A 99,809-nucleotide genomic window follows, 5' to 3' on the forward strand; every position below is an offset into this window, starting at 1 on the left:
AGAAAACACACTCTGACGGCCTTTCCCTTTCTTTTTTTTCTTTTCTTTTTTTTTTTTTTCTCCCCCCCCCCCCTTTTTCCCCCCCCCCCACGACGTACCGGACAGGGCGGAAGAGTGAAGTACGTGGCCTGCGGTCTGCGCCGACTACTCGGACGGCGCCCAGTAGTCGACGAGGGTGGCCACGCCGGGCTCCAGGGCCTTCCACGAGCCGGAGTACGTCAGGACCGCGAAGGCCGCGGTCGGGAAGCCCCGGCGGTTCAGCCGCGTTCTGGCGTCACCCTCGCTGTCTCCGGCGAGGACGTCGGCCAGGCCCTGCACTCCGGGGTTGTGGCCGATCAGGACGAGGTTCTGCACGTCGTCCGGGGTCTCGTTGAGCACGGCGATCAGCTCACCGGGAGAGGCTTCGTACAGCCGCTCCTCATAGACGGTCTTGGGCCGCTGCGGCAGTTCCTGGACGGCGAGCTTCCAGGTCTCGCGGGTCCGGGCGGCGGTCGAGCACAGGGCCTGGTCGAAGGGGATGCCGCTGTCGGCCAGCTTGCGTCCGGCGACGGGGGCGTCCCTGCGCCCACGGTCGGCGAGCGGCCGCTCGTGGTCGGAAACCTGCGGCCAGTCGGCCTTCGCATGCCGGAAGAGGACAATCCTGCGGGGTTCTGCGACGCTCATGCATCCCAGCTTCGCATGAAACGCGCCATGGGGCGCAGGGAGTTGGTGCGGTCCCCCGGCACGGGTGACCGCGGCGGTGGCCGCTCCGAGGCGGGCGCCTGCGGCAGGGGCATCACGGGGCCAGGCGCAGGACCGTCGCCCGGACGTGCTCCAGGAGGTGGGTGATGACGGGCTCGCCGGTGGCCGCGTGGGCGTCCACGGGGTTCAGGACGAGCAGGAGCAGGGCCGCGAAGGCGACGGCGGGCAGGGCTATCGCCCACCACGGGAGCTGGATCTCGACACTGCCCGGATCCGCCGGGTCGTGCCGGGTGTGCGGTCGGGCCGACATGCCGCCTCCGTGGTCTTCGAGTGGTCCGTGCCGCGTCGTCGCGGGCACAACTCGAAGTTAGGGGATCGGCGGCCCTCAACCCATCCGGAGATCCACCCACTTGACCCTGACACTGGCCCCCTAGGGGATGGGGGTGCTAACCCCACCATCGCCCCGCCGGGGGCCGGTTCACGGTGAGGCGATGGAGGCGATGATGCCGATGATCACGGTGATGGCCAGCATCGCGCCGAGCACGACGAGGAGCTTCTTCTGGCCGTTCTGGGGGTTCGGGTCGAGGACGGGCATACGGTCAGTCTCGCACCCTTTGCCCGTCCTCTCCCCGGCGGGGTCAGGCCGCCCCGGCCCTGGCCGCCACCTCGTCCTCGACCGTGCGGTTGCGGCCCGCCAGGGTGCCGACGACGATCTGCGGCACCATCAGGCCCGCCATCAGCGCGATCGGCAGGCCCCAGCCGCCGCTGTGCTGGTAGAGCACGCCCACGAGGAGCGGTCCCGGGATCGAGATCAGGTAGCCCGTGCTCTGCGCGAAGGCGGACAGCTTGGCGACGCCGACGCTGCTCTTGGCCCGCATGCCGACCATGGTGAGGGCGAGCGGGAAGGCGCAGTTGGAGACGCCGAGCAGCAACGCCCACGCCCAGGCGCCGCCGGCGGGGGCGAGGAAGAGGCCCGCGTACCCGATGAGTCCGCACGTGCCGAGGACGACCACGACCGGGCCCTGGTTGGTCAGGCGGGTGGCGACCCGGGGGATGACGAAGGCCAGCGGCACGCCCATGGCCATCGTGACGGCGAGCAGCACGCCCGCCTCGCCCGCGGGGACGCCGGCGTCGCGGAAGATCTGCGGCATCCAGCCCATCGTGATGTACGCGGCCGTCGCCTGGAGGCCGAAGAAGACGGCGAGCGCCCACGCGGTGCGGCTGTGGGTGATGCGCAGGTCCGCGTCCTCCTGGCGCACGGCGCGGCTGATGTGCTCCGGGGCCTCGGCGCCGGGGGTGCTCCGCTCGCGGACCAGCGGGATCCACGGCAGAACGGCGGCGACGGCGAGCGCCGCCCACACGGCGAGGCCGCTCTGCCAGCGGCCGCCGAACGCGTCGGTCATCGGGACCGTGAGCGCGGCGGCGAGGGAGGTGCCGAGCGCGAGCGCCATCGAGTAGAGGCCGGTCATCGAGCCGACCCGGTCGGGGAACCAGCGCTTGACGATGACGGGCATCAGGACGTTGCTGACCGCGATGCCGGCGAGGGCGAGCGCGGTGGCGGCGAGGAAGCCCGCGGTGCCGCCGATGAAGGGCCTGATCACCAGGCCCGACGCGATGGCGGCCATGCCGACGCAGACCACCGCGCCGGGCCCGAAGCGCTTGGCCAGACGGGGTGCCATCACGCCGAAGATCGCGAAGCAGAGCGGCGGCACGGAGGTGAGCAGACCCGCGAGGGTGCCGCTCATGCCGAGGCCGTCGCGCACCTCCTCAAGGAGGGCGCCGAGGCTGGTGATGGCGGGGCGCAGGTTCATGGCGGCGAGGACGATGCCGACGATGACGAGCCGTGTCGCCCACGCGCGCGTGGGGGCCTGTTTCCCCCCGGTCGCCTGCTCGGCGGCCGCCCCCTTCGAGGTCGCGTCCCGCGCCGTCGCAGTCTCTTCTGGGGGTGTCGCCGTCGGGGTCATGGTGCCGGTTTCCTCACTAGCCATGGGGTCATCATAGAATCATGGGATGATTGGCTGTCCAATCCGAATGCGTCACACCCCGGCCCGGCCCGCCCCGCCCGAAGGAACGTCATGCCGCTGACCACCGCTCGCCGTTCGGTGCTCTCCGAACAGGTCATCTCCGAACTGCGCAACCAGATCTCCTCGGGCGAGTGGCCGGTCGGCTCCCGCATCCCCACCGAGCCGGAGCTGGTCGAGCAGCTCGGGGTGGCCAGGAACACCGTGCGGGAGGCGGTGCGCGCCCTCGCGCACAACGGCCTGCTCGACATCCGGCAGGGCTCGGGCACCTACGTGGTCGCCACGAGCGAGCTCGCGGGCGTGATGCAGCGCAGGTTCGCCGACGCGGACCCTCGGCACATCGCCGAGCTGCGCAGCACGCTGGAGTCCAGTGCCGCGAAGCTCGCCGCCGAGCGCCGCACCGAGCGCGACCTGAAGCAGCTCGACGCCCTTCTGGTGCGCCGCGAGCAGGTCTGGGCGACCGGGGACGCGGAGGCGTTCGTGACGGCCGACGCGACGTTCCACATGGCCGTCGTCGCCGCCTCGCACAACGACGTCATGACGGCGCTCTACGCGGACCTCGGCGAGGTCCTGCGGGACTGGCTGCGCGAGGACATCGGCGAGGAGCTGACCCCGGAGTCGCACATGGACCACGCCCGCCTCGTCGACGCGATCCGCGCGGGCGACGCCCGGGCCGCGGCGGCGGAGGCCGCGGGCTACCCCTTCATGTGCCGCCCGGAGCGGTTCACGGGGGCCGTCACTTCTGGTGGGTGACCCAGACCGTGCGGACCTCTTTCCAGCACCGCCCGGTCAGGCGCACCGTCTGCGCGGGCCCCGCCTCGACGGGCCGGGAGTCGGTGTCGATGTCCCACCACCGGCCGCACTCCACGTGGAGGCGGACCCGGTCGGTCTCGGGATAGGGGTTGTGGCAGTACGCGACGACGTCGGACCCCGAGACGCCCGTACGGCACTCCGAGCCGAAGGGCCGGTCCTTCTCCCCGGACTCCTCCACGGGAGTCCCGGTGGAATCCTTCGCGGGCACGCGCGCGTGGGGCGCGTCCCGCGGCGCGGCGCTCGGCGCTGCGACCACAAGAGCGAGAGCCACGAGGACCGCACCGGAGAGACGCACACTCCACAGTGCGCGGCACTCCCCCGCCGCCGCCCGGCAAGGCGGCCGAACGGGTGAGGCCCCGCCTCCCGCGCGCTGCGGGGGACGGGGCCTCGAAACGTACCGCCTGTTCGGCGAAGCGCCTGGTCAGGCACTTATCACCGGGTCAGGCACCCATCATGTGCACGCCGCCGTCGACGTGGATGATCTCGCCGGTGGTCTTCGGGAAGAAGTCCGAGAGCAGGGCGACGATGCCGCGGCCCGCGGGCTCGGGGTCGGCCATGTCCCACTCCAGCGGGGAGCGGTTGTTCCAGACCTCGGCGAGGTCGGCGAAGCCCGGGATGGACTTGGCCGCCATGGAGCCGATGGGGCCCGCGGAGATCAGGTTGCAGCGGACGTCCTCCTTGCCCAGGTCACGGGCGAGGTAACGGCTGGTGGCCTCCAGGGCGGCCTTGGCCGGGCCCATCCAGTCGTACTTCGGCCAGGCGAACTGCGCGTCGAAGGTGAGGCCGACGACCGAGGCGCCGTCCTCGAACAGCGGGCGGCACGCCATGGTCAGCGACTTCAGCGAGTACGCGGAGACGTGCATCGCCGTCGCGACGTCCTCGAAGGTCGCCTCGAGGAAGTTGAAGGCACCCTGCGGCGCGAAGCCGATGGAGTGCACGATGCCGTCGAGGCCGCCGAGCTCGTCCTTGACCAGGCCCGCGAGCCGGTCCAGGTGCTCCTGGTTGGTCACGTCGAGCTCGATGACCTTGGCGGGCCTGGGGAGCTTCTTGGCGATGCGCTCGGTGAGCGTGGGCCGCGGGAAGGCGGTGAGGATGATCTCGGCGCCCTGCTCCTGCGCGACCTTGGCCGCGTGGAACGCGATGGAGGACTCCATCAGGACGCCCGTGATCAAAATCTTCTTGCCGTCGAGAATTCCGCTCATGGTGATCAGTGACCCATGCCCAATCCGCCGTCAACGGGGATGACGGCTCCAGTGATGTACGAGGCTTCGTCGGACGCGAGGAACTTCACCGCGGCGGCGATCTCCTCCGGCTGCGCGTACCGGCCGAGCGGCACCTGAGAGACGATGCTCTCGCGCTGCTCGTCGGTGAGCGCCTTGGTCATGTCGGTGTCGACGAAGCCGGGGGCGACGACGTTGAAGGTGAGGTTGCGCGATCCGAGCTCACGGGCGAGCGAGCGGGCGAAGCCGACCAGACCCGCCTTGGACGCGGAGTAGTTCGCCTGCCCCGGTCCGCCCATGAGGCCGACGACCGAGGAGATGAGGACGACGCGGCCCTTCTTGGCGCGCAGCATGCCGCGGTTGGCACGCTTGACGACGCGGAAGGTGCCGGTGAGGTTGGTGTCGAGGACGGACGTGAAGTCCTCCTCGCTCATGCGCATCAGGAGCTGGTCCTTGGTGATGCCGGCGTTGGCGATCAGGACCTCGACGTTCCCGTGCTTGTCCTCGATCTCCTTGTAGGCCTGCTCCACCTGCTCGGTGTCGGTGATGTCGCACTTGACGGCGAGGACACCGGCGTCGGTGAGCGCCTGCGGCGGCTCACCCGAGCGGTAGGTGATCGCGACCTTGTCGCCTGCCTCGGCGAAGGCGCGGGCGATGGCGAGGCCGATGCCCCGGTTTCCTCCGGTGACGAGAACCGAGCGGCTCAACGGATCACCCTTTCAATAGCGGTCTGGTACCTCGAAAACCTATCGGTACCTCCCGCGATACGGAGAATCGACGACCGACAGTGGCTCAGAGCACTCCCTGTCGGATCCCTACAGAAAACCCTGGCCCCCGGGCCGTCGGGCGCGACATGATCGGACCTGACCGTGCCGACAGCAGGGAGACATCCGTGCCTCATTCCATCGATGAAGCCTTCACGGCGCTGCCGCTGCGGGCTCTCGCCGACGCCGCGCTGGCCCGCGCGCGGGCGCTCGGCGCCGACCACGCGGACTTCCGCCTGGAGCGGGTGCGCAGCGCGTCGTGGCGGCTGCGCGACGCACGACCGGCCGGCACCTCGGACACCACGGACTTCGGGTACGCGGTCCGGGTGGTGCACGGCGGCACGTGGGGCTTCGCCTCGGGTGTCGACATGACGATGGACGCGGCGGCCCGGGTCGCGGCCCAGGCGGTGGCGATGGCCAAGCTGTCCGCGCAGGTCATCAAGGCCGCCGGGTCCAGCGAGCGGGTCGAGCTCGCGCGGGAGCCGGTGCACGAGGACCGGACGTGGGTCTCCTCGTACGAGATCGACCCGTTCTCCGTGCCGGACGAGGAGAAGGCGGGGCTGCTCGCCGACTGGAGCGCGCGCCTGCTGGCCGCCGACGGGGTCGCGCACGTCGACGCCTCGCTGCTCACCGTCCACGAGAACAAGTTCTACGCGGACACGGCGGGCACCGTCACCACGCAGCAGCGTGTGCGGCTGCACCCGCAGCTGACCGCGGTGGCCGTGGACGAGTCGAGCGGGGAGTTCGACTCGATGCGCACGATCGCGCCGCCGGTGGGCCGCGGCTGGGAGTACCTCACGGGGACCGGCTGGGACTGGGAGGGCGAACTCGCCCGCATTCCCGAGCAGTTGGCCGAGAAGATGCGGGCGCCGAGCGTCCGGGCCGGCTCGTACGACCTCGTCGTCGATCCGTCGAACCTCTGGCTGACCATTCACGAGTCCATCGGCCACGCCACCGAGCTGGACCGCGCGCTCGGCTACGAGGCGGCGTACGCGGGGACGTCGTTCGCCACCTTCGACCAGCTCGGCAAGCTCGCCTACGGCTCGTCGCTGATGAACGTGACGGGCGACCGGACCGCCGAGCACGGCCTCGCGACCGTCGGGTACGACGACGAGGGCGTGGCCGCGCAGTCCTGGGACCTGGTCAAGGACGGCACACTGGTCGGCTACCAGCTGGACCGGCGCATCGCGAAGCTCACCGGGTTCGAGCGCTCCAACGGCTGCGCGTACGCGGACTCCCCCGGCCACGTCCCGGTGCAGCGCATGGCGAACGTGTCGCTCCAGCCGGACCCCGGCGGGCTCGCCACGGAGGACCTGATCGCGGGCGTGGACCGCGGCATCTACGTGGTCGGCGACCGGTCGTGGTCCATCGACATGCAGCGCTACAACTTCCAGTTCACCGGGCAGCGCTTCTACAAGATCGAGAACGGGCGTCTCGCCGGGCAGCTGCGCGATGTCGCCTACCAGGCGAGCACCACCGACTTCTGGGGCTCGATGGCCGCGGTCGGCGGCCCGCAGACGTACGTCCTCGGCGGTGCCTTCAACTGCGGCAAGGCCCAGCCGGGCCAGGTCGCCTCCGTCTCGCACGGCTGCCCGTCCGCCCTCTTCCGGGGCGTGAACATTCTGAACACCACGCAGGAGGCCGGTCGATGAGCCGCAGCGCCACCAAGCCGCACGAGATCGTCGAGCGCGCCCTCGAACTGTCCACCGCCGACGGCTGTGTCGTGATCGCGGACGAGGAGTCGACGGCGAATCTGCGCTGGGCGGGCAACGCCCTGACCACCAACGGCGTCACCCGCGGCCGCACCCTCACCGTCATCGCCACCGTCGACGGCAAGGAGGGCACCGCGTCCGGCGTCGTGACGCGCTCGGCCGTGACCGCCCACGATCTGGAGCCGCTGGTGCGGGCCGCCGAGGAGGCGGCGCGCGGCGCGGGACCCGCCGAGGACGCGCAGCCCCTGGTGTCCGGCACCGCCGCCTCCCCCGACTTCACGGAGGCCCCCGTGGAGACCTCATCGGCGGTCTTCGCGGACTTCGCGCCGGCGCTCGGCGAGGCCTTCGCGCGGGCCGGGGCCGGCGGGCGCGAGCTCTACGGCTTCGCCAACCACGAGTTCGTGTCGAGCTACGTGGGGACGTCGACGGGGCTCCGGCTCCGGCACGACCAGCCCAACGGCACGCTGGAGCTCAACGCCAAGTCGCCCGACCGCACCAAGTCGGCGTGGGCGGGGCGCGCCACCCGGGACTTCAAGGACGTCGACCCGGCGGCGCTCGACGCGGAGCTCGCCCAGCGCCTGGGGTGGGCGCGGCGCCGCGTCGAGCTGCCCGCCGGGCGGTACGAGACGCTGCTGCCGCCGACCGCCGTCGCGGACCTGCTGATCTACCAGATCTGGTCGTCGTCGGCCCGGGACGCCGCCGAGGGCCGCACGGTCTTCTCCAAGCCGGGCGGCGCCACGCGCCTGGGCGAACGCCTCGCCGGGCTGCCGCTGACGCTGCGCAGCGACCCGCACGAGCCGGGCCTGGAGTCGGCGCCGTTCGTGCTCGCGCACGCCTCGGGCGGCGACGCCTCGGTGTTCGACAACGGCCTGCCGCTGACCGCCACCGACTGGATCCGCTCCGGTGAGCTCGCTCACCTCGCCACCAGCAGGCACAGCGCGGAGCTGACCGGGCTGCCGGTGACGCCGGCCATCGACAACCTCGTCCTGGACGGCGGCGGCGACCGCTCCCTGGAGGAGATGGTCGCGGCCACCGGGCGCGGGCTGCTGCTCACCTGCCTCTGGTACATCCGCGAGGTCGACCCGGCAACCTTGCTGCTCACCGGGCTGACCAGGGACGGCGTCTACCTCGTGGAGAACGGCGAGGTCGTGGGCGAGGTCAACAACTTCCGGTTCAACGAGTCGCCGGTCGGGCTGCTCGGCCGGGCCACCGAGGCGGGCCGCACCGAGCGGACGCTGCCGCGCGAGTGGGGCGACTACTTCACCCGGGCGGCGATGCCCGCGCTGCGCGTCCCGGATTTCAACATGAGTTCGGTCAGCCAGGGCGTATAACCTCGGTCCTTGCACCTTCGTGCAATCTGTAAGCGCACCCGACGTGCACCCCTGTAGACACACCTAGGAGACGCGAGACCCGTGACGGACATCGTCGACGAGCTGAAGTGGCGGGGGCTTTTCTCCCTGTCCACCGATGAAGACGCACTGCGCAAGGCGCTCGCGGACGGTCCCGTCACGTTCTATTGCGGCTTCGACCCGACCGCGGCGAGCCTGCACGTCGGACACCTGGTGCAGGTCCTCACGGTCCGCCGGCTCCAGCAGGCGGGGCACCGTCCGCTGGCGCTGGTGGGCGGGGCCACGGGCCAGATCGGCGACCCTCGGCCGACCGCCGAGCGCACCCTGAACGACCCGGAGACGGTCGCGAACTGGGTGGCCAGGCTGCGCTCGCAGATCGAGCCGTTCCTGGCCTTCGAGGGCGAGAACGCCGCGACGATGGTCAACAACCTCGACTGGACCGCGGGCCTGTCCGCGATCGAGTTCCTGCGCGACATCGGCAAGCACTTCCGGGTCAACAAGATGCTGACCAAGGACTCCGTGGCCCGCCGCCTGGAGTCCCAGGAGGGCATCTCGTACACGGAGTTCAGCTACCAGCTCCTGCAGGGCATGGACTTCCTGGAGCTCTACCGGCGCTACGGCTGCACCCTGCAGACCGGCGGCAGCGACCAGTGGGGCAACCTCACGGCGGGCATCGACCTGATCCACCGCCTGGAGCCGGACGCCACGGTGCACGCCATGGGCACGCCCCTGATGCTCAAGTCGGACGGCACGAAGTTCGGCAAGTCCGAGGGCGGCGCGGTCTGGCTCGACCCGGCGATGACGACGCCGTACGCGTTCTACCAGTTCTGGCTGAACACGGACGACCGGGACATCTCGACGTACCTGCGGATCCTCTCGTTCAAGTCCCGCGAGGAGCTGGAGGAGATCGAGAGGCAGACCGAGGAGCGTCCGCAGGCGCGCGCCGCGCAGCGCGCGCTCGCCGAGGAGCTGACCACGCTGGTGCACGGCGCGGAGCAGTGCGCGGCCGTCATCGCCGCGTCCAAGGCCCTCTTCGGCCAGGGCGACCTCGCCGAGCTGGACGGGGCGACGCTGACCGCGGCGCTCTCCGAGCTGCCGCACATCCAGGTCGCCGAGCTCGGGCCGGTCGTGGACCTGCTGGCCGAGGTCGGTCTGGTGGCGAGCAAGTCCGCAGCCCGCCGCACGGTCAAGGAGGGTGGTGCCTACGTGAACAACGTGAAGGTCGCCGCCGAGGACGCCGTGCCGGACCGTGCCGAGCTGCTGCACGGGCGCTGGCTCGTGCTGCGCCGCGGCAAGAAGAACCTGGCCGCGGTCGAGGTCACGGCGGGCTGATCCGCCCGCGCCGCACGTGGGAGAAGGGGGCCGGTCCGTGCGGACCGGCCCCCTTCTCCGTGTGCGTCAGGCCGTGTGTCTGTTGCCCTTGATCGCCTTGTACGCCATGTCACCGATGGCGACGATCACCAGGGCCGCCACGATCTGCAGGACGTGTCGTCCCCAGTCGATGCCCTTGGTCTCCTCGATGCCGAACGCCGCGGCGAGCGAGTTGCCCACGATGGCTCCGATGATGCCGAACACCGTGGTCAGCCAGAGCGGACTGTGCTGCTTGCCGGGCAGAATCGCCTTGGCAATCAGGCCCAGCACGAAACCCACGATGATCGCCCACAACCAGCCCATAGCTGCCTCCTAGTACGGCTCTACATGAGCATTACCGTCAGTCTCGACCCGTCCGCCATACGGCGCATGTCGGGCACCCCCATACGTGGCACGACGCAGGCGGAGCACCGGGGTGAGGCCTGCCCCGGTCTCGTAGGCGGCGCAGCCGCGGCGTAACGTTGAGGGGCCGGACCGGGGTAGACCACCAGGGAGAGTCCGGCACAGCGGACAGGGCGGTGGAACGTGATGCGGAAGCAGAGCAGCGGCCAGGTCTTCCGGATCACGGGGGCCCGCCAAGGCCTGGCGGATGACGTCCGGGGCAGGCAGCGCCGGTATGTGATCTCGATGTCGGTGCGGACCGTGTCGGTGGTGGCCGCCGCCGTGCTCTGGAACGTCGAGCGGCACGTCGCCCTCGTCGCTCTGGTGCTCGGGATCCTCCTGCCGTACATCTCCGTCGTGATCGCCAACGCGGGACGGGAGAGTCCGCCGTCGCTGCCGTCGACGTTCGTACCCGCTCCTTCTCGGCCAATGCTCGCGGCGCCGGCCGCTGCCGCCGCCGCGGAATCCGTCCGGGAAGATCCCCTGGGGCCCACCCACGACCAGCGACGGGGCACTTCGCCCGAAAACAGCTGACCGTCGACGATGCGCCAAGCTCAAGAAAAGCTCAGATCAATCATGTGGTTCCGGTGCCAGCCACCGGGTCCCCCATGACATACTTCGTACGCGCTCCGCATCCCCCGTCGGAGCGACAGACCGACGCCGGGCAGCTCCCCCCGTGGCTGCTCGGCGTCGCCTTGTGATGAGCACTGTGGACGCTACCGTGAGTGACGAAATCCCGATCTGTTCCGCCAAGGGCTGCCGCGCCGACGCGGTCTGGGTCCTCGCCTGGAACAACCCCAAGATCCACACCCCCGAGCGGCGCAAGACGTGGCTCGCGTGCGACGAACACCGCGAGCACCTCTCCCAGTTCCTCGGCGTGCGCGGCATGCTGAAGGACGTCGTGCCGCTCGCCGAGTGGCGGGCGCGCGAGACCGGCGAAGGCGACGACGCCGCAGCGGGCCGGGGCTAGCGGGAGCTAGCCGCCGATCGCCGACATCGGGCGCTCCGGCTGCAGGAACGACGGGTCGTCCAGGCCGGATCCTGCCTTCTTGCCCCACATCGCGAGCTTCCATATGCGGGCGATGGCCTCGTCCGAGCCGTCCGTCGTCTCCTCCGGGGCCGCGCGCAGCGCCCCGCGCAGGTCGGTCTCCTCGGTGGCGAACAGGCAGGTGCGCACCTGGCCGTCGGCCGTCAGACGGGTCCGGTCGCAGGCCGAGCAGAACGGGCGGGTGACGGAGGCGATCACGCCGACGCGGTGCGGGCCGCCGTCGACGATCCAGCGCTCGGCGGGGGCCGAACCGCGCTCGCCCGAGCCCTCCTCGGTGAGCTCGAAGCGGGTCCGCAGGGACTGCAGGATGTCACCCGCGGTGATCATTCCGTCGCGCTTCCAGCCGTGCTGGGCGTCGAGCGGCATCTGCTCGATGAAACGGAGCTCGTAGTCGTTCTCCACGGCCCAGGCCAGCAGGTCGGGGGCCTCGTCGTCGTTCAGGCCCGGCATCAGGACGGTGTTGACCTTGACCGGGGTCAGGCCGGCGTCACGGGCCGCTTCGAGGCCTTCGAGGACGTCCTTGTGGCGGTCACGGCGCGTGAGGGTCTTGAAGACGTCGGGGCGCAGGGTGTCCAGGGAGACGTTGACCCGGTCGAGGCCCGCGGCCTTGAGGGCCTTGGCGGTGCGCTTGAGTCCGATGCCGTTCGTCGTCAGGGACATCTTCGGGCGGGGCTCCAGCCGGGCGCAGCGCTCGACGATGCCGACGAGGCCGGGGCGGAGCAGCGGCTCGCCGCCGGTGAAGCGGACCTCGGTGATGCCGAGCTGCGTGACGGCGATGCGCACGAGACGGACGATCTCGTCGTCGGTGAGCAGGTCGGGCTTGGCCAGCCACTGCAGGCCCTCTTCCGGCATGCAGTACGTACAGCGCAAATTGCAGCGATCGGTCAGTGATACGCGCAGGTCAGTGGCTACGCGGCCATAGGTGTCGATGAGCACTGCGGCCCCTCCCCGGCGGTTGGTGCTGATGGTCCGACTGCTTTCGACCTTACGCCAGACCTCTGACAACGCCATGGGCCATTTGACACGAGGAACGCGGCGGCCGCGTCGTAGGACTCTACGACGCGGCCGTCGCGAAGGCGTGAACAGCGTGAGCAGCCAGGGGTCAGTGGGCTCCGACGCCGGTGAGGGACTTGACCTCGAGCTCCGCGTACTTGCCCTTGTCCGGCTCCTCCTTGGAGAGGATCGAGCCGAGCCAGCCGAGCAGGAAGCCCAGCGGGATGGAGATCAGGCCCGGGTTCTCCAGCGGGAAGAAGTCGAAGTTCGCGTCGGGGAACATCGAGGTGGGCTTGCCCGAGACGACCGGCGAGAACAGCACGAGGCCGACCGCGGCGACGAGGCCGCCGTAGATGGACCAGAGCGCGCCCTGCGTGGTGAACCGCTTCCAGAAGAGGCTGTAGAGGATCGTCGGCAGGTTCGCGGAGGCCGCGACGGCGAAGGCGAGGGCCACCAGGCCCGCCACGTTCAGGTCGCGGGCCAGTGCGCCGAGCGCGATGGAGACGATGCCGATGAAGACGGTCGCCCAGCGCGCGGCCCGCATCTCCTCCTTCTCGGTGGCCTTGCCCCTGCGGATGACGTTCGCGTAGATGTCGTGGGCGAACGAGGACGACGAGGCCAGGGTGAGGCCCGCGACGACCGCGAGGATGGTGGCGAAGGCGACCGCGGAGATCACCGCGAGGAGAATGGCGCCGCCGGTGGAGTCGCCACCGCCGCCGATCTCCAGGGCGGCGAGCGGTGCCGCCGTGTTGCCGGCCTTGTTGGAGGCGATGATGTCGCCGGGCTTGAGCAGGGCCGCGGCGCCGAAGCCGAGGACGATCGTCATCAGGTAGAACGCGCCGATGATGCCGATAGCCCAGTTCACGGACTTACGGGCGGCCTTGGCGGTGGGCACCGTGTAGAAGCGGATCAGGATGTGCGGCAGGCCCGCGGTGCCCAGGACCAGGGCGATGCCGAGCGAGATGAAGTCCAGCTTCGAGGTGCCGCTCGCGCCGTACTTGAGGCCGGGCTCCAGGAACTTCGAGCCGTGGCCGCTGTTGGAGGCGGCGGTGCCGAGCAGGTCGGAGACGTTGAAGTTGAACTTCAGCAGGATCAGGAAGGTGATGAGCACGGTGCCCGCGATGAGCAGGACGGCCTTGACCATCTGCACCCAGGTGGTGCCCTTCATGCCGCCGATGGTCACGTACACGATCATCAGGACGCCGACGAGGGCGACGATGAGGACCTTGCCCGCGTCGCTGGTGATGCCGAGCAGCAGCGAGACCAGCACGCCGGCGCCGGCCATCTGCGCGAGCAGGTAGAAGATCGAGACGACGATGGTGGAGGTGCCCGCGGCGGTGCGCACGGGGCGCTGGCGCATGCGGTACGCGAGGACGTCGCCCATCGTGTAGCGCCCGGAGTTGCGCAGCGGCTCGGCGACCAGGAGGAGCGCCACGAGCCAGGCGACCAGGAAGCCGATGGAGTAGAGGAACCCGTCGTAGCCGAAGAGCGCGATGGCACCCGCGATGCCGAGGAAGGACGCGGCGGACATGTAGTCGCCGGAGATCGCCAGACCGTTCTGGAATCCGGTGAACTGGCGGCCGCCCGCGTAGAAGTCGGCGGCGCTCTTGGTCTGGCGCCCGGCCCAGACGGTGATGCAGAGCGTCGCGACGACGAACGTCGCGAAGAGGCTGATGATCAGCGTCCGGTGCTCGGAGGCGTCGGACGCCGCCGCCAGGTCGATGACGGCGGTGTGCGCGGGGCTCATGCGGCGCCCTCCATGCGGGACTTGATCGCCTCGGCCTTCGGGTCGAGCTGCGTCGCGGCGTGGCGCGAGTAGAACCAGGCGATGAGGAACGTGGTCAGGAACTGCCCGAGGCCGAGGACCAGGGCGACGTTGATGTTGCCGAAGAGCTTGGTGCCCATGAAGTCGCCCGCGTAGTTGGAGAGCAGGACGTACACGAGGTACCAGGCGATGAAGGCGACGGTGAGCGGGAAGGCGAACGAGCGGTGCGCACGGCGCAGTTCGCCGAATTCCGCGCTCTCCTGCACCTCGGTGAACTCCTCCGTGGAGGGCGCGTGGGGAGCGGGTTCATTTCCTGCGCCACCCTTCGAAGGGGGCGGTGCGTCGGTGGCCACGGAGTCTCCTCGTGGTGCGGGTGGGGTGGGGACGGACAGTTGTTCCATGTGCTCTCTTGTCTCGCATTCGGGGTGACGCGGATCACGTGAGCCACGGATGGCGATGCTAAGGCCACGGGACGTGATCCGACAGGGGGTTGATTGCTTCCGTCCGCTGCTCAACGTCACGGGGATGTGTACGTCGTCGCCGAACTCCCCCATTTCTTCGGTAAGTCATTGCTGGCCTGGGAGTTCCGGGGTTAGCTTCACCCTGAACCACCCGTCATGCACCTGCCCGAGCACCAGTCGTGTTCGGGCAGTTCCGTATGCGATTCCGTGTGCGGTTCCGTCTCCGGATGATGTGGAGATCCCATGGCTCATCTGCGTTCCAGACGCCGTACGGCGCTCACCCTGCCGCTCGGCCTCGCCCTTGCCGCCTCCGTCGGCTTCATGCCCGGCGCCGCCACCGCGGCCCCGAACGAGTCACCCGCCCCGGTGTCGGCGAAGGCCGCGCAGGACGCCCCCGTCTTCGCGTACGTCGTCAACACCCGTACGGACCGCAAGACCCTCGCGTACGTCAAGAAGGCGATAGCCGGGGCGGGCGGCTCCGTCGTCGTCACGCACGAGAAGATCGGCGTCATCGTCGCGCACTCGGCGAACCCGGACTTCGGCAAGCGAATACGCGACGTGCGCGGCGTCCAGTCCGCGGGCGCGACGCACACCTCGCCACTGAAGTCGGCCGGCACCACCGAGGACGGCAAGGCCAAGCGCCTGAGCGCCGCCGAGGCCAAGGCGCTGAAGCGGAGCGCCGCAGCGGGCGCCGAGCCGCTGGAGGCCGACCAGTGGGACCTCCGGGCGATCGGCGCCGACAAGGCGGCCAGGATCAACCCGGGCAGCAAGAAGGTCACCGTCGCCGTGATCGACACCGGCGTCGACGACACCCACCCCGACCTCGCCCCCAACTTCTCGCCCTCGCAGTCCGCGAGCTGTGTCGGCGGCAAGGCGGACACCTCGGCCGGCGCCTGGCGCCCGGCGACGAAGGACCACTACCACGGCACGCACGTGGCGGGTGAGATCGGTGCCGCGCGCAACGGCGTCGGCGTCGCGGGCGTCGCGCCCGGCGTGAAGATCGCGGGCATCAAGGTGGCCGACCCGGTCGACGAGCTGTTCTACCCGGAGAACGTGGTCTGCGCCTTCGTGTTCGCCGCCGAGCACAGCGTCGAGATCACCAACAACAGCTACTACGTGGACCCGTGGCTGTACAACTGCAAGGACGACCCGGACCAGAAGGCGATCCTCGACGCGGTCAACCGCGCGCAGCTCTACGCCCAGAAGAAGGGCACCCTCAACGTCGCCTCCGCGGGCAACTCCAACCACGACCTCGCCTCCGACGCGATCGTCGACTCCTCGAGCCCCGACGACTCCACGCCGGTGACCCGCACCATCGACCCGAGCGAGTGCCTCGACGTACCGACCCAGCTGCCGGGCGTCGTCACCACCAGCGCGACGGGCGTGCAGAACCTCAAGTCGGCGTACTCCAGCTACGGCAAGGGCGTCGTCGACATCACGGCGCCGGGCGGCGACAAGTTCCAGATCCCGGACACCCCCTCGAAGAACGGCCGCATCCTCTCCACCCTGCCGGGCGGCGAGTACGGCTGGCTGCAGGGCACCTCGATGGCCGCGCCGCACGCCTCGGGCGTCGCCGCGCTGATCAAGTCCACCCACCCCAAGGCGGGTCCGGCCGAGCTGCAGCGGCTCCTGAAGAAGCAGGCCGACCGGCTGGAGTGCCCCGCGGGTCCCTACGACCCCGACGGTGACGGCGACGTCGACGCGGTCTGCGAGAGCGGTGGCAGGAACGCGAACGGCTTCTACGGCAGTGGGCTCGTCGACGCGCTCGACGCCGTGAAGAAGAAGTGAGAGGGAGAACGCACGTGACCAGGTCCCACACCACGGCCGCCGCCTTCCTGCGCTCCCGCCGCGCGCTGGCCCTGCCGGTCGGCGTCGCGATGGTCTCGGCCGTCGCCTTCCTGCCGGGCACGGCGTCGGCGCGGCCGGCCGCGCTGCCGGACGCTCCCCCGGCGGCCGTGCGGGCTGCCGCCCCTGCTGCCGCCTCGATGAGCTACGTCGTCAACGTCCGCCCCGGCAAGGGGGGTTCGGCGTACGTGAAGAGGGCGATAGCCAAGGCCGGCGGCGATGTCGTCATCGCGTACGACAGGATCGGCGTCCTCGTCGTCCACTCGGCGAACCCGGACTTCGCCAAGACGATCCGCCGGGTGAAGGGCGTCGACTCGGCGGGCGCGACCCGCACGGCCCCGCTGTCGGCACAGGCCGACGACGCGCTGGAGTCGGAGCGGCCGCTGACCGCCGCCGAGGCGCGGGCCGCGGCGGGCAAGGCGTCGGCAGGGCAGGACGAGCTGGAGCCCCTGCAGTGGGACCTGCCCGCCATGAAGGCGGACAAGGCGCACGAGATCTCGCTCGGCAGCCGCAAGGTCACGGTCGGCGTGCTCGACTCGGGCGTCGACGACACGCACCCCGACATCGCCCCGAACTTCGACCGCGGGGCGTCCGCGAGCTGTCTGGGCGGCGTGCCCGTCCAGAAGGACAGCGCGTGGCGTCCGGTGGCGGGCGAGAGCGACCACGGCATGCACGTGGCGGGCACGATCGCCGCCGCGAAGAACGGCACGGGGGTCACCGGTGTCGCGCCCGGCGTGAAGGTGGCGAGCCTGAAGGTGGCGGAGCCCGCGACCGGCATGTACTACACGGAGGCCGTGGTCTGCGGCTTCGTGTGGGCGGCCGACCACGGTGTCGACGTCACCAACAACAGCTACTACACCGACCCGTGGCTGTTCAACTGCACGACGGACGCCGACCAGAAGGCGCTGGTCGACGCGGTCGGGCGGGCCTCGAAGTACGCGGAGCGCAAGGGCGCGGTGAACGTCGCGGCCGCGGGCAACGCCAAGACCGACCTGGCCCAGGACGAGATCCTCGACGACTCGAGCCCCGACGACAGCACTCCGGTGCCGCGGACCATCAGGACCAAGGACTGCTTCGACCTTCCGTCGCAGCTGCCCGGCGTCGTGACGGTCTCCGCCACCGGTGCGAAGGGCATCAAGGCGTCGTACTCGAACTACGGCAAGGGCGTCGTGGACATCACCGCGCCGGGCGGCGACTCCACGAAGTACCAGACGCCGAACCCGCCGGCCGTGGACGGCAGGATCCTGTCGACGCTGCCGGGCGGCAGGTTCGGCTACAAGGCCGGTACGTCGATGGCGTCGCCGCACGCCGCGGGCGTGGCCGCGCTGCTCAAGTCGGCGCACCCGCACGCCTCGGCGGCACGCATCAAGGCACTGCTGTACCGCCAGGCCGACGCGATGGCGTGCACCGATCCGTACGACTTCGACGGTGACGGCAAGGTCGACGCGGTCTGCGAGGGCGGCAGGAACGGCAACGGCTTCTACGGCGCCGGCATGGCCGACGCGCTGGACGCCGTGCGCAAGTAGCGCCGGTCCGCGGTGTTCGGGCCGGGCGGCCGCGGGGCCGCCCGGCCCGTCCCGCTCGGCGCACGAGAGGATCTCGGGTCATGTACGCATACAGAGACGACCGGTTCGTCGTGTCGGGCACGGAGACGTGGGTGGCCGGGCCCGCCCGACCCCGGTGGCAGCTGGTGCTGCGGTTCGCCGCGACCGTGCTCTTCATGCCGGTGTGGATCGCGCTCGCGGTCGTGGCGATCGCCGGCACCCTGGCCATCGGCCTGCTCACCGAGGTGATCGCCGCGGTGAGCTCCTCGTACGAGAAGGGCTTCGACCGGTTCATGGACCGGTCGCTGGGCTGGATCACCACGCTCCCGCGCTGGTGCGTGAGATGGTCCGAGGTACGCCACGAGGGGGACGCCGCGTACTACCGCGCGCAGGTCGACAAGCTCCTCGCCCGGTGGACGGCCAGGGCCTCGGCCCCGCGTGTCCCCAAGAAGCCGCTGCCGCCCACCGAGTGCGAGATACCGCACCGCTCCTACCGCGGTGTGGGCGGGCACTACGTCGTGCGGGCGGCGGCCGCGCAGGGCTGGGAACTGCGGCCCAGCGACCCGGAGAAGTCGATCCGGCTGTGGTGGTCGGCCGCCTCCGCCCCCGAGGGGACGGGGACCGCGTACCCGGCATAGCGGCATCGTGCGCGAGGCAAGCCGGTGAGCGTCGGCGTCCGATCAGAGCGCCTTTGCGCCAGTTGTCCCCCCGGACTTGCCCGCCGGGGTGACCGCTGGTGAAGATCTTGAGGTGAGCTCCATAGGCCCCTCCGTCGAGCCCGGAGGCGACGGCACGTCCGGCATACCGGCCGCCGTCCGCGTGTCGCGCGGCGGAACGCACCGCGGCCCGCACCGAGGCCCCGGTGCGAGGCGCGCCGTCGCCGTGCTCGTCCTCGTGGCCGTGGCCGCCCTGATCCCGCTGCTCGGCCCCTCGGTGGCGCTGCGCGGCACGGGCGAGGCCCAGGCCCCCGGCACGGTCGTGATCACCTTCCTGCGGTCGCTCGTGTTCGCCGCCCTGTGCGTCCAGGCGGGCGAGGTGTTTGCCGCCCGGCTGGCCCGCCGGGTCCCGGGGGCGCCGCTGGACCGGGCGCCGCGCCCGTGGGCGTCGTACGCGGCGTGGACGGGGTGCGTGGCGGCGCTCGGGCTCGCGGCGATCGTGGCGAACGGCAATCTGGTCCCGCAGCAGCTCTCCGACCTGGACATCGGGCGGCTCCACGACACCCGGGACGGCAGGCTCGCCCTCGTGGAGGTCAACGCCTTCATCGCGGCCGCCCTGTGCGCACGCTCCCGGCGCCCTTCCCTCGCGGCGCTCCCACTGGCCGCCGTGGTCGTCGCCGAGGCGCTGCGGGCCCACCCTCCGGTGGAGGACTCGGCGCTGGTCGGCAGCGGTCTCACGCTGGTCCATCTGACGTGCGGGGCGCTGTGGGCGGGTGGCCTGCTGTACGTGCTGCGCGTCCTGCGGCGGTGGCGGACATCCGCTCCGCAGGAGGCGGCCGCGGTACTGGGGCTCTACGCGCGCGTGGCCGCCGTCCTGTTCGCCGCGATCACGGCGACCGGGGTGTGCAGCACGCTGCGCCGGATGCCGCCCGGCACGGTCGTGGACCAGCTCACCGACACGGCCTACGGCCGCACCCTGCTCGCCAAGGTGCTGCTCGTGGCCGTCGTCGCGGTGCTCGCGCTGCTGGCCCGACACCGTCTGCGCCGTGGCGAGGACCGCGTCTCGGCGTACGTCCCCGCGCGCGGGGAGGTGATCGCGCTGGGTGTCGTCGTGGTGCTCTCGGCGCTGCTCACCGCGGTGCCGTTGCCGATCCGCTGGTGAGGAGGGGCCCGGGCGGGCGGCCGGGTGCTACAGGGCGACCTGGACCTTGAGCGCGGTCCGCTCGTCCATCGCCTTGTAGCCCTCGGGCACGCTCTCCAGACCGATCGTCAGGTCGAAGACCGGCGAGGGGTCGATCGTGCCGTCCAGGACGTCGGGCAGCAGCTCCGGGATGTACGTGCGTACGGGGGCGACGCCGCCGCGCAGGGCTATGTTCCTGTCGAACATGACGCTCAGGTCCAGGCCGGTGCCGCTGCCGTGCGGGACGCCGACGAAGCCGATCGCGCCGCCGTCGCGCGTGACGTCCACGGCCGTGCGCATCGACTGCTCGGTGCCGACGGCCTCCACGACGGCGTGGGCGCCCTGGCCGCGGGTGAGCTCGCGGACGGCGGCCACCGCGGCGTCCCCGCGCTCGGCGACGACGTCCGTGGCGCCGAAGCGGCGCGCGATGTCCGTACGCGCCTGGTGGCGGCCGAGCGCGATGATCCGTTCGGCGCCGAGCCTGCGGGCCGCGAGGACCGCGCACAGGCCGACCGCGCCGTCACCGACGACCACGACCGTGGTGTCCGGCCCGACGCCCGCGCCGAGCGCCGCGTGGTGGCCGGTGCCCATGACGTCCGAGAGGGTCAGGAGGGCGGAGAGCAGGCGCTCGTCGGAGGCCGCCTCGGCGGGCAGCCGCACCAGGGTGCCGTCGGCGAACGGCACCCGGACTGCCTCGCCCTGGCCGCCGTCGTAGCCGACCGAGCCCCAGAAGCCGCCGTGCTCGCAGGACGTGGTGAGGCCCTCCGTGCAGTAGTCGCAGACCCCGTCGGACCACATGAAGGGCGCGACGACGAGGTCGCCGCGCCGCACGCCGCTCACCCCGGAGCCGGTGTCCTCGACGATGCCGAGGAACTCGTGGCCGATGCGCTGGCCCGCCTGGCGCTTGGCCTCGCCGCGGTAGGCCCACAGGTCGCTGCCGCAGATGCAGGCGCGCAGCACGCGCACGACCGCGTCGGTGGGCAGCTGGACCACGGGCTCGGGCACGTCCTCCACGCGCATGTCGAACGGGGCGTGGATGGTGGTGGCGCGCATGGGTGGTCCTCGGTACGGGTCGGAGCGTGGTGGGATCCGTCAGGACGCAGTGCCGACGGTCTGCTCTTCACCGTACGCCCGCGTGCGGCCAGGACGTGCTGCGGGCACCGCGAGCACGCCCCTGGCCAGCAGATACTGCGCCGCGATGTACGTGACCATGATCGCGAAGTCGGGCCGGGGCAGCTGCGGCCACTCGGCGACGCCGGTCGCGATGAGCGTGTCGGAGAGCAGGAAGAGCGCCCCTCCGGCGGCCGCCGTGACGCCGAGCGCGGTCGCGCCGAACGCCATGGCGGTGAGCAGCAGGCTGTAGCCCGCGACCGGGCCCCGCATGTCGGCGGGCAGGTCCGGCCAGAGCAGCACCACGGTGACGAGGAGCGCGAGGGCGTACGCGGTGACGAGCGCCGTGCCCCGCGCGCGGGCCGAGCCGCCTCTTCCCGCGTACCGCCGGGTGTCCCCGTACCGCTTGAAGAGCACGAGGTAGCAGACGTGCCCGGCGGCGAACGACCCCATGCCGGCGAGGAAGGCGAGGTCGGTGTCGAAGAGCAGGAGGGTGTCGCCGCCCCAGCCGCAGAGCAGGGCGGCGATCAGCGGCCGGGGGCCTCGCCGTGCGGCGGCGTACGCCGCGAGGAGGGGCATGAGCAGCGGCTTGAAGACGGCGTGGCCGGGGCCGGAGTCCGCGAGGAGCGCGACGAGGTCGCCGAGGGCGGCGACGCCGAAGGCACCGAGGAGCAGCCTCGGCGAGGGCCGACCCGTCACGCGGCCCGCTCCGGGACCGTCGCCTCGGGCGTGGGCGTGGGCGTGGGCGTGGGCACGGGCGCCGGGGGCGCCTCCGTGGCCTGTGGCTGCCATCCGGGGCCGCGGAAGATCCGGCCGGCCCGCTCGCGCCAACTGGTGGCCGCCTTGAGGTCCTTGGCGATGGCGGCGTACTCGTGAGTGGCCACGCGCAGGGGGTTGAACGTGTCGATGTTCTTCGTCAGGCCGTACACGGGACGGTCGGTCTCGGCGACCCAGGAGCCGAACAGGCGGTCCCAGACGATCAGGATGCCGCCGAAGTTGCGGTCCAGGTAGCCGCCCTGGGAGGCGTGGTGCACGCGGTGGTGGGAGGGCGTGTTGAAGACGTACTCGAAGGGGCGGGGCTGCTTCCCGATGCGCTCTGTGTGGATCCAGAACTGGTAGACCAGGTTGGCCGACGAGCAGAACGCGAGCGCCGCCGGGTGCACGCCGCAGGCGATGAGCGGCAGGTAGAACGGCCACACCGTGAGGCTCGTCCAGGGCTGGCGCAGCGCGGTGGTGAGGTTGAACTTGCGGCTGGAGTGGTGCACCACGTGGCAGGCCCACAGGATGCGGATGACGTGGTGGCCGCGGTGCGACCAGTAGTAGAAGAAGTCCTGGGCCAGGAGCATCAGCGGGACCGTCCACCACAGGACGGGCACGCGCAGCGGCGTCAGCGCGTAGACGCCCGAGTAGATCGCGACGATCGGGATCTTCCACAGGAAGTCGAAGGCGAGGCTGCCGAGCCCCATGCCGACGCTGGTGGCGGCGTCCTTGGTCTCGTACCCCGCGGCGTCGTCGTCGGGATGGATCCGGTGGCTCACGATCTCGACGACGGTGAGCAGCACGAAGGCCGGGATGGACCACAGCACGACATCGGGCAGGTTCGGAGACATGCGTGCACCGTAGAACGGCTATTCGTCCGCGACTAGGGGTTGTTACCGACAAGTATTACCGGCGGTACGGGACGCGTTGTTGGTGATCCTCTCCAAAGGCGCTCCGCACACCGCGGGATCGGGGCCTCACACGCCGACCGCCCCCAGCAACGCCCCCGCGCCATACGTCACCGCCATCGCGAGCGCCCCTCCCCCGACGTTGCGCAGCACGGCGCGGCGCACGTCCGCCGCGCCCAGCCGGGCGCTGCTCCAGCCGGTGAGGGCCAGCGCCGCGAGGACGGAGACGACCGTGACGCCGAGCCGCAGGCCGGCGGGGGGCAGCACGATCGCGAGGAGCGGAAGGAGCGCGCCCGCGGTGAACGCGACGAAGCTGGCCCAGGCGGCGTGCCAGGGGTTGATCAGCGCGTCCGGGTCGATGCCGAGCTCCACGCGCGCGTGGGCGCGCAGGGCGTCCCGCTCCGTGAGCTGTTCGGCGGCCTCGCGGGCCACCTCGCGGCTCAGCCCCCGGTCGGCCAGGAGGTCGGTCAGCTCGGCCAGTTCGGCCTCGGGCCGCTCCCGCAGCTCACGCCTCTCCATGGCCAGCGCGGCCTTCTCCGAGTCGCGCTGCGTGGACACGGAGACGTACTCGCCCGCGGCCATGGACATCGACCCGGCGAGCAGCCCGGCCAGGCCCGCCGTCAGCAGGGCGCTCCGGTCGCCCGTGGCGCCCGCGACGCCGACGACGAGGCCCGCCGTGGAGACGATGCCGTCGTTGGCCCCGAGGACGGCGGCGCGCAGCCAGTTGAGCCGGGTGCCGAGGGCTCCGCCGTGCGCCTCGTCGTGCGTCGCTCCCTGGGACGAGCCGTCGTCGCGCCCTGTCGTCCGATCGCTCATCCGGGGAGGGTCTCACCACGGCGCGCCCGGCCACCACTGGCACGCCGTCGTAGGGGGCGCGCTCAGCAGTGCCCTACGGGAACCATCGAGCGGACCTCGTCGGGGGCGATGGTCCGCCGGACCGGCTTCCCCTCCCGTCGTCCCTCTCCCCTCACGCCGGGCGCCACCCCGACCGTCACGCCCCGGGCGTCGCTCACCACCAGCTCGCCGCAGACGGTTCCCGTTGCCGTCGTCACCAGGACGTGGGGCACCTGGGCGGCCGGCGTCACGGCCCTCTTCCCGTCCGTCTTCCCCGCGTCGGCGTCGACCGGCACGACCCAGCTGACCGCCAGTGCGGCGACGATCGCGCACAGCCCCACGACCGAGCGCCGCCGTGCGGAGGCCAGCGCGTCCTGGGTCTCCTCGACCTCGTCGAGGACCGCGGCGAAGAGCCGGTCGCCGCTCAGCCAGGCCTGTTGCCCCAGCCTGCCGTGTGCCGCACGCACCGCCCTGAGCGCCCCGGAGAGCAGCAGGGCGAAGGCGGCGACGAGCAGGCCCGCCGTGGTCCACCGCCAGAGGTCCGGCATGCCCGCGACGCTCTCGCGGCCCTTGAGCACGAAGACCGCGCCGACCAGGCCGGTGAGCCCGGCGAGTCCGTTGCGCCACCCCTCGGCCTGCCGCCGGACGGCGCCGAGCTGGTCGGCCTGGAGCTGCTGACCGAGCTGCGCGAACCTCTTCTTGGCGAGGTCGGTCACGGAGTGGCACCGCCTTGCCCGGGAGGCGGCACGGGGACGTCCCAGAACGCCCCGCAGCCCGAGTCGGGCGACTCGGGCGGCCGGTCGGGGTGCGGGTAGCCGCACTGGCAGTAGACCGTGATCGGGCCGGAGAGAGGCTCGGGCCCGGTCCTGCGCCGCCTGAGCCCCTTGGCGGGGCCGAGCACCCCGAAGGCGACCCGGAACACGGTGCGGGCCCGGCAGGCCGGGCAGTCGCCGGTCACGGTGTACCAGCGCCCGTCGGCGGACCGCTCCACGGTGAAGGGGGAGCGGGGCTGGATCTCCGACTCCTGGAACGGCGTCGGATCATGGGCGGACGTCATGGGGCGTCGTTCTCCGTGGGTCGGCCGGTGGGGGCGGGGCGGTAGGGCCGCGCCCGGGGGGTCGGCGCGGGCTCGGGCGGGCAGTGCGCGGGCGGTGTCAGGCCGAACAGCGGTGCGTACAGGGCGAGTCGGTCCCACACCCACCCGGTGGGCCGGTCCACCTCGCGCGCCACGACGGCGATCCGGTCGGCACTCACCTCGCCGGTGAGCGCGGGCGCACGACCGGTGTACCGCTCGGTGAGCAGGATCAGATCCTCCCAGGCGGGTACGACGCTCGACTCCGGCCTCTGAACGGCCAGTTCCACGCCGAAGGGCCGGTACAGGGCGAGCCGGTCCCAGGCCCGGTCCACGGGCCAGCCGAAGCGGCCCGCGACACGGAGGAGGTCCAGAGGGGTGACGGGGCGGTCGCCCGCCAGGTCGGCGGCGAACATCGTGCTGTCGTGCGAGGTCGGCCGGTGCTCGCGCCAGGCCTGGTCGCCGTCCGTCACGTCCCTCCAGGGGCCGCCGACGGGGGCGTACCGGCTCAGCTCATCGAGGCTCGCCCCCAGCGTGCCGCCGCGCGCCCGCGCGTGCTGGATCAGGACGTCCACCCCGGGCGACTCGCGCCAGACCGCGCCGTCCCTGCCCATCACGCAGCAGGCCTTCATGTCCTGCTCGGAGGGGCGCGCGCCGACGAGTTCCGCCGCGAGCGGCCGAGGCAGGGACACCGGGTGACCGGTCTGCGGGCCGAGCTCGGCGAGCCGGTCGCAGGCCTCCCCGAAAGGCATCGCGGCAGTGGCCGCGGCCGTCATCGCGTAGGGCGCGTCGAACGCCTTCTGCCCGATCTCCGACGAGAGCAGGCCGTCGTCCATGCGGTCGAGGGCGATCGTGTTCCGTCCGCCGGGCAGCAGCTGCAGGTCGCCGTGCGACAGGCCGCGCCAGCTGTCCACGAGTCCGGGCGCCGACTCGTGGACCAGCCCGGCGGCCGCGAGGCCCACCAGGGCCTCGCGGACCTGGTCCGCGTCCGCCTGGACGGCCGCCACCGCACGGGCGGTGCTCAGCAGCGCGGCGGGGGTCCGGTCGGGCACCTCACCGTAGAACCTGGGCTCGGAGCCCTGGAGCAGTTCGCACTCGAGCCGGCCGGAGACGTGTCCGGCCAGCGCACCGAGTTCGGGAACGCGCACGCGGCGCCAGGCGAGGGTCGCGGCGAAGCGCTCGACGACCTCGGCGAAGGTGAGGGACAACGCGCTGGAGGCGACGGCCAGTTGGACGAGTGACAGGTCGGAGTCGACGGGGTGGTAGGTGAAGTACTGGCCGAACTCGTCCGTTTCCGCTTCGCTCGGTCTCGGTACGGTGTCCTGCGCCCCGGCGTCGTCCCGTCCGGGCACGGCGGGGAGGTCGGGCAGCCCCCACCAGGCGTAGCGCCGCAGGGTGTCCGCGTAGAAGGTGTCGGACGGCCGGGGGCCGACCATGCCGGTCCGCTTCGGTCCGGCGAGCTGAGGGTGCCAGGACAGCGCCCTCAGCTCCTCGTCGGTGGCCACGTGGTCCGGGGCGACGGCCCGGACGGGCAGGAACGACTCGATCGCCAGCCCGACGGCCGCGAACCGGCGGGCCCGGCCCAGCGCCTCGGACACCGGGAGCCCCTCCTCCGCGGAGAGGGTCCTGACCACCGAGAGCAGGGGCAGCGGGCCGTACGCCGTGGGCTCCCAGTGTCTGAACAGCCCGTCGTAGAACCGTCGGCCGAGGAGCAGCCCGCGGTCCACGGCGTCCAGTTCCGTGGCGTGGGCCGTGTCGAGGTCGGGCACCTCGGGGACGCGGGCGCCGGTGATCGCGTGGCGCCGCAGGCGGCCGAGCAGCCGCCCCACGCTGCACGCCTCGCCGGCCGCGGGCAGCGCGGCCCTCAGCAGGATGTGCGTCGCGTCCGTCCCGCGCGCCACCACGCGCGATTCCCAGCCCTGGGGCAGTGGATATCCCTCGACGGTGTCCGGCACGGCGAGGTCCGTGCCCCGGCTGCGCCGGTGGATCCGCGCGTCGCGCAGGATCGCGGACCGCCAGGCCTGGAAGGACCGGCTCACCGTGGGGAAGTGCGCGAACCTGTTCCTGTCCCGTTCCACGGCGAGGTCGGGGTCGCCGGGGAAGTACCCGACCCGGCGGAAGGGAATGGCCGCCGTCCGTTCCCAGGTCAGGCCGCTGGCGACGTACGCGTCCGTGGCGAGCAGCCGTTCCGTCAGCAGGGAAGCCCCTTCGGGCAGCCACGGCGCGAAGTCCCAGAGCCACTCCAGGCTGAACCACCCGGGCGGCTCGAAGTCCGCGCAGGCGTCGATGATCTGTCGCGCCACCCAGGCCTGGTCGTAGGAGAAGACCCTGGTCCTGCTGGTGCTGATGTCGGGTGCGTGGCTCTCCCGCAGGTCCATCACGCAGCCGAAGGGGAAGCCCTTGGACCAGCCGCCGATCGGCTCCTCCTCGGCCCCGGCCTTCCAGGCGGGCAGTTGGGACTCGCTCTCCTTGTACGGTCCCCCGTCGCCGGGCGGCTCCGCCACCAGCACCCCGTCCGCCAGCAGCCGCCCCTCCCCCGGCACCCACCACAGGTCGCGGGACGCCCGCACCGGGCGAGTCGCGTCGCCCTCGTAGTAGAGCGTGTCCGGCTCCCACTCCCGCACCGTCTCGCCGTCCCGCTCGACCCGCAGCGCGAAGTCCGACCGCCAGACCAGCGCGCCGAGTTCCTCCGCCACGTCGACCTGGTCGCCCTGGAGGTACAGCCGCACGCAGGTGCCGCCGCCCGGCCGGGACTCGTCACGGTCGCCGATGCGGAACAGGCTGCCGCTGGAGGCGATGTCCACGCGCAGCCCGCGGCCGGAACGCGCGCGGCCGTACTCGTCCGTGGCGCGGGTGGAGATGCTGATCTCGTCGGCCAGCATGAAGTAGCTGAAGACCCCTACGCCGAAACGGCTGTTGGGGTAGATGCGCAGGCTGTCGTCGGCCCGCCGCCAGCGGGCCTGCTCCCTGCGGTACTCGCGGGACTGCTCGAAGCGCCGCCCCGCGCGCGAGAACGTGCCGCGGAGCGTGTCGCGCCCCATGCCGACGCCGTTGTCCTCGCACTCCACGTAGGAGCGCCCCTCCTCGTCCGTGCCCTGGCGGAAGACGATCTCGCCCTCCCAGGAGTACGGGATGCCCTTGCCTGCCTTGCCGTAGCGCAGCCGGGCCTGGCGGTAGCGGCAGGCGTCCAGGGCGTTCTGGTAGAGCTCGCGCAGGGCGAGGTTGCGGTCCCCGTAGAGCTGGGTGCCCATGAGGAGTTCGCGCATCTCGTCCTCGGCGAGGCCGAAGCGCATGAGGGGCACTCCGTAGGCGTCGCCCTTCGTGCGGACGTCGTACTGGGGGCGCAGCCTGCCGCAGGTGACCCGCTCGGGCAGGTGGGCGAGGAGGCCGTCCGGCACGGGCCGGCCGAGGTGCTGCCGGATGCGCAGCACGGCGTCGTCCGTCCAGCCGGTCAGCGCTTCGAGTCCGGCGTGGACGGCGGGGTGCGGGCACTGCAGGTCGAGGTCGACGGCGCGGGTGTAGCGGTCCCTGACCCACCGCAACTCCCGTACGCTCTCCACGGCCTGGCGGGGTACGAGGCCGTCGGCGACGCCCACGTTGTCCACGAGGACACCGGGCAGTTCCCTGAGGTCGCCGCCGAGCAGACCGGCGACGGCCGTCAGCCAGGACAGCTCGCGGGGGCGCCAGCTCTCCGTCGCCTCGCAGCCGCCCGGGGGACCCGAACGCACGAGTTCGTCGAGGCGGAAGGGCGGTTCGCGCTCGTCGTCGTAGGACTGGGCGGGCACGACCCCGGTCTGGCGGCAGACGCGCACGAGCTCGTCGGTGAGTTCCGCGACGCGTCGCGGCGGCGCGTCCTCGCCGATGAGCGCCGTGGCGAGCGGGGTCAGGAGCTGGGCCGCGTACGCCTCGTCCCACAGTTCCTCCCTGCCGCGGACGTGCCGGTGCATGAGCCAGGCGGCGACGGCCCGGGCCTCGTCGGCGCGCCCGCGGGCGGCGAGTTCGCGGCCCTTGCGCCAGATCAGGGCGTGCGCGGCGAACGTGTGCTCCAGGTCCACCCGCTCGCTCTCGATCCCGGAGTCCCGCACGGCCGGTTCGAGTTGGAAGGCACCCGCCGCGGTCGCCGCCTTCACGCCGAGGGCGTACAGCGCCTCACGCACGAAGGGGGCCGCCGCGAGGACGGCGAACTCGCCCGCGTCCAGGAGCGGGCCGCCCTGGGTCTGCGAGGGGGCGAGCAGCGGCCGCAGGCCCTTGGTGAGGACCCGCACGGGGTAGTCGTCGTCCGCCCAGGGGTCGGGCACGCCGGCCGTCGCGGAGCCGTACCAGCGCGCGCACTGCCGGGTGAGCTCGGCCAGTGCCTGCTGGAGGCGGGTCCTGCGGTCGTCGTCGCAGCGGACGGCCGCCCACAGTTCGGGGTCGCGGACCGCCGTCGACCAGGACTCCTGGAGCGTGCGTCCGGAGCAGAGCGGCACCGGGGCGATGGCGTCGGGTCCGGCCGGCGCGTAGTGCGGGGTGGGGGTCTGCTCGTGGCGGGCGGCGCGGGCCAGCTCGGTGGTGCGCGTGGTCGTGTACGCGATGACCTCGGCCACCGTGCGCGGCGGGGTGTCGGCGTCCAGGGCCTCGGCGAGCGCGCGCGTGAAGTGACTGCCCCGCTCGTCGTCGGCGCCGCAGGTCTGGCCGGGGCCGCAGCCGAAGAGGACGGCGACGCGGTCGCGCCACGCGGGGAAGTTGGTCGCGGAGCCGCCGCCGTGCGAACCGCCGTCCGGGCCCGCGGGGTCGCGGCAGGCGTCGACGGTGAGGAGGACCGTGTCGGCACGGCAGCCCTGGAGCAGCGAGGCCAGGTCGAGGTCGATGAGGCTGTCGACGGCCACCTCGGGCGGCTGGGCGACCCAGCTCAACTGGGCGTCGGCGGGCACGAGGTGGTCGGCGCCGCCGAGGGAGAGGCCGTGGCCGGTGAAGTGGATGAGGACGGTGGCGTCCGTCGGCGCGGTGCAGCAGATCCTGCTGATCGCGCTGCGGATCCGGGAGCGCTGGGCGGGCCGGTCGGGGGTGAGCCCGAGCACCTCGACGCTGTACCCGGAGGAGTGCAGCGCGTCGCCGAGGACGTCCGCGTCGTGGTGGACGGCCGGGCTCAGGTCCGGGAACTCCTCCTCCAGTTCGTAGCGTGGCACCGCGATGATCAGCGCCCGCTTGCTCTCCCCCATGGCCCCCGTGCCTCCCGTCGAACCGAGCCCGATGCGGGCCAGGATCCCACAGGGGCCCCGGGGTGGCACCGCCTCACCGGTGCCACCCCGGACCGCTAGCCGCTCACCAGACCCGCACCGAGCCGCCCGACGCGAACACCGGGCTGGTGGCGTCGGCGGGCGCCTCCTTGAGGGGCTCGTCCAGTTCCTGGACCGTGGGCCCCACGCGCGCGGCGATCTCGCCGAGCCTGACCAGGTCGAAGCCGTAGACGCGGGCCGCGTTGCCGCCGACCATGGCCGCGATCTCGTCCCTGGGCAGCCCCGCGTAGGCGACGCGCAGGCCTTCGCGCGAGTACGGGTGGGTGCCCTCGTCGTGCGGGTAGTCGCTGCCCCACATGATCTTGTCGAGGCCGATGCGGTCGCGCAGCGCCGCCTCGTGCGGGCGCATGAAGCTGGCGCCCACGAAGCAGTTCTCGCGCCACACCTGCGACGGCCCCTTGCCCATCGAATCGGCCAGGCCCGCCCCGAACTTGGACTCGGCGGTGTCCGCCCCGGTGGCCGCCGCGACGAGCCGCCCGTGGTAGTAGTCCAGCATGTCGAGCACCCCGGGGACCCATCCCGAGCCCTGTTCGGTGAGGACCAGCCTGAGCTCCGGATGGCGCCGGAAGGCGCCGCCGAACACGAGGTGCCACAGCGCGCGGTGCGAGAACCACGTCGTCTCGACCATGAACACCGCGCGCGCGGCCGGCTCGTCGCCGAGCGGCGGCGATGCCGAGCCCGCGTGGTGGTTGACGGGGACGCCCAGTTCGGCGCAGGCCGCCCAGATCGGGTCGTACGCCGAGGAGTAGAGCTCGGGCAGACCCGAACCTGGTGGCGTGCCGGGCAGCATGAGGCCGCCGGTCAGGCCCGCCTTCGCCGACCGGTGGATCTCCTCGACGGCCCGGTCGACGTCGTTGAGGAGGATCTGGAAGACGCCCGCCCTGCGGCCGGGGGCGGCGGCGCAGAACTCCGCGAGCCAGCGGTTGTGGGCCCGCAGGCCCGCCCAGCGCTGTTCGAACTCCTCGCGGGTGGGGGCCGGCGCCATCAGTGAGGCGGTCGGGAAGAAGGGCGGGATGGTGTTCGGGAAGACGACCTCGGCGACGATGCCGTCCGCCTCGAGTTCGGCGATGCGGCGGTCCGAGTTCCAGTTGCGGTCGGCGGTGTCCGCGAGGAGGTCCTCGTACGGATTGACGTAGGTGGCCGCCCACGCGTCGAACGCGTCGTGGTGGCGGGACTCCAGGTAGGGCCGGTAGTCCAGCAGGTCGGCACCCGCGTGGCAGTCCGCGGAGATGACGGTGTAGCGGTCCTCGGTCATGGGGTCGCCCCTAGCGTCGGGAAGTCGTGGTCGGTCAGCCAGTGCCGGCCCACCTCGCGCGAGCGCGCCCAGGAGGCCTCCACGGCGCTCTGGTCGGCGTCCTGGCCGAGCTCGGCGGGGGTGGGGCCGATCCTGCGCGCCAGCGGCGCGAGTTCGGCCGTGTCGAAGCCGAAGACCTCGGCGGCGGCGAGGCCCAGCATGCGGCGGGTCTCCGCCACCGGGATGTCGTGGAAGGTCTTCTTCAGCCACGCGCGCGTGTCGGGCCAGGTGCCCTCGGGGTGCGGGAAGTCGCTGCCCCACAGGATGTTGTCGACGCCGATCTCGTAGCGCTGGGCGAGCTCGCGGCGCTTGGTGTTGGTGGCGCAGACGAAGATCTGCCGGTCGAGGTACTCGTGCGGCGGGCGCTTCAGCTCGGCGAACGGGGAGAGCTTCTTGCCGCCGTGCGCGCCCAGGTAGAGGCGGTCCATGAACCACAGGAGGTTCGGCAGCCACCAGCAGCCGGACTCCGCGACACCGAACCTGAGCCCCGGGTGGCGTTCGAAGACGCCGGACCAGAGCATGAACCAGAGCGGCCGGGCGGGCCACCACGTCACTTCGGAGACGTAGATCCCGAGATGGTCGCCGTACTCGTGGCGGGGCGCCGCCCCGGAGTGCGTGACCACGGGCATCGCGCACTCGGCCGCCGCGGCCCACACGGGGTCGTAACGCCGGTCGTGGTAGGGCGCCTTGTCGACCCACATGGAGGGGATCATGAGCGCGCCGAGCCCCGACTCCTTGGCGCGGTGCACCTCGGCGACGACGCGGTCGACCTCGCCGGTGATGGGCAGCAGGGCGACACCGCAGTGCCGTTCGGGGTGCTCGGAGACGAAGTCGGCGAGCCAGCGGTTGTGTGCCTGCGCGCCGGCCATGCCGAGCTCGGGGTCCTGGTCGCCGGAGAGGCCGAGGCCGACACCGAAGGGCGCGGCGGTCTGGCTGTCGACGGCGTCCGCGTCGGGGAAGACGACCTCGGCGGCCACGCCGTCGCCGTCCAGCTCCTTGAGGCGCTGCGCGGTCTCCCAGCCGCCGCGCAGGCCCTCTTCGTTGTCCTGGAACCACTTGGCGGCGAACGCGTCGTTGCGGATGCCGAGCCGGGTCGCCTCCGCGCGGCGCTCGTCGCGCTCCCCGAGGAACTGGTCGAAGTCCCGGTGGAAGCGGCTGTCGAGGTAGGGCCGGTACTCCTCGGTGGGGAGCCCGGCGTGGCAGTCGGAGGAGATGATCAGGTACGGGTCGTTCTGCTGAGCCGTCATCACACGTCCCTCAGTAGGTCCCGGACGGTCCCTCAGTCCAGGATGAAGCTTTCCAGGTAGGCCGGGTCGGACCGGTCGAGCATCGACTGCGACCGTGCCCTGATCTGCCGGTCGCTGTGCTCGCCGGGCGGGAGCAGCCAGAAGCGGCCGGCGGTGATGCCGTCGGCCACGAAGTCCGCGACCTGCTCGACGGGCGTGAACTCCACCTCGTTGCCCGCCTCCTTCATCGCGCTCTCCCACTGGTCGAGGCTGCGGTAAGGAGTCTTGCGGGGGCGGGACTTGGCGTAGCGGTCGGGCCGGTTGCGGTGCGACTCCCACAGGCCGGTGCGGAGCATGTGGGGCCCGGGGAAGAGCACGGAGGCGCCCACCCGCACGCGCTCGGCCTTGAGGTGGGCGTACAGCGACTCGGTCATCGTCACCACGGCGGCCTTGGTGACCGCGTACACGGAGGCGGTGGGCAGCGGGGCGATGCCGCCGTCCCCGGAGGAGGTGTTGACGACGTGGCCCGGCTCGCCGCCCGCGATCATCCGGGGCACGAAGGCCTGGATGCCGTGGAAGACCCCCCAGACGTTGACCTCGAAGGCCCACTTCCAGTCGTTGGGCTCGTGCTCCCACATGCGTCCCTCGGCGCCGGAGCCGACCCCGGCGTTGTTGCACAGCACGTGGACGGCACCGAACCTCGCGTACGTCTCCTCGGCGAGGGCGACGACCTGGTCGCGCGCGCCGACGTCGACCACGCGCGCGTGGACCGTCGCCCCGTCCTCCCGGAGGGAGGCGGCCGCCTTCTCCAGGGGGCCCTCCTCGACGTCCGCGAGGACCACCTTCAGGCCGTCCGCCGCGAACCGCCGCGCCATGGCGAGCCCGATGCCGCTCGCCGCGCCGGTGACGACGGCGACCTGCCCGGTGCGCAGCTCCATCTCAGGCACTCCCCTCGGGCGGCCCGTCGAGGATCTGCGCGGGGTCGTCGTAGCGCTGGTGGATGTAGGGCAGCAGGGCCTGCGCGCTGACGCGCTCGGCGACGCGGCCCCGCTGGTCGGTGGTCTTCTCGCCGAGGGTGATCTCGACGAGGGCGCGCACCGGCAGGTCGGCCACCGGGTCGTACATCGACTCGCGCAGCACGACGTCCCCGGTGACGGCCTCCAGCTTGCGGACCTTCTCGTTGCGTACGCAGTGCACGAGCACCGGATCCGCCTCGAAGCCCGAACCGTCCACCGCGGGGAGGAACTTGAAGTAGAAGTCGGTCTTCTGCGTCGGCTCGGGGAGGGGCAGGTCGCCGCTGACCGCGCCGCGCACCTCCACGAAGGCGATGCCGTGCCGGGCGAGGCTCGCCCGTACGACGAGGCCGTCGCGCTCGACCTCCACCTCGCCGAGCTTCTTCGGCTCGCCGAAGACCTCGCGCCCGCCGATCAGGGCCCGCTCGTGGGTCATCGGCATCACCAGCGGATACCAGCCCGCCACGCCCGCGTGCTCGGCGGCGACGGCGACCGAGCCCGCGCCCAGCGGGTAGCCGGGCAGGTCCACCTTGCTGATGTTCACCCGCACCAGGGGCCGCCCGGTGGGCTTCAGCGGCGGCGGCAGGACCGCCGCGACCGCGTCCGGATCGCTCTCCCAGACGGCCACCACGCCCGTGGACCAGATGTCGGGGAGCCGGGAACTCGCGGTGCGCGCGGCGGCGATCTCCGCCTCGGTGCGCGCTCCGTAGCGTATGCGTGCCATGTCGTACCACCCTTCGTCAGCGCGGAATCGGGTCCGCGGCCGGGACTTGCGGCGGTTCTGTAACACAGTTACAACAGGACTCGTGAAGGGTAAAGAGACGCAGCGCGACGGGACGCGGAACCGTGCGGCCAAGGCGTCCCGCGTGCCCCTGGACCGGGAGCAGGTCCTGGACACGGCGGCGCGCCTCGTCAAGCGGCACGGGCCCGGGGCCCTGACGATGCGGGCGCTCGCCGCCGAGCTCGGCACCGCCGTCACCTCGATCTACTGGCACGTCGGCAACCGCGAGTCGCTCCTGGACGCCCTCGTCGGACGCACCCTCGCCGACCTCGGGGAGATCCGCGCGAGCGGCCGTACCCCCGCGCAGCGCGTCGCCTCCGTGGCCCGCGCCCTGCGCCATCAGCTCCTGGACCATCCGCACCTCGTCGCGATGGTCCACGAACGGGGCCTGACGGAACGGATGTTCCTGCCCGCCCAGCGCACCCTCGTGCACGAGCTGCACGAGGCGGGGCTGCGCGGCGCCCGCGCCGCCGACGCCGTGCGCGCGGTCCAGATCCACGTGGTGGGCCACGTCCTGGTCGAGCGCAACCGTGCGCGCGCCCCGGTGCAGCACCCGGGCGAGGAGGAGCTGTGGACCGCGCAAGCGGCGGAGCAGGACGGCGCGCTGGCCCGCGCGCTGGCGGGACCGGTCGACCCGGAGGCGCTGTTCACCTCCTCCGTCAGGGCTCTGGTGGCCGGGCTGCTCGGACCGGGGAGCTGACTGTCGGTCGCGGCCCGTATCCTCATGGACCATGCTCGAAGACCGCACGACCGAAGCGTCCGCCGCCCCGTGGCCGGCCGCGTATCCAACGGGGTACGCGGTCGTCGACGTGGAGACCACCGGCCTGGCCCGCGACGACCGCATAGTGTCGGCCGCCGTCTACCGCGTGGACGCCCGGGGCGAGATCGAGGACCACTGGTACACGCTGGTCAACCCGCAGCGTGACCCGGGCCCGGTCTGGATCCACGGCCTCACCAGCGAGGTGCTCGCGGGCGCGCCCCTGTTCCAGGACATCGCCGAGGAGTTCGCGGGCCGCCTGGACGGCCGCGTCCTGGTCGCGCACAACGCCGTCTTCGACTGGTCGATGATCGCCAGGGAGTACGCGCGCGCGGAGCGCACCGCCCCCGTGCGCCAGCGCCTGTGCACCATCGCGCTCTCCAAGGAGCTGGCGCTCCCGCTGCCCAATCACAAGCTGGAGTCCCTGGCCGCGCACTTCGGCGTCGAGCAGCGGCACGCGCACAACGCGCTGGACGACGCGCGCGTCCTCGCCGAGGCGTTCCGCCCGAGCCTCAGGGCGGCGGCCGGCGGCAACGTGCGCCTGCCGCTCCTGGAGTGCCGTCCGCTGACCGAGTGGTCCGACGGGGCACCGCGCGTCGTGCGCCAGTCGACGGGGCCGGTCCCCTCGTCCTCGTACCGTCCCGGGAGTTGGCGCCCCTCGCGCAAGCGCCCGGCGTGCCCGTACCCGAACCCGGGGCGTTACGAACCGGGCAAACCGCTCAAGCAGGGCATGCGGGTCGCGTTCTCCGGAGACACCTCCGTGGAGCGCGAACTCCTGGAGGACCGGGCGGTGGAGGCCGGGCTGCACATCGCGACGAGCGTGTCCCGCCTCACCAGCCTGCTCGTCACCAACGACCCGGACTCGGGCACGTCCAAGACCGTCAAGGCGCGCTCGTTCGGCACGCCGGTGATCGACGAGGCGGCGTTCGGACAGCTCCTCCAGGACGTGACGCCGGCCACGGAGTCGTGACGGGACGGCGCCGAGGCGGGTCCCCGAGCCGGCGGGAAAGCGCGGCCCCGGCCGTCAGACGGGTGATTGCCGCACGACTCGCCCGCCGCCCGCTCGCCCCGCACCGCACCGGCGTCCCACCCTGTGGCGCATGGCACGTTGCGAGGTCTGCGGAAACGACTACGGCATGTCCTTCGAAGTGCACGCACAAGGTGCGGTGCACGTCTTTGACTGCTTCTCCTGCGCCATCCACCGGATGGCGCCCATCTGCGAGCACTGCCGGTGCCGCATCATCGGCCAGGGTGTCGAGGTGGAGGGCCACTGGTACTGCGGCGCCCACTGCTCGCGCGCGGAGGGGCGGGTGGGCATCGTCGACAACGTGTGACCCGGCGCCCGGCGCTCCGGGCCACCGGCTCATCCCGACCCCTCCCCCGACACCCCGCGGCCCTGGATGTACGGTCGTGGGGTGTACCGCTTCCTGTTGACCCGGCAGTGGGTGATCCTCACCCTCATCGCCCTCGTTCTCATCCCCGTGATGGTCGAGCTGGGTTTCTGGCAGTTGCACCGCCACCAGCACCGCGTCGCGCAGAACCAGCGGATCGCCGACGCGCTGGCCGCCGACCCGGTCCCGGCCGAGAAGCTGACCTCGCCCGGCCACGAGGTTCCCGACAAGGACCTGTACCGCCGGGTGAGCGCCAAGGGCACGTTCGACACGCGGCACGAGGTCGTCGTGCGCCGCCGCACCAACTCCGACGACGAGGTCGGCTTCCACGTCCTGACGCCGTTCGTCCTCGGCGACGGCAAGGTCCTGCTCGTCAACCGCGGCTGGATCCCGGCCGACGGACCGCAGACCGCCTTCCCGAAGATCCCCGCCGCCCCCAAGGGCCGCGTCACCGTCACCGGCCGCCTGATGGCCGACGAGACGTCCGCGGCCAGCGGCATCAAGGACGTCCGGGGCCTGCCGGACCGTCAGATCATGCTGATCAGCAGCGGCCAGCAGGCCGACAGCCTCGGCAAGCAGGTCCTCGGCGGCTACGTCGAGCAGAGCGCGCCCGAGCCGGCCGACGGCTCCCCCCAGCTGATCGGCGAGCCGGACCACGACAGCATCGGCGCGCACATGGCGTACGCGGTCCAGTGGTGGCTGTTCGCCTCCGGCGTCCCGATCGGCTGGGTGATCCTGGTCCGCAGGGAGCGGCACGACCGCGCGGCGGCGGCACAGGCCCCCGCGCCGGAGACGGCCACGGCGGGCGTCTAGCCGCCTCTTCCGGCGACCGGTTCGCCGGCCACCGGTCCGACGCGACCGGCACCGCGAACACCCGCCCGATTGACGCGCGCCCTCCCCGGGCACTCGTCTTCCGTGTCCCGTCGCAACGAAGATCCCGCGCCCACCGAAGTCCCCGCGCCCGCCGAGGGCGTCATACCCATCGAGGACCTCGCGCTCATCGGCGACCTCCAGACCGCCGCCCTGATCGGCAGGGACGGTTCCATGGACTGGCTCTGCCTGCCCCGCTTCGACTCGGCGGCCTGCTTCGCCGCCCTGCTCGGCGACGAGGAGAACGGCCACTGGCGCGTCGCCCCCAAGGGCGCGGGCCCCTGCACCCGCCGCGCCTACCGCTCCGATTCCCTGGTCCTCGACTCGGAGTGGGACACCGAGGACGGCTCCGTGCGCGTCACGGACTTCATGCCGCAGCGCGACAAGGCCCCCGACGTCGTGCGCATCGTCGAAGGCCTCAAGGGCTCCGTCACCGTCCGCAGCACGCTCCGGCTCCGCTTCGACTACGGCTCGGTCGTGCCGTGGATGCGCAGGCAGGACGGTCACCGGGTGGCCGTGGCGGGTCCCGACGCGGTGTGGCTGCGCAGCGAACCGGCCGTGCGGACCTGGGGCGAGGACTTCTGCACCCACTCCGAGTTCACCGTCGAGGAGGGCGAGAAGGTGGCGTTCGTCCTCACCTGGCACCCCTCGCACGAGCCCCGGCCGCCACTCATCGACCCCTTCGAGTCACTGCGCCACAGCCTGGAGGACTGGCGCGCCTGGGCGGCGCGCTGCACCTACGACGGCCCGCACCGCGACGCCGTCGTCCGCTCCCTCATCACCCTCAAGGCCCTCACCTACGCCCCCACCGGCGGCATCGTGGCCGCCCCCACCACCTCACTGCCGGAGGAGCCCGGCGGCGTCCGCAACTGGGACTACCGCTACTGCTGGCTGCGCGACTCCACGCTCACCCTGGGCGCGCTGCTCGCGGCCGGGTACTCGGAGGAGGCCTCGGCCTGGCGCGACTGGCTGCTGCGCGCCGCCGCGGGCAACCCGGACGACCTGCAGATCGTGTACGGCCTCGCCGGGGAGCGGCGCCTTCCCGAGTACGACGTGCCGTGGCTGCCCGGCTACGCGGGATCCGCGCCGGTGCGCGTCGGCAACGAAGCGGTCGAGCAGCTGCAGCTCGACGTGTACGGAGAGGTCGTCGACTCCCTGGCGCTCGCCGACCGTTCGGGCCTCAGTACCCCGTCGCACGCCTGGAACCTGCAGCTGTCCCTGCTCGAATTCCTGCACGAGAAGTGGCGCGAGCCGGACCAAGGCCTGTGGGAGGTGCGCGGGCCGCGCCGCCACTTCGTGTACTCGAAGGTGATGGTGTGGGTCGCCGCCGACCGCACGGTGCGCGCCCTGGAGGAGAACCCGGAGCTGAACGGCGACGTCGAGCGCTGGCGGAAGCTGCGGGACGAGGTGCACCGCGAGATCTGCGAGCGCGGCTACGACGCGACGCGCAACACCTTCACCCAGTCCTACGGCTCCGCCGAACTCGACGCCTCGCTGCTGCTCATCCCGCGCGTCGGCTTCCTGCCGCCCGACGACCCGCGCGTCATCGGCACCATCGACGCGGTGCACACCGAACTCGGCCACGACGGGCTGCTCCGCCGCTACACCGCGGAGCAGGCGGCCCTCGACGGCCTGCCGGGCCAGGAGGGCGTCTTCGTCGTCTGCTCCTTCTGGCTTGCGGACGCGCTGCACATGACGGGCCGCACGAAGGAGGCGCGCGCACTCTTCGAGCGCCTGCTCTCGCTCCGCAACGACGTGGGGCTGCTCGCGGAGGAGTACGCCCCCGAGGCCGGCCGGCAGCTGGGGAACTTTCCGCAGGCATTCAGCCATATCGGACTGGTGAACACCGCCCTCGCGCTCTTCGGCGAGAACGCGGGAGGATAGGGGGCATGGATCTTGGACTGGAAAACCGTGTCTACGTAGTCACCGGCGCCACCCGCGGCCTCGGCAACGCCACCGCCCGTGCCCTGGTCGCGGACGGCGCGAAGGTCGTGCTCACGGGGCGCGACGAGAAGACGGCAGCCGAGGCGGCCGCCGAGCTCGGCGCCAATGCGGTGGGCGTGGCCGCCGACAATGCCGACCCGGCCGCCGCGGGCGCGCTCATCGCCGCGGCGCGCGAGCACTTCGGCGGCTTCGACGGCGTACTGATCAGCGTCGGCGGGCCCGCCCCCGGCTTCGTCGCCGACAACACCGACGAGCAGTGGCAGGCGGCCTTCGACTCGGTCTTCCTCGGCGCCGTGCGGCTCGCCCGGACCGCCGCCGCCGAGCTCGGCGAGGGCGGTGTCATCGGCTTCGTCCTCTCGGGTTCGGTGTACGAGCCGATCGCGGGCCTGACCATCTCGAACGGTCTGCGCCCGGGTCTCGCCGGATTCGCCAAGTCCCTCGCGGACGAGCTCGGCCCGCGCGGCATCCGCGTCGTCGGCGTGCTGCCCGGCCGGATCGGCACCGACCGGATGCGCCAGCTCGACGGTCTCTCGCCCGACCCGGAGGCCGCCCGCGCCGCGAACGAGGCGGGCATTCCGCTGCGCCGCTACGGCACCCCGGAGGAGTTCGGCCGCACGGCGGCGTTCCTGCTCTCGCCCGCCGCGTCCTACCTGACGGGGATCATGGTGCCGGTGGACGGCGGCTCGCGCAGCGGCTTCTGACCGCCGCCCGGCACACGGTCACCGAAGGCGGGCTCAACTCACGCGTTCGGCGCGGTGTTTGAGCCCGCGCAGCCGCACCGTCGCGGGCAGGCTCGCCAGGCCCGCGGAGTCGCGGGCGTGCGCGAGGGTCTCACCGGAGAGCCGGTGCAGCGCCTCGGACGGCGTGGCGTGGGGTTCGAGCACGAGGTCCACGCGCGCCCGCGGCGTGCTGCGCCGCCCGGTCAGCAGGACGTGGGCGCGCTCGACGCCGTCCAGCGCCTCGGCCTCACCGGCCAGGACGTTCTCCATGGCCCGGCCGCGCAGCAGCGCGCCCTCACCGTCCCCGGTCTCCACCAGGACCTCGGCGAGGCGGTGCCTGCGCAGCTGCGCGGAGAGCCACCACAGCGCGAGCAGGACACAGACCGCGAGGGCCGCGATGACGGTGGGCCAGAACCACCCCTCGTCCCGCCACCGCGCCCGGTCCGCGGCGCTGACCAGCACGTCGCCCGTGCCGTCGTGGATCCACCAGGAGGGCGGGGAGGCGCCGAGCCCGACGGCGAGCACGGAGCCGCCGAGGACGAGCAGCGCGAGCCCGACGAGGCCGAGGACCACGCGGTTGACCGTGTGCAGCATCGGGGTCATCCCTTCCTGCCGGGCCGGGCCACGTGGACCTTGAGGCCGGGAGCGCGTGCGAGGCCGAGGTCGCGGATGCCGTCGCTCAGGCTCGCGTCCAGGTCCGCGCGTACGTCGTCGAGTTCACGGAAGTGCGACACCGCGCGCACGTCCACCGTGGAGCGCGACATGCGGACCCGTACGGACTGCACGCCCGCCACGTCCATGGCCCGGTCGCGCAGCACCATGGCGGCGGCGCCGCGGTACAGCCCCGCGCGTACGTCGGAGTGCGTACGCCGCATCGGCAGCACCCCGCGCTGCCCGGGCGTCACCGCCAGCACGAAGAGCCAGATGCCGACGAGCGCCGCCACGGCGGCGCCCACCAGCACGGCGGTGTCGTCGAGGTGGCGCTCGCCGAGCTGGTGGGCCAGTTCGCGCCGCCAGCGCATCGCGGGATGGTCGGCCCGCACGGCGACGACGTCGTAGAGGAACAGACCTGCGCCGCCGAGCAGCAGCACGGCGAGGATCGCCGCGGGCACCCGGCGGGGCGACCAGAACCGAGGGGCCTTCTCGTCGTCGGAGAGCGTGGGCAGCGGCTGGTAGGCGGCCGCGGAGGCCGACTGGCCGAGCTCGCTCTCGCTCTGTTCGATGACCGGCAGCGGCTGGGTGCCGCCGCCCCCTCGGGGGTCGCTCATCGTGTCCTCCCCTGTGCCGCGGCGCGTACCCGCGCCGAGTGCAGCCGCTCCACGTGGACGGCCACCTCCGGCACGTCCATCCCCGCCAACGCCTTTACCCGCTGGGCGACTTGACGACGCACCGCGCCGCACTGACCGCCGATGTCGCAGGGGTAGTCCAGTTCGAGGCTGACGTGGACGCGGGCCGACTCGTGGCGGACGGAGACCGTGGCGCGCGGCGGCGGTCCCTCGGGCGGCACGGCGTCCGCGTCCACCGCCTCACGCGCCGCCCGCGCGGCGATCTTGGCGACGACCCGGTCGGCGATCCGGGTCGCGCCGCGCTCCCTGGGTGCGACCTGTGCCGCCACCGCTCACCGCCGCCGGTCGCCGCGGGTGCGGAAGAATTCACCGGGCTCCAGGTCCCCCTCGAGGAACCGCCCGGCCACGTACCCGATGGCGCCCAAGGCGGCCACCAGCAGGAACGCCCCGAATCCACCGAAGTATCCGGCGAAGCCGAGTGCCATTCCGGCCACCATGCCGATCACGGCCATGCTCATCGTGCGCTCCTTAGCGAGACGTCCTACTGGAGGCGTCCCTCGGACTCGTCGTCATCGTCCTCGTCGGGCAGTTTCACATCGCTGACCGCGATGTTGACCTCGACGACCTCGAGCCCGGTCATGCGCTCGACGGCCGTGATCACGCTCTCGCGCACGTCCTGGGTGACGTCCGCGATGGACACGCCGTACTCGACGACGATCTCCAGGTCGAGCGCGGTCTGCACCTCGCCGACCTCGGCCTTCACGCCGCGCGACACAGACTTCGAGCCGCCGGGGACCCGGTCGCGCACGGCGCCGAAGGTCCGGGCGAGGCCGCCGCCCATCGCGTGCACGCCGTCGACATCGCGCGCGGCGAGTCCGGCGATCTTCTCGACCACGCCGTCCGCGATGGTGGTGCGGCCCCGGCTCGCGGGGTCACCACCACCCCGTTTGGCCGCCGGCCTGGCCGCCTTCTCGTCGGGGGTGTCCTTCTGCAGCGTCTGAGACGTGTTCCGCTGTCCGCTGTCGGTCATCGCCGTCCCGTTCCTTTCGAAAGGGAACCGCCCCGTAGGGGATGTGATCCATCGAGTGGGGCTGCTTCCTCGCTCACATTAAGCGCGGCCCCGCGCCCGCGCGCCCGGGATGCGGCAGGCTGGGGCCATGACGGGCGAGGGTTGGACGCAGGCGGTACGCCGACAGCTGGGGCTCGGCCGTGTGCTGCCGCTGGGCGGCGCGCAGGACGGCGTGTGGGTGACGGAATCGGCGGCGGACGGCGCGTTGCGCCAGATGGCTGACGGGGTCGACGGCGTGCGGCTCGGCACGCTCCGCATCGCCCTTGCCGATCCGGACTCGGCGTCCGCCGCGGCCGTGCCGGCACCGCCGAGCGCGCTGCCGCCGGGGCCGCTGCGCGTCTCCGCGGAGTTCGCGGCCCTGACCGGCGCGCCGCTGCCCGCGGCGGCGGACCGGCTGCGCGCCGCGCTCCGCGAGGCGGCGGACCGGATCGGCCTGGCGGTCGACGGGGTGGATCTGCGGGTGACGGCCCTGCTCGACGAGGACGCCGCCCCCGAAGACGTACGCCCCGCCGCTGGCTCCCCCGATGCCCCCGACGCCCCCGATGCCGGGGACGGGATGCGGAAGGGGGCGGGTGACGGCGGCGACGCCGATGCCGATGCCGATGCCGATGCCGATGCCGATGCCGACGAGGGTGACGAGGCGCGCGTCGCGCGCAGCGCCCTCGCGGTGCCCGGAGTGGCCCGGCTGACCGGGGTGCTCGGCCTCGGCAGGGCCGTGCACATCGAGGAGAGCGCGGCGGCGGACACGCTGCCGCGCCGCCACGCGCGCGTGGAGCTCGCGACGGACCGCGGGCACCGCGCCCTGGACGTGGCGCTCGCGGTCCGCAAGGCGGTCGGCGCCGCCCTGCCGGACCACCCTTCGGTGGCCGTGCTCGTCACCGAGGTGGGCTGAACCCGCCGCCGAGGTGGGCTGAACCCGCCGCCGAGGTGGACTGGACCCGTCACCGAGGCGGGCTGGACCCGTCTCCGAGGCGGTCCGGGCTCGTCACCGGGGTGGCCCCGGCAGGGAAACGCGTCAGTCGCCGAGGCCCGCGAGGTCGCGAAGGCGGCGGCCCTGCGCGGCGCGCTCGGCGACGCGCTGCTCCTCGTAGGAACGGCCCGAGGCGCCCTGCAGCAGCGCCTTGGTCTCGATGACGGCGTCGCGGGGCGGGGCGACGAGCGCGGCGGCCAGGTCCCTGGCGGCGGCGTCGAGCTGGTCCGCGGGCACGACGAGGTTGGCGAGGCCCGTCCGCTCGGCCTCGTCCGCGTGGACGAAACGTCCGGTGGCGCAGATCTCCAGCGCGCGGGCATAGCCGACGAGCCCCACCAGCGGGTGCGTGCCGGTGAGGTCGGGGACCAGGCCCAGGCTGGTCTCGCGCATGGCGAACTCCACGTCATCCGCCACAATCCGCAGATCGCAGGCGAGCGCCAGCTGGAAGCCGGCGCCGATGGCGTGGCCCTGGACAGCGGCGACGGACACGAGGTCGCTCCGCCGCCACCAGGTGAAAGCGTCTTGGTACTCGGAGATCGTGGCGTCGAGAACGCCGTCCTCACCGCGTGCCAGATCGATGAAGGACGGCTCGCCGTCGAAACCCTCGGGCGTGAACGCCTGCCGGTCGAGGCCCGCGGAGAAGGACTTGCCCTCACCGCGCAGCACCACGACGCGGACGCTGCCCGGCAGCAGCTGACCTGCCTCCGTCAACGCCCTCCACAGCGCGGGAGATTGGGCGTTGCGCTTGGCCGGATTGGTCAGCGTCACCGTGGCGACGGCCTCGTCGATGGTGAGGCGTACGCCGTCCTTGTCGAGAACCGGTGCGAGCTCGCTGTCGGACGAAGCCATGGGTGCCTCCGATGGGGTGCGGTCGGTCCGGACGCACAGGAGCGCCCGTAAGTGACTGCACAGTAACCACCCGGTCGATCACCCGACCGACCGGGTGGTCACCATCGGACCATGGGACAGCGTGCCGCCCGCCGTCAGCCGGCGGCGGCCTTCTTGCCTCGCGTCGCCCCGCCGCGTCCCCGCAGCGTGACGCCGGACTCGCTGAGCATCCGGTGCACAAACCCGTACGAGCGGCCGGTCTCTTCGGCCAACGCCCGGATGCTCGCACCGCCGTCGTACTTCTTCTTCAGGTCTGCCGCGAGCTTGTCGCGCGCGGCGCCGGTTACCCGGCTGCCCTTCTTCAGAGTCTCGGCCACCCGTGCCTCCTCATGGGAAGTGCGCTCTGGACTTCTCATGATCACCCCTCCTGGGCTTCCTGGCCACCCATTCGACAAGGTCCGTACGACGAGGTTCGTCGTTTCAGCGGCGTACGACACGATCGGAATTAACGATTCCGCACGCTCGATTCCACCCGGCCGAACAGACGGCGCGACGAACCGGCAGGTCAGCGCGGTGAAAGAGGAGAAGGGCCGTCGCATCGCAGGTCGGCGACGAAATCCGTGTATGACACACCTCGGTACGAGGACAGCTCACACAGATGGGGGATCACGGATCGGCCGAATGATCCATACCCAGTGGATCAGTCATTCGATCAAGCGCGGTGGACGCCCCGACCGGGGCGTCCCGCGGGTTCCGCATGTCAGGCGAGGGCGACCAGATCCGCGTAGTCCTGGCCCCACAGGTCCTCGACGCCGTCGGGCAGCAGGATGATCCGCTCCGGCTGGAGCGCCTCGACCGCGCCCTCGTCGTGCGTGACGAGGACGACGGCGCCCTTGTAGGTGCGCAGCGCGCCGAGGATCTCCTCGCGGCTCGCCGGGTCGAGGTTGTTGGTGGGCTCGTCGAGGAGCAGCACGTTGGCGGACGAGACGACGAGCGTCGCGAGCGCGAGCCGGGTCTTCTCGCCGCCGGAGAGCACGCCGGCGGGCTTGTCGACGTCGTCCCCGGAGAAGAGGAACGAGCCGAGCGTCTTGCGCACCTCGACGAGGTCGAGGTCGGGGGCGGCCGAGCGCATGTTCTCCAGGACGGTGCGCTCGGGGTCGAGCGTCTCGTGCTCCTGCGCGTAGTAGCCGAGCTTCAGGCCGTGGCCCTCGATGACCTCCCCGGTGTCCGGCTTCTCGGCGCCGCCGAGGAGCCTGAGCAGGGTGGTCTTGCCCGCGCCGTTGAGGCCGAGGATGACGACGCGCGAGCCCTTGTCGATGGCGAGGTCGACGTCGGTGAAGATCTCCAGCGAGCCGTACGACTTCGACAGGCCCTCGGCCATCAGCGGCGTCTTGCCGCACGGCGAGGGCTCGGGGAAGCGCAGCTTGGCGACCTTGTCGCTCTGGCGCACCGCCTCCAGGCCCGCGAGGAGCTTGTCGGCCCGCCGGGCCATGTTCTGCGCGGCGACGGTCTTGGTCGCCTTGGCGCGCATCTTGTCGGCCTGCGAGTGCAGCGTCGCGGCCTTCTTCTCGGCGTTCTGGCGCTCGCGCTTGCGGCGCTTCTCGTCGGACTCGCGCTGCTGCTGGTAGAGCTTCCAGCCCATGTTGTAGACGTCGATCTGGGCGCGGTTGGCGTCCAGGTAGAAGACCTTGTTGACGACCGTCTCGACGAGGTCGACGTCGTGGGAGATCACGATGAAGCCGCCGCGGTACGTCCTCAGGTAATCCCGCAGCCAGACGATCGAGTCCGCGTCGAGGTGGTTGGTCGGCTCGTCGAGGAGGAGCGTGTCGGCGTCCGAGAAGAGGATCCGGGCCAGCTCAATGCGGCGGCGCTGACCGCCGGAGAGCGTGTGCAGGGGCTGGCCGAGCACCCGGTCGGGAAGGTTGAGCGCGGCGGCGATGGTGGCGGCCTCGGCCTCGGCGGCGTACCCGCCCTTGGTGAGGAACTCCGTCTCCTGGCGCTCGTACTGCTTCAGGGCCTTCTCGCGGGTGGCGCCCGAGCCGTTCGCGATGCGCTGCTCGTTCTCGCGCATCTTGCGGATCAGGGTGTCGAGCCCGCGCGCGGAGAGGATGCGGTCGCGGGCCAGCACGTCGAGGTCGCCGGTGCGGGGGTCCTGCGGGAGGTAGCCCACCTCGCCCGAGCGGGAGATCGTGCCGCCCGCGGGCATGCCCTCGCCCGCGAGGCACTTGGTGAGGGTGGTCTTGCCCGCGCCGTTGCGGCCGACGAGGCCGATGCGGTCGCCCTTCGCGATACGGAAGGTGGCGTTCTCGATGAGGATGCGGGCGCCGGCGCGCAGCTCGATGCCGGAAGCGGTGATCACGGGGTACTCCTGAACAGATGTGGACGGCGAGAGGGACGACTGAGGTGCTCGGGACCGGTGTCTATGCCGTCCAACTGAGGAGAGGAGCTGCCATGGCAGCCATTCTAACGGGCCCTCGCAACTACTTATCTGTGCCTGCGCCGCCGCTGCCGCCCCGCTCGGCGTCCCCGTTCCCCAGCGGAGTGCGGCCCGGAACGATTCTCCCGTAGTCGTCCACCGCGATGACCTGGGACGTCCAGGACGCGCCGGGGCCGGCGCAGGGCTGGGCGACCAGGAGGGCGCCGCCGCGCCGCAGTGAGCGGGCCGGTGCGAAGGCGCAGCCGGGACGGGCGGGCAGCACCCAGCGCAGGTCGCCGTCGGCGGCCCGGTAGGCGGTGACGCGGTGCGGGGTGACGACGGCCAGCATGCGGGCGTCCGGGGTGAGCGGCTGCAGGACGCCGGCGCCGCCGCGCGCGGCCGGGGTGCGCAGCCAGTCGGCGCTGCCGGGGATCGCGCGGTGCCAGCGCACGGAGCCCCCGTCGGCGCGCACGGTGTCGGTGACCAGGCCGTCGCTCCAGAGCGCGACGGCGTGCCCCGGGGCGGCCAGGAGCGTCACGGGACGGCGTCCTTCGCGCGTGTACGTCCAGCGGGGGCTGCCGCTGCGTGTGTCGTACGCCTCGACCGCCGGGCCCCTCGTGCGCACCGCGGGGTCGGCGCCAAGGACGCCGTTCACGCGCGCGTGGACGGTGAGGTGGTCTCCGTAGGGGGCGGGCCGCGAGTGGTGGGCGGCGGTGACGAGCGGCAGGGCGAGCACGGCGAGGGCGACGGGCAGCGCGATGCGGGTGCGACGGAAGGCGGACGCAGTGACGGGCGCGGGGGCGGGCGTGGGGGCGGTCCCGGCGCGCGGTGCGGTCGTCCCGTGCGGCGGGGCGGCCGTGTCGAGCGGCAGAGCTGACATGACGCCCCCTTCGGTACCACGGCCCACGGATCAGGCGCAGAGCGTAGCCGCGGGGGTCGGGGCTGCCGCCGTGCGGCGGGGCGACACGGCGCGGCGCGCGCTCCGTGTCCCCCGTTCGGACCTCCGTCCGGGGCCCGGCGGAGGACGGCATATCAGGATGAAGTGGCCGGTGCTCCGGTGCGGGGCGACGTGTGTCGTCCCGGATGCGCGGCAGAGGGGTGCGCCCATGCAGTTCGACGACGACGCCAACCTGGACACCTCGGAGGTGCAGGATGTGCGCGGCAGTCGGATCCCCGGCGGCCGGGCGACCGTGGGCGGCGGCATCGCCGGTCTGATCGCGCTGCTCCTGGGGCTCTTCTTCGGAGTGGGCCCCGACCAGCTGGGCCTGTCCTCCGGCAACGACGAGCCCGCGGCCTCCTCCTCGTCCGCCGCGGCGGTCCAGCAGAGCTGCCGGACGGGCCGGGACGCGAACAGCAAGGAGGACTGCCGCATGGTGGCGGTGGTCAACAGCGTCCAGGACTACTGGCGCCCCGAGTTCCAGCGCCGGGGGGCGGGGTACTCGCCCGCCCCGACCGTCCTGTTCACCGGCCGCGTGGGCACCGCCTGCGGCACCGCCACGTCGGCGGTCGGCCCCTTCTACTGCCCCGGTGACAAGAAGGTCTATCTGGACCTGGGCTTCTTCGACGAGCTGCGGACCAAGTTCGGCTCCTCGGGCGGGCCCTTCGCGCAGGCGTACGTGGTGGCCCACGAGTACGGGCACCACGTGCAGAACCTGATGGGGACCCTGCGGCGCTCCCAGGACGGGCGCACGGGCCGCGACAGCAACGCCGTGAAGGTCGAGCTGCAGGCCGACTGCTACGCGGGGGTCTGGGCTCGGCACGCGACCCGCAGCCCCGACGAGCGCACGGGCAGGCCGCTGATCAGCAGCCTCGACGACAACGACATCCGCGACGGCCTGGACGCGGCGGCGGCCGTCGGCGACGACCGCATCCAGGAGAAGTTCCAGGGCCGCGTCACCCCGGAGTCCTGGACCCACGGCTCGGCCGAACAGCGCCAGCAGTGGTTCTACCAGGGCTACCGCACCGGCGACATGGGCCAGTGCAACACCTTCCGCTGAGCCTCGGCACGGATCCGATCGGAGTGAACGGCATGGCAGACGACAACGGCGGACGGCCGAGCATCTACCCGAGCCTGCTGTACGCGGACGCGAAGGCCGCGGTCCGGCAGCTGACGGAGGCCTTCGGCTTCACCGAGATCAGCGTGTACGAGGGCGAGGACGGCCGGATCGTGCACGCCGAACTGGCCCAGGGCAACGGCGCGGTGATGCTCGGCTCCCGGGACACGGGCAGCGCCTTCGACCGGGCGATGCGGGGCGCGGGGCCGTGCGGCGTGTACATCGTCGTGGACGACGTCGACGCCCATCACCGGCGGGCGAAGGAGCACGGCGCGGAGATCCTGCTGCCGCCGACCGACCAGGACTACGGCTCACGGGACTACATGGCCCGGGACGCCGAGGGCAACGTGTGGAGCTTCGGCACGTACGCCCCCGACCCGCACGGCACCGGGGCGCGGGGCTGAGACGGGAGCCGGGGCGCGGGAGCGCTCCCCCGCCCCGGCGTCACTCCCCGCCGGTGTGCACCTGGAAGGCCGCGCGGCGCACGGCCTTGGCGAGCGCCGGGTCGGGGTGGGCGGCCGCGAGGGCGACGAGCACCTGGACGGTGCGGGGGTGCCCGACGCGGCGCACCTCGTCGAGGAGGGTGGGCACGGTGGGCTGGACCGCCGACTCCAGGTGTCTGATGAGGAGCGGGGCCTCGCCGTGGTCCGCGACGGCCGCCGCGGTGTCGACCCACAGCCAGGTGGACTCCTCGCGGGTCAGCACCAGGTGGACGTCCTCGGGGTCGGCGCCCTCCTGCTCGGCGAGCCAGAGCAGGGCGTAGGCGCGCAGCGAGGGCTCCTCGAGGACGGCCCTGACCTCCGCCTCGGCGGGTGCGCCGACCACGCGCAGGGCCTCGAAGGCCAGGCCGCGCAGCAGCGCGTCCTCGCCCCGCGCGGCGGTGAGGAGGTCGGTGACGGCGCTGCCGACGGGGCGGGCGGCGAGCCAGGCGCGGTACTCGGCGCGGGCCGCGTTGGGCCGCAGGCGGACGCAGCCGCGCAGCATGTCCTCGGCGGACTGCTCGATGTGTCCCGCGGGGCTCTGTGCGGCGACGCAGATCTGCTCCAGCTTGACCCAGACCGCCCAGCTGCCGAGCGGGGTGAGGGTGACCTGCCCGTCGGCGCGGGTCAGCGCGCCGACCGTGGCGAGGCCCTGCAGCGCCCACTCCAGGAGGTCGGGGAGCGGGGCCTCCTGCGGGCAGTCGGCGGGGGCGGTCGGCTCCGGCTGGGGGCCGTAGGGGATCTCGCAGCGTTCGGTGCGCAGTTCCGTGACGCGCTGGTCGAGGAGGTCGAGCAGTTGCGGCACGGGGACGGGGCCCGCCGAAAGCTGCAGGAGGGAGAGGACCTGCGGCATGGCCTCGACGCACTCGGCGACGGCCGCGGGGGCGAGCTCGTCCGGCGCCGGGTGGGCCAGCGACCAGGCGTCGAAGAGGGCGACCCAGCCGCGCAGTACGGCGCTGTCGTCGCGGTTCCAGGCGCGCAGCCGCCAGCCGGGGCGTGCGCTGTCGCCGTGCACCTCGATGAGGCCCGCGAGGCGCGCGGTGTCCCAGTCGGCACGGATCTGATCGACGGTCAGGCCCAGCTCGGTGGCGGCCCGTTCGGCGGTCGCGTCGGAGAGGGTGCCCTTGCCGTCGGGGGTCGCGTCGGCACGGCGGGGGCCCGGGCGCAGGGCCGCGTCGGCCCAGCGGGCGACCCGGGCGGCGTCGGCGAGGCCGGCGCGTGCCGCGCGGGCCAGTTCCGCGGGAGCGGGTGTGCCCTCGGGTGGCCGGGGCGCGGGGCGGCGCGTGCGGCGGCTGCCCACCGCGCCGGGCGCGGCAGAGAGGGGGCGTGCTGCGTCGCGCCTGGCCTCTCCTCGCTCCTCGGCCTTCGGGTAGGGCGCGTGGACAAGTCGGAGCCTGGAGTCGCGCGGGGTACGGGACGTCACGGGAACAGTCTTCCTGTTGACGGTCCGAAAACCCAAACGGAATGGGGACGCGGGCGGTGGGGGCGCGCGGCACGGGGCGTACGCAAGGGGGTTCGAAGGGTCACATCAGCGGGGTGAGGAAGCGGCGCAGCGCCTCTTCGTAGCCGGCCGGGTCGGCGTTCCACATGGCGCCGTGCGGCGCGTCCGGCACCGCGTGCAACGTGACCAGCTCCGGGCGCTGTTCGGCCAGCCGACGGGAGAGCGCCCAGGGCGCGACGGCATCACCCGGGCCGTGCACGAGGAGGGTCGGGACGCGCAGCGCGTCCGGGTCGGACGCCGCGAGGATCCGGTCGCCCCGCAGCCCGGTGCGCCCCTGGGCCGCACGGACCGCAAGCGGAAGGAGCGGCCCGGGGGTGCGGCGGGCACCGGCGAGGGCGCGCAGGGTGGTCTCCCAGCTGAGGACCGGGGAGTCGAGGACGAGACCGCTGACGCGCTCGCGCAGCGCGGAGTGCGCGGCGGCGTGCAGGCACATGGCGGCGCCGGTGGACCAGCCGTGCAGGACGACGCGTTCGGCGCCGTGGCGCACCGCGTAGCGGATGGCGGCGTCCAGGTCGCGCCACTCCGACTCACCGAGGTGGCCGAGGCCGTCCGGGGAGCGGGGCGCGCCGAGGTCGCCGCGGTAGGCGAGGTCGAGGACGGGCAGGCGCAGGCGGTGCAGGAAGTCCATGACGACCATGGGGTGTTCGCGGGTGGTGCCCAGGCCGTGCACGGTGATGACCCAGGTGTCGCGGGCGCCGGGCACGAACCAGGCGGGCAGGCCGCCGAGTTCGCCGGGGATGTCCACGTCGGCGTGGTCCAGGCCGAGCGCGGCGCGCGGGTCCCCGATGTGGACCTGCGGGGTGAGCCAGACGCGGGCGCCGGGTTCCAGGGAGCCGTGGGTGACGGCTTCGAGGCGGCGTACGACCGTGTCCGCCTCGTGCGGGGCGGACTCCAGGACGGGCCCGACGACCGCGTGGGTGCCGTTGCCGCTCAGGCCGTATCTGCCGGGGCGCAGGCTGGCGAGGGCGCGGGTGAGGCTGATCTGGCCGGCGGCCGTGGCGTGCACGGTCAGGCGCGGTTCGGTGGGCAGCGGGCGGCCCGGGGGTGCCTTCAGGGCGGCGTCGCTGGCGAAGCGGCCCGCCGCGACGGCGGCCGCGGCCGTCCCCAGGGCGGCTGTTACTGCGGTGACGGCCGCTGCCGTCGCTTTGGCTGGGCGCACCGTCCCAGTGTCCGGGGGCGAGGGCCGCGGGGCCAGTGGGCGGTGTCCTCGGGGTGATGCGGGCGTCAGCCCGCAGGCTGGCCGTAGCCCCGCAGTTTCTCCTCCGCTTCGCGCAACTGGGCCGGGGACAGCAGGGTCGGGGTGTGGCCCGGCACGGCGCTGGCCGTGAGCCAGAGGCGGGACATCCATTCCAGCTGGGCCGTGCGGTCGTACGCCTGGGAGAGGCTGTTCCCGTAGGTGACGGTGCCGTGGTTGCGCAGGAGGCATCCCGTGCGTTCGCGCAGGGCGTGCAGCATGTTCTCGGCCAGCTCCTGCGTGCCGTAGAGCGCGTACGGGGCGACGCGGGCCGGGCCGCCGAGGACGCCGGTCATGTAGTGGACGGCGGGGAGCTCCTTGACCAGCATCGAGACGGCGGTGGCGTGCACCGCGTGGGTGTGCACCACCGCCGCCGCGTCCGTGGCGCGGTAGATCGCGAGGTGCATGGGCAGTTCGCTGGTCGGGGAGAGGTCGCCGAAGAGCTGGCGGCCGTCGAGGCCGACGCCGACCGCGTCCTCGGGCCGCAGCCGGTCGTAGGGGACCCCGCTCGGGGTGACGAGGACGGTGCCGCCGACCCGTGCGGAGACGTTGCCCGAGGTGCCGACGACCAGGCCGTCCCGCACCGTCCTGACGGCCGTGTCGACCAGCTCGTCCCAGGCCCGCGCGATCGCGTCCCGTGCCGCGCCGCCGTCGCCGGCCTCGTCGCCGCCGCCACCGCCACCGTGCTGCCGCTGCTCAGTCATGCGGTGATCCTGTCAGCCGGGCGTCACGCGCAGTAGGGCGGCGACCCGCCGGGTGATCAGGATCTCTTCGGCGGGTCGGCGGCCCGGCCGGAGGGGGTGCCGCGCGGGGGTCCCCTCCGGATGGCGGAACCCGACACTCCGCCCAGTTTGCGGGCCCCGCGCCACCCCTCCGTACGATCGTCGTCAGACACCTGGTGAGGACGGAATCAGGTCACTCCGCTTCGGGTCACCGCACCGCCCGGCCCAGTTCACTTTCCGTTCACTCGGGTTGCCTACGTTCCACATGCCACTGACGTCCAACAGAAGCCTGGGTAAATGGAACACATCACGCTTCTCCTCGGGATCGTGATCGTTACCGCTCTCGTGTTCGATTTCACGAACGGTTTCCACGACACTGCCAACGCGATGGCGACGACCATCTCGACCGGCGCCCTGAAGCCCAAGACGGCGGTGGCCATGTCCGCCGTGCTCAACCTCGTCGGCGCCTTCCTCTCCGTAGAGGTCGCCAAGACGATCTCCGGCGGCATCGTCAACGAGGACGGCCTCAAGACAGAGGTCATATTCGCCGCGCTCGTCGGCGCGATTCTCTGGAATCTCCTGACCTGGCTGGTGGGCCTGCCCTCCAGCTCCTCCCACGCGCTCTTCGGCGGCCTCATCGGTGCCGCCGTCATGTCGATGGGCTGGTCGTCGATCAACGGCGGCACCGTCGTCACCAAGATCCTGATCCCGGCCCTCGCCGCGCCCCTGGTGGCCGGTCTCGCCGCGATGGTGGCCACGCGCCTGACGTACCGCATCGGCCGCGACACCGACACCAAGGCCACCGCGAAGGGCTACCGCGCAGGGCAGATCGCCTCCGCGGGCCTGGTCTCGCTGGCCCACGGCACCAACGACGCGCAGAAGACCATGGGCATCATCACCCTCGCCCTGGTCACCGGCGGTGTCCTGAACCCCGGCGCGAACCCCCCGATGTGGGTCATCGTCTCGGCCGGTGTGGCCATCGCGCTCGGCACCTACCTGGGTGGCTGGCGCATCATCCGCACCATGGGCAAGGGCCTCACCGACCTCCAGCCGCAGCAGGGCTTCGCCGCCCAGACCAGCGCCGCGACGGTCATCCTGGCCTCCTCGCACCTGGGCTTCTCGCTCTCCACCACCCAGTCCTGCTCCGGCGCCGTGATGGGCGCGGGCCTCGGCCGCAAGGGCGGCGTGGTCCGCTGGTCGACCGCGACCCGGATGTTCGTCGCCTGGGGCCTGACCCTGCCGGCCGCCGGTCTGGTCGGCGCGGGCGCCGAGTTCCTCACCAAGCAGGGTCCCTGGGGCATCGCGGCCACCGCCGTGCTCCTGGTCGCGGGCTCCACCGTGATCTACGTGCTCTCGCGGCGCGACGCCATCGACCACACCAACGTCACCGACGACGAGATCCGTCCCGGTGCCGTCCCCGCGGCGCCCGCCGAGCCCGCGGGCGTCGTGACCACCGCGATCGCCGCCGTCTCCCCGCCCCCGGTGGGCATGATGGCCGCCTCGCCCGTCCCGCCGGTCCCCGACGGGTCCGTCAAGGCCACCGTCTCGGCCCCGACCACGACCACCACCGGCGCCATGGCGGACCCCGCCCGGCCCGCGACGGTGTAAGGACAGATCAGCATGAGCATCGACTGGGCAGCTCTCGGCTCCGTCTTCGGAGTCAGCCTCGCGGTCACGGTGGCCCTGGTGGGCCTCTTCACCCTCGGCGTCGTCGGCCTCTCCAAGCAGGAGACGGCGGCCGCGTCCCACGGCGGTTCCGCCGCCATGGCGCGCACCGGCGCGTACGCCTGCTTCGCGCTGTGCGCGGCGGCGGTGGCGTACGGGATCTATCTGATCGTCGCCTGACACCGGCTTGTCCCGGGTGGGGCGCGGAGCGTGCGAACGCTCCGCGCCCCATCGTTGTGTGCGGGTGCCCACGGGCCCGTGTGTGGGGCCCAACACACTCTCCCGCCGCAGGTCAACGGCGAGTTGACGGGCGTTCGCGGGCCGTGGTGGACTGCCGGGGCCAACTACGGCGGCAGCAGAGGAAGCCGGTGCGAATCCGGCGCGGTCCCGCCACTGTCACCGGGGAGAACCTCCCCGTGAGCCAGGAACTCTCGCCACCGCATCACGTCGAACCAGGGCGCGGACACCCTGAGTGAGGACATATCGCCATGCGCGGCCGCCCGGTGCCGGTTCCCTTTCTGAGTACGCGTTCCCTCCTCAGCGAAGCGACGGGCTGAGAGCGTGCGTGCCGACCGCGTCTTCGCGTACGGCGCCGCCGCCGGCCTCCTCGGCGACCTGCTGCTCGGCGACCCCCGCCGCGGCCATCCGGTCGCCGCCTTCGGGCGCGCGGCGGGCGCCGTCGAACGAGCCCTGTGGCGCGACCACCGCGGGTGGGGCGCGCTGCACACCGCGGTGTGCGCCGGGGGCGCGGCGGGTGCCGCCGCCCTCGCCTCCCGCCTCGTACACCGCTCGCCCGCCGGCTCCGTGGCGCTGACCGCCGCCGCGACCTGGGCGGTGGTCGGCGGCACCTCGCTGGGGCGCGAGGCGCGGGCGATCGGCGGGGCGCTGGCGGCCGGGGACGTCGAGGTCGCGCGGGAGCGCCTGCCGCATCTGTGCGGGCGGGACCCGCAGGCACTGGACGCCGACGGCATCGCGCGGGCCGTCGTGGAGTCCGTCGCCGAGAACACGTCCGACGCGGTCGTCGGAGCGCTCGTGTGGGGCGCGCTGGGCGGGGTGCCCGGCCTCGTCGCCTTCCGTGCCGTGAACACGCTGGACGCGATGGTGGGGCACAAGTCGCCCCGGTACCGGCGCTACGGGTGGGCCTCGGCCCGGCTCGACGACGTGTTCGGGTGGCCGGGGGCGCGGCTCACCGCGGGGCTCGCGGCGCTGGCCGGGGACTCCCCCGCCGGGGCGGTGCGGGCCTGGCGCGCGGACGCCGCGAAGCACCCGAGCCCGAACGCCGGGCCCGTCGAGGCGGCCTTCGCGGGCGCGTTGGGCGTACGGCTCGGGGGGACCCTCTCGTACGGGGGCCGGGTGGAGCGCCGGCCCGTTCTGAACGCGACGGGGCGGGATGTCGGGGTGGCGGACGTCGAGCGGGCCGTGAAGCTGTCGCGGCGGGTGAGCTGGCTGGCGCTCGGCGTCGCGGTGGCCGCCCGCACGGCACTGCGGTCGAGGCGGTCAGGGAGAGACTCATGAGTGGTGGACTGCTCGTCGCGGGGACCACCTCCGACGCCGGCAAGAGCGTCGTCACCGCCGGCATCTGCCGGTGGCTGGCCCGCAAGGGAGTGTCGGTCGCGCCGTTCAAGGCGCAGAACATGTCCCTGAACTCCTTCGTCACGCGCGAGGGCGCGGAGATCGGGCGGGCCCAGGCCATGCAGGCGCAGGCCGCCCGCGTCGAGCCGAGCGCGCTGATGAACCCCGTGCTGCTCAAGCCCGGCGGCGACCGCTCCAGCCAGGTCGTGCTGATGGGCAAGCCGGTGGGCGAGATGAGCGCACGAGGGTTCTTCGGGGGGTCCGGGGGATCCGGGGGGCCGTCCCCCGGGGAGAGGCTGCACGGGGGGCGGCAGGCGGCGTTGCTCGACACCGTCGTGGGGTGCCTGGAAGAGCTCCGGTCCCGCTACGACGCCGTGATCTGCGAGGGCGCGGGCAGCCCCGCCGAGATCAACCTGCGCCGCACCGACATCGTCAACATGGGCATCGCGCGCGCCGCCCGCTTCCCCGTCCTGGTGGTCGGGGACATCGACCGGGGCGGGGTGTTCGCCTCGTTCTTCGGGACGACGGCGCTGCTGAGCGAGGCCGACCAGGAACTCGTCGCCGGGTATCTGGTGAACAAGTTCCGCGGCGACGTCTCGCTGCTCGAACCAGGGCTCGACATGCTGCTCGGGCTCACCGGGCGGCGCACGTACGGCGTGCTGCCGTTCCAGCACGGGCTCGGCATCGACGAGGAGGACGGCCTGCGGGTCTCCCTGCGCGGTGCCGTGCGGGAGTCCGTGGTGGCCCCGCCGGTCGGCGCGGACGTGCTGCGGGTCGCCGTCTGTGCCCTACCGCTGATGTCCAACTTCACGGACGTGGACGCGCTGGCCGCCGAGCCGGGCGTCGTCGTGCGGTTCGTGGACCGGGCCGAGGAACTCGTCGACGCCGACCTCGTGGTGGTGCCGGGGACCCGCGGGACCGTACGGGCCCTGGCGTGGCTGCGTGAGCGCGGGCTCGCCGACGCCCTGGCGCGGCGCGCCGCGCAGGGGCGGCCCGTGCTCGGGATCTGCGGCGGCTTCCAGGTGCTCGGCGAGCACATCGAGGACGACGTCGAGTCACGGGCCGGATCCGTGGACGGGCTCGGACTGCTGCCGGTGCGGGTGCGGTTCGCCCGCGAGAAGACCCTCGCCCGACCGGTGGGCGAGGCCCTCGGCGAGCCGGTCGAGGGGTACGAGATCCATCACGGCGTGGCCGAGGTGACGGGCGGCGAGCCCTTCCTGGACGGCTGCCGGGTCGGCGAGGTGTGGGGCACGCACTGGCACGGGTCGCTGGAGAGCGACGCGTTCCGGCGCCGGTTCCTCACCGAGGTCGCCCGCGCGGCCGGGCGCCGCTTCGTGCCCGCGCCCGACACCAGCTTCGCCGCGCTGCGCGAGCAACAGCTCGACCTGCTCGGCGACCTGATCGAAGAACACGCGGACACGGACGCGCTGTTGGGCCTGATCGAGAAGGGCGCGCCGGCCGGCCTGCCGTTCATCGCGCCCGGTGCGCCGTCCTGAGCCCCCTCGGGGGCACCGGGCACGGTCCCGCACCGCACCACCACGAACGCTTCAAGGAGGCTCTGTGACCACCCCGTATCCGTTCACCGCCCTCGTCGGGCAGGACGACCTGCGGCTCGCGCTGTTGCTGAACGCCGTATCGCCCGCCGTGGGCGGTGTGCTCGTGCGGGGGGAGAAGGGCACCGCCAAGTCCACCGCCGTGCGCGCGCTCTCCGCGCTGCTGCCCGAGGTGCCGGTCGTCGCCGGCTGCCGCTTCTCCTGCGACCCGGCCGCCGCCGACCCGAACTGCCCCGACGGCCCCCACGAGTCGGGCGGCGCCACGGCGCGCCCCGCGCGGATGGTCGAACTGCCCGTCGGCGCCTCCGAGGACCGGCTCGTCGGCGCCCTGGACATCGAGCGGGCGCTCGCGGAGGGCGTGAAGGCCTTCGAGCCCGGACTGCTCGCCGACGCGCACCGCGGGATCCTGTACGTGGACGAGGTCAACCTCCTCCACGACCACCTGGTCGACCTGCTCCTGGACGCGGCCGCGATGGGCGCCTCCTACGTGGAGCGCGAAGGGGTGTCCGTCCGGCACGCCGCCCGCTTCCTGCTCGTCGGCACGATGAACCCCGAAGAGGGCGAGCTGCGGCCGCAGTTGCTCGACCGGTTCGGTCTCACCGTCGAGGTGGCCGCGTCCCGGGAGACCGACCAGCGCGTCGAGGTCGTGCGGCGGCGGCTCGCGTACGACGACGACTCCGAGGGCTTCGCGGGACGCTGGGCCGACGAGGAGGCCGCGCTGCGCGACCGGGTGGTGGCCGCGCGCGCACTGCTCCCCCAGGTGGTGCTCGGCGACGCGGCGCTGCGGCAGATCGCGGCGACCTGCGCGGCGTTCGAGGTCGACGGGATGCGCGCGGACATCGTGATGGCGCGGACCGCGACGGCGCTGGCCGCGTGGTCGGGACGCACCGACGTGGCGAGCGAGGACGTGCGCCGGGCCGCGCTGCTCGCGCTGCCGCACCGCAGGCGCCGCAACCCCTTCGACGCGCCGGGCCTGGACGAGGACAAGCTCGACGAGGCGCTGGACCAGGCGCGCGAGGACGAGGAGCCCGAGCCTCCCGAGGGGCCCGAGGGCGGCGACGACCCCGACGGAGGCGGTCCCGACGGAGGCGGCGGTCAGCCGCCGGCGGACGGCCCCGACACGCCCGACTCCCCCTCCCCCGAGGTGCCCGAGCTGCCCGAGCAGAGCCAGGGCCCGGAGACCGAAGAGGCGCCGGCCCCGCAGGAGCCCGCCCCGGCCCCGGGCGGCGCGTCCGGCGAGCAGCAGGCCGTGCGGGCCGCCGAGCCGTTCCGCACCAAGACGTTGAGCGTGCCCGGCATCGGCGAGGGCGCGGCGGGCCGGCGCTCGCGGGCCAGGACCGAGCACGGCCGCACGACGGGTTCGCGCCGCCCGCAGGGTGCCCTGACCAAGCTGCACCTGGCGGCGACCGTGCACGCCGCGGCACCGCACCAGAAGGCGCGCGGGCGCTCGGGCGCCGGTCTCGTCGTACGCCGTGACGATCTGCGGCAGGCGACGCGGGAGGGGCGTGAGGGCAACCTCGTGCTGTTCGTCGTGGACGCCTCCGGGTCGATGGCGGCCCGGCAGCGGATGAGCGCCGTCAAGGGGGCCGTGCTCTCGCTGCTGCTCGACGCCTACCAGCGGCGCGACAAGGTGGGGCTCGTGACGTTCCGGGGCAAGGACGCGGAGGTGGCGCTGCCGCCGACGTCGTCGGTGGACGCGGCCGCGGCCCGCCTGGAGTCGCTGCCGACCGGCGGCCGCACTCCGCTGGCCGAGGGCCTGTTGAAGGCGCACGACGTGCTGCGGATCGAGCGGCTGCGGGACGCGGCGCGCCGCCCGCTGGTGGTCGTGGTGACGGACGGGCGGGCGACGGGCGGCGTCGAGCCGGTGGCGCGCGCGGGCCGCGCGGCGCGCCTCTTCGCGGCCGACGGGGTCGCCTCGGTGGTCGTCGACTGCGAGTCGGGCTACGTGCGCCTGGGGCTCGCGGGCCAGTTGGCGGGCGAGCTCGGCGGGACGGCCGTGACCCTCGACGAGCTGCGGGCGGACTCGATCGCCGGCCTCGTCAAGGACGTACAGGGAATCAACTCGCCTTCCAGGAGGGCCGCTTAATGCCGCAGGGACAGCCGAGCGTCGTACCGGACGACGGACTCACGACGCGCCAGCGCCGCAACCGCCCGCTCGTCTTCGTCCACACGGGCATCGGCAAGGGCAAGTCGACCGCCGCGTTCGGACTCGCGCTGCGCGCCTGGAATCAGGGGTGGCCGATCGGCGTCTTCCAGTTCGTGAAGTCGGCGAAGTGGAAGGTCGGCGAGGAGAACGCGCTGAAGGTCCTCGGCGCGAGCGGCGAGGGCGGCACGGTCGACTGGCACAAGATGGGCGAGGGCTGGTCCTGGATCCAGCGGGCCCCCGCCGAGGGCGAGTTGACCAACGAGGACAAGGCCCGCGAGGGCTGGGAGCAGGTCAAGCGGGACCTCGCGCAGGAGACGTACAAGCTGTACGTCCTCGACGAGTTCGCCTACCCGATGCACTGGGGCTGGATCGACCCGGCGGAGGTCGTGGAGGTGCTGCGGAACCGGCCCGGCACCCAGCACGTCGTCATCACCGGCCGCAACGCGCCCCAGCAGCTCGTCGACTTCGCCGACCTGGTCACCGACATGTCGAAGGTCAAGCACCCGATGGACGCGGGCCAGAAGGGCCAGAGGGGCATCGAGTGGTAGCTCGCCTCGTCGTCGCGGCGCCGTCGTCGGGCAGCGGCAAGACGACCGTCGCGACGGGCCTGATGGCCGCGTTCACGGCGGCGGGGCTCGCCGTCTCCCCGCACAAGGTGGGGCCCGACTACATCGACCCCGGCTACCACGCGCTCGCCACCGGCCGCCCCGGCCGCAACCTCGACGCGTACCTGTGCGGGCCCGACCTGGTCGAGCCGCTGTTCGCGCACGGGTCCGCGGGGTGCGACCTCGCGGTGGTCGAGGGCGTGATGGGGATGTACGACGGGGCCGCCGGGCAGGGCGAGCTCGCGTCCACCGCGCACGTGGCGAAGCTGCTGCGGGCGCCGGTCGTGATGGTCGTCGACGCGTCGTCGCAGTCGCGGTCGGTGGCGGCACTGGTGCACGGCTTCGCGTCCTGGGACCCCGAGGTGCGGATCGCCGGCGTCATCCTCAACAAGGTCGGCTCCGACCGGCACGAGGCGCTGCTGCGTCAGGCCCTGGACGAGTCCGGGGTACCGGTGCTCGGCGTGCTGCGCCGTACCCCTCAAGTGCAGGCTCCTTCACGGCACTTGGGGCTCGTACCGGTGGCCGAGCGGCAGGCGGAGGCGGTGCGGTCGGTGGCGGCGCTCGCCACGCAGGTGCGGGAGGGGTGCGACCTGGACGCCCTGCTCGCCCTGGCCCGCTCGGCGCCTTCCCTGCGGGGCGGGGCGTGGGACCCCGCGACGGCGCTCGGTTCGTCACCGGCCGCGCCGGATTCGTCCTCGAGCGCCGCACGGGCCGGATCACGCGCGGCCGGACAGACGTCTCCCGTCGTCGCCGTCGCCGGCGGTGCCGCCTTCACCTTCTCCTACGCAGAGCACACCGAGCTGCTCACCGCCGCCGGGGCGGAGGTCGTCACCTTCGACCCCCTCCACGACGAGCAACTGCCGGACGGAACCGCCGGGCTGGTCGTCGGGGGCGGGTTCCCCGAGGTGTACGCGCCCGAGCTGTCCGCCAACGAGCGGCTCAGGAAGTGTGTGGCCGAACTGGCGCTCTCCGGGGCGCCCGTGGCCGCCGAATGCGCCGGGCTGCTCTACCTCTCCCGCGAACTGGACGGGAAGCCGATGTGCGGGGTGCTCGACGCCGGGGCGCGGATGTCGGGGCGTCTGACGCTCGGCTACCGCGAGGCGGTCGCCGTGTCGGACAGCGTGCTCGCGCCGGCCGGGACCCGGATGCGGGGCCACGAGTTCCACCGCACGGTCGTGGAGCCGGGCGCCGGGGCGACGCCCGCGTGGGGCCTGCACGTGCCCGAGCGGCGCGTCGAGGGGTTCGTGCAGGGCAACGTGCACGCCAGCTACCTGCACACGCACTGGGCGGGGGAGCCGGGCGTCGCGCGCCGCTTCGTCGAGCGGTGCGCGCCGTGACCCGCGCGGGCCGCTCAGCCCGCGAGGCCCACCACGAGCCAGATGAACGCCGCGCCCGCCACGGTGCACAGCAGCGTCGAGCGGGCCGGGTGGTCGTGGTGCGCCTCGGGCAGGATCTCGGCCGCCGCGAGGTACAGCAGCGCGCCGCCGAAGAAGCCGAGATAGCCGCCGAGCAGTTGCTCCGGAATGGTGAAGAGCAGGGTCGACGCGGCGCCCACCACCGGGGCCACCGCGTCCGCGAACAGCATCGCGAGGGCCTTGCGGCGGGCGTTCCCGTACAGGCTGGTGATCGTGTACGTGTTGAAGCCGTCCGCGAAGTCGTGCGCGACGACGGCGAGGGCCACGGCCACGCCCATGCCGCCGCCCACCTGGAAGGCCGCGCCGATCGCCACGCCGTCCATGACGCTGTGGCCGACCATCGCGGCGGCGGCCGTGAGGCCCACCTGGGGGACGCGCCCGTTCTCCTGCTCGTCGGCGCCGTGCGCGGCGTGCCGGCCCGCCAGGAGGTGTTCCACCAGATGGGCTACGAGGAAGCCCGCCACGAACAGCAGCAGGGCCGCCGGTACGCCGAAGACGGGCCCTCCCGCCGCCTCCAGCGCCTCCGGCAACAGGTCGAGTCCGACGACGCCGAGCATCAGGCCGCCCGCGAGCCCCAGCACGAGATGGCGCCGGTCGGTGACCCGCTGGGCAGTCCAGCCGCCCACCAGGGTCATGAGGAAGGCGCCGAGCGCCACGAACACCGCCATGGGCCCTTGCTATCCGATTGACCCCCTGCTCCGCACATCCGTCGTTCCCCCTCACCCCCTCCCCCCGTACGAAAGGACCCGCGCCATGGCCGGTGCCGGAAAGGTGACGCCCGCCGAGGACGTCGATCTCGTCGTCGGCGTCGGCGCCTGCGAGGACGCCGACGTGGCGGAGGTGCTCGGCCTGGTCCGGGACGCGCTCCGCGACGCGGGCCTCCCGCAAGGCGCGGTGGTCGCTCTCGCGACGGTCGACGTGAAGGGCGCGGAGCCGGGGATCGTCGGGGCGGCGGCACGGCTCGGGGTGCCGCTCGTGACGTACCCGGCGCGGGAGCTGGCGCGGGTGACGGTGCCGAACCCGACGGCGAGGTCACGCGCCGCGGTGGGCACGCCGTCCGTGGCGGAGGCGGCGGCGCTGCGGGGCGGCGGCGAACTCCTCGTCCCCAAGCGGAAGTCGGCCCCCGTGGGGCGGCCGCCGATGGCGACGTGTGCGATCGCGGGCCGTCCTCGGACCACCGCCCCGGCCCCTGACCTGCGGCATCACGGGGATGCCGAGGTGCGGGACGCCGGCGCGGACCTCACCGACCTGGCGGTGAACGTACGCTCCGACACTCCCCCGGCCTGGCTGAGGGAGCTGATCGCCGCGTCCCTCGACGACCTGGCGGCCTACCCCGACGCGCGGGCGGCGCGGGAGGCGGTGGCGGCACGGCACGGCCTGACGCCGGACCGCGTGCTGCTCACCGCCGGTGCGGCGGAGGCCTTCGTGCTGCTGGCCCGCTCCCTGAAGGTCCGTCAGCCCTACGTGGTGCACCCGCAGTTCACCGAGCCCGAGGCGGCGCTGCGGGACGCGGGTCACGAGGTGGGGCGGGTGCTGCTGCGGGAGGAGGACGGCTTCCGGCTTGACGCCTCGGCGGTGCCGGAGGAGGCCGACCTGGTGGTCGTCGGCAATCCCACGAACCCGACGTCCGTCCTCCACCCGGCGGCGACGCTCGCCGAACTGGCGCGCCCCGGACGGGTCCTGGTGGTCGACGAGGCGTTCATGGACGCGGTGCCGGGCGAACGGGAGGCGCTGGCGGGCCGTACGGACGTGCCCGGCCTGGTGGTGCTGCGCAGCCTCACCAAGACGTGGGGCCTCGCCGGGCTGCGGATCGGCTACGTCCTCGCCGCGCCCGACACGATCTCCGCGCTCGCCCTGGCCCAGCCGCTGTGGCCGGTGTCGACGCCGGCACTCGTCGCGGCGCGGGCGTGCGTGGGGCCCCGGGCGCTGGCGGAGGCGGGCCACGCGGCGCACCGGGCCGCCGCGGACCGCGCCCATCTCCTCGCGGGCCTCGCGGAGTTGGCCCCGGCGGGCGTCCGCGCGGCGGGCCCGGCCGAGGGGCCCTTCGTCCTGGTACGGGTACCCGGCGCGGCACAGGTCCGGGAACGGCTCCGGGCGCGGGGGTACGCGGTGCGGCGCGGCGACACGTTTCCCGGCCTGGGGCCTGACTGGATCCGGGTCGCCGTCCGGGACCGGGGGACGTCGGACCGGTTCCTCGCGGCGTTGGCCGCGGTGCTGGACGGTTAGCGGGGTGGGGTGGGCGGGGGCTCCCCCCCTGCCCAGGGGCCACGCCCCAACGGGTCGCGGACGCGTCGCGGCCCGAGGGGACGTGCCGGCGAACCAGTCGCGGTCCCGCCACCGGATCAGACAGTCAGCGCCCCCGGCCCAGGCCCCCGCTCCCCGTTACCCCCGCGACCGCCGAGCCATGGCCACCGCCCCGCCCCCGGCCACCAGCAGCACCACGGCCCCACCCGCCACGTACGGCGTCATGGAACTGCCCCCCGTCTCCGCGAGATTCGCCTCCGTGGCCTTCGGCGCGGTCTTGGGCGCCGTCTTCGCCTCGACCGGCCGCTCCGGCTCCCCCTGCGGCTTCGTCCCGTGGTCCTTCGGCGGCGTGCCCACCGGCGTCTCGCACCCCGCCCCGGCCAGCGTCACCGTGCCCGTCACCTCGGCCACGTTCAGCTTCAGCGGGTTCACGGACACCGTGAGCTCCAGCGCGGCCGCCGCGGCCGTGCGCGACGTCGTGTGCGTCTTCGACAGGTCGAGGCGCACCTCGCCGACCCCCGGCACCTTGACCTCGGTCGTGCCCCGGGTGGTGAGCGTGACCTTCTTGCCGAGCACGGTCACCGCGCCCAGCAGATTCGATTCGGCAACCGGCCGCTCCCCCGCCGCGCAGACCGCCTTCGAGGTGACCTGCTCGACCTCGACGAGGGAGAGCAACGGCAGGCCGGGCACGTGCAGCCTGGCCCGCGCGATGTTGCTGTGGCCCTGTGCCGTACCGCCCCGCACGGTCGCCCTCGCCGTGGCCACGTCGGCCCGCAGCACGCTGAACGGCCGCCCGCCGTCGACCCCGTCCACCCGGGCGGTGAGCGCGGTCTTCTCGGCGCTGGCGGGGGCCTGCACCTCGTTCAGGGCGACCTTGAGCGGGACGTTCACGGTCTTGTTGAGCAGGGAGACGTTCAGCCCGGTGCGCAGCACGACCGCGTCGGCCCGCCCGCCCTGGTAACCGGCGCCGTGCGCGGTGCCGGGGCCGTCTCCGCCGGTGGCCTGCGCGGATCCCGCGCCCGCGAGCGCCACGGGCCCGGCGGCGAGCGCCGTGGCGACGGCGACGACGGAGAGGCGGCGGGCGGGCATACGGAAGGTGTTGCTGTTCAAGGTGGTGGAACCCCCACAAGAGTCACGGGCCATCGACGGCGCACGCCACATGGGGACATCACGTGCGCGCCGATGGCGTCGCCCCGCATCGACGAAGGACGACGCGGGAATCTTTACGCACTCAGAGTGAACGGTCAGCAACCTGACGTGAGTTCACCCCAAAGGGAGGTTTCCGCCTCTGTATTCGAATCTCACGGCACACGCGTTCCCTCGCGCCACCCGGGCACCGCCCCTCCCGCGCGCGGGAGGGGACGCGAGCGCCCCCGCGGGGCACACCCAACGAACCGCACCGGCATCGCGTAACGCCCAGGTCAACCCAGCACGTTGCCGTTCAGGACGACCCGGCGCGGCGCGCCGAGCACCCGTACGTCCTGCCGGGGATCCGCGTCGTAGACCACGAGGTCCGCGGGCGCGCCCTCGGCCAGGCCGGGGCGTCCGAGCCACTCGCGCGCGCCCCATGTGGTGGCCGAGAGCGCGTCCACCGCGGGGAGGCCCGCGCGGGTCAGCTCGACGATCTCGTCGGCGACCAGGCCGTGCGCGAGCGAGCCGCCCGCGTCGGTGCCCGCGAAGATCGGGACGCCCGCGTCGTGGGCCGCGCGCACGGTGTCGTAGCGGCGCTCGTGCAGTCGGCGCATGTGGGCCGACCAGCGGGGGAACTTCTTCTCGCCACCCGCGGCGAGGTGCGGGAACGTGGCGATGTTGACCAGGGTCGGGACGATCGCGACGCCCCGCTCCGCGAACAGCGGGATGGTCTCCTCGGTCAGGCCCGTGGCGTGCTCGATGCAGTCGATGCCCGCCTCGACCAGGTCGCGCAGGGAGTCCTCGGCGAAGCAGTGGGCCGTGACGCGGGCGCCCAGACGGTGCGCCTCGGCGATCGCCGCCGCGACCTCCTCGCGGGGCCAGCAGGCCGTCAGGTCGCCGGCCTCCCGGTCGATCCAGTCGCCGACGAGCTTGACCCAGCCGTCGCCGCGCAGGGCCTCCCTGCCGACGTACTCGACGAGGTCCTCGGGCTCGATCTCATGGGCGTAGTTGCGGATGTAGCGGCGGGTGCGCGCGATGTGCCGGCCCGCACGGATGATCTTGGGGAGGTCCTCGCGGTCGTCGATCCAGCGGGTGTCCGAGGGTGATCCGGCGTCGCGGAGCAGGAGGGCGCCGATCTCGCGGTCGGTCAGGGCCTGCTTCTCGGCGGCGTCGGCGTCGACCGGGCCGTGCGCGTCCAGGCCGACGTGGCAGTGCGCGTCGACCAGGCCGGGCAGCGCCCAGCCCCGGACCGTGCGGATGTCCTGGGACGCCGTGCCGGCCGGCCGGTCGTACGTCACCCTCCCCCCGACCACCCACAGCTCGTCCCGGACGTCCTCGGGCCCGACGAGCACCCGCCCCTTCACGTGCAGCACCGCGTGATCGCTCATGGACAGCAGCTTATGAGGCACTCGAAACGCCCGGTACGGGGCCGGTCGGTACGCTCGGTGCGGCAGCCCGACGAACTCGTGAGCGAAGTGAGCAGTGACGTGAGCAGTACCGTGACGCACCCCTTTCTGGACCTGGCGCCGCTGAGCGCCCAGCACTTCGCCGCCATCGAGGCGCGGGTGGCCAGGCTGCTCGACACCGAGCAGGACGTCGTGATCATGCAGGGCGAGGCGCTGCTGCCCCTGGAGGGGTGCATCCGGGGCGCGGCGCGGCCGGGGACGACCGCGCTGAACGTGATCACCGGGCCGTACGGCCAGACCTTCGGGAACTGGCTGCGGGACTGCGGCGCGACGGTGATCGACCTCGCCGTGCCGTTCCACACCGCCGTCACCGCGGAGCAGGTGCGCCGGGCGCTCGCCGAGCACCCCGAGATCGACTTCGTTTCCCTCGTGCACGCCGAGGCCGCGACCGGCAACACGAACCCCGTCGCGGAGATCGGCGCGGTCGTGCGCGAGCACGGGGCGCTGTTCATGCTGGACGCGGTCGCCTCGGTGGCCGCCGAGCCGCTGCGGCCGGACGCGTGGGGCGTGGACCTGTGCGTGATCGGCGCGCAGAAGGCGATGGGCGGCCCCGCGGGCGTCTCAGCGGTGTCCGTGAGTGAGCGGGCCTGGCAGCGCATCGCCGCCAATCCGCAGGCGCCGCGCCGCTCCTACCTCTCACTCCTGGACTGGAAGGAGCGCTGGATCGACGGCGGCCGCAAGGCGCTGCTGCACGCGCCCGCCCAGCTGGAGATGCTGGCGCTCGAGGCGTGTGTGGAGCGCATCGAGACGGAGGGCCTTGACGCGGTGATGGCGCGGCACGCGACCGCGGCGGCCGCCACGCGCGCGGGCGCGCTCGCGCTGGGCGGGGGCCTGGAGCCGTACGTGCACGAGGCCGCGGACGCGGCGCCGGTCGCCACCACCCTGCGCACGCCGCCCGGCGTGGACGCCTCGGAGCTGGTGGCCCGGGCGCTGGCCGCGGACCCGGTGCTGCCGCTGGTCGCCGGGGGCGGCGCCCTGGCCACGGAGATGATCCGGGTCAACCACTACGGCCCGGACGCGACCCGCGGCGTCGTGCACGCCTCCCTCGCCGGCCTGGGCGCCGCGATGGGCGAGGCCGGCCGCACGGTCGACCTGGAGGCGGCCCGGCGCGCGGTGACGGACGTCTGGAGCTGAGTGCCCGCGCGTCGCGGGCGGCCCCGCCCGCGACTTGCGCCGAACCCGAGCGGCCGTCCGCGTCCCCGTGGCAATGTGCATGGCATGACCACGCTCCCGGACGGCCGCCGCGTACCGCCCCTGACCGCCGACGAGCCCACCATGCTGGCCGGTTGGCTGGACCTGCACCGCGCGACACTGGCGGTGAAGTGCGCGGGCCTCGACGACGAGCAGGCGCTGCGCGCCTCCGTCGAGCCGTCCGCGCTCTCGCTGTTCGGCCTCGTGCAGCACCTCGCGGAGGTCGAACGGAACTGGATCCAGCGGGTGTTCGCCGGGCGTGACGTGCCGTTGCTCTACGGGGAGCCGCCCGGCGGCTTCACCCTGGACCGGTCCAGGACGTTCGCCGAGGTGCTCGCGGTGTGGGAGTACGAGGTCGCCGTCAACCAGGAGATCTGCGCGGGGCGTTCGCCCGACGACACGGGACGGCTCGGCGCCGCGGAGGCCGCCGTCGTGGGCGGCGACGACGACGTCAGCCTGCGCTGGATCCTCGTTCACCTCATCGAGGAGTACGCCCGGCACAACGGCCACGCCGATCTCCTGAGGGAACGCATCGACGGGGTCACCGGATCGTGAATCCACCCCTCCGCTCCTTTACAGCGCTTTGAATTCCCGCGTACGTTCTCACGAATTATTTATAAACCCGAGCAGCACAGCTTCCCGTATTCTTCTGCCCGCTTTTCGAAGGGCTAAACACTAAGGTTTCGGAAGCATCAAACACTGCAATCCGGACGCGTTCCCAAGGAGTGACGATTCTGTGACGCACTCCACATCGCGCCCGTTTTGCGTGCTAGATCCCGCTTATATCGGCACAAATCGACAGGATCTCGTGCGGGCGCGCACCCCCGCGTGATAACACATGAAGCGCTCTCGCGTAACCCCTCCCCCCGATGCAATTCCAGGAATTGCTCGGTAAATTCACTCCGCATGACCGCTGCACAAGCCGATCTACCGACCGACCTGCAAGCGAAATTCCTAAAAATGCCGGAGGGGCTGCGACTGGACAGTCCCGCTGTCGCCGACGGCGCCGCGATCTGGCGGATCGCCCGCGACTCGAAGGTGCTCGACCTGAACTCGTCCTACAGCTATCTGCTGTGGTGCCGCGACTTCGCGGCCACGTCCGTCGTGGCCCGGGACGCCGACGGCGAGGCGGTCGGGTTCATCACCGGCTACATCCGCCCCGAACGCCCCGACGTCCTGATGGTCTGGCAGGTGGCCGTCGACCACGATCAGCGCGGCCGCGGTCTGGCCGGCGCCCTGCTCGACGGGCTGACCGCGAAGGTCGCCGAGAGCCGCGCACCGGCCATGATCGAAACGACGATCGCACCCTCGAACACCGCGTCCGAGCGGCTCTTCCTCTCCTACGCGCGTCGACACGGCGCGTCGGTCGAGCGACGGGTCCTGTTCGACGCGGGGCTCTTCCCCGACGACGGGCACGAGCCCGAGGTGCTGTACCGCATCGGTCCACTCGACCACTGATCCACTCGCTCCCCCCAGCGATGCCCGCGAGACCAGCACGACCCGCTACTCCCCCCCCCCACCTCCCACGCCTTTCCATCTCCCAGGAGATCTGCTGTGACCATCACCCAGCCCGACCTGAGCGTCTTCGAGACCCTGGAGTCGGAGGTGCGCAGCTACTGCCGCGGTTGGCCTACGGTCTTCGACCGCGCGCAGGGCAGCCGCATGTACGACGAGGACGGCCACGAGTACCTCGACTTCTTCGCCGGAGCCGGTTCGCTCAACTACGGCCACAACAACCCCGTGCTGAAGCGCGCGCTGCTCGACTACATCGAGCGCGACGGCGTCACGCACGGGCTCGACATGTCGACGACCGCGAAGCGCGCCTTCCTGGAGACCTTCCAGAACGTCATCCTGCGCCCGCGCGACCTTCCGTACAAGGTCATGTTCCCCGGCCCGACGGGCACCAACGCGGTGGAGTCGGCGCTGAAACTGGCCCGCAAGGTCAAGGGCCGCGAGTCGATCGTGTCCTTCACGAACGCCTTCCACGGCATGTCGCTCGGCTCGCTCGCCGTGACCGGCAACGCGTTCAAACGCGCCGGCGCCGGCATCCCCCTGGTGCACGGCACGCCGATGCCGTTCGACAACTACCTGGACGGCAGGACCCCCGACTTCATCTGGTTCGAGCGCCTCCTGGAGGACTCCGGCTCGGGCCTGAACACCCCCGCCGCCGTGATCGTCGAGACGGTGCAGGGCGAGGGCGGCATCAACGTGGCCCGCGCCGAGTGGCTGCGCCAGCTCGCCGACGTGTGCGAGCGCTGGGACATGCTGCTCATCGTCGACGACATCCAGATGGGCTGCGGCCGCACCGGCGCGTTCTTCTCCTTCGAGGAGGCGGGCATCACGCCGGACATCGTGACGGTGTCGAAGTCCATCAGCGGCTACGGCATGCCCATGTCGCTCTGCCTGTTCAAGCCGGAGCTCGACGTCTGGGAGCCGGGCGAGCACAACGGCACGTTCCGCGGCAACAACCCCGCGTTCGTGACGGCCGCCGCCGCCCTGGAGACGTACTGGACCGACGGCCCGGCGATGGAGAAGCAGACCCGCGCCCGCGGCGAGCAGGTCGAGCAGGCGCTGGCCGCGATCGTCGAGGAGAACCGCGCCGACATCAAGGAGTTCCGCGGCCGCGGCCTGGTCTGGGGCATGGAGTTCCTGGTCAAGGACCGGGCGAGCGCCGTGGCGAAGCGGGCCTTCGAACTGGGCCTGCTCATCGAGACCTCCGGCCCCGAGGGCGAGGTCGTCAAGCTCCTGCCGGCGCTGACGATCACCCCCGACGAGCTGGACGAGGGGCTGCGCACGCTGGCCCGCGCGGTCCGCGAGACCGCCTGAACCAGCGTCTGACCGAGCCCCGGTACCGTAAGAGAAAAGGAACCAACTCACCGTGATCGTCCGTTCGTTCAAGGACATAGAAGGCACCGATCGACACGTCAAGTCGGCCTCGGGCACCTGGGAGAGCAAGCGCATCGTGCTCGCCAAGGAGCGCGTCGGCTTCTCCGTGCACGAGACCATCCTGTACGCGGGTACGGAGACGTCGATGTGGTACGCGAACCACATCGAGGCCGTCGTCTGCACCAAGGGTGAGGCCGAGCTGACCGACGACACGACCGGCGAGAAGTACACGATCACGCCGGGCACCATGTACCTGCTCGACGGGCACGAGAAGCACACGATGCGGATCAAGGAGGACTTCCACTGCATCTGTGTCTTCAACCCGCCCGTCACGGGTCGTGAGGACCACGACGAGAACGGCGTGTACCCGCTGCTCACGGAGCCGGAGCCGACCTAGTCGGCGCGGCTGCGGCCGGCGGCATCGCGCCGCGGGGCCGCAGCACGTCCCCTGAATCTCCTCCGCCGCCCTCTTCCTCTGGGCGGCGGAGGTGTACATCCCGGAAAGGGCCGTACGAGAGGAGAGGCAGGCAACACCATGACCACCGCACCCGAACGCACCGCCGACCTGTACCCGACGCGAGGCACCGAAGAGGTCCTCATCGAGCGCAAGGACCCCGTCGTGTGGTCCGAGCCGGGTACGCCGGGGCCGATCACGGCCAACGATCTGGCGGGGTTCGAACGGGACGGTTTCCTGGCGATCGACCAGCTCATCACTCCGGACGAGGTGAACGTCTACCACGGTGAGCTCGAGCGGTTGATCGACGACCCCACGATGCGCGCGGACGAGCGCTCCATCGTGGAGCCGCGCTCCCAGGAGATCCGCACCATCTTTGAGGTGCACAAGATCAGCGAGCTGTTCGCGAAGCTCGCGGCCGACCCGAGGGTGGTGGGTCGGGCCCGGCAGATCCTGGGCTCCGACGTGTACGTCCACCAGTCCCGGATCAATGTGAAGCCGGGCTTCGGAGCCACCGGGTTCTACTGGCACTCGGACTTCGAGACCTGGCACGCGGAGGACGGCCTCCCGAACATGCGGACCGTCTCCATCTCGATCGCGCTCACCAAGAATCACGACACCAACGGCGGCCTCATGATCATGCCGGGGTCGCACAAGACGTTCCTCGGCTGCGCGGGCGCCACGCCGAAGGACAACTACAAGCGGTCGCTGCAGATGCAGGACGCGGGCATTCCGTCGGACGAGACGCTCACGCACCTGGCGTCCGACCACGGCATCCGTCTGTTCACGGGCGAGGCCGGCTCGGCGACCTGGTTCGACTGCAACGCCATGCACGGCTCGGGGGACAACATCACCCCGTACCCGCGCAGCAACGTCTTCATCGTCTTCAACAGCGTGGACAACGAAGCGGTGGAGCCGTTCTCGGCGCCGGTGCGCCGGCCCGAGTACATCGGGGCCCGGGACTTCACCCCGGTCAAGTGATCTAGCGCGTACGCGTACGCGAGTCGGCCCGGCATCCCTCAGGGGTGCCGGGCCGAGTCGTTGTCACAGCGGCAGGTAGTCCGTGTAGCCCTGCTCGGTGCCGCCGTAGTAGGTCGCCCGGTCCGGCGTGTTGTAGGGGCCCTCGGTGCGCAGGCGGGCCGGCAGGTCGGGGTTGGCGAGGAACAGCGCGCCGAAGGAGACGACGTCCGCGGTGCCGTCCTCGATCAGGGCGAGCGCCTCGTGGCCGGTGGGGCCCTCGGTCTGCGGGTTCAGGACGAAGGTGCCGCCGAAGTCCCCGCGCAGCCGGAGGGTCAGCTCGCGGGTCTCGCCGACCTCCATGACGTGCAGGTACGCGAGGCCGAGCGCGGCCAGCTCCTTGGCCAGCGCGGTGTACGCGGGCTCCGGGTCGGGCTCGACGATGCCGTTGGCGGTGTTGCCGGGCGAGACGCGGAAGCCGGTGCGGGCGGCGCCGATCTCGGCGGCGACTGCGGCGGCCACCTCGACGGCGAAGCGGATGCGGTTCTCGACGGAGCCGCCCCACTCGTCGGTGCGGTGGTTGGAGCCCGGCGCGAGGAACTGGTGGATCAGATAGCCGTTGGCGCCGTGCAGCTCGACGCCGTCGAAGCCCGCGTCGACGGCGTTGCGCGCGGCGGCGGCGAAGTCGGCGACGGTGGCGCGGACCTCGGCGCCGGTGAGCTCGCGCGGGGTGACGAAGTCCTTGGGGCCCTCGGCGGTGTAGACCTGCCCCTCGGCGGCGACGGGCGAGGGGGCGACGTTGACCAGCCCGTCGGGGAGCAGCACGGGGTGGCCGACCCGGCCCGCGTGCATGAGCTGGGCGAAGATCGTGCCGCCCGCCGCGTGCACGGCGTCGGTGACCTTGCGCCAGGCGGCGACCTGCTCGGCGGTGTGCAGGCCCGGCGTGTCGGGGTACCCCTGGCCGACCACAGAAGGCTGGATCCCCTCGGTGACGATCAGGCCGGCGGAGGCCCGCTGGGCGTAGTACTCGACGGTCAGATCCGTGACGACCCCGCCGTCACCGGCACGGCTGCGGGTCATGGGGGCCATGGCGATGCGGTTGCCGAGCTGGGTGCCGGACAGGTCGATCGAGTCGAACGCGGTGGTCATCAGAACTCCCGGACGGTTTTATGTGGTCGGCCAATTAACTGCGCCGGTGCCACTGTAACCCATTCTTTGGCCGACCAAGGTAATCTTCACGGAGACGTATCAACGACCACTCAGGAGCCCGTGATGAAGGCCGACACCGTCCAGGCACCCCCGGCGGACCCCGTCTGTACCCCCGGGGCGTCCGGTGTCGCCGCAGCAGGACCCGTCAGCCTCACCGTCAGCCGGGTCGCCAGGCTGCACCGCATCGCCGCGGGCAAGGTCCTGAAGGGGCTCGGCCTCTACCCGGGCCAGGAGTTCGTGATGATGCACCTGTGGGAGGCGGGCCCGGTGCGGCAGTCCGAGCTGATCAAGGCGGTCGACCTCGACCCCTCGACGGTCACGAAGATGCTGCAGCGCCTGGAGCAGGCCGGGCACGTGCGGCGCCGCCCCGACCCGGCCGACAAGCGCGCCGTGCTCGTCGAGGCCAGCGCCGCGAGCTGCGGGCTGCTCGCCGAGGTGGAGCGCGCCTGGGGCGAGCTGGAGGGCCATACGCTGGCCGGCCTGGACGCGACCGAGCGCGCCGACCTCGCGCGGCTGCTCACCAAGGTCGAGACGAACCTCTGCCGCGAGACGGAGGACTGCCCGGAGCGCAAGGCCGGGCGGGGCTAGGGCCCGTCCCCGCACGGATCGCACCGGCCGCGCCCCCTCGGCCCCGCCCTACAGCCAGGACAGCCGCGCCGCCCGGTCGATGACCCGCCGTGCCGCCGCCTCGTCGCCCGCCACGCCGCGCGGCACCCGGTCCGGCGACCGGCGCCCGCCCACGAGCAGGCAGAAGTCGACGGGGTCCAGGACGAGCTCGGCCCGTACCGGATCGTCCGCGCTGCCGAGCACCCACTCAATCTCGCCGCCCTCCCCTGCCACGGTGAGCGCGACGGGCGGCGCCTTCGGTCCGAGCGCCGGGCCGAGGACGCGCACGGCAAGGCGTACGAGCTGCCACAGGTGCGGGGCGGGCGGCGGGGGCACGGTGTGCTCCAGGGCGCCGCCGATGTCGTCGGCGTGCACCCACGTCTCGAAGGCGCGGGCCAGGAAGTGGTCGGCGACGGGCAGCCGCACCCCGGCGAGGACGGCGGAGCTGGCGGCGAGTTCCGGGTCGTGGGCGGCCCGGGAGGAGAGCAGCCCGGAGGCCTGGACGCGCCACGCGGAGACGGTCTGCGCGGGCGTACGGGCCTGTTCGCGGCGGATCACCTCCCGGGTGCGCGCCTCCCAGGCGGCACGCCAGGTCGTCCCGTCCGGCGCGCGCAGGGCGGGCACCCGCTTGTGCAGGCCCAGATGGCGGGCGAGGGGCTCGTCGGCGGCGACCAGATGGGCGATGGTGTCGCGCACGTCCCAGCCGTGCACCACGGACGTCCCCCAGGGGCCGTGCTCGCCCAACTCCCCCAGCAGCGCCAGGAGTCCGGCGACCGCGGCGGCGTAGGGCGCCGCGTGCGGGGCGGTGCGCAGGGCGGGGGCGCGGCTGCGCAGGGCGAGGGCGAGTCCGCGCCCCGCGGGGATCGCGCCCAGCGCCGGGTCAGGACCAGGGGGGCCGTCCAGGTGCCGCACCGTGGCCCGCAGCCGCGCGGCCTCGGCGGCGCAGTCCGCGCACTCCCCCAGGTGCCGTCCGACGGCGGCCTCGTCGCCCGGCATGAGGGCGTCCAGCGCCCGGGCGGCGAGGAGCTCGCACACCGCTTCGTGGTTGGTCGTCACGGGACCTCGCCGTTCGTCGTCACGCGCGTCGTCACAGTTTTTCACCGCGCAGGGGCGGGTCCGCGAGGGTCTCCGCCAGGGTGCGCAGGGCGGTTCTGAGGCGGGCCTTCGCGGTGCCTTCGGGGATGCCCAGCTCGACGGCGGTCTGGCGGTAGGTGCGGCCCGCGAAGTAGGCGAGGTGCACGACCTGCTGCTGGGACACGGGGAGCCGGGCGAGGGCGGAGTGCAGGAGGAGGGAGCGCTCCTGTTCCAGCACCGCCTCGTCCGGAGAGGGTCCCGGCGCCGGGACCGCCCGCAGGGCCGCCTCGTCGGCGTGGGCGGCCTTGCGGTGCCGTTCCTCGCCGCGCACCCAGTCCACGGCGCGCCGGTGGGCGAGCATGGAGAGCCAGCCGCGCAGGCTGCCGCGGCCCGTGTCGAACGCGTAGGGCCTGGTCCACAAGTGGGCGAAGACCTCCTGTGCGACGTCCTCGGCGGCGGCGTGGTTGCGGGTGACGCGCACGGCGACGCGGCGCACCAGCGTGCCGTACGCGGCGTAGGCCTCGGCGAGGGCCGCCTCCTCGCCGTAGACGAGGCGGCGGTGGAGTTCGGCGTCGGCGGGCGGCGTGCCGGGGCCCGCGGGCAGGTCGGACGTGCCCGGCTCCTCGAAGGAGGGCTCCACCGGCACCACCACCTCGCGCGGCCACCTCGTCGTGTCAAGCCTGGCCTTCCGCGGCCCGACACGCCAGGCCTCAGCCGGACAGCACGTCGAGGAGTCGGTCCACATCCGCCTCGGTGTTGTACAGGTGGAACCCTGCGCGCAGGTGTCCCGCCCGTGCCGAGGTCAGGATCCCGGCCCGGGTCAACTCCGGTGCGCGCTCGGCGAGTCCGGGCACCGAGACGATGGGTGAGCCGCCCGGCACCGGGGCGTGGCCGAGCGCGGCGAGTCCGGCGCGGTAGCGGTCGGCGAGTGCCGTGTCGTGGGCCTGGATCGCCTCGACGCCGGCCTCCTCGACGAGGGTGAGCGCGGCGGCGGCGCCGTGGTAGGCGAGGAAGGCGGTGGGTTCGTCGAACCGGCGGGCGTCCGGGGCGAGTCGGGTGAGCGGGCCGTAGGTGGAGTTCCAGGTGTCGACGGCCGCGAGCCAGCCGCCGTGCAGCGGGACCAGGGATTCCTGGGCCTCCTCGCGCACCGTCAGGAAGGACACCCCGCGCGGGCACAGCAGCCACTTGAAGGCGCCGGTGAGGGTGTAGTCGTAGGCGTCCGCGTCGAGCGGCAGCCAGCCGGCCGCCTGGGTCGCGTCCAGGAGGGTGCGGGCGCCGTGGGCGGCGGCGGCCGCGCGCACCGCGGGCAGGTCGGCGGTGCGGCCGTCGGCGGACTGGACGGCCGAGAACGAGACGAGTGCCGTGGTGGGCCCGACGGCCCCGGCGAGGGCGTCCAGCGGCACGTACCGCATCTTGAGGTCGCCGCGCAGCACGAACGGATTCACGATCGAGGCGAACTCGCCCTCGGGGGCGAGGACTTCGGCGCCCGGCGGCAGCGAGGCGGCGATCAGTCCCGCGTGCACCGCGACCGAACTGCCGGTGGCCACGCGGCCCGGCGCCACGCCGACGAGCCGGGCGAAGGACGCCCTGGCCTCGTCCACCACGTCGAAGTCGCCCATGCCGCCGGGCCTGCCCGCGCCGTTCTCGGTCGCGAGGCGGTGCACGGCCTCGACGGCGCGGCGGGGCAGCAGGCCGCAGTTGGCGGTGTTCAGATACGTCGACGCGGGAGCGAATTCGGTGCCTGTGTTGATCCCCATGGACTCCATGGGGATCAACCTATGCGGCGCCCTCAGGCCTGCGGAACCGCGCATCCGTCGGGCCCGCACGCCTCGCCGCCGTCGCTCTGCGCGAGGGTGGTGAGCGGCGAGCGCTCGCCCCACGCCTGCTCCAGGGCCTGGGTGAAGACCTCGGCGGGCTGAGCGCCGGAGATGCCGTACTTGCGGTCGAGGACGAAGAACGGCACGCCGTTCGCGCCGAGTTCGGCGGCTTCGCGCTCGTCGGAGCGGACCTCGTCGGCGTACCGGTCGGGGTCGGCGAGGACGGCGCGCACGGCGTCCGCGTCCAGGCCCGCCTCGACGGCGAGCTCCACGACGCGCTCGTCGTCCGCGAAGACGGACCGCTCCTCGGCGAAGTTCGCGCGGTAGAGCAGGCCGATCAGCTCGTCCTGGCGGCCCTGCTCCTTGGCGAAGTGCAGGAGGCGGTGCATGTCGAAGGTGTTGCCGTGGTCGCGGCCCTCGGTGAGGTAGGCGAGGCCTTCGGCGACGGCGTTCTCGCCGAGCCGGCGCTCGCCCTCGTTGGCCTGGTCCTCGCTCATGCCGTACTTCTGCATGAGCATCGGGATCACCAGGCCGGTGTCGCCCTTGGCACGGCCGGGGTCCAGCTCGAAGGAGCGGTGCACGACCTCGACACCCTCGCGGTGCGGGAAGGCCGCGAGGGCCTTCTCGAAGCGGGCCTTGCCCACGTAGCACCAGGGGCAGGCGATGTCGCTCCAGATCTCGACGCGCATGTGTGAGGCTCTCTTCAGGTCGTACGTCAGGTCATGGCGGAGGGTCCCTCCGCTCCCGGTGTCAACGTCCGGGCAAAGCACCTCATTCCCCCGGCGTGAACTTTCCCGTGTTCGCCCTGATCCAGGTGCGCAGGTGGGCGAGGGGTTCCAGGGCGCCGCGGCCGAGGCCGGTCAGTTCGTACTCGACGCGGGGCGGGACCTCGGCGTGGACCGTGCGCAGGACGAGGCCGTTGTCCTCCAGGCGGCGCAGGGTCTGGGTGAGCACCTTGGGGCTGACGCCCTCCAGCTTGCGGCGCAGCTCGCCGAAGCGGCGCGGGCCGTCCGCGAGGGCGGTGATGGCCAGGCCGGTCCATTTGTTGGCGAGCAGCTCGAAGACGGCGCGGCCCGGGCAGAGGAGGCCGTAGATGTCGTGGCGGGGCTGCTGACCAGTCATGGTTTCCAAAATATAGTGGGGTCCCTTGCGGGTAATCAGGGGGCGCCTCCTAGCGTCCCGGTCATGAACTCCGCGACCGCTCCCCTTCCCTCCCCCGTCCGCGTCGGTCTCGTCGGCCTCTCCGCGCGCGGCGGCTGGGCGCCCCACTCCCACGTCCCCGCGCTGTCCCGCCTCGGGGGGTACGAGCTGCGCGCGCTGTCCGCGTCGGGCGAGGCCTCCGCGCGGGCCGCGGGCGAGAGGTACGGGGTGCCGCTGGCCTTCGGCTCGACCGCGGAGCTCGTCCGCAGCGACGAGGTCGACCTCGTCGTGGTGAGCGTGCGGGTGCCGCTGCACCGCGAGGCGGTCCTGGCCGCGCTCGGCGCGGGCAAGGCGGTGCTCTGCGAGTGGCCGCTGGGCAACGGGCTCGCCGAGGCGCGGGAGCTCGCGGCGGCCGGGGCGCGGGCCGGCGTGCGGACGTTCGCGGGACTGCAGGCCCGCTCGGCGCCGGCGGTCCGCCACGTCCGTGACCTGGTCGCCGACGGGTACGTGGGCGAGGTCCTTTCGACGAGCCTGGTGGCATCCGGGCGGCGCTGGGGGCCGGTTTTCGAGCCGGCCGGGGAGTACCTCCTGGACCGGCGGAACGGCGGGACGATGCTGACGATCCCCTTCGGGCACACCCTCGACGCCGTGTCGATGGTGCTCGGCGAGTTCACGGAGGTCTCCGCGACGCTGGCGACCCGGCGTCCCGTGGTGCACGAGGAGGGCACCGGCCGTCCTGCCGCGATGACCGTCGACGACCAGATCGCGGTGAGCGGGCGGCTCGCGTCGGGGGCCGTGGCCTCGGTGCACTTCCGGGCGGGTCTCTCACGGGGCACGGACTTCCACTGGGAGATCAACGGCACCGAGGGCGATCTGGTGGTCACCGGTGACTCCGGGCATCTGCAGCAGGCGGCGCTCACCGTGCGCGGCGCCCGGGGCGCGACCCCGGCGGTGGCCGAACTCCCGCTGCCACAAGGCTACTTCGACGTGCCCGCGCTGGACGACGTGCGCGGTCTGCCCGCGTACAACGTGGGCGTCCAGTACGCGCGGATCCTCGCCGACCTGACCGAAGGCACCGCGCACACGCCGGACTTCGCGCACGCGGCGCGGCGGCAGGCGCTCCTTGACGCCGTCGAGCGCGCGGCGGCCACGGGGACCCGTGTGCCCCTCTGAGGCGGGGCGTCAGGAGCCGTCCCGCAGCCCCTTCGGCCAGTTCGGGCGGAACTCGATGTGGTCGTACGTCACCACGCAGCCCTCGCCCACGGGCGACTGCGCGAGGAAGCCGACGAGCGCGGCGCCCGCGGACTTCTCGTCGCCGAGCGAGAAGATCCGCACGAACGTCCACCGCTCGCCGTCCGTCGACGCGTGGAAGGCGAACGCCGATCCCGTACGGCTGATGCGCAGCCAGGCGGTGCTGCCGTCCACGACGAAGGCGTTGGCGTCGTCGGAGTGGCCTCGGGTGACGACCGTGCAGATGGTGGGCTCGTCCGGGGAGCGCTCCAGGCAGAGCTTGGCCCACTCCCGCTCGCCCACGTGCAGGTAGAGCACGCCCGCGTCGAAGGAGGCGGCGAAGCCGACCGTGACGCGGGCGATCAGCTGGAAGTCGCCCTCGGGGGCGCCGAGCAGGCGGGGCGCGTCGGAGGCGGGCTCCAGGACCGCGCCCGTCGGCGCCACGAAGCGGTCCTGGCGGGCGCCGGCCCGGCCGGTGAGCACGCCGTCCTCGTGGGACCAGTGGCCGTCGGGGCCGTAGGTGCGCAGCGGGAAGGGCAGTTCGGGGAGGGTGACGTCCATGGCCCCAGTGTTCCAGGCCGCCGCCCGCCCCGCGCCCCAGGTCCCCGTCCGCGCACCGGGCACCCGTCGGCTCAGCTCTCCAGGCGTCCGTCGTAACGCCGGGGCAGGCCCAGCGGGTTGGCGTCGCGCAGCTCCGGCGGGAGGAGCGCCTCGGGGGTGTTCTGGTACGCCACCGGGCGCAGCCAGCGCTCGACGGCGGTGCCGCCCACCGACGTCGAGGTCGACGTGGTCGCGGGGTAGGGGCCGCCGTGGTGCTGGGCGGGCGCGACGGCGACGCCCGTGGGCCAGCCGTCGACGAGGACGCGCCCGGCCAGCGGGGTGAGCTCGGCGAGCAGTTCGGCGCCCCGGCCGCTCTCTCCCGCCGCCTCGTCCGCGGACAGCTGCACGGTGGCCGTGAGGTTGCCGGGCAGGCGGGTGAGGACGGCGGTGATCTCCGCGTCGGACGCGTACCGCGCGACGACGGTGACGGGGCCGAAGCACTCCTCCAGGAGCAGGTCGTGCGCCCCTTCCCCGGCCAGGCGCGTCGCCGGGACGGTCAGGAAGCCGGGGCTGACGGTGTGCTCGCCGCCCGCGCCGGGGGTCACGGGGGCGTCCACGTCGGGGAGTGCGGCGCGCTCGCGCACCCCGGCGACGAAGTTGTCCCGCATCCGGTGGTCCAGGAGCACCCCGGACTCGGTGTTGCTGACCGCGTCGGTCAGGGACTTCACGAACCGGTCGCCGCCCGCGCCCTCGGGGGCCAGGACCAGGCCGGGCTTGACGCAGAACTGGCCGACGCCGAGCGTCATGGAGCCGGCGAGTCCGGCGCCGATCTCCTCGCCGCGCTCGAGCGCGGCGGCCTCGGTGACGACGACGGGGTTGAGCGAGCCGAGCTCGCCGTGGAAGGGGATCGGCACGGGCCGGGCGGCGGCCGCGTCGAAGAGGGCGCGCCCGCCCCGGACGGAGCCGGTGAAGCCGGCGCCGGACACCAGCGGGTGCGTGACCAGGTCGATGCCCGCGTCGAAGCCGTGCACCAGGCCGAGGACGCCCTCGGGGACGCCCTGCGCGGCGGCGGCCCTGCGCAGCACCGAGGCGACCAGTTCGGAGGTGCCGGGGTGGTCGGGGTGGGCCTTGACGACGACGGGGCAGCCCGCGGCGAGGGCGCTCGCGGTGTCGCCGCCGGGCACGGAGAAGGCGAAGGGGAAGTTGGACGCGGCGTAGACCGCGACGACACCGAGCGGGATCTTGTAGCGGCGCAGGTCGGGGACCGGCGGGGTCGCGGAGGCGTCGGGGTGGTCGATGACGACGCCGAGGAAGGCACCCTCGTCGACGAGGTCCGCGAAGGAACGCAACTGGTAGCAGGTGCGGGCCAGTTCGCCGGTGAGCCGGACGGGACCGAGGGCGGTCTCGGCGTCGGCGGCCTCCACGAGGTGGTCCTTCGCCTCTTCGAGGAGCTGGGCGGCGGTGCGCAGGAACGCGGCGCGGACCGCGCGGTCGGCGAGCGCGGGGGCGGCATCGCGGGCGGCGCGGACCGCCTGGTCGACCTCTTCGGCCGTGGCTTCCACCGCAACCTGCTCGCGCTGCTTCCCGGTTCGGGGGTCGACACTCCAGACTGGTGCTGCTGCCACCGCGGATTCCCTTCCAGAGGTACTGCGAACGTCGTATGAGGGGTCGTGCCAGGGGGCTTGCCGAAGGTATGCCACTCACCAGGGCCGTTCGATATGCTGAACGCCGTCTCCGTCGGTGAATGAGCGGGGACTCGGAGACTATTTCTCGGCGTTCTAAGGGGTCAAGGGCGATGTCTGCTGGCGAGACCGGAGGCGGTGCGCAGGTCAAGTCCGCGGTGCGCACGGTGGAATTGCTCGAGTACTTCGCGGGACGTCCCGGAATGCACTCCCTGGCCGCGGTCCAGGAAGCCGTCGGCTACCCCAAGTCGAGCCTGTACATGCTGCTCCGCACGCTGGTCGAGCTCGGCTGGGTCGAGACGGACGCGACCGGCACACGGTACGGCATCGGCGTACGCGCCCTGCTCGTCGGGACCTCCTACATCGACGGCGACGAGGTCGTGGCCGCCGCACGGCCGACCCTGGACCGGCTCTCCGACGACACCACGGAGACCATCCACCTCGCCCGGCTCGACGGCACGAACGTCGTCTACCTCGCCACCCGCCAGTCGCAGCACTACCTGCGGCCCTTCACCCGGGTCGGCCGCAGGCTGCCCGCGCACTCCACCTCGCTCGGCAAGGCGCTGCTCGCCACCCACACCGACGAGCAGGTCCGCAAGATGCTCCCCGAGACGCTGCCCGCGCTCACCGAGCACACCCTCACCGACCGCGAGAAGCTCATCGAGGAGCTGCACACCGTGCGCGAGCAGGGCTTCGCGGTGGACCGCGAGGAGAACACGCTCGGCCTGCGCTGCTTCGGCGTCGCCATCCCCTACCGCACCCCCGCCCGCGACGCGATCAGCTGCTCGGTTCCGGTGGCGCGGCTCACGCCCGCGCACGAACAGATGGTGAAGGACGCCCTGTTCGACGCCCGCGACCGGCTGACCCTGGCAACTCGTAGGATCTGACGCATGGATGTCAGCCTGCGCCCGGTGCACGACAGTGATCTGCCGGTCTTCTTCCGGCAGATGAGCGACCCCGAGTCCCGGCACATGGCCGCCTTCACGCCCGAGGACCCGACCGACAGGGACCGCTTCGACGCGCACTGGGCGAAGATGCGCACCGCCGAGGGCGTCGACGTCCGCACGGTCCTCGCGGACGGGGACGTGGTGGGCAACGCCGCGGTGTACGGGGAGCCGGGCGAGCGCGAGGTGACGTACTGGATCGACCGCGCCTACTGGGGCCGCGGCCTGGCCACCGCCGCCCTGCGCGGCCTGCTCGGCCTGATCACGGAGCGCCCGCTCTACGCCCGCGCGGCGGCGGACAACGCGGGCTCGATCCGCGTCCTGGAGAAGTGCGGGTTCCACGTCTCGGCGACCGACCGCGGCTACGCGGCGGCGCGCGGCGCGGAGATCGACGAGGTCGTCCTCGTCCTGCGGGGCTGAGGCCTCCGCCGCGCGGCGGAGGCGGATCGTCATGGCGTACGGCGTGCCGGGGCCGCCCCTGCGGGAGCGTGGCGGCATGACGCACCCGCTGTCCCCCGGCCCACACGCCCCGCGCAGGCCCGCCCCTCCGTCGCCGCGTCCCCTCGGCCGCGCCCGGCGCACGCTGCGGATCGTCGCCGTGGCGGCCTGCGCCCCGTACCTCGCGCTCAAGGCGGCCTGGATCCTCGGCAGCCACCTCGGCCGCCACCTCGGCCGCCGAGTACGGGCACGCCGAGGCCGCGCCGCCCGCGTGGGTGGCGCGGCTGACCGGCCGGGAGAGCGAGGTGCTGCGGCTGATGGCGGCGGGCCTGACCAACGCGGAGATCGCCGGGCGGATGGAGGTGGGGGCGGCGACGGCGAAGACGAACGTGGCGCCCGTCCTCGCCAAGACGGGGGCGCGGGACCGGACCCAGGCGGTGATCGCCGCGTACGAGGCCGGCTTCATGAAGAGGGGCCGCCAGGAGTAGCAGGCCCGCAGGGAGAAGGCCCGCAGGGAGAAGGCCCGCAGGGAGAAGGCCCGCAGGGAGAAGGGGCCGCTCCGGCGCGCGGCCGTTCTCTGAGAAGAGTCTGAGAAATCGGTCGCAAGCGCGCCAGATGGGAACGAAACCCTCCCCTCCGCTCGTCCTCCCACGGGATGAACAAGACGATCAGGCAGGCCTCGGTCTTCGCGCTGCTGCTCGTGCTCGCCCTCCTGGTACGGGCGACATGGGTGCAGTTCCACGACTCGAAGGCTCTCGCGGACGACAAGCTGAACCGGCGCAACGCGATAGAGCAGTACGCGAACCCGCTGGGCAACATCATCGTGGGCGGTGAGGCCATCACCGGCTCCGAACGGACGAAGGGCGGAGACCTCGCGTACAAACGCACCTACAAGGACGGCGACCTCTACTCGCCCGTCACCGGCTACAGCTCCCAGGTCTACGGCGCCACCCAGCTCGAAGGCATCTACCAGGACCTGCTCGACGGCACCGACAACCGTCTGAAGAACCCCCTCGACACGCTCACCAACAAGCGGGCCGCCCCCGGCGACGTCATCACGACGATCGACCCGGCGGTGCAGAAGGCCGGGTTCAAGGCGCTGGGCGACACCAAGGGCGCGGCCGTCGCCATCGACCCCAAGAGCGGCAAGATCCTCGGCATGGTCTCGACCCCGTCGTACGACCCGTCGAGGATCAGCGGCTCGACGGACTCCAAGGCGTGGAAGGAGCTGACCACCGACAAGGAGAAGCCGATGGTCAACCGCGCCATGCGCCAGCCGCTGCCGCCCGGCTCGACGTTCAAGCTGGTCGTCGCGGCGGCCGCTCTGGAGGACGGTCTGTACGGCTCGGTGGACGCCAAGACGGACAGCCCGAACCCGTACACGCTGCCGGGCACGAGGACGGTCCTCAAGAACGAGAACCGGTCGGCTCCGTGCGAGAACGCGAACATCCGCACGGCGCTCCAGTACTCGTGCAACAACGTCTTCGCGAAGATGGCCGTCGACCTGGGCCAGGACAAGGTCAAGTCGATGGCGGACGAGCTGGGCTTCAACACCGACAAGCTGGACGTGCCGGTGCGCGCCGCCAAGAGCGTCTACCCCTCCGACATGGACAAGGCGCAGACCGCGCTGAGCGGCATCGGCCAGTTCGACGTGACGGCGACCCCGCTGCAGATGTCGATGGTGTCGGCGGCCATCGCCAACGGCGGCCTGCTCGCCAAGCCCCACATGGTGTCGCAGATCAGCGACTCCGGCGGCGACGTCCTGGAGAAGTACGACGACGGCGACTCCCAGCGCGTCCTGGACGAGTCCACCGCCGAGGGCCTGCAGTCGGCGATGGAGACGGTCGTCGACCAGGGCACCGGGACGAACGCGAAGATCCCCGGCGCGACGGTCGGCGGCAAGACGGGTACGGCCCAGCACGGCGAGAACAACAGCAAGACGCCGTACGCCTGGTTCACGTCGTACGCCAAGGGCGGCGACGGCAAGGAGGTGGCGGTCGCGGTGATGATCGAGTCGTCCAGCGCGGCCCGCGACGAGGTCAGCGGCAACGGCCTCGCGGCCCCGATCGCGAAGGCGATGATGGCGGCGGGGCTGAAGTCCTGACGCCCCGCCGCCCGACCGCCCACGCCGCCCCTGATTCCGGCCCCCGTGCCGGGGGTCGGGGGCGGCGCCCCACGGGTCAGGAGCGGCGCCCCCGCCACAGTTGCAGGACCCACGCCACGGCCACGACCGCACAGGCCCCGGCGAGCAGGCCCACCACGAAGCCGAATCCCGAGCTCGCCTCGCCGTCGCGGGCGGCCACCGAGATCCCCGCCACGACCGCCGCGACGGCGAGCGCGGACAGCAGCGCGGCGAACTTCCGGCTGAAGAAGCTGGACCGCGCCGGCACCGGCGGCGGCGACTGCACACGGGCGGCGGGCCCGAGGCTCGCCGCCCTCGGCCGCTTGAACCACGCGTAGATCACCCAGGTCCCGCAGAGCTCCCAGCCGTCGGGGGCGAGCCGCTCGTCCAGGCTCTCGCGCCCGCGCGTGATCAGCTCGCGCCGGTACTCCCAGCGCTGCGGCTGCGCCAGGTCGCGGTGGCTGACGAAGCGGCCGAGCGCGTCGACCCGCTCGACCTCCCAGCCCTCGTCGCCGAAGCGGTTCAAAAGCTCCTCGTCGACGTAGGTGTCGGCGGTCCAGCGCCAGGTCTGCACGCGCTCGCCGGGTGCCTCTGGTGCCCGCTCCCCCGTGGCGGGCACCAGCAGCCCGGCGAACTCGTCGGCGGGTCCGAACTCGGCCTCGGCGTCCTCGGCGCCGGACTCCTCCAGGTGCGCGGCGAGGTCCGCGACGGTCGCCTCGACGCGGTCGGCGGGCAGGCCGTGCGCGCGCAGCCGCTCGGCGAGGTCCACGAGGTATCCGTCCCGCGCGTTCGTACCGTTCATGGTGTTCCTGCCGTTCGCGTCGTGCGTGCTGTTCATGCGGTTCGTGCCGTTCGGTGTGTGCTGATCATTCGGCAGGTGCTGCGCGTTCATCGTGCTTCCACTCCCGCCCTCGCGAGGACGTCACGTACGGAGGCGTCGAAGGCGAGCCACAGCCCGCCCTGTTCGCCGAGGGTCTCGCGCCCGGCGTCGGTCAGCCGGTAGTAGCGGCGGCCCGGTCCCTTCTCGGTCGCGCGGAACTCCGCGGCGACCAGGCCCGCCTCCTCCAGGCGGTTCAGCACCGGGTAGAGCGTGCCGCCCTTGATCTGCCCGAAGCCGGCGGCGCCGAGCTCCTTGGCGATCTCGTAGCCGTAGCTCTCGCCGTCGGTGAGGCCGGCGAGCACGAGGAGGTCGAGTACACCCTTGAACCAGCTGGCTCTGCGGTCGGTCACGTCAGGTCTGCCTTTCGGACGGTGGGCCTTCGGACGGCGGGCGGTCAGGCGGCGGGCGCGGCGCGCAGCCGCTCCGGCGCGGGCAGCGTCAGATCGCGCACGGAGAGGACGACATGCACGGCGGCCGGCAGGAGCAGGGTGCCCGAGGCGAGGTAGAGGCCGGTGAACACCGTGCCGAAGAGGGCGAAGGCGAGGACGCCCTGACGGCCCTGGTAGAACCCCGCGACGGCGTAGACCACGATCGAAAGCGCGGCCGCCGCATAGAGGTTGAGCCCGAGCGCGCCGACACCGAAGGCGATGACGAGGCCCCGGTGGACCAGTTCGGCGCAGAGGCCGTCGGTCACGGCGACGCCGATCGCGAGCCTGCGCTCGGCGGCGGTGCGCGGCAGCATCGCCTCGATGGCGGCGAGTCCCGGCACGTTCTTGCCCTGCTGGGCCAGCGCGTGGAAGGTGCGGCTCGACGCGGCCGCGATCGCCCCGGCGAGCAGGACGCCGACGACGATGTACGCGGGGCTCTCGGGCAGTGTGAGGCCGAGGTCGGCGGCGGTGACCCCGGGCGAGAGCAGCAGGGCCGCGAGGGCGACGGCGGCGAAGGCCCACCACAGGGCGAGCACGAGGCCGAAGTAGCGGGTGAGGGCGCGGGGTTCGGTGTCCCTGCGCCTGGCCAGCGAGCCGTACATGCGGCGGCCGGCGAAGGGCTCGCCGAGCAGCAGATAGGCGGCGAGCGCGGCCGTGACGGTGGTCGATGCGACCGAGAAGTCCGGCGAGATGGTCATGCGGGTCCCCCTTCCCGAAGGGGCCGCGCGGCGCGTGCGAATGACGCTGACGCACGCCGTGCGACCCCTGAGCGTCTGAGCTACCTAGACCGTATGGCGACCTAGTCAGGAATGCAACCTATCTCGCGGTGCAGACTCGCAAGGGCGTCCCCGTACGGGTCGGCCCCGGCGCCGGATCAGCCCACGAAGTACGTCGGGTTGGGGAGCTTGTACGTCTTGTCCGCGTAGCCGCCCGCGAGGTCGGAGACCTGGTCGCCGAAGCTGCCGACGATGGTGTAGCCGGTCGACTCGATGTGCTTGCGGGTGCCCTCCTTGAACTGGACGGTGTCGCACTTCCAGGCGGCGGGCGTGGCGCAGTGCCTCAGGTAGGCCGGCGGGTTCGCCTTGTCCTTGGTGAAGACGTGGGTGCGGTCGAGACGCGTGTCGTACCCCGCCCTGGCGAGGTTGGTGACGGCACCCTCGCGCTGCGACTCGGCCAGACCGGTGAGGAAGAAGACCTCGACGCCCTTGCTCTTGGCGTACGACACCAGCTCGGGCATGCCGAACACGGCGGGGCGCTTGGCCGCCTTGACGTAGGCATCCCAACTGTCGTTGTTGTAGGTGTAGTTGACCGACTTCTCGTAGTCGAAGCTGAGCAGCGCCGTGTCGTCGACGTCCAGGACGATCGCGGGCTTGTCGCCGTGGCCGTGGTGGGCCCCCCGCGCCGCCTTCTTGATGTCCTTCTTCGCCTTGGCCTGAATGCGGGCCAGGTCCTTGGCGTACGGACTGTCGGGCGAGGACCGCCACACGCCGTCCGCGCCCTTGGTCGCGCCGTAGTACGCGTCGATCTCGCCGACGAGGAGGCCGATGTTGTGGGGCTCCTTGGTGGGGCGCGGACGCGCCTGGTCGGCGGTGGCGGCGCCGGTGGCGTAGAGGGCGGCGCCGGCGACGGTACAGGCAGTGGCCAGGCCGGCCACGCGTAGGGACTTGCGCATGTGTTGCGTCTCCGCATCAGGGTTCGGGCAGGTCAAGGACTGTCTACGCGCATCGACCCGCCCGTGGGGAGACCATGGACCGACCCTTTACCTGATCCATACCTGAGGTGCCTGATCCCCGCCCTGGGGCGTGCGTGGTCCCTCCTGGTCCCTCGTGCCCCTGCCCCGGGCGTGCGTGGTCCGGCCCGCCGTGTCGCGCTCCCGCGCCGCCTCCCGCCGCGCGGCGGGCCGGACCCCTCAACCCCGCCCCTGCCAGCCGGGATCACGGCCGCTGAGGCCGATCACCCGGTCCAGGAGCGGGGCGCCGTCGGGCACGGGGACGGTCGGCCCGAACAGGCCGCCCTCGCTCCCGCCGCCACCGCTCTCGCCGTCCGCATTCCGGCCGTCGTCCTCGTGCCCGGCCGGGGCGAGGAGCGCCCGGGCCGCCTGGAGGCTCGCCTCGTCCGGCGCGTAGGCCTGCCCCGTGGCCCGGGCCAGGTCCCAGCCGTGGACGACGAGTTCGTCGAGCGCGACGAGGCCCGCGACCTCGCCCGGCAGGTCGATGCCGCCCGCCCGGGTCATGCCCTGCCAGGCCGACGGGTCGCGCCACGCGTGGGCCAGGTCGTCGAGGGCCTCGGGCAGTTCGGTGCGCCAGTCCGGGGAGATGTCCGGCATGACGCTGCCGGGGTCCTGGTCGAGCGCGGGCCCCGACTCCTTGCCCGCGGCCAGCCGGAAGGCCTGGGCGAGCCCGATGACATGGCCGAGGAGGTGGCGTACCGCGTACTCGGGACAGGGCGTGGGCGCGGCGAGCTGCTCGTCGCTGACGCGCGCGGCGACCTGGGCCACGAGGCGGGCCTGCGGGCCGAGGTCGAGGAGACCGGTGTCGCTGTCGGTACCGCCGTCATCACCGACGTCGGTGCCGCCGTCGATGTCTGTGTCGCTCATGGGAGGGCTCTCCTGCGTCGTCGGGCCGCGCTGTCGAACGCCGTAAGGCGGCTGTCTCGGTACCTCTCCCCTGGTAGACCCGCCCCGGCCCGTGAACTCATCGCCGCCCTCCGGGGAATCCGCCCGATACCGCGCCGGGGGCCTTAGGAACCAGCATCTCCGGACATGACAACGACGATCGGGCGCGTCCTGCGGGACCGCAACGCGGGGCTGTATCTGGGCGCGGTGGTGGTCTCGGGCTTCGGGAGCTCCGCGCTGTGGCTGGTCTCCGGGATCTGGGTGAAGGAGCTGACGGGGTCCGACGGGCTCGCCGCGCTCTGCCAGTTCGCCCTGTGGGCCCCCACCCTCATCGGCCCGCTCCTGGGCACCCTCGCCGACCGCACGCGCCGCAAGCCGCTCCTGGTGGCCGCCAACCTGGCGCTCGGCGCACTCCTCCTGTCCCTGTTCACGGTCGACACCGCGGGACGGCTGTGGATCCTCTTCGCGGTCCTCGTGGTGTACGGGGCGTGCGGCGTCGTCACCGACGCGGCGGAGGCCGCCCTGGTCGCGACCGCCGTCGACAAGGACGTGCTCGGCGACTTCAACGGCCTGCGGATGTCCGCGAACGAGGGCATGAAGCTGGTGGCGCCGCTGGCGGGGGCGGGCCTGTTCGCCGCGTACGGGGGCGCGCGGGTCGCCCTCCTGGACGCGGTGACGTTCGTGCTCGCGGCGGGCATGTTCGCGCTGCTGCGGGTGCGGGAGAGCGCGCCGGTGGCGGAGCGCACGTCGCTGCGCACCCGGACGGCCGAGGGCGCGCGGTACGTGTGGGGGCACGAACGGCTGCGGCCCCTCGTGCTGGCCGGCGGCCTGACGATGCTGACGTCGGGCATCACCGGCGCGACCGTCTACCCGATCATCGAGGGGCTCGGCCGCTCCCCCTCGTACGCGGGCGTGCTGTACGTCGCCCAGGGCGTCGGTTCCGTCGCCGTGGGCGTGGCCTCGGGCGCGCTGATGCGGCGCTTCGGCGCTCGGCGGTTCGGCGGCGCGGGCATCGCGGTGACGGCCGCGTCCGCGGTGCTCGTCGCGCTCCCGCACGACGCGGCGGCGCTCACGGGCCAGCTCCTCAACGGCGTCGGCCTGCCCTGCGTACTGATCGCGGGCCTCACCGCGGTCCAGCGCGAGACGCCGGACGCGCTGCTCGGCCGGGTGGCGGCGACCGCCGGCACGCTGATGTTCACCCCGACGGCACTCGGCATCGCGGCGGGCGCGGCCCTGGTGGAGACCGTCGACCACCGCGTCCTGCTGCCGGTCCTCGCGGGGGCGCGACTGCTGATCGCCGCGCCCCTGCTGAGGCCGTCGAAAACCCGGGTGTCCGCCTGAGCCACCCGGCTCCGGCTACTTCACGTCCGCCCACCGCTTGATGGTGGCGACGGCCTCCGTCTGTTCGGCCGGGGGGAGCTTCGCGATCGATGCGCCGTGGTTGGCGCCCGGTACGACGTAGCGGTGCGAGTCGTGGCGGCTCGGGGTGAACTTCTCCGCGCTCCACGGGTCGTTCTCGCCGTAGACGAACATCATGCGCTGGCCGCGGGTCTTCACCCACTGGTCGACGCCCGCGATGGTCCTGTTGTTGTACGTGCCGCGCATGGCGGCGGGCAGCACCGAGTTCGGCTGGTAGATGTCCGGGTGATGGCGGACGTCCTTGAGGTGGCTGAACCGGAGGTCGGCCCAGCCGAGTTGGGTGGCCGCCTGGCGGTAGTAGGGGCCCGAGCCGTTGGTGCCGAGGGTCTCGTCCTGGTAGACGCTGAGGCCGTGCTTCTTCGACCAGCCGTAGAGCTCGTCGTCGGTGGCCTTCTTCGCGTCGGGCACGGTCGGGCAGTCCGCCTCGGTGCCGGACTGCCAGAAGTTCCACACCTGGTCCAGGACCGCGAACTCGTAGGCGCGGTCGGTGGTGCCGAGGGTCTCCTCGAAGGTGTCGCCGTTGGTCTTCGCGTCGGCCTCGAACTTGGGGAGCAGCGCGGCACGGCGTACGAGCATCTCGCGCTGCACGGCGTTCAGCGCGGCCCGGCACTCCTTGGTGCCGACCGTCTTGAAGAAGCGCTCGTAGCCGCTGTCGTCGCGGTTGTCCGCGTCGTTGGGCGCGACGAACGCGACGACCGCGTCGAGGTCCTTGGGGTAGAAGCGCTCGTGGTAGGTCGCCGTCATGCCGCCCTTGCTGGCGCCGGTGCCCAGCCACTTGCCCTTCTCGATGCCGCGCAGGGCCCGGGTGAGGCGGTGCTCGTCGGCGCCCTCCTGCTCGACGGTCATCTTGGACCAGTCGTCGCCCGCCGCGCCGGCGGGGCGGGACTCGGCGAAGTAGCGGTGCTCGACGCTGACCTGGTTGGCGTCGATCAGCTTGGTGAGGGAGGCCGTGCCGCCGGCGAGGGTGTAGCCGCCGGTGTACAGGACGGTCGGCTTGTCGGTGGCCTTGTGCCAGAGCGTGGCGCGCTGGGTGAAGGTGGCGCCGTGCGGCTTGCGGTGGTCGACGGGCTGCTTGTACGTCAGCGTGTAGAGGGGGAAGCCCTCCTTGTCGGCCACGGAGACCACGGTCAGGCCGGGTATGCGTGCCAGGCGCTCCCGTATGTCGGGCGCCGCGCCGCGCTCCCCGGCCGCTGCCGCCTGCGCGGCGGCGGGCACCGCGCCGCCGAGCACCGCGGCGCCCGCCATGACTCCCGCGCAGACCAGCGCGGATATCCCCTTGTTGCGCACCTGTTCCCCCCTCTGTCCCGCTGACACGGGAGTGACGGCTGTGGTGCCTGGATCGTAGCGGCGATCACTCCCCCGGCGACAGAGCAGACAGAGCAGACAGAGCCGCCACGGGACCTACAGGGCCTGGGGGGGCCTGGGGGCTTACGGGTCCTGCAGGTCCGGCAGGGCCGCTTCGACGTGGGCGAGGTCGTCGTCCGACGCCAGGCCCGCGTGGTAGAGCCTGAGCTGCGTGGCGCCGAGCTCCGCGGCGCGTGCCGCGTCGGTGGCGAGGGTGGCGGGGCTGCCGCCCATGCCGCGCACCACGGTGAGGTTGGCGGCCAGGACCGCCCCGGCCACGCGCTGTTCGGCGAATGGCGTCAGCAGGTGCGCGCCGCCCGTGCAGGGCACGACCACCCCGTCGGCCACGGTGAGGACGTGCGCCGGATCGACGCCCGCGTTCGCCCCGCAGTGGTACGGCACCGGGTCGGCGTGGAGCAGGACGGGGAAGCCGGCGGGTGCCGCCGCGCGGACGGCGGCGACGGCGGCCTCCTGGAGGGTGCGTGCCGTCTTCTCGCGCCACGCGCGCGTGGCCGCCGCCCGGTCCGCCCCGAGGAGCTTCTCGACGGCCGTCCAGCCCCCTTCCGCAGCGCCGCCGCGCCACAGGGGCTCCAGGGCGCCGCGCACGGCGATCGCCAACTCGTCCGGCTCCAGGCCGTGTTCCTCGTACCCCGCACGGCAGGAGGCACAGAAGCACAGCGACATCAGGTACTGCCCCGCCTCACCGAGGGGGACGCCCGCGATCTTGTCGTGGGCGTGCAGGTGCGCGAGACCGTACCAGCCGCAGGACTCCAGCTCGGTGCCGCGCGTGCCGGGGCGCACGGCGGCCTCCGCGGCCAGGTCGGCCAGGTACGCGCGCGTGGCTCCCTGGGCGATGCAGGGCGCCCAGGGACAGCGGTCCCCGTAGGCGTTGACGACGGAGGTCGCCGGATGCTCGTCGCCCATGCGGGAGTTGTGGGCGAGGACCACCCAGCTGTGCACGTCGATGCCTGCGTCGTTCAGGGCCTGGGCCGCCTCTCCGTAGGCATCGCCCGGCGCCCACTCCCCGGCGGCGTACGGCCGCAGCGCACGCCCCTGCCAGCGCTCGCCCGGCGGGTAGAGGACGGCGGCGTGCGCGGCCGTGACGACGCGGTGGCGCGGGTGGCGGGGGGTCAGCGCGCGCGTGGAGTGGTAGGCGGAGGCCAGGGTGACCTGCCGGATGCCGAGGGCGGCGAGACGGGCGGGCGCGTCGGGGTCGCCGACGACGTCCCAGGGGTAGAGGAACGCGGACGTCTTCACGCGCCGCTCCCCACGGGGCCCGCGCCCGGCAGATCGTCCCGCAGCAGCTCCCGCCCCCGCTCGACCAGTTCGGCGAGGCGCTTGACGTGTTCGTCGGCGGGCTCGTGCAGCGGCGGCCGCACGGGGCCGACGTCCAGGCCGGCCAGCCGCACGCCCGCCTTGACGAGGGAGACGGCGTAGCCGCGGCTGAGGGCGCGCAGTTCCACGAAGGGCCGGTAGAAGCCGTCGACGAGGCGATTCACCATCGCGTCCCCCTCCGGCGTACCGGCGTTGAAGGCGCGGTGGAAGGCGAGCGCGATGTCGGGCGCGAAGCAGAAGACGGCCGAGGAGTACAGGGTCACGCCGATGCCGCGGTAGGCGAGGCCGGTCAGTTCGGCGGTCGGGAGGCCGTTGAAGTACAGGAAGTCGCCCGGCACCTCGCCGCGCACGGCGCTGACCGTGCGCTGCATCAGGTCCATGTCGCCGAGGCCGTCCTTGAAGCCGATGATGCCGTCCGCGCGTGCGAGGGCGACGACCGTCTCCGGGGTGAGGATCGCGTTGTCGCGTTGGTAGACGATGACGTCCAGGGAGGTGGCGGCGGCCAGTTCGGTGTAGTGCCGGATCAGCCCCTCCTGCTCGGCGACGACGAGGTAGGGGGGCATGGCGAGCAGTCCGTCGGCGCCCGCCTCCTCGGCGAGGCGCGCGTACCGCACGGCGAGCGCGGTGCCGTACCCGGCGCCCGCGACGACCGGCACCCGGCCCTCCGTCACCTCGACGGCGGCGGCGACGCACTCCTGGAACTCCTCGGGGGCCAGGGCGTGGAACTCGCCCGTGCCGCAGCAGGCGAACACGGCCGCCGCGCCCGCGTCGATGCCCGCCCGTACATGGGTGCGGAAGGTGTCGAGGTCGAGAGCGCCGTCGGGTCCGTACGCGGTGACCGGGAAGAACAGCGGCCCGCTGGGGACGCGGAGTCGGGAAGCGAGGGGGGCTGACGTCACGGGCTCTCCCTAGTCGTGCACGTTTCTGATTCATGTCCATATCCCTGAACGCGACCACGCTAAGGCGCCCTCTCGGGCCCGGTCAAGCGCACGAACTCCCCGCGCACGAGCGGATTTCACGACTCCGCAAGCACCTCGACGCCACCCCGGCACCACCCGGCCGCACTCTTGACGCGGCACGACGGAGATCCCTAGCGTGTCCATAAATGTGAATCCTGTCCGTGGATACATACGGCCGCACGAGGAGAACCGCATGCCCGCTCCCCGCACCGTCCTGCTCACCGGCGCCGCCGGCGGCCTCGGCACCCTGATGCGCGGGCTGCTGCCGGCGTACGGATACGACCTGCGTCTGCTCGACCTGCGTCCCGTGGCGGACGAACCGGCGGCGATCACGGCCGACCTCGCCGACCGGGCGGCGCTGCGCGAGGCGGTGCGCGGGGTCGACGCGGTCCTCCATCTCGCGGGCATCTCCCTGGAATCCACCTTCGACAAGATCCTCAAGGCCAACATCGAGGGGACGTACAACCTCTACGAGGCGGCCCGCGAGGAAGGCGTCCGGCGGATCGTCTTCGCCTCCTCCAACCACGCGGTGGGCTTCACCCCGCGCCCGCGCGGCGAGGACCCGCTGATCCCCGTCGACACCCCGCGCCGGCCCGACACCTTCTACGGCCTGTCGAAGTCCTTCGGCGAGGACTTGGCCCAGCTCTACTGGGACAAGCACGGCATCGAGACCGTGTCGGTCCGCATCGGGTCGTGCTTCCCGGAGCCGACGAGCGTGCGGATGCTGTCGGTCTGGATGAGCCCCGAGGACGGGGCGCGGCTCTTCCACGCGGCCCTCACCGCCGACGACGTGCGGCACACCGTGGTCCACGGCTCGTCCGCCAACACCCGCCTGTGGTGGGACCTCTCGTCGGCGCGGGCGCTCGGCTACGCGCCCCGGGACGACTCCGAGCCGTACGCCGCGAAGCTCGTCGCCGAACAGGGCGACCTGGACCCCGCCAACCCGGACCACGCGCACCTGGGCGGCCACTTCTGCACCAACCCGCCGGTCTGGCCCTACTGAGGCCGCCGGACGTCCGGGCACCAAGCGGGCACCCCGCACCCCTGGATCGGGCACGGCCGCGGCCCGCCGCACAGGCCCTCGCGCCACCAAGCGGGCACAAACGGGCAGCATCGTGGCCGCTGCGAGCCTGGTCACCCCCGTGCCCGCGCTGTAGAACTTCCCCACAGGGCCCGAACGGGCACGGCACGAACCAGGGGAAGAAGGTGGCACCGGTGACCGCGGAAGAGCGCCAGCGGCAGATCGTGAACGCGGCCCGCCACTCCGGGTCCGTCGACGTGACGGCGCTCGCCTGCGAGCTCGGGGTCGCCAAGGAGACCGTCCGCCGCGACCTGCGCGCCCTGGAGGACCACGGCCTGGTCCGCCGCACCCACGGCGGCGCCTACCCCGTGGAGAGCGCGGGCTTCGAGACCACCCTCGCCTTCCGCACGACCATGCACGTCCCGGAGAAGCGGCGCATCGCCGCGGCCGCCGCCGACCTGCTCGGCGACGCCGAGACGGTCTTCGTCGACGAGGGCTTCACCCCGCAGCTCATCGCCGAGGCGCTGCCCGGGGCCGCCGCGGGCCGGCCGCTGACCGTGGTCACCGCCTCACTGGCCACCGCGGGCGTCCTCGCCGAGGCCGAGAACATCACCGTCCTGCTGCTCGGCGGCCGGGTGCGCCCCGGCACGCTCGCCACCGTCGACCACTGGACGACCCGCATGCTGGCCGGGTTCGTCATCGACCTGGCGTACATCGGCGCCAACGGCATCTCGCGCGAGCACGGCCTGACGACGCCCGACCCCGCGGTCAGCGAGGTCAAGGCGCAGGCGATCAGAGCCTCCCGACGCACCGTGTTCCTGGGCGTGCACACCAAGTTCGGGGCGACGAGCTTCTGCCGGTTCGCCGGCATCGGCGACCTCGACGCGATCGTCACGAGCAGCCGCCTGCCCGCCTCCGAAGCACACCGCTACTCACTCCTCGGCCCGCAGGTCGTCCGCGCCTGACGGCCCGCCATCCGCCGCCCCTACGTCCTCCCCTGTCCCCGCTGCTGTCCCCACCGCTGTCCCCGTCGCGCGCACCCCACGGGCTTCCGCATGCCATCGGCGCGCCCCGACACCCCCTCATCGACCCTCTATGTCCAGGAGCGATTCATGCGAACCCCGAGCCGACGGAGGCCGCGCACGCTCGCCGCGGCATCCGCTGGGGCGCTGCTCGCCCCGCTGCTCGCCGGCTGCTGGGCCGGTGCCGGCGGGTCCGGTGCAGGCGGCGACTCCATCAACGTCCTCATGGTGAACAACCCGCAGATGGTGGAGTTGCGCAAGCTCACCGCCGACCACTTCACCAAGGAGACCGGCATCAAGGTGAACTTCACCGTCCTGCCGGAGAACGACGTCCGCGACAAGATCAGCCAGGACTTCGCCAACCAGGCCGGCCAGTACGACGTCGCGACGCTCAGCAACTACGAGATACCGATCTACGCCAGGAACGGCTGGCTGCGCGAGGTCGGTTCGTATGCGCGCAAGGACACGGCGTACGACGAGAAGGACGTCCTGCCGCCGATGCGCCAGTCCCTCACGGGCAACGACGGCAAGCTCTACGGACAGCCCTTCTACGGAGAGTCGTCCTTCCTGATGTACCGCAAGGACGTCTTCAAGAAGGCCGGACTGACCATGCCCGAACACCCCACCTGGCAGCAGGTGGCCGGCCTCGCCGCGCGCGTGGACGGCAAGACGCCCGGCATGAAGGGCATCTGCCTGCGCGGACTGCCCGGCTGGGGCGAGGTGATGGCGCCGCTGACGACCGTGGTGAACACCTTCGGGGGCACCTGGTTCGACAAGGACTGGAAGGCCCGCCTGGACTCCCCCGAGTTCAAGAAGGCGACCCGCTTCTATGTGGACCTCGTGCGCAAGCACGGCGAGTCCGGCGCCGCCCAGTCCGGGTACGCCGAGTGCCTCAACAACCTCACCCAGGGCAAGACCGCCATGTGGTACGACGCGACGGCCGCCGCGGGATCGCTGGAGTCCGCCAAGTCCCCGGTCAAGGGCAAGATCGGCTATGTGTCCGCGCCCGTGGCGCGGACGAAGAGCTCCGGGTGGCTCTACACCTGGGCCTGGGGCCTGCAGAAGGCCTCGCGCAACCCGGACAGGGCCTGGAAGTTCATCTCCTGGGCGTCCGGCAAGGAGTACGAGAAGCTCGTCGGCGAGAAGATCGGCTGGTCGAACGTCCCCGCCGGCAAGCGCGCGTCGACCTACGCGAACCCCGCCTACCGCAAGGAAGCCGCCGCCTTCCAGGACGTCACCCGCGCCGCCATCGAGGGGGCGAGGCCCCGCGACCCGGGCGTACAGCCCCGCCCGGCGCCCGGCATCCAGTTCGTCGGCATCCCCGAGTTCACCGACCTCGGCACCAAGGTCTCCCAGGAGATCAGCGCGGCCATCGCCGGACGCCAGTCCGTCGACTCGGCCCTGGACAAGGCGCAGGACCTCGCCGAGAAGATCTCCGAGGAGTACGAGGGACGATGACCGCCACCGCGAGCACCACCACCACCGCTCACGCGCGCGTGAGCGGTACGCAGACGCCGAAGTCACCGGGGCGGCTGCGCGCCTGGGCGACCAGGGCGCCCCTGCTGCCCGCCCTCATCTTCATGATCGCCGTGACCCAACTGCCGTTCGTGGCGACCCTGGTGATCTCCTTCTTCGACTGGAACGCCCTCTACCCGGACGCCCGCAGCTTCACCGGCCTCGCCAACTACAGCGAGGTCCTCACCGACCCCGACCTGCGCAAGTCCGTCCTGACCACGATCCTTTTGACGGCCTCCGTGGTCCTGGCGAGCCTGGTCGCCGGTCTCGCCCTCGCGCTGCTCCTGAACAGGAAGTTCAAGGGGCGCGGGTTCGTGCGCACCCTGCTCATCGCGCCGTTCCTGCTGGTCCCCGTGGCCGCCGCGCTGCTGTGGAAGCACGTGCTCTACAACCCCGAGTACGGGCTCTTCAACGGCCTGCTGCACTGGATCGGCGGGGACTCCGCGGGCCAGCCCGACTGGATCTCCAACACCCCGCTGCTCGCCATCGAGGCCTCCCTGGTGTGGCAGTGGACGCCCTTCATGATGCTGATCCTGCTCGCGGGGCTGCAGAGCCGCGACCCCGAACTGATCGAGGCCGCCCGCATGGACGGCGCGAGCAACTGGCAGGTGTTCCGCCATCTGACACTGCCGCACCTGCGCCGCTACCTCGAACTGGGCGCGCTCCTCGGCTCGATCTACATCGTGCAGAACTTCGACGCCGTCTTCACGATCACCTCGGGCGGCCTCGGCACGGCGAACCTGCCCTACACGGTCTACCAGAGCTTCTACCAGGCCCACGAGAACGGCCTCGCCTCCGCGGCGGGTGTGCTCGTCGTCATCGGCTCCCTCATCATCGCGACCTTCGCTCTGCGGGTCGTCTCGTCCCTGTTCCGTGAGGAGGTGTCCCGCTGATGTCCGCCCCCGTGAAGAATCCGCCGGGCAAGACCCGTCCCCGCGCGCGTGGGTCCGCGCTCGGTCTGACCGCCTGGCTCGCCGGGATCCTGTTCTTCCTGCCCATCGCCTGGATGGCGCTGACCTCCTTCCACTCGGAGGAGGACGCGGCGACCAACCCGCCCTCGCTCGCCGCCTCGCTCACCCTCGACGGCTACCGCGAGTTCTTCGGCTCGGGCGGCGGCGCGAGCCCCTGGCCCTCGCTCATCAACTCGACGGTGGCCTCGGTCGCCTCGACGCTGTGCGTCCTGGTCCTCGCGCTCCCGGCCGCGTACGCGCTGTCCATCCGGCCCGTGAAGAAGTGGACGGACGTGCTCTTCTTCTTCCTGTCCACGAAGATGCTGCCGGTCGTGGCGGGCCTCCTGCCCATCTACCTCTTCGCCAAGAACACCGACCTGCTCGACAACATCTGGCTGCTCGTCCTGCTCTACACCTCGATGAACCTGCCGATCGCGGTGTGGATGATGCAGTCGTTCCTCGCCGAGGTGCCCAAGCCCGTCATCGAGGCCGCGCAGATCGACGGGGCCAGGCTGCCGACGATCCTCACGCGCGTGGTGGCGCCCATCGCGCTGCCCGGAATCGCCGCGACCTCCCTGATCTGCTTCATCTTCAGCTGGAACGAACTCCTCTTCGCGCGGGTGCTCACGGGCGTCGTCGCCCAGACCGCGCCCGTGTTCCTGACCGGCTTCATCACCAGCCAGGGCCTGTTCCTGGCGAAGGTGTGCGCCGCGTCGCTCGTGATCTCCCTGCCGGTGCTCGCCGCGGGGTTCGCCGCCCAGGACAAGCTGGTCCAGGGCCTGTCGTTGGGAGCCGTCAAGTGAAGGCCGCCATCATCGAGTCCGTCGGCAAGGCCGTCGTCGGGGAGCTGCCCGACCCCACCCCGGGGCCCCGCGACGTCGTCGTCGAGGTCGCCGCGTGCGGCCTGTGCGGAACCGACCTGCACATCCTCCAGGGCGAGTTCGCGCCCACCCTGCCGGTCGTGCCGGGGCACGAGTTCGCGGGCGAGGTGGTCGCGCTCGGCAGCGAAGTACGCACGCTCGCCGTCGGCGACCGGGTCGCCGTGGACCCCTCACTGCACTGCCACGAGTGCCGCTACTGCCGGGACGGCCGGGGCAACCTCTGCGAGCGGTGGGCCGCGATCGGCGTGACCACCGCGGGCGGCGCCGCCCAGTACGCGGTGGCCCCCGCCGCCAACTGCGTGCGCCTTCCCGACCACGTACGCACCCAGGACGCCGCCCTCATCGAGCCGCTGTCCTGCGCCGTGCGCGGCTACGACGTGCTGCGCTCGCGGCTCGGCGCGCACGTCCTGATCTACGGCTCGGGGACGATGGGTCTGATGATGCTGGAGCTCGCCAAGCGGACCGGCGCGGCCAGCGTGGACGTCGTGGACCTGAACGCCGACCGGCTCGCCACGGCACGGCAGTTGGGCGTCTCGGGCTCCGCGGCGAGCCCGGACGAACTGGAGCGCCCGCAGGGCTGGGACGTCGTCGTCGACGCGACCGGCAACGCGGCCGCGATCCAGGACGGGCTCGAACGGGTCGCCAAGGCGGGCACGTTCCTGCAGTTCGGCGTCGCCGACTACGCCACGCGCGTGAACATCGACCCGTACCGGATCTACAACCAGGAGATCACCATCACCGGTTCGATGGCGGTCCTGCACAGCTACGAGCGGGCCGCCGAGCTGTTCGCGGGCGGCGTGCTCGACCCGGACGTGTTCATCAGCGACCGGCTGCCGCTGGACTCCTATCCGCAGGCGCTGGAGACGTTCGCCGCCGGCACGGGACGGAAGATCGTCGTGGTGCCCTGATCCGGCGGGCCGTTCCTCCCGGGGCCCCGGGGTGGAAATCCGCTGCCGGCGCGGGGGGGGGGGGGGGGGGGGGAAGGGGGGGTCGGTGGAGGAAACGCTACGGCCGTACACCCGCCAAGAACAAAA

Annotated in this window: 98 protein-coding genes, 1 pseudogene and 1 riboswitch; of the genes and pseudogenes, 46 read left to right on the forward strand and 53 right to left on the reverse strand. The window is 72.7% G+C overall.

The genetic code is table 11. The features are described from left to right. Nucleotides 1-144 precede the first annotated feature (144 nt). The 4 genes from ACZ592_RS30230 to ACZ592_RS30245 all read right to left on the reverse strand — a co-directional run bounded on the left by ACZ592_RS30230 (nt 145) and on the right by ACZ592_RS30245 (nt 2,669). Nucleotides 145-663 carry a SixA phosphatase family protein gene (locus ACZ592_RS30230; RefSeq protein WP_471584850.1) on the reverse strand — a complete coding sequence of 173 codons (519 nt, stop codon included), beginning with the start codon at nt 661-663 and terminating at the stop codon, nt 145-147. A gap of 112 nt (nt 664-775) precedes the next feature. Continuing rightward, nucleotides 776-991: a hypothetical protein gene (locus ACZ592_RS30235; RefSeq protein WP_471584851.1), complete on the reverse strand. Its 216-nt coding sequence runs from the start codon at nt 989-991 to the stop codon at nt 776-778. A gap of 168 nt (nt 992-1,159) precedes the next feature. Further along, complete coding sequence (locus ACZ592_RS30240; RefSeq protein WP_358712790.1) at nt 1,160-1,276, reverse strand: SGM_5486 family transporter-associated protein; 117 nt, start codon at nt 1,274-1,276, stop codon at nt 1,160-1,162. A gap of 43 nt (nt 1,277-1,319) precedes the next feature. After that, nucleotides 1,320-2,669, reverse strand: a complete 1,350-nt coding sequence (locus ACZ592_RS30245; protein ID WP_471584852.1) for a CynX/NimT family MFS transporter — start codon at nt 2,667-2,669, stop codon at nt 1,320-1,322. An 87-nt stretch (nt 2,670-2,756) separates the two neighbouring features. Here ACZ592_RS30245 and ACZ592_RS30250 point away from each other — a divergent pair, with 87 nt between their 5' ends. After that, a complete protein-coding gene (locus tag ACZ592_RS30250; RefSeq protein ID WP_471584853.1) occupies nt 2,757-3,455 on the forward strand; it encodes a FadR/GntR family transcriptional regulator in 699 nt (232 codons plus the stop codon). On the opposite strand, the gene ACZ592_RS30255 is transcribed toward ACZ592_RS30250, so the two are convergent. The 3 genes from ACZ592_RS30255 to fabG form a co-directional block, all read right to left on the reverse strand. Further along, nucleotides 3,439-3,810 carry a hypothetical protein gene (locus tag ACZ592_RS30255; protein ID WP_471584854.1) on the reverse strand — a complete coding sequence of 124 codons (372 nt, stop codon included), beginning with the start codon at nt 3,808-3,810 and terminating at the stop codon, nt 3,439-3,441. The genes ACZ592_RS30250 and ACZ592_RS30255 overlap by 17 nt on opposite strands. Nucleotides 3,811-3,955: 145 nt before the next feature. Next, nucleotides 3,956-4,717 (reverse strand): enoyl-ACP reductase FabI, encoded by a 762-nt coding sequence (fabI, locus tag ACZ592_RS30260; RefSeq protein WP_471584855.1) that lies wholly within the window; start codon nt 4,715-4,717, stop codon nt 3,956-3,958. Nucleotides 4,718-4,722: 5 nt separating this feature from the next. After that, the gene (gene fabG, locus ACZ592_RS30265) at nt 4,723-5,442 is read right to left on the reverse strand and encodes a 3-oxoacyl-[acyl-carrier-protein] reductase (protein ID WP_471584856.1); all 720 of its coding nucleotides are present in this window, start codon (nt 5,440-5,442) and stop codon (nt 4,723-4,725) included. A gap of 146 nt (nt 5,443-5,588) precedes the next feature. Here fabG and ACZ592_RS30270 point away from each other — a divergent pair, with 146 nt between their 5' ends. The 3 genes from ACZ592_RS30270 to tyrS all read left to right on the forward strand — a co-directional run bounded on the left by ACZ592_RS30270 (nt 5,589) and on the right by tyrS (nt 9,892). Continuing rightward, nucleotides 5,589-7,151 (forward strand): TldD/PmbA family protein, encoded by a 1,563-nt coding sequence (locus ACZ592_RS30270; RefSeq protein WP_471584857.1) that lies wholly within the window; start codon nt 5,589-5,591, stop codon nt 7,149-7,151. After that, the gene (locus ACZ592_RS30275) at nt 7,148-8,542 is read left to right on the forward strand and encodes a metallopeptidase TldD-related protein (protein ID WP_471584858.1); all 1,395 of its coding nucleotides are present in this window, start codon (nt 7,148-7,150) and stop codon (nt 8,540-8,542) included. The genes ACZ592_RS30270 and ACZ592_RS30275 overlap by 4 nt, the downstream gene beginning before the upstream one ends. An 81-nt stretch (nt 8,543-8,623) precedes the next feature. After that, nucleotides 8,624-9,892, forward strand: a complete 1,269-nt coding sequence (gene tyrS, locus ACZ592_RS30280; protein WP_471584859.1) for a tyrosine--tRNA ligase — start codon at nt 8,624-8,626, stop codon at nt 9,890-9,892. Nucleotides 9,893-9,958: 66 nt separating this feature from the next. Here tyrS and ACZ592_RS30285 read toward each other — a convergent pair whose 3' ends face one another. Beyond that, the gene (locus tag ACZ592_RS30285; protein WP_471584860.1) at nt 9,959-10,234 is read right to left on the reverse strand and encodes a GlsB/YeaQ/YmgE family stress response membrane protein; all 276 of its coding nucleotides are present in this window, start codon (nt 10,232-10,234) and stop codon (nt 9,959-9,961) included. 225 nt (nt 10,235-10,459) lie between these two features. Between ACZ592_RS30285 and ACZ592_RS30290 the strand changes: the two genes are divergently transcribed. Continuing rightward, nucleotides 10,460-10,846: a DUF3099 domain-containing protein gene (locus tag ACZ592_RS30290; RefSeq protein ID WP_471584861.1), complete on the forward strand. Its 387-nt coding sequence runs from the start codon at nt 10,460-10,462 to the stop codon at nt 10,844-10,846. A gap of 187 nt (nt 10,847-11,033) precedes the next feature. Continuing rightward, a complete protein-coding gene (locus ACZ592_RS30295) occupies nt 11,034-11,282 on the forward strand; it encodes a hypothetical protein (RefSeq protein ID WP_471584862.1) in 249 nt (82 codons plus the stop codon). Between the two features lie 6 nt (nt 11,283-11,288). Here the strand turns inward: ACZ592_RS30295 and moaA are convergent, their stop codons facing one another. The 3 genes from moaA to ACZ592_RS30310 all read right to left on the reverse strand — a co-directional run bounded on the left by moaA (nt 11,289) and on the right by ACZ592_RS30310 (nt 14,471). Next, on the reverse strand, nt 11,289-12,296 hold the full coding sequence (moaA, locus tag ACZ592_RS30300) for a GTP 3',8-cyclase MoaA (RefSeq protein ID WP_471584863.1): 1,008 nt from the start codon (nt 12,294-12,296) through the stop codon (nt 11,289-11,291). Nucleotides 12,297-12,462: 166 nt separating this feature from the next. Beyond that, complete coding sequence (locus ACZ592_RS30305; RefSeq protein WP_471584864.1) at nt 12,463-14,100, reverse strand: solute symporter family protein; 1,638 nt, start codon at nt 14,098-14,100, stop codon at nt 12,463-12,465. Continuing rightward, a complete protein-coding gene (locus ACZ592_RS30310) occupies nt 14,097-14,471 on the reverse strand; it encodes a DUF485 domain-containing protein (protein WP_471584865.1) in 375 nt (124 codons plus the stop codon). The genes ACZ592_RS30305 and ACZ592_RS30310 overlap by 4 nt, the downstream gene beginning before the upstream one ends. A 351-nt stretch (nt 14,472-14,822) precedes the next feature. Here ACZ592_RS30310 and ACZ592_RS30315 point away from each other — a divergent pair, with 351 nt between their 5' ends. From ACZ592_RS30315 to ACZ592_RS30330, 4 genes are all read left to right on the forward strand, one after another. Next, entirely contained in the window at nt 14,823-16,367 is a 1,545-nt protein-coding gene (locus ACZ592_RS30315) for a S8 family peptidase (RefSeq protein WP_471584866.1), read from the forward strand. 89 nt (nt 16,368-16,456) lie between these two features. Beyond that, nucleotides 16,457-17,950, forward strand: coding sequence for a S8 family serine peptidase (locus ACZ592_RS30320; protein WP_471585097.1), 1,494 nt, complete (start codon nt 16,457-16,459; stop codon nt 17,948-17,950). Between the two features lie 80 nt (nt 17,951-18,030). Then, a complete protein-coding gene (locus ACZ592_RS30325; protein ID WP_471584867.1) occupies nt 18,031-18,606 on the forward strand; it encodes a hypothetical protein in 576 nt (191 codons plus the stop codon). Between the two features lie 163 nt (nt 18,607-18,769). Then, nucleotides 18,770-19,786 (forward strand): CopD family protein, encoded by a 1,017-nt coding sequence (locus tag ACZ592_RS30330; protein WP_471585098.1) that lies wholly within the window; start codon nt 18,770-18,772, stop codon nt 19,784-19,786. Nucleotides 19,787-19,813: 27 nt separating this feature from the next. Here the strand turns inward: ACZ592_RS30330 and ACZ592_RS30335 are convergent, their stop codons facing one another. From ACZ592_RS30335 to ACZ592_RS30385, 11 genes are all read right to left on the reverse strand, one after another. Then, nucleotides 19,814-20,857, reverse strand: coding sequence for a zinc-dependent alcohol dehydrogenase family protein (locus tag ACZ592_RS30335; protein WP_471584868.1), 1,044 nt, complete (start codon nt 20,855-20,857; stop codon nt 19,814-19,816). A 39-nt stretch (nt 20,858-20,896) separates the two neighbouring features. Then, nucleotides 20,897-21,613 carry a lysoplasmalogenase gene (locus ACZ592_RS30340; RefSeq protein WP_471584869.1) on the reverse strand — a complete coding sequence of 239 codons (717 nt, stop codon included), beginning with the start codon at nt 21,611-21,613 and terminating at the stop codon, nt 20,897-20,899. Further along, the gene (locus ACZ592_RS30345) at nt 21,610-22,524 is read right to left on the reverse strand and encodes a sterol desaturase family protein (protein WP_471584870.1); all 915 of its coding nucleotides are present in this window, start codon (nt 22,522-22,524) and stop codon (nt 21,610-21,612) included. The genes ACZ592_RS30340 and ACZ592_RS30345 overlap by 4 nt, the downstream gene beginning before the upstream one ends. A gap of 126 nt (nt 22,525-22,650) precedes the next feature. Beyond that, nucleotides 22,651-23,397, reverse strand: coding sequence for a VIT1/CCC1 transporter family protein (locus ACZ592_RS30350; RefSeq protein ID WP_471584871.1), 747 nt, complete (start codon nt 23,395-23,397; stop codon nt 22,651-22,653). Nucleotides 23,398-23,459: 62 nt separating this feature from the next. After that, on the reverse strand, nt 23,460-24,131 hold the full coding sequence (locus tag ACZ592_RS30355; RefSeq protein WP_471584872.1) for a hypothetical protein: 672 nt from the start codon (nt 24,129-24,131) through the stop codon (nt 23,460-23,462). Then, nucleotides 24,128-24,472, reverse strand: a complete 345-nt coding sequence (locus ACZ592_RS30360) for a hypothetical protein (protein ID WP_471584873.1) — start codon at nt 24,470-24,472, stop codon at nt 24,128-24,130. Before ACZ592_RS30360 ends, ACZ592_RS30355 begins: the two co-directional genes overlap by 4 nt. Then, nucleotides 24,469-29,688, reverse strand: coding sequence for an HD domain-containing protein (locus ACZ592_RS30365; RefSeq protein WP_471584874.1), 5,220 nt, complete (start codon nt 29,686-29,688; stop codon nt 24,469-24,471). Before ACZ592_RS30365 ends, ACZ592_RS30360 begins: the two co-directional genes overlap by 4 nt. Before the next feature lie 103 nt (nt 29,689-29,791). Then, on the reverse strand, nt 29,792-31,021 hold the full coding sequence (locus tag ACZ592_RS30370; protein ID WP_471584875.1) for an amidohydrolase family protein: 1,230 nt from the start codon (nt 31,019-31,021) through the stop codon (nt 29,792-29,794). Beyond that, nucleotides 31,018-32,307: an amidohydrolase family protein gene (locus ACZ592_RS30375; RefSeq protein ID WP_471584876.1), complete on the reverse strand. Its 1,290-nt coding sequence runs from the start codon at nt 32,305-32,307 to the stop codon at nt 31,018-31,020. The genes ACZ592_RS30370 and ACZ592_RS30375 overlap by 4 nt, the downstream gene beginning before the upstream one ends. A 32-nt stretch (nt 32,308-32,339) precedes the next feature. Continuing rightward, on the reverse strand, nt 32,340-33,224 hold the full coding sequence (locus ACZ592_RS30380) for an SDR family NAD(P)-dependent oxidoreductase (RefSeq protein WP_471584877.1): 885 nt from the start codon (nt 33,222-33,224) through the stop codon (nt 32,340-32,342). A 1-nt stretch (nt 33,225) separates the two neighbouring features. Next, on the reverse strand, nt 33,226-34,023 hold the full coding sequence (locus ACZ592_RS30385; protein WP_471584878.1) for an acetoacetate decarboxylase family protein: 798 nt from the start codon (nt 34,021-34,023) through the stop codon (nt 33,226-33,228). Between the two features lie 82 nt (nt 34,024-34,105). Between ACZ592_RS30385 and ACZ592_RS30390 the strand changes: the two genes are divergently transcribed. The 6 genes from ACZ592_RS30390 (at nt 34,106) to ACZ592_RS30415 (ending at nt 39,743) form a co-directional block, all read left to right on the forward strand. Further along, entirely contained in the window at nt 34,106-34,780 is a 675-nt protein-coding gene (locus tag ACZ592_RS30390) for a TetR/AcrR family transcriptional regulator (protein WP_471584879.1), read from the forward strand. Nucleotides 34,781-34,811: 31 nt separating this feature from the next. Continuing rightward, nucleotides 34,812-35,807: a DEDDh family exonuclease gene (locus tag ACZ592_RS30395; protein ID WP_471584880.1), complete on the forward strand. Its 996-nt coding sequence runs from the start codon at nt 34,812-34,814 to the stop codon at nt 35,805-35,807. A gap of 130 nt (nt 35,808-35,937) precedes the next feature. Further along, the gene (locus ACZ592_RS30400) at nt 35,938-36,171 is read left to right on the forward strand and encodes a hypothetical protein (RefSeq protein WP_150166323.1); all 234 of its coding nucleotides are present in this window, start codon (nt 35,938-35,940) and stop codon (nt 36,169-36,171) included. Nucleotides 36,172-36,252: 81 nt separating this feature from the next. Beyond that, entirely contained in the window at nt 36,253-37,041 is a 789-nt protein-coding gene (locus ACZ592_RS30405; RefSeq protein ID WP_471584881.1) for an SURF1 family cytochrome oxidase biogenesis protein, read from the forward strand. A 162-nt stretch (nt 37,042-37,203) separates the two neighbouring features. Next, a complete protein-coding gene (locus tag ACZ592_RS30410) occupies nt 37,204-38,982 on the forward strand; it encodes a glycoside hydrolase family 15 protein (RefSeq protein ID WP_471585099.1) in 1,779 nt (592 codons plus the stop codon). Nucleotides 38,983-38,987: 5 nt separating this feature from the next. Next, entirely contained in the window at nt 38,988-39,743 is a 756-nt protein-coding gene (locus ACZ592_RS30415; RefSeq protein WP_471584882.1) for an SDR family oxidoreductase, read from the forward strand. A 33-nt stretch (nt 39,744-39,776) separates the two neighbouring features. On the opposite strand, the gene amaP is transcribed toward ACZ592_RS30415, so the two are convergent. Genes amaP through ACZ592_RS30440 form a run of 5 tightly spaced genes read right to left on the reverse strand, consistent with a single transcriptional unit; the run spans nt 39,777 to nt 42,077 of the window. After that, nucleotides 39,777-40,364, reverse strand: a complete 588-nt coding sequence (gene amaP, locus ACZ592_RS30420; protein WP_471584883.1) for an alkaline shock response membrane anchor protein AmaP — start codon at nt 40,362-40,364, stop codon at nt 39,777-39,779. Continuing rightward, nucleotides 40,361-41,029 carry a DUF6286 domain-containing protein gene (locus ACZ592_RS30425; protein WP_471584884.1) on the reverse strand — a complete coding sequence of 223 codons (669 nt, stop codon included), beginning with the start codon at nt 41,027-41,029 and terminating at the stop codon, nt 40,361-40,363. Before ACZ592_RS30425 ends, amaP begins: the two co-directional genes overlap by 4 nt. Beyond that, entirely contained in the window at nt 41,026-41,376 is a 351-nt protein-coding gene (locus ACZ592_RS30430) for an Asp23/Gls24 family envelope stress response protein (RefSeq protein WP_471584885.1), read from the reverse strand. The genes ACZ592_RS30425 and ACZ592_RS30430 overlap by 4 nt, the downstream gene beginning before the upstream one ends. A 3-nt stretch (nt 41,377-41,379) precedes the next feature. Beyond that, the gene (locus tag ACZ592_RS30435; protein ID WP_471584886.1) at nt 41,380-41,565 is read right to left on the reverse strand and encodes a hypothetical protein; all 186 of its coding nucleotides are present in this window, start codon (nt 41,563-41,565) and stop codon (nt 41,380-41,382) included. Between the two features lie 23 nt (nt 41,566-41,588). Continuing rightward, nucleotides 41,589-42,077 carry an Asp23/Gls24 family envelope stress response protein gene (locus ACZ592_RS30440; RefSeq protein WP_471584887.1) on the reverse strand — a complete coding sequence of 163 codons (489 nt, stop codon included), beginning with the start codon at nt 42,075-42,077 and terminating at the stop codon, nt 41,589-41,591. A gap of 127 nt (nt 42,078-42,204) precedes the next feature. Between ACZ592_RS30440 and ACZ592_RS30445 the strand changes: the two genes are divergently transcribed. Continuing rightward, nucleotides 42,205-43,008 carry a nucleopolyhedrovirus P10 family protein gene (locus ACZ592_RS30445; RefSeq protein WP_471584888.1) on the forward strand — a complete coding sequence of 268 codons (804 nt, stop codon included), beginning with the start codon at nt 42,205-42,207 and terminating at the stop codon, nt 43,006-43,008. 123 nt (nt 43,009-43,131) lie between these two features. On the opposite strand, the gene ACZ592_RS30450 is transcribed toward ACZ592_RS30445, so the two are convergent. The 4 genes from ACZ592_RS30450 to ACZ592_RS30465 form a co-directional block, all read right to left on the reverse strand. After that, nucleotides 43,132-43,935, reverse strand: a complete 804-nt coding sequence (locus tag ACZ592_RS30450) for an enoyl-CoA hydratase/isomerase family protein (protein ID WP_471584889.1) — start codon at nt 43,933-43,935, stop codon at nt 43,132-43,134. A gap of 134 nt (nt 43,936-44,069) precedes the next feature. Beyond that, nucleotides 44,070-44,291 (reverse strand): helix-turn-helix domain-containing protein, encoded by a 222-nt coding sequence (locus ACZ592_RS30455; RefSeq protein ID WP_055550175.1) that lies wholly within the window; start codon nt 44,289-44,291, stop codon nt 44,070-44,072. A gap of 383 nt (nt 44,292-44,674) precedes the next feature. Continuing rightward, nucleotides 44,675-46,273 carry an ABC-F family ATP-binding cassette domain-containing protein gene (locus tag ACZ592_RS30460; protein WP_471584890.1) on the reverse strand — a complete coding sequence of 533 codons (1,599 nt, stop codon included), beginning with the start codon at nt 46,271-46,273 and terminating at the stop codon, nt 44,675-44,677. A 121-nt stretch (nt 46,274-46,394) separates the two neighbouring features. Further along, on the reverse strand, nt 46,395-47,210 hold the full coding sequence (locus tag ACZ592_RS30465) for a PQQ-binding-like beta-propeller repeat protein (RefSeq protein ID WP_471584891.1): 816 nt from the start codon (nt 47,208-47,210) through the stop codon (nt 46,395-46,397). Nucleotides 47,211-47,436: 226 nt separating this feature from the next. Here ACZ592_RS30465 and ypfJ point away from each other — a divergent pair, with 226 nt between their 5' ends. Together ypfJ and ACZ592_RS30475 are read left to right on the forward strand one after the other, a co-directional pair. Continuing rightward, nucleotides 47,437-48,327, forward strand: coding sequence for a KPN_02809 family neutral zinc metallopeptidase (gene ypfJ, locus ACZ592_RS30470; protein ID WP_471584892.1), 891 nt, complete (start codon nt 47,437-47,439; stop codon nt 48,325-48,327). Nucleotides 48,328-48,359: 32 nt separating this feature from the next. Further along, nucleotides 48,360-48,788, forward strand: a complete 429-nt coding sequence (locus ACZ592_RS30475) for a VOC family protein (RefSeq protein WP_471584893.1) — start codon at nt 48,360-48,362, stop codon at nt 48,786-48,788. 40 nt (nt 48,789-48,828) lie between these two features. Here the strand turns inward: ACZ592_RS30475 and ACZ592_RS30480 are convergent, their stop codons facing one another. The 3 genes from ACZ592_RS30480 to ACZ592_RS30490 all read right to left on the reverse strand — a co-directional run bounded on the left by ACZ592_RS30480 (nt 48,829) and on the right by ACZ592_RS30490 (nt 52,302). Further along, nucleotides 48,829-50,286, reverse strand: a complete 1,458-nt coding sequence (locus tag ACZ592_RS30480) for a hypothetical protein (protein ID WP_471584894.1) — start codon at nt 50,284-50,286, stop codon at nt 48,829-48,831. A gap of 100 nt (nt 50,287-50,386) precedes the next feature. Continuing rightward, on the reverse strand, nt 50,387-51,523 hold the full coding sequence (locus tag ACZ592_RS30485) for an alpha/beta hydrolase family protein (RefSeq protein WP_471584895.1): 1,137 nt from the start codon (nt 51,521-51,523) through the stop codon (nt 50,387-50,389). Between the two features lie 65 nt (nt 51,524-51,588). Then, entirely contained in the window at nt 51,589-52,302 is a 714-nt protein-coding gene (locus ACZ592_RS30490) for a class II aldolase/adducin family protein (RefSeq protein ID WP_471584896.1), read from the reverse strand. Between the two features lie 315 nt (nt 52,303-52,617). On the opposite strand from ACZ592_RS30490, the gene ACZ592_RS30495 reads away from it, so the two are divergent. The 7 genes from ACZ592_RS30495 to ACZ592_RS30525 all read left to right on the forward strand — a co-directional run bounded on the left by ACZ592_RS30495 (nt 52,618) and on the right by ACZ592_RS30525 (nt 61,198). Beyond that, nucleotides 52,618-53,928 carry an inorganic phosphate transporter gene (locus ACZ592_RS30495; RefSeq protein WP_471584897.1) on the forward strand — a complete coding sequence of 437 codons (1,311 nt, stop codon included), beginning with the start codon at nt 52,618-52,620 and terminating at the stop codon, nt 53,926-53,928. Between the two features lie 12 nt (nt 53,929-53,940). After that, the gene (locus tag ACZ592_RS30500; RefSeq protein ID WP_471584898.1) at nt 53,941-54,165 is read left to right on the forward strand and encodes a hypothetical protein; all 225 of its coding nucleotides are present in this window, start codon (nt 53,941-53,943) and stop codon (nt 54,163-54,165) included. Nucleotides 54,166-54,295: 130 nt separating this feature from the next. Then, a riboswitch (cobalamin riboswitch) is annotated at nt 54,296-54,438 on the forward strand. A gap of 108 nt (nt 54,439-54,546) precedes the next feature. After that, entirely contained in the window at nt 54,547-55,500 is a 954-nt protein-coding gene (locus ACZ592_RS30505) for a cobalamin biosynthesis protein (protein ID WP_471584899.1), read from the forward strand. Next, nucleotides 55,497-57,053, forward strand: a complete 1,557-nt coding sequence (locus ACZ592_RS30510) for a cobyric acid synthase (protein ID WP_471584900.1) — start codon at nt 55,497-55,499, stop codon at nt 57,051-57,053. The genes ACZ592_RS30505 and ACZ592_RS30510 overlap by 4 nt, the downstream gene beginning before the upstream one ends. Nucleotides 57,054-57,117: 64 nt before the next feature. Then, on the forward strand, nt 57,118-59,196 hold the full coding sequence (locus ACZ592_RS30515; RefSeq protein WP_471584901.1) for a putative cobaltochelatase: 2,079 nt from the start codon (nt 57,118-57,120) through the stop codon (nt 59,194-59,196). Then, on the forward strand, nt 59,196-59,804 hold the full coding sequence (gene cobO, locus ACZ592_RS30520) for a cob(I)yrinic acid a,c-diamide adenosyltransferase (RefSeq protein ID WP_471584902.1): 609 nt from the start codon (nt 59,196-59,198) through the stop codon (nt 59,802-59,804). The genes ACZ592_RS30515 and cobO overlap by 1 nt, the downstream gene beginning before the upstream one ends. Continuing rightward, nucleotides 59,798-61,198 carry a cobyrinate a,c-diamide synthase gene (locus tag ACZ592_RS30525; RefSeq protein ID WP_471584903.1) on the forward strand — a complete coding sequence of 467 codons (1,401 nt, stop codon included), beginning with the start codon at nt 59,798-59,800 and terminating at the stop codon, nt 61,196-61,198. Before cobO ends, ACZ592_RS30525 begins: the two co-directional genes overlap by 7 nt. Nucleotides 61,199-61,212: 14 nt before the next feature. On the opposite strand, the gene ACZ592_RS30530 is transcribed toward ACZ592_RS30525, so the two are convergent. Next, nucleotides 61,213-61,944 (reverse strand): ZIP family metal transporter, encoded by a 732-nt coding sequence (locus ACZ592_RS30530; RefSeq protein WP_471584904.1) that lies wholly within the window; start codon nt 61,942-61,944, stop codon nt 61,213-61,215. Between the two features lie 85 nt (nt 61,945-62,029). Between ACZ592_RS30530 and cobC the strand changes: the two genes are divergently transcribed. Further along, on the forward strand, nt 62,030-63,502 hold the full coding sequence (cobC, locus tag ACZ592_RS30535) for an Rv2231c family pyridoxal phosphate-dependent protein CobC (RefSeq protein ID WP_471584905.1): 1,473 nt from the start codon (nt 62,030-62,032) through the stop codon (nt 63,500-63,502). 156 nt (nt 63,503-63,658) lie between these two features. On the opposite strand, the gene ACZ592_RS30540 is transcribed toward cobC, so the two are convergent. Together ACZ592_RS30540 and ACZ592_RS30545 are read right to left on the reverse strand one after the other, a co-directional pair. After that, nucleotides 63,659-64,630 carry an SCO1860 family LAETG-anchored protein gene (locus ACZ592_RS30540; protein WP_471584906.1) on the reverse strand — a complete coding sequence of 324 codons (972 nt, stop codon included), beginning with the start codon at nt 64,628-64,630 and terminating at the stop codon, nt 63,659-63,661. Between the two features lie 311 nt (nt 64,631-64,941). Beyond that, complete coding sequence (locus tag ACZ592_RS30545) at nt 64,942-66,039, reverse strand: amidohydrolase family protein (RefSeq protein WP_471584907.1); 1,098 nt, start codon at nt 66,037-66,039, stop codon at nt 64,942-64,944. 111 nt (nt 66,040-66,150) lie between these two features. Between ACZ592_RS30545 and ACZ592_RS30550 the strand changes: the two genes are divergently transcribed. From ACZ592_RS30550 to thpD, 6 genes are all read left to right on the forward strand, one after another. Next, the gene (locus ACZ592_RS30550; protein ID WP_471585100.1) at nt 66,151-67,251 is read left to right on the forward strand and encodes a pyridoxal-phosphate-dependent aminotransferase family protein; all 1,101 of its coding nucleotides are present in this window, start codon (nt 66,151-66,153) and stop codon (nt 67,249-67,251) included. A gap of 84 nt (nt 67,252-67,335) precedes the next feature. Continuing rightward, nucleotides 67,336-67,863 (forward strand): DinB family protein, encoded by a 528-nt coding sequence (locus tag ACZ592_RS30555; protein WP_471584908.1) that lies wholly within the window; start codon nt 67,336-67,338, stop codon nt 67,861-67,863. 351 nt (nt 67,864-68,214) lie between these two features. Further along, the gene (gene ectA, locus ACZ592_RS30560; RefSeq protein WP_471584909.1) at nt 68,215-68,766 is read left to right on the forward strand and encodes a diaminobutyrate acetyltransferase; all 552 of its coding nucleotides are present in this window, start codon (nt 68,215-68,217) and stop codon (nt 68,764-68,766) included. A 96-nt stretch (nt 68,767-68,862) separates the two neighbouring features. Then, nucleotides 68,863-70,134: a diaminobutyrate--2-oxoglutarate transaminase gene (gene ectB, locus ACZ592_RS30565; protein ID WP_471584910.1), complete on the forward strand. Its 1,272-nt coding sequence runs from the start codon at nt 68,863-68,865 to the stop codon at nt 70,132-70,134. A 52-nt stretch (nt 70,135-70,186) separates the two neighbouring features. Continuing rightward, nucleotides 70,187-70,591, forward strand: coding sequence for an ectoine synthase (locus tag ACZ592_RS30570; RefSeq protein WP_471584911.1), 405 nt, complete (start codon nt 70,187-70,189; stop codon nt 70,589-70,591). A gap of 138 nt (nt 70,592-70,729) precedes the next feature. Then, the gene (gene thpD / locus ACZ592_RS30575) at nt 70,730-71,629 is read left to right on the forward strand and encodes an ectoine hydroxylase (protein ID WP_471584912.1); all 900 of its coding nucleotides are present in this window, start codon (nt 70,730-70,732) and stop codon (nt 71,627-71,629) included. 63 nt (nt 71,630-71,692) lie between these two features. Here the strand turns inward: thpD and ACZ592_RS30580 are convergent, their stop codons facing one another. Beyond that, entirely contained in the window at nt 71,693-72,754 is a 1,062-nt protein-coding gene (locus ACZ592_RS30580) for an alkene reductase (protein WP_471584913.1), read from the reverse strand. Nucleotides 72,755-72,877: 123 nt separating this feature from the next. Between ACZ592_RS30580 and ACZ592_RS30585 the strand changes: the two genes are divergently transcribed. After that, nucleotides 72,878-73,402 (forward strand): MarR family winged helix-turn-helix transcriptional regulator, encoded by a 525-nt coding sequence (locus ACZ592_RS30585; protein WP_471584914.1) that lies wholly within the window; start codon nt 72,878-72,880, stop codon nt 73,400-73,402. Nucleotides 73,403-73,450: 48 nt separating this feature from the next. Here the strand turns inward: ACZ592_RS30585 and ACZ592_RS30590 are convergent, their stop codons facing one another. The 5 genes from ACZ592_RS30590 to ACZ592_RS30610 all read right to left on the reverse strand — a co-directional run bounded on the left by ACZ592_RS30590 (nt 73,451) and on the right by ACZ592_RS30610 (nt 77,433). Next, nucleotides 73,451-74,476, reverse strand: a complete 1,026-nt coding sequence (locus ACZ592_RS30590; RefSeq protein ID WP_471584915.1) for a maleylpyruvate isomerase family mycothiol-dependent enzyme — start codon at nt 74,474-74,476, stop codon at nt 73,451-73,453. A 31-nt stretch (nt 74,477-74,507) separates the two neighbouring features. Further along, a complete protein-coding gene (locus tag ACZ592_RS30595) occupies nt 74,508-75,146 on the reverse strand; it encodes an RNA polymerase sigma factor (protein WP_471584916.1) in 639 nt (212 codons plus the stop codon). A 58-nt stretch (nt 75,147-75,204) separates the two neighbouring features. Next, entirely contained in the window at nt 75,205-76,260 is a 1,056-nt protein-coding gene (locus tag ACZ592_RS30600; protein ID WP_471584917.1) for an aminotransferase class V-fold PLP-dependent enzyme, read from the reverse strand. A gap of 23 nt (nt 76,261-76,283) precedes the next feature. After that, nucleotides 76,284-77,000: a DsbA family oxidoreductase gene (locus ACZ592_RS30605; protein WP_471584918.1), complete on the reverse strand. Its 717-nt coding sequence runs from the start codon at nt 76,998-77,000 to the stop codon at nt 76,284-76,286. Nucleotides 77,001-77,082: 82 nt separating this feature from the next. Next, nucleotides 77,083-77,433 (reverse strand): winged helix-turn-helix transcriptional regulator, encoded by a 351-nt coding sequence (locus ACZ592_RS30610; RefSeq protein ID WP_471584919.1) that lies wholly within the window; start codon nt 77,431-77,433, stop codon nt 77,083-77,085. A gap of 63 nt (nt 77,434-77,496) precedes the next feature. Here ACZ592_RS30610 and ACZ592_RS30615 point away from each other — a divergent pair, with 63 nt between their 5' ends. Then, nucleotides 77,497-78,624, forward strand: a complete 1,128-nt coding sequence (locus tag ACZ592_RS30615) for a Gfo/Idh/MocA family protein (RefSeq protein WP_471584920.1) — start codon at nt 77,497-77,499, stop codon at nt 78,622-78,624. A gap of 9 nt (nt 78,625-78,633) precedes the next feature. Here ACZ592_RS30615 and ACZ592_RS30620 read toward each other — a convergent pair whose 3' ends face one another. Both ACZ592_RS30620 and ACZ592_RS30625 read right to left on the reverse strand, forming a co-directional pair. Beyond that, nucleotides 78,634-79,242, reverse strand: a complete 609-nt coding sequence (locus tag ACZ592_RS30620; RefSeq protein ID WP_471584921.1) for a DUF1349 domain-containing protein — start codon at nt 79,240-79,242, stop codon at nt 78,634-78,636. A 71-nt stretch (nt 79,243-79,313) separates the two neighbouring features. After that, complete coding sequence (locus ACZ592_RS30625; protein ID WP_471584922.1) at nt 79,314-80,846, reverse strand: aldehyde dehydrogenase (NADP(+)); 1,533 nt, start codon at nt 80,844-80,846, stop codon at nt 79,314-79,316. A 170-nt stretch (nt 80,847-81,016) separates the two neighbouring features. Between ACZ592_RS30625 and ACZ592_RS30630 the strand changes: the two genes are divergently transcribed. The 4 genes and pseudogenes from ACZ592_RS30630 to ACZ592_RS30645 all read left to right on the forward strand — a co-directional run bounded on the left by ACZ592_RS30630 (nt 81,017) and on the right by ACZ592_RS30645 (nt 84,389). Beyond that, nucleotides 81,017-81,790 carry an IclR family transcriptional regulator gene (locus tag ACZ592_RS30630; protein ID WP_471584923.1) on the forward strand — a complete coding sequence of 258 codons (774 nt, stop codon included), beginning with the start codon at nt 81,017-81,019 and terminating at the stop codon, nt 81,788-81,790. Between the two features lie 3 nt (nt 81,791-81,793). After that, nucleotides 81,794-82,267 carry a GNAT family N-acetyltransferase gene (locus ACZ592_RS30635; RefSeq protein WP_471584924.1) on the forward strand — a complete coding sequence of 158 codons (474 nt, stop codon included), beginning with the start codon at nt 81,794-81,796 and terminating at the stop codon, nt 82,265-82,267. Nucleotides 82,268-82,518: 251 nt separating this feature from the next. Continuing rightward, nucleotides 82,519-82,773, forward strand: a pseudogene (locus ACZ592_RS30640) (response regulator transcription factor); the annotation flags it as partial. A 167-nt stretch (nt 82,774-82,940) separates the two neighbouring features. Then, the gene (locus ACZ592_RS30645; protein ID WP_471584925.1) at nt 82,941-84,389 is read left to right on the forward strand and encodes a peptidoglycan D,D-transpeptidase FtsI family protein; all 1,449 of its coding nucleotides are present in this window, start codon (nt 82,941-82,943) and stop codon (nt 84,387-84,389) included. Nucleotides 84,390-84,465: 76 nt separating this feature from the next. On the opposite strand, the gene ACZ592_RS30650 is transcribed toward ACZ592_RS30645, so the two are convergent. From ACZ592_RS30650 to ACZ592_RS30670, 5 genes are all read right to left on the reverse strand, one after another. Next, nucleotides 84,466-85,299: a hypothetical protein gene (locus tag ACZ592_RS30650; protein ID WP_471584926.1), complete on the reverse strand. Its 834-nt coding sequence runs from the start codon at nt 85,297-85,299 to the stop codon at nt 84,466-84,468. Then, a complete protein-coding gene (locus ACZ592_RS30655) occupies nt 85,296-85,637 on the reverse strand; it encodes a PadR family transcriptional regulator (protein ID WP_471584927.1) in 342 nt (113 codons plus the stop codon). The genes ACZ592_RS30650 and ACZ592_RS30655 overlap by 4 nt, the downstream gene beginning before the upstream one ends. Before the next feature lie 44 nt (nt 85,638-85,681). Beyond that, nucleotides 85,682-86,413, reverse strand: coding sequence for a CPBP family intramembrane glutamic endopeptidase (locus ACZ592_RS30660; protein WP_471584928.1), 732 nt, complete (start codon nt 86,411-86,413; stop codon nt 85,682-85,684). A 176-nt stretch (nt 86,414-86,589) separates the two neighbouring features. Further along, nucleotides 86,590-87,387, reverse strand: a complete 798-nt coding sequence (locus ACZ592_RS30665; protein WP_471584929.1) for an HAD family acid phosphatase — start codon at nt 87,385-87,387, stop codon at nt 86,590-86,592. A 237-nt stretch (nt 87,388-87,624) separates the two neighbouring features. Continuing rightward, nucleotides 87,625-88,311: a TIGR03086 family metal-binding protein gene (locus ACZ592_RS30670; protein ID WP_471584930.1), complete on the reverse strand. Its 687-nt coding sequence runs from the start codon at nt 88,309-88,311 to the stop codon at nt 87,625-87,627. Between the two features lie 165 nt (nt 88,312-88,476). Here ACZ592_RS30670 and ACZ592_RS30675 point away from each other — a divergent pair, with 165 nt between their 5' ends. After that, complete coding sequence (locus ACZ592_RS30675; protein WP_471584931.1) at nt 88,477-89,670, forward strand: MFS transporter; 1,194 nt, start codon at nt 88,477-88,479, stop codon at nt 89,668-89,670. Between the two features lie 15 nt (nt 89,671-89,685). On the opposite strand, the gene ACZ592_RS30680 is transcribed toward ACZ592_RS30675, so the two are convergent. The 3 genes from ACZ592_RS30680 to ACZ592_RS30690 all read right to left on the reverse strand — a co-directional run bounded on the left by ACZ592_RS30680 (nt 89,686) and on the right by ACZ592_RS30690 (nt 93,326). Next, entirely contained in the window at nt 89,686-91,035 is a 1,350-nt protein-coding gene (locus ACZ592_RS30680) for a S28 family serine protease (RefSeq protein WP_471584932.1), read from the reverse strand. Between the two features lie 141 nt (nt 91,036-91,176). Next, nucleotides 91,177-92,349: a hypothetical protein gene (locus ACZ592_RS30685; protein ID WP_471584933.1), complete on the reverse strand. Its 1,173-nt coding sequence runs from the start codon at nt 92,347-92,349 to the stop codon at nt 91,177-91,179. Then, nucleotides 92,346-93,326 carry a 5-dehydro-4-deoxyglucarate dehydratase gene (locus ACZ592_RS30690; protein WP_471584934.1) on the reverse strand — a complete coding sequence of 327 codons (981 nt, stop codon included), beginning with the start codon at nt 93,324-93,326 and terminating at the stop codon, nt 92,346-92,348. The genes ACZ592_RS30685 and ACZ592_RS30690 overlap by 4 nt, the downstream gene beginning before the upstream one ends. A gap of 253 nt (nt 93,327-93,579) precedes the next feature. On the opposite strand from ACZ592_RS30690, the gene ACZ592_RS30695 reads away from it, so the two are divergent. The 6 genes from ACZ592_RS30695 (at nt 93,580) to ACZ592_RS30720 (ending at nt 99,683) form a co-directional block, all read left to right on the forward strand. Beyond that, the gene (locus tag ACZ592_RS30695; protein ID WP_471584935.1) at nt 93,580-94,389 is read left to right on the forward strand and encodes an NAD-dependent epimerase/dehydratase family protein; all 810 of its coding nucleotides are present in this window, start codon (nt 93,580-93,582) and stop codon (nt 94,387-94,389) included. A gap of 212 nt (nt 94,390-94,601) precedes the next feature. Continuing rightward, entirely contained in the window at nt 94,602-95,372 is a 771-nt protein-coding gene (locus tag ACZ592_RS30700; protein ID WP_471584936.1) for a DeoR/GlpR family DNA-binding transcription regulator, read from the forward strand. Between the two features lie 147 nt (nt 95,373-95,519). Next, entirely contained in the window at nt 95,520-96,887 is a 1,368-nt protein-coding gene (locus ACZ592_RS30705) for an ABC transporter substrate-binding protein (RefSeq protein ID WP_471584937.1), read from the forward strand. Then, nucleotides 96,884-97,837 (forward strand): carbohydrate ABC transporter permease, encoded by a 954-nt coding sequence (locus ACZ592_RS30710; protein ID WP_471584938.1) that lies wholly within the window; start codon nt 96,884-96,886, stop codon nt 97,835-97,837. The genes ACZ592_RS30705 and ACZ592_RS30710 overlap by 4 nt, the downstream gene beginning before the upstream one ends. Beyond that, nucleotides 97,837-98,697, forward strand: a complete 861-nt coding sequence (locus ACZ592_RS30715; protein ID WP_471584939.1) for a carbohydrate ABC transporter permease — start codon at nt 97,837-97,839, stop codon at nt 98,695-98,697. The genes ACZ592_RS30710 and ACZ592_RS30715 overlap by 1 nt, the downstream gene beginning before the upstream one ends. Further along, nucleotides 98,694-99,683, forward strand: coding sequence for a zinc-dependent alcohol dehydrogenase family protein (locus ACZ592_RS30720; protein ID WP_471584940.1), 990 nt, complete (start codon nt 98,694-98,696; stop codon nt 99,681-99,683). Before ACZ592_RS30715 ends, ACZ592_RS30720 begins: the two co-directional genes overlap by 4 nt. Nucleotides 99,684-99,809: the final 126 nt, after the last annotated feature.

It is taken from the genome of Streptomyces sp. NPDC040622, assembly GCF_055593965.1.

Excerpts from the sequence above, each read along its gene's own strand:
- ACZ592_RS30230 (WP_471584850.1), bottom strand. The coding sequence starts at position 663 with ATGAGCGTCGCAGAACCCCGCAGGATTGTCCTCTTCCGGCATGCGAAG.
- ACZ592_RS30235 (WP_471584851.1), bottom strand. The coding sequence starts at position 991 with ATGTCGGCCCGACCGCACACCCGGCACGACCCGGCGGATCCGGGCAGT.
- ACZ592_RS30240 (WP_358712790.1), bottom strand. The coding sequence starts at position 1,276 with ATGCCCGTCCTCGACCCGAACCCCCAGAACGGCCAGAAGAAGCTCCTC.
- ACZ592_RS30245 (WP_471584852.1), bottom strand. The coding sequence starts at position 2,669 with ATGGCTAGTGAGGAAACCGGCACCATGACCCCGACGGCGACACCCCCA.
- ACZ592_RS30250 (WP_471584853.1), top strand. The coding sequence starts at position 2,757 with ATGCCGCTGACCACCGCTCGCCGTTCGGTGCTCTCCGAACAGGTCATC.
- fabI (WP_471584855.1), bottom strand. The coding sequence starts at position 4,717 with ATGAGCGGAATTCTCGACGGCAAGAAGATTTTGATCACGGGCGTCCTG.
- ACZ592_RS30270 (WP_471584857.1), top strand. The coding sequence starts at position 5,589 with ATGATCGGACCTGACCGTGCCGACAGCAGGGAGACATCCGTGCCTCAT.
- ACZ592_RS30275 (WP_471584858.1), top strand. The coding sequence starts at position 7,148 with ATGAGCCGCAGCGCCACCAAGCCGCACGAGATCGTCGAGCGCGCCCTC.
- ACZ592_RS30285 (WP_471584860.1), bottom strand. The coding sequence starts at position 10,234 with ATGGGCTGGTTGTGGGCGATCATCGTGGGTTTCGTGCTGGGCCTGATT.
- ACZ592_RS30290 (WP_471584861.1), top strand. The coding sequence starts at position 10,460 with ATGCGGAAGCAGAGCAGCGGCCAGGTCTTCCGGATCACGGGGGCCCGC.
- ACZ592_RS30305 (WP_471584864.1), bottom strand. The coding sequence starts at position 14,100 with ATGAGCCCCGCGCACACCGCCGTCATCGACCTGGCGGCGGCGTCCGAC.
- ACZ592_RS30315 (WP_471584866.1), top strand. The coding sequence starts at position 14,823 with ATGGCTCATCTGCGTTCCAGACGCCGTACGGCGCTCACCCTGCCGCTC.
- ACZ592_RS30320 (WP_471585097.1), top strand. The coding sequence starts at position 16,457 with ATGGTCTCGGCCGTCGCCTTCCTGCCGGGCACGGCGTCGGCGCGGCCG.
- ACZ592_RS30325 (WP_471584867.1), top strand. The coding sequence starts at position 18,031 with ATGTACGCATACAGAGACGACCGGTTCGTCGTGTCGGGCACGGAGACG.
- ACZ592_RS30335 (WP_471584868.1), bottom strand. The coding sequence starts at position 20,857 with ATGCGCGCCACCACCATCCACGCCCCGTTCGACATGCGCGTGGAGGAC.
- ACZ592_RS30345 (WP_471584870.1), bottom strand. The coding sequence starts at position 22,524 with ATGTCTCCGAACCTGCCCGATGTCGTGCTGTGGTCCATCCCGGCCTTC.
- ACZ592_RS30350 (WP_471584871.1), bottom strand. The coding sequence starts at position 23,397 with ATGAGCGATCGGACGACAGGGCGCGACGACGGCTCGTCCCAGGGAGCG.
- ACZ592_RS30360 (WP_471584873.1), bottom strand. The coding sequence starts at position 24,472 with ATGACGTCCGCCCATGATCCGACGCCGTTCCAGGAGTCGGAGATCCAG.
- ACZ592_RS30365 (WP_471584874.1), bottom strand. The coding sequence starts at position 29,688 with ATGGGGGAGAGCAAGCGGGCGCTGATCATCGCGGTGCCACGCTACGAA.
- ACZ592_RS30370 (WP_471584875.1), bottom strand. The coding sequence starts at position 31,021 with ATGACCGAGGACCGCTACACCGTCATCTCCGCGGACTGCCACGCGGGT.
- ACZ592_RS30375 (WP_471584876.1), bottom strand. The coding sequence starts at position 32,307 with ATGACGGCTCAGCAGAACGACCCGTACCTGATCATCTCCTCCGACTGC.
- ACZ592_RS30380 (WP_471584877.1), bottom strand. The coding sequence starts at position 33,224 with ATGGAGCTGCGCACCGGGCAGGTCGCCGTCGTCACCGGCGCGGCGAGC.
- ACZ592_RS30385 (WP_471584878.1), bottom strand. The coding sequence starts at position 34,023 with ATGGCACGCATACGCTACGGAGCGCGCACCGAGGCGGAGATCGCCGCC.
- ACZ592_RS30395 (WP_471584880.1), top strand. The coding sequence starts at position 34,812 with ATGCTCGAAGACCGCACGACCGAAGCGTCCGCCGCCCCGTGGCCGGCC.
- ACZ592_RS30400 (WP_150166323.1), top strand. The coding sequence starts at position 35,938 with ATGGCACGTTGCGAGGTCTGCGGAAACGACTACGGCATGTCCTTCGAA.
- ACZ592_RS30415 (WP_471584882.1), top strand. The coding sequence starts at position 38,988 with ATGGATCTTGGACTGGAAAACCGTGTCTACGTAGTCACCGGCGCCACC.
- amaP (WP_471584883.1), bottom strand. The coding sequence starts at position 40,364 with ATGACCCCGATGCTGCACACGGTCAACCGCGTGGTCCTCGGCCTCGTC.
- ACZ592_RS30425 (WP_471584884.1), bottom strand. The coding sequence starts at position 41,029 with ATGAGCGACCCCCGAGGGGGCGGCGGCACCCAGCCGCTGCCGGTCATC.
- ACZ592_RS30435 (WP_471584886.1), bottom strand. The coding sequence starts at position 41,565 with ATGAGCATGGCCGTGATCGGCATGGTGGCCGGAATGGCACTCGGCTTC.
- ACZ592_RS30440 (WP_471584887.1), bottom strand. The coding sequence starts at position 42,077 with ATGACCGACAGCGGACAGCGGAACACGTCTCAGACGCTGCAGAAGGAC.
- ACZ592_RS30445 (WP_471584888.1), top strand. The coding sequence starts at position 42,205 with ATGACGGGCGAGGGTTGGACGCAGGCGGTACGCCGACAGCTGGGGCTC.
- ACZ592_RS30450 (WP_471584889.1), bottom strand. The coding sequence starts at position 43,935 with ATGGCTTCGTCCGACAGCGAGCTCGCACCGGTTCTCGACAAGGACGGC.
- ACZ592_RS30465 (WP_471584891.1), bottom strand. The coding sequence starts at position 47,210 with ATGTCAGCTCTGCCGCTCGACACGGCCGCCCCGCCGCACGGGACGACC.
- ypfJ (WP_471584892.1), top strand. The coding sequence starts at position 47,437 with ATGCAGTTCGACGACGACGCCAACCTGGACACCTCGGAGGTGCAGGAT.
- ACZ592_RS30475 (WP_471584893.1), top strand. The coding sequence starts at position 48,360 with ATGGCAGACGACAACGGCGGACGGCCGAGCATCTACCCGAGCCTGCTG.
- ACZ592_RS30490 (WP_471584896.1), bottom strand. The coding sequence starts at position 52,302 with ATGACTGAGCAGCGGCAGCACGGTGGCGGTGGCGGCGGCGACGAGGCC.
- ACZ592_RS30495 (WP_471584897.1), top strand. The coding sequence starts at position 52,618 with ATGGAACACATCACGCTTCTCCTCGGGATCGTGATCGTTACCGCTCTC.
- ACZ592_RS30500 (WP_471584898.1), top strand. The coding sequence starts at position 53,941 with ATGAGCATCGACTGGGCAGCTCTCGGCTCCGTCTTCGGAGTCAGCCTC.
- ACZ592_RS30510 (WP_471584900.1), top strand. The coding sequence starts at position 55,497 with ATGAGTGGTGGACTGCTCGTCGCGGGGACCACCTCCGACGCCGGCAAG.
- cobO (WP_471584902.1), top strand. The coding sequence starts at position 59,196 with ATGCCGCAGGGACAGCCGAGCGTCGTACCGGACGACGGACTCACGACG.
- ACZ592_RS30530 (WP_471584904.1), bottom strand. The coding sequence starts at position 61,944 with ATGGCGGTGTTCGTGGCGCTCGGCGCCTTCCTCATGACCCTGGTGGGC.
- cobC (WP_471584905.1), top strand. The coding sequence starts at position 62,030 with ATGGCCGGTGCCGGAAAGGTGACGCCCGCCGAGGACGTCGATCTCGTC.
- ACZ592_RS30545 (WP_471584907.1), bottom strand. The coding sequence starts at position 66,039 with ATGAGCGATCACGCGGTGCTGCACGTGAAGGGGCGGGTGCTCGTCGGG.
- ACZ592_RS30555 (WP_471584908.1), top strand. The coding sequence starts at position 67,336 with ATGACCACGCTCCCGGACGGCCGCCGCGTACCGCCCCTGACCGCCGAC.
- ectA (WP_471584909.1), top strand. The coding sequence starts at position 68,215 with ATGACCGCTGCACAAGCCGATCTACCGACCGACCTGCAAGCGAAATTC.
- thpD (WP_471584912.1), top strand. The coding sequence starts at position 70,730 with ATGACCACCGCACCCGAACGCACCGCCGACCTGTACCCGACGCGAGGC.
- ACZ592_RS30580 (WP_471584913.1), bottom strand. The coding sequence starts at position 72,754 with ATGACCACCGCGTTCGACTCGATCGACCTGTCCGGCACCCAGCTCGGC.
- ACZ592_RS30585 (WP_471584914.1), top strand. The coding sequence starts at position 72,878 with ATGAAGGCCGACACCGTCCAGGCACCCCCGGCGGACCCCGTCTGTACC.
- ACZ592_RS30600 (WP_471584917.1), bottom strand. The coding sequence starts at position 76,260 with ATGGAGTCCATGGGGATCAACACAGGCACCGAATTCGCTCCCGCGTCG.
- ACZ592_RS30605 (WP_471584918.1), bottom strand. The coding sequence starts at position 77,000 with ATGCGCGTCGAGATCTGGAGCGACATCGCCTGCCCCTGGTGCTACGTG.
- ACZ592_RS30610 (WP_471584919.1), bottom strand. The coding sequence starts at position 77,433 with ATGACTGGTCAGCAGCCCCGCCACGACATCTACGGCCTCCTCTGCCCG.
- ACZ592_RS30615 (WP_471584920.1), top strand. The coding sequence starts at position 77,497 with ATGAACTCCGCGACCGCTCCCCTTCCCTCCCCCGTCCGCGTCGGTCTC.
- ACZ592_RS30620 (WP_471584921.1), bottom strand. The coding sequence starts at position 79,242 with ATGGACGTCACCCTCCCCGAACTGCCCTTCCCGCTGCGCACCTACGGC.
- ACZ592_RS30630 (WP_471584923.1), top strand. The coding sequence starts at position 81,017 with ATGTCTGCTGGCGAGACCGGAGGCGGTGCGCAGGTCAAGTCCGCGGTG.
- ACZ592_RS30635 (WP_471584924.1), top strand. The coding sequence starts at position 81,794 with ATGGATGTCAGCCTGCGCCCGGTGCACGACAGTGATCTGCCGGTCTTC.
- ACZ592_RS30645 (WP_471584925.1), top strand. The coding sequence starts at position 82,941 with ATGAACAAGACGATCAGGCAGGCCTCGGTCTTCGCGCTGCTGCTCGTG.
- ACZ592_RS30650 (WP_471584926.1), bottom strand. The coding sequence starts at position 85,299 with ATGAACGCGCAGCACCTGCCGAATGATCAGCACACACCGAACGGCACG.
- ACZ592_RS30660 (WP_471584928.1), bottom strand. The coding sequence starts at position 86,413 with ATGACCATCTCGCCGGACTTCTCGGTCGCATCGACCACCGTCACGGCC.
- ACZ592_RS30665 (WP_471584929.1), bottom strand. The coding sequence starts at position 87,387 with ATGCGCAAGTCCCTACGCGTGGCCGGCCTGGCCACTGCCTGTACCGTC.
- ACZ592_RS30670 (WP_471584930.1), bottom strand. The coding sequence starts at position 88,311 with ATGAGCGACACAGACATCGACGGCGGCACCGACGTCGGTGATGACGGC.
- ACZ592_RS30675 (WP_471584931.1), top strand. The coding sequence starts at position 88,477 with ATGACAACGACGATCGGGCGCGTCCTGCGGGACCGCAACGCGGGGCTG.
- ACZ592_RS30695 (WP_471584935.1), top strand. The coding sequence starts at position 93,580 with ATGCCCGCTCCCCGCACCGTCCTGCTCACCGGCGCCGCCGGCGGCCTC.
- ACZ592_RS30705 (WP_471584937.1), top strand. The coding sequence starts at position 95,520 with ATGCGAACCCCGAGCCGACGGAGGCCGCGCACGCTCGCCGCGGCATCC.
- ACZ592_RS30710 (WP_471584938.1), top strand. The coding sequence starts at position 96,884 with ATGACCGCCACCGCGAGCACCACCACCACCGCTCACGCGCGCGTGAGC.
- ACZ592_RS30715 (WP_471584939.1), top strand. The coding sequence starts at position 97,837 with ATGTCCGCCCCCGTGAAGAATCCGCCGGGCAAGACCCGTCCCCGCGCG.